This window comes from Streptomyces sp. CoH27 (genome assembly GCF_020181035.1).
Taxonomy (GTDB): domain Bacteria; phylum Actinomycetota; class Actinomycetes; order Streptomycetales; family Streptomycetaceae; genus Streptomyces; species Streptomyces camelliae.
Genome location: NZ_JAIQYY010000008.1, coordinates 1 through 112,677, shown reverse-complemented (window position 1 = coordinate 112,677; position 112,677 = coordinate 1). Strand labels below are relative to the sequence as shown.

The following is a 112,677-nucleotide window of genomic DNA, read 5'->3' as shown; positions in this document are numbered from 1 at the left end:
CTGTGGCTGGTGGCGTCCGGCAACTTCGCCTGGCTGAACTGGCTGGCCGTCCTGCTCGCCGTGTCCGCGATCGACGACGTGCGCGCCGCACACCTCCTGCCCCTGCCCGAACAGCCACCGGCCTTCGCCGCGACCCCCGCCTGGTACGCGGGCCTGGTGCTCGTCATGACCGCCCTGGTCGCCGTCCTCAGCTACTGGCCGGTCCGCAACCTGTTCTCCTCCCACCAGCGGATGAACGTCTCCTTCAACCCGCTGCACCTGGTCAACACCTACGGGGCGTTCGGCAGCGTCAGCCGCGTCCGCTACGAGGTGGTGATCGAGGGTACCGACGAGCCGGACCTCACCGATGAGACGCAGTGGAAGGAGTACGAGTTCAAGGGCAAGCCGGGCGACAGACGGCGGCTGCCGCCGCAGGTGGCGCCGTATCACCTGCGGCTCGACTGGCTGATGTGGTTCGCCGCGCTTTCGCCCGCGTACGCCGGCGAATGGTTCGTGGCCCTCCTCGTCCGCCTCCTGGACAACGACGCCGCCACCCTGCGGCTCCTGCGCCGCAATCCCTTCCCCTCGGCCCGCCCCACCTTCCTGCGCGCCCGCCTCTACGCCTACCGCTTCACCACCTGGTCAGAGCTCCGCCGGACCGGCACCTGGTGGCACCGCACCCTGGTGCAGGACTACCTGCCACCCGTCACAAGCGCGGAGACCACCGAGCCCCGCTCACCGGCCACCTCACGGATCCCGCACTGAATTCCGCGAAGGGAGGAGCGTACAGAACTGAATGCCAGGGAGTTCCTGGTCGAGCGCCGGCAGCGCGGTGATCTCCCGAAGGCGGACGACGGTCGTTCTGCGCCGCGTGGCGGATCCGGCGATCCTGGAGATGTGGCAAGCGGGACACCCGGGAGCGGCCACACCGCCTCGCACGGTGAACCGCGGACCGACTGTTCGGGGGCGATCTACGGCGCGCTCCTGGCCGCGTCCGTGGTGGCAGGGGCCGGAGCGGTCGGCGTGTTTCCCCGCGCCGCCCTCGTGGTCCTTCTCCTCGTGACCGGCATCGTGTTCTGGGCCACGCACGTCTATGCCCGCCTGGCCGGCGAGCGGATCCACGGGCAGCGCTTGACCTGGGACGAGATAGGCCGCACGGCCCGCCGTGAGTGGCCGATGGTCCAGGCTGCCGTACCCCCGGCCATCGCCGTGGTGATCAGCCCTCTGCTGGGGCTGGGTCTCGCCGGGACGGCGTGGTTCGCCCTGGGTGTCGCCCTGGCCGAGCAGGTCGCCTGGGCGACCGTCGCCGCCGCGCGAGCCGGCGCGTCGCGTCGGCAGGCCGTGATCTCCGGGCTGGCGAACCTCTTGTTCGGCCTGATCATTGTCGTCGCCAAGACGGTGGTCCATCACTGACCGCTTGGCCAGAAACTTCCGTCCGAGGCTTTCCTTCCGGGGTAGGTGAACACCTACCCCGGAAGTAGGTTTCGGCCCATGGTGCCTGCACGTCCCCTCGCAGCAGCATGATCTCCAGGCCACAGCGCGTGGCCTGGATGACGAGACAGGGGGGCGGATATGTGGCCGTTTCCGGTGCACGGGGCGGCGCCCTGGCCGGCGGGCGTGCTCGTGACGTTGACCGCGGTCTGCGCCGTGCTGGCCTTCAGGGCGGAGCAGGCGCGGGACCGGTCGGGGCGCATGGTGCGACCGGTTGGGCGGATCGGGTGGCCGGTCGTGGCGGGGCTGGTGGGTACGGCGGCGTACGGCAGTGTGCCTGCTCTGCTGTTCGCCCTGCACAACTCCACCGGAGGGGCCGGCTACGTCGTCACCGTGCCGGATCTGGAACCCGGCGGGCTGCTTCCGGCGGCGCTGCTGATGGCCGGCCTGCTGGCCACCGTGCTGCTCCGCTCGGCGCGCGCCCCCAGGCGGTGGGTGCTGCCCGTGGTCGGGGCGGTGACCGGGGAACTGCTGGAATGGACGTACTGGCTCACGCACTCCGCTGCCGGCTATGGGCGGACATCGCTGAACGTCCTGGTGGGCTGTGTGAGTGTCCCGCTGCTCGCTGCCTTCGCCGGTGCGGCTCTGCTCCGGATCGCGAACGGCAGGCCCGCGCGTCTGGCCGGAGCCGACGCGCCGAGGTCCGCGCGCTGGGCCCTGCTGCTGCCCGCCGTCGTGGTGATGACCGGTGACCTGCTCGGCCTCGATCTGTGGCAGTCCGCGTCACCGGGCACCGGGATCGGGCCGGCAGTGGCGGGTTACCTGGTGGGGCTGGCGCTGTTGGCGGCCGTCGTGGCCGGACTGGTGCGGTGGCCGAGGGCGGCGGCGAACCTGGCTGTCCTGGGTCTGGTGGGGATCGGGGTGTACGACGTCGCCCAGAGCGGGTTCGGGCAATCCCTGGTGGTGGTGCAGAAGTTCGGCTCCCCGCGCGGGCCGGCGCCGTTGCTCCCCGTGGAGACGGCTCACCATGCGTCGGTCCTCGGCGGCATCCAGGGGGCGGTGCTGCTGGCCCTGGGGCTGTGGCTGCTGCCGCTGACCGTGTTGCCGGACGCCCGGCGGCTGTTGGGACGGGGGCCGGACCCGGCGCTGGCCCGGCGGGTGCGGGAGCTGACCGAGACGCGGGCCGAGGCGGTCGGCTCCGCGGCCGCGGAGCTGCGCAGGATCGAGCGAGACCTGCACGACGGCGCACAGGGACGGCTGGTCACCATCGGGATGAACCTCCGGGTCGCGGAGGAGATGATCCACAGCGATCCGCACGAGGCCGCCGCACTCGTCGTGGAGGCCCGCGTCGCCTCGGCGGCGGCACTGGCGGAACTGCGCGGCCTGATCCGGGGGATGCACCCGCCGATGCTGGCCGACCGGGGTCTGGGGGAGGCGGTCCGGGCGCTCGCGCTGGACCTGCCCCTGCCGTGCGAGACCGAGATCGACCTGCCCGAACGGCTCGCCGCACCGCTGGAGTCGGCCTGCTACTTCGCCGTCGCCGAGGTGGTCACCAACGCCGTCCGGCACGCCTCGGCGCACGGACTCCAGATCCGCATGGCCCGCACGGACGGGCGCTTGCGCATCGAGGTGGTCGACGACGGGGTGGGCGGCGCGGATCCCGCCCGGGGCACCGGGCTGGCCGGGGTGGAGCGACGGCTGGCGGCCTTCGACGGCATCCTGGCGGTCAGCAGCCCGCCCGGGGGGCCGACGATCGTGGTCATGGAGGTGCCGTGCGCGTAGTCGTCGCGGAGGATCTCTTCCTGCTCCGGGAGGGGCTGGTCAGGCTCCTCAAGGCGCGTGGGTTCGAGATCGTGGCGGCCACCGACAGCGCGCCGGGTCTGCTCGGCGCGCTGCTGGAGTTCCGGCCGGACCTCGCGATCGTGGACATCAGGCTGCCGCCGACCCACACCGACGACGGGCTCCGCGCGGCGCTGTCCGCCCGGGAGCGGATACCCGGGCTGCCGATCCTGCTGCTCTCGCAGTACGTCGAGCAGATCTACGCCCAGGAGTTGCTCGCCGACCAGGCCGGAGGGGTCGGTTATCTGCTCAAGGACCGGGTGTTCAGCGACGACCAGTTCGTCGACGTGATCCGTACGGTCGCCGCGGGCGGCACGGTCATGGACCCCGAAGTGGTCACCAAGCTGCTCGGCCGCCGCAGCCGTGGCGAACCCGGGCCGCTCTCCAGGCTCACCGAGCGGGAACGCCAGGTGCTTGAGCTCATGGCCGAGGGACGCTCCAACAGCGCCATCGCGAACCGGCTCTTCATCAGTGAGAAGGCCGTGTCCAAGCACAGCACCGGCATCTTCGCCAAGCTGGAGCTCGCCCCCTCCGACGACGACAACCGCCGGGTGCTGGCCGTGCTCGCCTACCTCATGTCCGCGCCGGGGGACGGCGGCATTCCCCCGTGCCACTGAGCTGATCAATACCGAAGCGTTGCCGGGCCGGGCCGACGGCCCGAGCGCCGGGCGTAGTCCGGTGCTGCCCCAAAACCCTGTGCTGCCCACAACTCCAGGGAGGGTCCGTGACGACCACGCCGTTCAGGAACCGAGAAGGAATGACGCCGCACCTCGTCGACGCTTCCCGTCGAACCCAGTTCGGCGCCCCGCAGCCCGGGTGGTGCGGATCCGGCAGGCGTACCCGCTCGCCTTCCCTTCTTCGACCTGCACCTGCGCCACAGTCGAGAGCCCCTGCCCGGGGGCCCGAGTGGCCGCCGTGACGAACCCCCACCAGCCCCCTCCGGAGAGGGGGAAGACGGCGTCCGACTTTCCTAGGCGTCTGCTCGCGGACGGATGATGTCGGTGCCCACCCAGGGCCGGAGAGGCTCGGGTACGACAACGGAGCCGTCGGGCTGCTGGTTCTGTTCCAGGATGGCCGGGAGGAGGCGGCTGGTGGCCAGACCGGAGGCGTTGAGGGTGTGGACGAACTCCGTGTTCTTCCCGCCCTCGGGGCGGTAGCGGATGTTGGCACGGCGGGCCTGATAGTCGCCCGCCCAGGACGCGGAGGAGACCTCCTTGTACGTGCCGATGCTCGGGATCCAGACTTCGACGTCGTACGTCATCTTCATGCTGGCGCTGGCGTCCCGCGCCGCGAGCAGCGACGTCTGGTAGTGGAGACCGAGCTTGCGCACCAGGTCCTCCGTGCGCTGCACCAGCTCGTCGAGCGCGGCGGGTCCGCCCTCGGGGGTGACGAACTGGAACATCTCGACCTTGTTGAACTGGTGGCCGCGGATCGTTCCGCGTTCCTGTGTTCCGTGGCTGCCGGATTCCCGTCGGTAACAGGGCGTGTAGGCGAACGCCTTGATGGGCAGCCGGTCGTTCGGGATGATCTCGTCCCGGTACACGTTCACGATGGCCGTCTCGGAGGTGGGCAGCAGGAACGAGCCGCGTTCCCCGTCCTCCGTCCGAAGGTGGAAGACGTCGTCGTAGAACTTCGGGAACTGGCCCGCCGCGTAGCCCGCTTCCTCCGTCAGCAGGTGCGGGGGAAGCATGAACTCGTAGCCCGCGGCGAAGTGTTCACGGCAGAAGAAGTCGATGAGGGCCCATTCCAGGGCCGCGCCCAGCCCGGTGTACAGCCAGTGGCCGCTGCCGCCCAGCTTGGCGCCGCGCGCGTAGTCGACGAGTCCCAACCGGGTGCTCAGCTCGACGTGGTCCAGTGCCCCCGGGCCGAGGTCGGGCTGCTCACCCCAGGTGCGTACGACCTGGTTGGCCTCCTTGCCGCCGGCCGGCGTCTGCTCGGCCGGCAGATTCGGAAGCTCCGCCATCAGGTCATGCAGCCGGCTCTCGGTCTCCGTCAGCTCGGTCTCGATGGCCGCGATGCGGTCGCCCAGCTCGGAGGCCGCTCGCTCCAGCGCCGCCGTCTCCTGGCCTCGTGCGCGCAGCGAACCGATCTCCTTGGACTGCCGCTTGCGCTCGGCGCGTGCGTCCGCCGCGTCCGCCACGAGCCGGCGCCGGTGCCGGTCGGCCTCCAGCACCGGCTCCAGGTCCACCTTGTCCATGCGTTTCAGGAGCGCTTCCCGTACGGCCTCCGGGTCCTTCCTGATCAGACCGATGTCGAGCATATTGTTTGAGCCTCCTGAACGCTTTCTCGCATGGGGGGATTTCGAAGTCCGCAGCGGGACGGAGTCCCGGACGGCTGTCACCAGTTCATGATGCGGCCTCGGTGGCGGCCGGCCTCTCGGTTTCCGCTGTCGAGGGGGCCTGCCCGCCACTCACCTTGGCGACCAGCCGCGAGCGCGGTGCCCGCCGCGAAGGCGGCCCTCGCCGGCGATGGTCGTGCTGCTCCTGCGGTTCGTCGGCCTCAGCGCGGTGCGGAGCGGGACGGGTTGACCCCCGACTGGGCCATGGTGATCACGCCGATCGCCAGGAGGAAGCCCCAGAACCCCCGGAGAACAGCGCCGCCGTACCGGCCAGGGACAGCCCGATGCCGACCTGCCCTGCGGGCACCGCGAGCCGCTCGACGTAGATGCTCACGCTCGCGGTGAGAAACGCGCCGGATCCGAGCGCGTCCAGGGCGGAGGCGACCGCCAGTTGTCTCGCCGGTCCCTGCGGAACGCTGCGGGCCAGGCCGGAGATCCGGGATCCGGCGCCGGCGTCGATGCTCATGAACCACCCTCCTCAACTCGTGGGAGCCCGTCCGGCTCATGAATGGGAGAAAGCTGAGGTAGGCGTGCTGGAGGCGCTGGGGCTCGACTCGCCGGCCGAGCGGTTTTACAAGGCGATGCTCGCGCATCCGGAAGAGGGCGTGGCGGGGCCGGCCGCAATCACCGGCCTGCCCGAGTTGGAGATCCGTCACGGCCTCGATCACCTCAGCGCGCTGTCCTTGATCTATCCGTCCGAGCAGCAGGAGAGTGGATTCCGGACGCTGAGTCCCGACGCGGCGGTGGGCCTCGTCCTTGCGCGCCAGCAGTCCGACCTGACGGCGGCGCAGATGCGGCTCGCGGCGTCCAGGGCGGCCGCCGCTCAGTTCGTCGCGGAGTGCTCGACGCTGGGCGCCCCGCGGGGTGAGCCGGATTCCGAGCGGCTGATCGGAGTGGAGGTCGTCCGGGAACGGCTGAGCCGCCTCGGCGCGTCAGCGGAGCGTGAGGTCATGACGTTCGCTCCCGGCGGCGCCCATGCGCCGGAGGATCTCAGGGCGAGCCGCGCTCATCCGGAACAAGGGAACGATCGCGGCCCTGTGCGCCCTCTTCGAGTCGGTCTGGGCCACGGCGACACCTCTGGGCGACGAGCGCTCCCTGGATGACCGAGGCCACGCTGTCCGGCGCGGCTGGCTCCCCCTGCACTCATGGCCTGCCTCGGAAACTCATCAGAGGCTGTCGTGGCACCGCGGGAGCCTTCTGCCGCTGGGGGACGAGGAGGTCCGCGGTGGCGATCAGCAGGGCGGCGCAGGTGAGGGCGGCGGCGGCGTAGAGGCTGTGGCTGGTGGCGTGGGGGAAGTCGCCGTGGGTCGTGGCCAGCCGGTTGTAGAAGAGGGTCGCGGCGACGGCGGTGCCCAGGGAGGTGCCGATGCGCTGGCCGGTCTGCAGCACGGCGGCGGCCGTACCGCTGCGGGCGGGGGGTACGTCGGCGAGGGCGAGCGTCTGGTTGGGGCCGATGACCAGGCCGCTGCCCAGGCCGGCGAGGAGCAGGGGGCCGAGGACGTAGAGCCAGATGTCGCCGTGCGGGTGGTGGCCGACGACGGCGGCGGTGCCGCCGAGCCCGAGCGCTACGGCGGTGATCCCGGCGATCACCATGGGCCGGCCGAAGCGGAACACGGCCCGCCCGCCCAGGGTGGAGGTGAGCGCTGAACCGAGGGCGAAGGGCAGCCCGGTCGCGCCGGCCTGCAGGGCCGAGTAGCCGTGGCCCTGTTGGAGGTAGAGGGTCAGGACGAGCAGGAGGCCGGTGTAGCCGGCGAAGTACACCGTGCCGACGGTGCCGCCGGCGCTGAAGGAGCGGGCGCGCAGCAGCGAGAGGTCGACCAGTGGATCGCGGCCCGTGCGTCGCCACATCGTCTCCCATGCGACGAAGCCGACGAGCAGCCCCGCCGCGAGGCCGAACAGCCACCAGCGCACCGACGCGGCCCGCTGCTCCTGCTCGATCATCGGCAGCAGGACCGCGGCGACGGCTCCGCCCAGCAGCACGACGCCCACCAGGTCCAGCGCCCGGCCGGTGCGCCGCGGTGCCGTCCTCGGCAGGCACACCACGCCCAGGACCAGGGCCAGCAGGCCGATGGGCAGATTGACCAGGAACACCCAGCGCCAGCCGCTGTGCACCCCGGCCGCCTGGATCAGCAGGCCGCCGGCGAGCGGGCCGACGGCCGTGGAGATCGCGATGGAGGCGCCGTACAGGCCGAAGGCGCGGCCCCGCTCCGGGCCGCGGAAGAGCTGCTGGATCATGCCGATGACCTGCGGGTTGAGCAGTCCGCCCGCCACGCCCTGGAGCAGGCGCGCGACGACCAGCCAGGTGGGGTTCGGCGAGAGGGCGCACAGTGCGCTCACCGCGGCGAAGAAGGCCAGTCCGCCCAGGAACATGGGCTTGCGCCCCAGGACGTCCCCGAGCTTTCCCGCCGGCACCAGCGCGAGACCGAAGGTGAGGGTGTATCCGGAGATCACCCAGGACACGTCCGCCGGGGAGGCGCCGAGGCCTCGCTGCATGGAGGGCAGGGCGACGTTGACGATGCTGACGTCGAGCAGGGTCATGAACCCCGCGATCAGACAGACCGCCAGGGCCCGCCAGCGGCGCGGGTCGGGAGCCCCGGGGGCGTCGGCGGGGGAGTGCTGACTGCTGCGTTCTTCCATGTTTACACCGTACACTCCGTCGCTTACGCCGTAAATTCAAGCTAACGTTGTACGCATGGATGCCCCCGACCGAGCCGATGCCTCGATGTCCGTCTGGGAGCGGATGGCCCAGCCCCCGCCGGCCCCCCGCCCGGTGCTCACGCACGCGCGGATAGTGGTCGCCGCCCTGCGGATCGCGGACGCCGACGGCCTCGACGCCGTCTCCATGCGGCGCCTGGCGACGGAGCTGGGTGTCTCCGCGATGACCTGCTACCGGTACGTCTCCGGCAAGGACGACATCATCGAGCTCATGCTCGACCGGGTCCGGGCGGAGATGCTGCTGGAGCAGCCGAGCGCGTACTGGCGGGAGGTGCTGCGGGCCTCGGCGCTGCGCTTCCGCCAGGTGGTGCTGCGGCATCCGTGGATGACGGAGGTGCCCGGCCGCATCCTGTTCGCCCCCACGCCGGCCCATCTCGCCCTCATGGAGCAGCAGTTCACCGCGCTGGACGGCCTCGGCCTGTCCGGGGAGCAGATGGCCGACATCACCCGGGCCGTCACGGCGTACACCCGGGCCAGCACCCACGACGAGATCGCCCGCGAGCGGCTGCGCGCCCCGGAAGGCTGGAGCAGCGGCCAGGAAGCCCGCAAGGCGAACCTGGCCCGCCTGTCGTTCCTGCTGGAGGGCGGCGACTACCCGGTCTACCAGCGCTACGTCCGCGAGGCCTCGCCCCACGACGACGACAACGCCCGCTTCGAGTTCGGCCTCGACTGTCTCCTGGACGGCATGGCCGCCCGCCTGAACCTGCCGGGGCGACCGCCTCGCTGAGTGTGCCCCGGTCACCGCCCCCGCAGTATCCGCGCCGGGCGTTCCGGTGCGGTCGGGCGCGGCTGCCCCTCGCGTGGGTAGCCGGGCGACACCTCGTGGTGGGGGACGCCGTCGACCTGGAGCACACCGGGGATGTGCAGATGGCCGTGGACGATCGCCGCCGCCCGGAAGCGGCGGGGCCAGTCGGCGGTCGCCTCGGTCCCGCACCACGGAGCGAACTCCGGCCGCCGCAGCGCCTGGACGGGTGCGCGCACCAGGGGGAAGTGGTCGACGAGCACGGTCGGAAACCCCTCGTCCACGCGTTCCAGGCGCGCCCGGATGGTCCCGAGGCGCGCCCGGCACCACGCCGAGCGGCTCGGGTGGGGTTCCGGGTGCAGCAGGAACTCGTCCGCGCAGACCACCCATGCCTCCTCCGCGAGGGCCGGCGCCTCCTGTCCGTCCCGGGCGCCGGCGGGCAGGAAGCTGTAGTCGTACAGGACGAACAGCGGGGCGACGACGACCGGGCCGGCGGCGCTCTCCCGGACGGGGTACTCGTCCTCGGGGGTGAGTACGCCGAGCCCCCGGCACAGGTCCACGAGATAGCCGTAGCGCGCCTCGCCGCGCAGCTGCACCGGATCGTCGGACGGCGTCCACGGTTCGTGGTTGCCCGGTGTCCGGACGACCTTCTCGAAGCGGCCGGCGAGCAGGGCGAGCGCCCAGGCGATGTCCTCGATCCGCTCGCCGACGTCCCCGGCGACCAGCAGTCAGCCGCCGGGGGAGTCAGGCGTCAGCTTCTCCAGGATCCTCCGGTTCTCCCGATGCCCGATGTGCAGATCGCTGACGGCCAGGAGGTGCGGTCGGCTCATGGGTGCCCGGGGCCCGCGAAACGCGTGGGACGGAAGGCCGCCAGCTCCGGCGCCTCCCGCCCGTCGACGAGTTCGCCCGTGACGAGCCAGGCGAGGTACGGGGCGAGCGTGACCCCGCTGTGGGTGACCAGCGCGTAGAGCCCCGGCAGCGGCTTGGTGAAGCCCGCCACGGTGAGCCCGTCCGCCGGCAGCGGCCGGACACCCACCCGCACACGCTCGACCGGGACGTCCGCGAAGGCCGGGAAGACCTTGCGGGCGCGGTCGATGAGCATCGGGCCGAGACCGAAGATGCCGTGGTCGGTCCGGGGCACGCGGGAGCCCGCGCCGTCGCCGCCGAGGACCACGCGCCCGCCGGGGGCGGGCCGCAGACCCATGTCCGGCGTGTGCAGGATCCGGCGCAGCGGCACGCGCAGCGCGGCCGTGTCGGCGAGGCCGCCCACCGCGGTGTACCGCTCGTCGCCGGGTGCGCGCAGCCGCCGGTCGCCCTCCTCGACCAGGGGGACGGTGACGCCGGAATCCGCCAGCAGCCGCCCGGTGGCCGCGCCCGCGGCGCACACGACCTGGTCGGCCAGGATCTCCTCGCCGTCCGCGAGGACGACCTTGGTGCGCGCACCGGACTGCTCGAAGCGCGCCACCGGGCAGTGCGCGCGGACCTCGGCGCCGACCGCCACGGCGTCGTCGAGCAGGTCGGCGACCATGCGCTCGGTGTCGACCCAGCCCTCGTCCGGGAACCAGGCCGCGTCCAGCACCCGGTCGGGGTCGATGACCGGGTCGAGCCCGGCGGCCTGCCGGCCCGTGATCCGCTCGGCCCGGTAGCCGCGCTCGGTGAGGTCGGCGACGACGGCGTCGAGGGCGGCGGAGGAGGCCGCGTCGGTGGCGATCTCCACGTTCCCCACCGGGTGGAACCAGCGGCGGCCGGCGGCGGTCTCCGCCAGGCGGTGGTACTCGGCGAGGCCCTCGGCGTTGAGCCGGAAGTACGCCTCGGGCTTCTTCTTCTGGGCGTTGGCCCAGGCGAACGTCGAGGCGCTGGCTCCCGTGCCGGGCGCCGCCGCGTCGAGCAGGGTCACAGGGACCGCTCGCACGGCCAGCGCGTGCGCCACGCTCGCGCCGAGCAGTCCGCCGCCGACGATCACCACGCGGGGTGTGTTCATACCGGAGCACCTTCCTCGGTCCAGGTCTTGGTGGACATGGGCATCTGGGCGACCGGACGGTCCCCGCCGGTCAGATTGACCAGCGCGACCGAGTCCCGGGCCAGGGCACCCGTCTCGGCGGCCCGCAGCACGCCGGCGAATGCCGTGGCGCTGGCGAAGCAGACACGGACGCCGGCCGTGTCGACGAGCATCTGTCGCGCCCGCCGGATCCGGTCCTCCTCGGCGGCGAGGATCCGCCCGCCGCTCTGCAGACACAGATCCCTGATGTACGGGTAGGTGCCGGTCGGGTCGCCGCGCAGGATCGCGTAGGCCAGGCCCGTCGGGTTCCTGATCACATGGTGCGGGGCGATCCGTTCGGCGCCCTCGCCGAACGCGTGCGCCATGGGGGCGCAGCTCGCCTGCTGTACGGCCATGAAGGCGGGCACCTTGCTCAGGCGCCCCAACTCCCGGTATTCCACCGCTCCCTTGAAGGCGCCGAGCAGGCCCATGCCGCTGCTGACGGCCTGGAAGACGAAGTCCGGCTCGACCGGCATCTGGTCGAACGCCTCCAGGTAGGCGAGCTTCAGTCCTTCCCGGCGGGCCAGGTTGAAGAAGCCGCCTTCCCAGAACAGACCGCTCTCCCGCGCGAACCGTTGGGCGACCTTGCCGGCCGTGACGAACTCGCCGTCCACGACGTGCGTGGTCACGTTCGGGTGGTCCGGGTAGTTGAGGCGGTTGACGAACTCGCGGCCGACGAAGATGTGGAGGGTGAAGCCGGGGAACAGCCCGGCCGCCCGTGCGTAGGCGGTGGAGGTGTTGCCGGTGGAGGACAGCACGAGTTCACGGACACCCAGTTCGGCGAAGCGGGACAGGCACAGGGAGGCCACCCGGTCCTTGGTCGACCGGGTCGGGTTGACCGACTCGTCCTTGAAGAACAGCCGTCCGATCCCGAGAGCGGCGGCGAGTTCCGGCACCTCGAAGCAGGGGGTGTTGCCCTCCCCGCCCCAGCGGGCCGACGCCCGGTCGCGCAGCGGCAGCAGGGAGAAGTAGTGCTGGAGCGGGTCCGGTCCCTGACGAGACTGGGGTACGGCCGCCTGGTCCAGGTCGTAGAACGCGTCCAGGGCGCCGTCACAGGCGGTGCAGCGGGTGCGCGGTGATTCGGGGTGCTCCTTGCCGCACAGCAGGCAGAAGTAGCGGACCAGCTTGTCCGGTCCGGTCGCGGAGCCGCGTATCTTGCGGATCAAGCTCTCGTAGTTTCCGGTGATGGCTGACAATGGCCTCATCCTTCGGTGACGTGAGGAGAGCGGAGGGCGCCGGCGCGGTCACTCGGCCGAGAGCGGCTCGCCGTCCGCGGAGCCGGCGTGCAGACCGCGCTCGCGTACGAGGCGGCGGTCCACCTTGCCGCTTTCGTTGACCGGGAACTCCCGCCAGCGCACGAAGCGGACCGGTGCGTGCGTCGGTGTCATCACCCGTGCCACGTGCTCCCGGAGGGCCTCGTGGCCGGGCGGGCTGTCGGGCCGCAGGACCACGGCGGCGTGCAGTTCCTCGATCAGATCGGACCGCCGGTGGGCGTACACATGGGCGTCGATCACGCCCCGGTGCCCGACCAGCACCTTCTCCACCTCGCTGGGGTGGACCTTCGTGTCGTGGACCTTGACGACGTCGTTCATCCGGCCGCTCAGCCGCAGGTAGCCGTCCTCGCCCAGGCTGCCGTAGTCCCCGGTGTGCACCCAGCCCTCGCGCAGCACCCGGGCGGTCAGTTCGGGGTCGCCGGCGTAGCCCTCCATGGCGAGCGGGCTGCGGACGACCACCTCGCCGGTCTCCCCGCGGGGCAGTTCCCGGCCGGTGGCGGGGTCCTGGACGACGACCTCCAGGCCGGGCCTCGGCCGTCCCACGGTGGACAGCAGCTCGGGTACGTCGTGGTCGGCCGCGGTGAGCATGGCGATCTGGCCGGTCTCGGTGGTGCCGTAGGAGTGGTGGAGCACTCCGGGGAACACCTTGACGGCCTCGCGCACCCGCTCCGGGGAGGCGGGGCAGCCCACGTACAGCAGGCGGCGCAGCGAGGACAGGTCGGCCCGGTGCACATCGGGGTGGTTGACGAGTTCGTAGAACTGCGGGACGCCCATCAGGGTGTCGGTGACGCGGTACCGCTCGATGTCCGCGAGGAGGGAGCGTGGGTCGAAGCCGGTGCGCAGCACCACGCTGCCGCCGGCGGCGACGGCCGTGTCCACCAGCAGGCCGCCGGTGTGCGTGACGGCGCTCATCGCCAGGAAGACCTTGGGAGTCACTGTGGCGGACTCCTTCAGCACGACCGTGTTCCAGGCCGCGAAGGGCTTGATCACGCCCTTCGGCCGGCCGGTGCTGCCGCTGGTGTAGATCACCAGGGCGCGTGCGGGAACGCGCGGGGAGAAGCCCGGGGGCGGGCCGTCAGCCGGGTGGTCGCCGGCGCTCACCGGTCCGTGGACGGGCGCGCCGAGCCGGCACATGCCGACGCCGTCGGGCAGCAGGGCACGGATCCGCTCGGCCTCCTCGCGCTGTGCCGCGTCGTGGACGAGGACGCGTGCCCCGCACTCGCCGGCCATCCGGGCGCGGGTCTCGGTGTCCAGCCGGTGCGTGGTGGTTCCGTGATTGGCCCCGGACACGGCGACGAGGGTCGCGCCCATGAGGTGCACGGCGTACCGGGTCGCCAGCAGCCACGGGCTGTTCACCTCCGTCAGGACCGCCACGGCGGAGCCCTCACGGACGCCGAGTTCGGTCAGCGCGCCGACGACGCGCAGCACCGCCGCCCGCAGTTCGGAGCTGGAGATGACGTTCTCGCCCCAGTGGACGACGGGGCGTTCGCTCAGGGCGAGCCGGTCGAGGACGCGGACGGCGTAGTGCGCTGGTTCCGTGCTCCCGCCGGCCGTGCTCGCGGTGCTTGTCATGGTGTGGCTACCGTTCCTCGGCTGGTTGGGGTGGGGGTCGGGGCGGGATGCCGGGCAAGCGGACGTCCGGGGAGGTAGACGCCCTGTCCGGTGAGGGCGGCCGCCGGGGCGCCGGTCAGGAGGGCGGCCTGGTCGGCGAGGTGCTCCGGGTAGCTCCCGGGGTCCGCCGGGGGTGCCGTACCGACCGGTGGGCGGGTGCCGGGGCGCAGTGCGGCCGGTGCGACGAAGTGGACGCTGATGCCGAAAGGCGCCAGCTCCGGTGCCACGGACGCGGTGAACCCGGCCAGTCCGGCCACCAGCGTCCGGCCGGTGTCCCCGGCCGTCCGCTCGGTGCGCGGGGCACGGGCGACGTTGACGATCCGGCCCCCGCCGCCGCGCAGCATCTCCCCGGCGGCGGCCCGGTTGGTGACGAACAGGGTGCGCAGGGCCCGCCGTACCGGGGCGTATCGCGCCGCGCCGGCGGTGACGTCGGCCCCCTGGCTGTCGTCCTCCTCGTCGGGGCCGGTGCCGATGCAGGTCAGCAGCATGCCGGGCCTGCCGAGATCGGAGCGGATCCGGGCGAGCGCGGCGGAGAAGGCCTCCGTGTCGGCCGGGTCCGCCTCGATCGCGGTGCACCGCCGGCCGACGGCGGTGAGCCGCCGCAGCGTCTCGTCGGCGGACGCGGGGCCGGGGTCCACGAGCGCGATGTCCAGGCCGCTCTCGGCGAGCCGGACGGCGGCGGCCGGTCCCGTGCCCTCGGCCGTGCCCACGAGTACGGCGACGGGGTTCATGGCTGTCCCCCGTCGACGTACAGGGTCTGGCCGGTCAGGAAGCCGGTGTCCGGGCCGGTCAGGAAGGCCACCACCCCGGCGATGTCCTCGACGGTGCCGACCCGGCCGAGCGCGGACTGTGCGGCGGCCCGCTCCAGGAACTCCTCGCGGCCGGCCCCGAGCCGGGTGGCCAGGGCGTCGACCATCGGGGTGGCGACGAAGCCCGGGGCGACGGCGTTGACGGTGATCCCGTGCGGGCCCAGCTCGGCCGCCAGGTCGCGGGTGAACCCGGTGACCGCGGCTTTCGCCGCCGCGTAGTTGGCCTGGCCGGGGTTTCCGTCGGCCGCGACGGACGCGAAGTTGACGATGTGTCCGCCGCGCCGGCGCCGCATCTGCCCGGCCGCGGCCAGGCACCACAGCACGGTCCCGCCGAGATTGACGTCCAGGGCCGTGTCCCACTCGTCGTCGTCCATGGTCAGCAGGAGCCGGTCCCGGGTGACGCCGGCGCAGTTGACGAGGACGTCCAGGCCGCCGAAGGCGCGGACGACCTCCGTCACGGCCGCGGTGACCTGGTCGGCGGCGGCCACGTCGCAGCCCAGGCCGAGGGCCGTGCCGCCGGCGGCCCGCAGCGCCGCGACGGTCTCGGCGGTGTCGTCCTCGGTCCGGTCCACCACGGCCACCGAGGTCCCCGCCGCGGCGAGGCGGGCCGCGACGGCGGCCCCTATCCCGCGGCCCCCGCCCGTGACGACGGCGACGACTGGGTCCGTGACGCCGCCGCCGTCCGGCTGTGCTGTGCGGGGTGCGGTCATCGTGCGGTGCCCGGCTCCGCCTGGGCCGCCACGTACCGCAGGCACTCGTCCCGGCCGTCCGGCCCGGCGACGGTGCGCCGGCCGCCGGGGACGTCGCTGCCGGACGGCCACAGCGAGTGCCGGCCGATGTCGTTGCGCGGCACGAGACAGCCGCGCCCCTCGTCCTCGAACGCGCTCATGGATTGGGTGTCCCTCCTGGCGTGCGGTGATGGGATGGGGTGGAGTGGGGAGTGGTGGGGGATGCGCGCGGGGCGCTCAGGCGGTCAGGCGCACCGGCAGCGAACTCATGCCGTGCAGGATGCTGGAGTAGATCCACTTCTCCTCGCCGATCTGCTCCAGGTCGGTGACCAGCCGGCGCAGCCCGTCGAGTACGGCGTAGACCTCCATGCGCCCGAGGTGGTGGCCCAGGCAGTAGTGCGTGCCGTAGGCGAAGGTGAAGTGCTTGTTGGGGGTGCGGGCGAGGTCGAACCGGTCCGGCTGGTCGAAGACCGTCTCGTCGCGGTTGGCGGAGTAGATCCACACGCTCACGACGTCGCCGGCCTTGATCTGTTCACCGCCCACGACGACGTCGCCGGTGGCCGTGCGGCCGCCGTGCAGGGACGGGACCGTCCACCGCAGCACCTCCTCGGTCGCGGTGTCGAGGTCGACGTCGCCGTTCTTGAGCGCGCGCCACTGGTCCGGGTGCTCGATCAGCGCGAGGATCGCGCCGGTGATCGCGTGCCGTCCGGTCTCGTCGCCGCCGATCATCAGGCCGTAGCAGTTCGCCATGAGTTCAACGGAGTTGAGCGGCTGGTCGTCGATCCGGCAGTTGGCCAGCAGGCTGACCATGTCGTCGTTGGCGCTGCCCTTGCGCTCCCGGCAGAGCTTGCTGAAGTAGAGCAGGATCTCGTTCTTCGCGACCCAGTTGTCTTCCGGCGGCGCGTCGGCGTAGTCGGAGCTCCAGGCGTGCGCGGTCTGGCTCAGCAGGAACGCGCGGTCGGCCTCGGGGATCTCCAGCAGGTCGCAGATGGCGCCGAGCGGGACGTTCGCCGAGATGTCGTGGGCGGCGTCGCACTCGCCCTTGTCCAGGGCGGCCAGCAGCAGCCGGTCCACGCTCTGCTGCAGCGAGTGCGCGATGAGGTTCAGCGTTCGCTTCGAGAAACCCTTGTTCAGCACGTTGCGGATCTGGTGGTGCCGGACGCCGTCGGTGACCGCCAGCATGGTGCCGGAGGCGGAGTCACCGCCGGTAAGCAGCGTCGCCAGCGCGTTGCCGTTCTCGGTCGTGAAGTGCGCCTTGTCCTGGTAGACCTTGTTGACGTCGGCGTAGCGGCTGATCACCCAGAATCCGGGGCGGTCCGCCCGCGGCGGGTGCCAGTAGACGGGCCGGTGGGTACGCAGGTGGCGCCACACCTCGTCCAGTTCGTTCTCGGCGTACAGCCGCGGTGAGGCGAGGTCGATGCTGTCGATGTCCTCGGGTCGGACCATGGGTCGGCTGGTCATCCGTCACTCCTTGGCCGCCGCGACCGCGGCGAGGGCTTCGATGGTGGGGTTCTCGATGACGTCGCGCGGGGATATCTCCAGGCCGCTCTCCTGGGCCCGCTGGATGAAGGCGATGGCGAGGATGCTGGTGCCGCCGAGTTCGAAGAAGCTGCTCTCGACGCCGATCTCGGCGTCCGTGAACAGCTCGCTGAAGATCTCGCAGAGCGCCTTCTCGGCCGGTGTGCTCGGCTGCCGTGCCTCGGGCCGCACGGTGAGGCCCGGCGCCGGGAGGGCCGCGCGGTCGACCTTGCCGTTGGGGCTGAGCGGCAGGGCGCCGAGCGTCGCGTAGACGGCCGGGACCATGAAGTCGGGCAGGGAGCGCAGCATGTGCTCGCGCAGTTCGGCGGGCGTGGGCGCGGTGCCGTCGGCCGGTACGACGTAGGCCACCAGCTGCGGGCTCGTCCCCTGGTCGGTGTGCAGCGCGGCCACCGCCTGCGCCACCTTCGGGTGCCGGCCGAGTACGGCCTCCACCTCGCCGAGTTCGATCCGGAACCCGCGGAGCTTGACCTGGTCGTCGGCCCGGCCGTGGAAGCGGATCCGGCCGTCGGCGTGCCACGAGGCCAGGTCACCGGTGCGGAACATGCGCTCGCCGGCCGTGCCGAACGGATTGGCCACGAAACGCTCCGCGGTGGTCTCGGGACGGCCGAGGTAGCCGCGGGCGAGTCCGGGGCCGGCGATGAAGAGTTCGCCCGTCTCACCGGGCGGCACCGGGCGGAGTCCGTCGTCCAGGATGTGCACCGACACCCCCGGCAGCGGACGGCCGATCGTCACCTCGTCGCCGGCGACGAGCGGCTCGGTCATCGTGGCGCAGACGGTGCCCTCCGTCGGCCCGTACGCGTTGAGCAGCAGGACATGGGGTGCCCAGCGCTCGACGAGGGCCGACGGGCACGCCTCGCCCGCGACGACCAGGGTGCGCAGGTCGGGGACCCGCTCGGGAAGGATCGTCAGGGCGGCGGTGGGCGGCAGCACGACATGGCTGATCCGGTGCTCGCGCAGGACCGCTTCGAGGGTGTCCGCCGCCAGCGTCCCGGCCCGCGGCACGACCAGTGCCGCTCCGCTGGTGAAGGCCGACAGCAGCTCGGTCAGGAAGGCGTCGAAGCTCGGCGAGGCGAACTGCAGTACGCGGCTGTCCGCTGTCACCCGCATCCCCGAGACCTTGGCGGCGGCCAGTCCGGCGAGTCCGGTGTGGGTGACGGCGACGCCCTTGGGGCGGCCGGTGGAGCCCGACGTGTAGATGACATAGGCGAGGTGCGCCGGGGACAGCGGGCCCGCTCGCTCGTCGTCGGCCAGGTCCGTGTCCGGCACCGACTCCAGCGCCGAGAGGTGCTCGGGGGCGTCGAGTACCAGCCGCGGGACCGGGAGTTCCGGCGGCAGGCCCGCCTGCGCGGCCTGCGTCGTGCACAGCAGCACCGGCGCCGCGTCCTCGACGATGAAGGACACGCGCTCCGCCGGATAGGTGGTGTCGACGGGCAGGAAGGCGGCGCCCGCCTTGGCTGCGGCGAGTACGCCGATCACCATCTGCGGGGAGCGGGGGAGGGCCAGCCCCACCAGCCGCTCGGGCCCCGCGCCTCGCGCGACGAGTACGCGGGCCAGCCGGTTCGCCCGGTCGTTCACCTCCTGATACGAGAGGGATTCGCTCTCGGAGATGATCGCGATGTGGCGCGAGAACTCCCGTGCTGTTCGCTCCCAGAGTTCCGCAAGCGTTCGCAGCGTCAATTCGACAACCTCCAAAAAATACGACGTAATCGCATGGACCGTCACCGGATGAGCGACCTGACGAGCCATTTCGGCGCGGGACAGCACAAGGCGACACGCGGCGGTCAGGATTTCGCCCGCATGGTTGTGTCCCGCATGGCGCCGAGTCGTCCGGGCGCGCGTGCGAGTCATGGCGGGTACTGGTGAACAGCCCGTTGTCAATGAGGGTTAATGAAGAATGGGCAGGATGGGACAGCGGTGCGACAACGTGCTGCGATGCGAAACGATCAGCGTCAAGGACGCCTACGAGCAGGGTCTTCCGGCCGACTGCGTGAGCAGCCTGCTGCGCCCTGGTCTTCTGTGTGACATTCCCCCGTCACCCCGAACCAGTCAAAGTTGGTGCGTCCTCGATCCCTGGGACCACCATTTAGTTTCATGGGACCCGAACTTTATTTCATGTTCGTATCTCGAGTGTCAAGGGTGATCCGCATGTACCGGGGGCGGATCGCGTTCCCGCAGGTCGGGACGGTGTACATTCACCGCAGGCCGGTCAAAACGGAACCATTCGATCCGGTGTGCGGCGGTCGTGTTTTTCTTTGCTTCGGGTTTCTGTACGCGGTGATCGCGGAGTGGTTCGCGTGGCGCCTGTTTACGGTGTTCCTGTCCGAGTTTACGCTGTTCCCGGGGCGTCCGACGGTGTACGGCCGCACGCCGGGACGTCCGGTGGGGGAGGCCGACCGGGCCGGCCGGGCCGGATCGAGGGCGAGCGGTTGGTCCGCTGCCGGCAAAGCGCCGCAAAAAGACCGTAAAGCGGATCCGAGTCGGGGCAACGGCCGTAGCTGAGGCAACATCTTGGTGAACGGTGGGCGCCGCGCGGTCGGGGTGCGGCGACGCCGTCGGCCGGATGGGATGAGGGACGTGGTGGAGCCGAGGATCGCCGTCGCCGTGGTGACCATGGGCAACCGGCCCGCCGAGGTCGACGCCCTGCTGGAGTCCGTGGCCAAGCAGGATCTCGCCCCCGCCCGCATCGTGATCGTCGGCAACGGCTGCCGGCTGCCCGAGTTCGCCCGCCGGCTCTCCCTGCCCGGCGAGGTCACCACGATCGACGTCGAGGAGAACCTCGGCTGCCCCGGCGGCCGGAACGTGGCCCTGGCCCGGCTGCGCGAGTTCGGGGACGTCGACGTCGTCGTGGAGCTGGACGACGACGGGCTGCTCGTCGACGCCGATGTGCTGCGCCGCGTGCGCGATCTGTACGCCGCCGATCCCCGCCTGGGCATCGTCGGGTTCCGTATCGCCGACGAGCACGGCGAGACCCAGCAGCGGCACGTGCCCCGGGTGGGCAAGTCGGATCCGCTGCGCGGGGGGTACGTCACCGGATTCCTCGGGGGCGGGCACGCCCTGAGCATGGCGATGCTGGCCGAGACCGGGGACTGGCCCGCCGAGTTCTTCTTCGCGCACGAGGAGACCGACCTCGCCTGGCGCGCGGCCGACGCCGGCTGGAAGATCCGCTACGCCCCCGAGCTGCTGCTCCAGCACCCCAAGACCTCGCCGGCCCGGCACGCCATCTACTACCGCGTCAACGCCCGCAACCGCGTCTGGCTGGTCCGCCGCCGGCTGCCGTTGGCGCTCGTCCCGGTGCACCTCGGCGTGTGGACGCTGCTCACCCTCGCCCGCACCCGCTCTCCCGCGGGGCTGAAGGCATGGTGCGCCGGGTTCGTGGAGGGTCTGCGGGAGCCGGCCGGCGAGCGGCGGCCCATGCGCTGGCGCACCGTGTGGCGGCTCAGCCGGCTCGGGCGCCCGCCCGTGATCTGAGCGGTACGCAAGGGCGGTTGACGCGGATCCGAGCGGCGGGACGGCGGGAGTCCGTCGGGGATCCGCCGAGAAGACGGGACGGGACCCCGGTCGTTCACCTCCGCCGACCGGGGCCCCTGCGTCCCCGGATCCAGCCTGCGGCGACACTCCCCCGAGTTACGCGATACACGCGCGCGCCGTGGGGCCGGATCCGATGGAAATGATCACATCAGGCCCCACCAACGGACCGCTAACATGTGGCCAACGGTTCGTCGGCAGGTCGCGCACCGGTTGGCCGGAACTTGCCGAGCGTACGGGACACCGGTCGTCGGACAGGCCGGTCCTGGGGCCGGGGCGCAGGGCAGAAGGTGGCGGGAAACCGCCCTGAACAGGGCGGATTTCGGCCAGGGAACGGCGGGCGAGCGCCCGCGGCGGAGCACGGTCGGACCCGACCGCGCAGGAAGGCAGTGGAGCGGCGTGATGCGGCGGTACGAGCTGCGGTTCGGACTGCTGGGGCCGCCGGTCCTGTACGACCGACCGCCGTACGAGATCTCGTACGTGCCCTCGATCGAGACCACAGCCGGCTCCTTGGCCGGCAGCTTTGACGACACCCCCGAGGACGGTGTCCGCGCCCTCGGCAGCCCCAAAGTGCGTGCCTTGCTCGCCGCGCTGCTGCTGGAGGCGGGCCGGGTCGTGTCGGTCGAGTCGCTGAAGGACGCCCTGTGGGGCGGGGCACCGCCCGTCTCCGCGCAGGCCAGCCTGCACAACCACGTCACCCGGCTGCGCCGGCTCCTTGACGACCCCGAGCGGCTCAGGGCCGTACCGCCGGGGTATGTGCTGCGCGTCGATCACGGAGAGCTGGACGTGCACGTCTTCGACGCCCTGGTCGCCGAGGCGCGGGCCGCACACGCCCGCCGGAAGTGGCCGGATGTCGTACGGGCGTGCACGGCCGGGCTCGCGCTCTGGCGCGGCACCCCGCTGAGCGGGCTCCCGGCCGACTTCGGCGGTTACGCCCTGGTGCAGCGCCTGGAAGAGGCCCGGATGCTTCTGCTGGAGTGGCGCTACGACGCCGAACTCGCGCTCGGCGGCGCACGGTTGGCCGCGCTCGCGCCGGAACTGGCGGCGCTCGTCGCCGAGCATCCGCTGCGCGAGGCGTACCACCGTCAGCTCATGCTGGCCCTGCACCGCACCGGCCGCCAGGCCGAGGCGCTCGCCGTCCACCGCGACCTGCGCGCCCGCCTGATCGACGAGCTCGGCATCGAGCCGGGTCCGGCGGTCCGGGAGGCGCATGTCGAGGTGCTGCGGGAAAGCGGCGCGGAGCGGCAGCCGGAGGCCGGGGAAACGCCCCGTCAGCAGCCGTACGACCAGGACGGGTCGGTGTCGGACGGCGAGGAGGAGCGCGCGGACGGGCGGCCGGAGGAGGGCGGGCCGGCCGTGCGGAAGCCCCCGCGCCCGGCCCAGCTCCCCGCTCCGCCGGCGCACTTCACGGGGCGGGCCGACGCGCGCCGTGAGCTGCGGCAGGCGCTCACCGAGCCGCCCGCTCCGGCCCCCGCCATCGCCGTGATCAGCGGCATGGCGGGCGTCGGCAAGAGCGCGCTCGCGCTGTATGTCGCCCATGAGTTGAGGGAACGTTTCACCGACGGTCAGCTCTACGTCAACCTGCACGGCGCCACCCCCGGCATGACCCCGCTCACCGCCACGCAGGCCCTCGCCGCCCTGCTGCGGGATCTGGGCGTCGAGCCCCGGAATGTCCCCGAACACCCGGATGCCGCGGCGGCGTTGCTCCGCTCGCTGTTCGCTCCGGCCCGCATCCTGCTGGTGCTGGACGACGCGGCGAACGCGGCCCAGGTACGGCCCCTGCTGCCGGCCGGACCCGGCTGCGCCGTGATCGTCACCAGCCGCTCGCCGCTGACCGCCCTCGACGGTGCCCGGCGCTTCCCGCTGACCCCGCTGACCGGCGAGGACAGCGCGGCGCTGCTGCGCGCGGTGAGCGGCCGGGAGGGACTGGACGCCGGGCACGCGCTGGTCGAGCTGACCGGCCGGCTCCCGCTGGCGCTGCGTGTGGTCGCCGCCCGGCTCGCCGCACGCCGTGCCCTCACCCCCGAGGTACTGGCGGGCCAACTCGCCGAGACCGGCGGCCGCTTGCGTCACCTGGAGTACGACGACCTGAGCGTCCGGCGCTCCCTGGCCGTCGCCCACGACGCGCTCGCCGCCGCGGAGCGTGAGGCCGACCGGGACGCGGCCCTCGCCCTGCGCCGCATCGGCGCGCTCGATCTGCCGACCTACGGCGCCCCCCTGATCGCCCGGCTCACCGGCACCGACGCACGCCGCGCCGAGGCCGCCCTCGACCGCCTGGTCGACGTCGCCCTCCTGGAGGAGACGGCCTACGGCCGCTACACCCCCCACGACCTGGTCCGCGACTTCGCCCGCGAACTGGCGGACCTGGGGCGGGGTGACGGGGGCGGCATGCGGGACGGCCGGGCGGACTCGGGGCCGGGGGAGGACGGGGAGCGGGGTGCCGTCGGCCGGGGCGGCACCGGGGCCACCGTGGCTGCCGCCGACGTGGCCGGTGACCCCGATCTCCTCGCCCTGCGCTGGTATGCCGCTGTGGCCGAGCGGATGCTTGAGGTGGTGGTGGAGCCCGGGCTCGATCTGGAGGACCGGCGGCGGGCGACCGCGGCGCAGCCGGTCGAGCATGCGGCCGACGTGGCGGAACTGGGGTCCTTCGAGTCCGCCGAGGTGGCCTTCGCCTGGGGTGAGGTGGAGCTGGAGAACGTCGTCGCCCTGGTGGAAAGGAACGCGGACACCGTCGACCCGCGTCGGGCCGCCCATCTGTCGGTGCTGGTGCGGCTGCTCTTCCCCTACGTCCAGCGCGGCGGCCGCGTCGCCGAGATGGAGGTGCTGGGGCGGGCCGGGCTCGGGGCGGCGCGGCGGCTCGGGGACCCGGCGGCCGAGGCGTACGCGCTGGGCGACCTCGCCGGGCTGCACTTTCTGACCGGCCGGCAGAAGGACGCCCTCGCCCTCACCGACCAGGCCCTGGCGATCTGGCGGCGGCTCGGCACGGCCTCCAGGATCCGGCGCTGTCTGAACAACCGCGGGCTGCTGCTGGAGGGGCTCGGACGGTTCGCGGAGTCCGGGGAGGCCCTGCGGCAGAGCCTCGCGTACTCGCGGCAGCTGAACGACCCCTACGGCGAGGCCGTCACCCGCAGCCACCTCGGCAACCTCTACGAGCACACCGATCCGCGCGCCGCCATCGAGCAGCACCGGCGCTCGCTGGCCATCGGGGACGCGATCGGCGCGGTCATCGTGCAGCACTCGGCGCACTGCAACATCGGCTACGCCCACCTCACCCTCGGCGAACCGGCCGCGGCCGCCGAGCACTTCGAGGAGAGCCTGCGCATCCTCGGCGGCGCCGGCGACTGGCACGGCGAGTCGCAGACCCGGCTCGGGCTGGTCCGCGCGCTGCGGCAACTCGGGGAGACCGAGCGGGCGGGCGGGGAGTGCGCCGAGCTGCTCCGGCGGGCCGACGCCCGCGCCGACCGGTACATCGGCGGTCTCGCCCGGCACCAGCACGGGCTGCTGCTGCGCGAGCGGGGGCGGCGGGCGGAGGCGTACGACACCTGGCGCGCGGCGCTCGCGGCGCTGGACGGCACGGACGAGCAGACGGTGCTGGGCGAACTGCGCGCGCTCCTCGCCGATCATCCGACCGGCCCCTGATCCGCGCTCACTTGGCGTCGGCATAGCACTCCACCACCGCCGTCGTGAACGGGAACCGCACCGGTGTCTCCCCGAAGGTCAGCCGTCCGGCGAGGTCGGCCGAGGCGCTGATGGCCCGCACGACGGTGTCGGCCTCCTCGGCGGGGCAGTGCACGATCACCTCGTCGTGCTGGAAGAAGACCAGCTCGGCCTTGAGATCCGCGCAGGCTCTGCGGAGCGCGGCGAGCATCAGCAGGGCCCAGTCTGCGGCGCTTCCCTGGACGACGAAGTTCCGCGTGAAGCGGCCCCGCGCACGGGAGTTGGCGGAGGCGTAGCCGGGGACCCAGCCCTGGCCGTCCGCCGTCGGCGCCTCGCCGTCGTCCTCCCCGAGGGGGATGCCCGCCTCCTCCGCCGCGTCCTCCCCGGACCTGGCGGCCGGCGGGCAGGTCCGGCCCAGCCAGGTGCGCACGAGCCGGCCCTCCTCGCCCGCGCGGGCGGCCTCGTCGACGTAGGCGACGGCCTTCGGGAAGCGGCGGCGCAGCGCGGCGAGGTTCTTCAGGCCGTCGCCGGAGGTCTGGCCGTAGACCGCGCCGAGCACGGCGAGCTTGGCCTGGTCGCGGTCGCCGGAGAAGACGCGCTCGGAGACGGACTGGTAGAGGTCGCTCTCGCGGCCGGCCACCTCCATCAGGCCGGGGTCGCGGGAGATGGCGGCGAGCACGCGCGGCTCCATCTGGTCGGCGTCGGCCACCACCAGCCGCCAGCCGGGGTCGGCGACCACGGCCCGGCGGATCACCTTGGGGATCTGCAGTCCGCCCCCGCCGTTGGTCACCCAGCGCCCGGTGACCGTGCCGCCGGCGAGGAACTCGGGGCGGAAGCGGCCGTCGCGCACCCAGTCCTGGAGCCAGGACCAGCCGTGCGCCACCCAGATGCGGTACAGCCTCTTGTACTCCAGCAGGGGTGCGACGGCCGGGTGGTCGACGGACTGGATCTCCCAGCGGCGGGTCGAGCGCACCTTGATCCCGGCCTGTGCGAAGGCCTTGATCACATCAGCGGGCAGGTCGGGACGCACTCGGCGGCCGAAGGCGGCGGACACCTCGTCGGCCAGCTCGGCGAGCCGGCGCGGCTCGCCCCCGCCCGCGTACCGCTCGCCCAGCAGGCCGTGCAGCAGCTCGCGGTGGACCTCGGCGCTCCACGGCAGACCCGCGTGGTTCATCTCGGCCGCCACCAGCATCCCGGCCGACTCGGCCGCCGTCAGCAGCCGCATCCGGTCGGGGTGGGCCGCCCGCTCGTGGCGCCGCAGCTGGTCGGCGTAGACCGCGAGGAGGTCGGTCAGGGGCAGCCGGGCGGCCGTGGGCTCGAACAGCGGGGACTGGGCGCCCGGTTCGGCCGCGCGCAGCGGCGGGTCGGGCGGTACGGGGCCGCCCCGGAGGCGGGCCAGGGCGGCGGCGGCCGAACGCGGCTCGCCGTGCCGGCCCTCATGGCCCAGCAGGAGTGTCTCGGCGTCCTCGATGTCGTAGCACCGGTCCACTCGCACCCCCGTGGCGAGCAGACGCGGATAGACCTCGGGGGTGGACCGCCACACCCAGCGCGTCACCTCCGGGCGGCTCCGCACCGCCCCGGCGAGATCACTCTCCCGCCGCACCGGCCCGGCGGGCAGCCCGTCCGGGCCGAGGGGGGCGACGTCCACGCCACCGTCCTCGGCCGGAGCGAGCGCCCACCGGTCGGTCATGAGTGCGAGTCTGGCACCCGGGTCTGACAATCGCCCTGACCTGCGGTTCGAGTCGCGGAAGGGGCGTGCCCGGGCTCGCGGATCGGCCACCGGCCGCGCCCCGCGAACCGGCCTCAGCCGTCCCATGGGCCCGCCGGCTCGGTGGGTCGACGAGCCCGCTGACTCGGTGGTGCGCCCCGCCGGTTCCGTGGTGCGGCGGGCCCGCCGGCTCGGTCGTCGGGCGGGCCCTGCCGGCTCGGTCGTCGGACGGGCCGCCGACCGAGCCGTCCGATGGATCCGGCGGCTCAGTCGTCCGAGGAGGCCGGCTCGTCCGGCGTCTCCCCGATCGCCGCCTTCTGCTGATCCACCAGCAGTGACAGCACCTTGGCGACGTACTTCTCGGTGTCGGCCTTGGTGATGCCGAGGCCGCTGAGGACGCCCTCGCCGTTCTCCTGCTCCAGGAGCGCGAGCAGGATGTGCTCGGTGCCGATGTAGTTGTGGCCGAGGCGCAGGGCCTCGCGGAAGGTGAGTTCCAGGGCTTTCTTGGCCTCGGGGCCGTAGGGGATCAGGTCGGGTACGTCCTCCGCGGCGGGCGGGAGCGCGGCCGTCGCGGCCTGCCGTACGGAGTCCAGCAGGACGCCCTGCTCGACGATCGCCCTGGCCGCCAGGCCCTCCGGTTCGGCGAGAAGGCCGAGGACCAGGTGCTCGGGACGGCCCTCGGGGTTGCGGGCCGCCACCGCCTCGTTGTGCGCGGACACGACCACCTGCCGCGCGCGCGGGGTGTAGCGGCTGAAGCCCTGGCTGGGGTCGAGATCGTTGGACTCCTTCGGCACGAACCGCTTCTGCGCCGCCTGCCGGGTCACGCCCATGCTCTTGCCGATCTCGGTCCAGGACGCGCCGGAGCGGCGGGCCTGGTCGACGAAGTGGCCGATCAGATGGTCGGCCACGTCACCGAGGTGATCGGCGGCGATCACCGCGTCCTGGAGCTGGTCGAGGGGTTCGGGGTGAACCTTCTTGATGGCCTCGATGAGGTCGTCGAGGCGCACGGATGCCGTGATGTTCGGGTTGGTCGCCATGTGTCAACCGTAGGTTGCACCCCCTGGACTGTCAACCGATGGTTGACAGTCGAGTTTTCCTGTGGACTGATCACTTCGGAGTGGCCACCAGTCGCACCGCGAGCCCCGTGAACACCGTCCCGCTGAACCAGTCCAGTCCCCGGGCCACCCGCCGACTGCGCCGCAGCAGCGAGGCGAGCTTGCCCGAGAGCAGCCCGACCGACCCGTCGACCATGACGCCCATCAGCGTGATCGTGCACCCCAGGACGAGGAACTGCTCGCGCACGTGCCCCAGTTCGGGGTTCACGAACTGCGGCAGGAAGGAGACGTTGAAGAGGATCACCTTCGGGTTGAGGAGGTTGGTGACGGCTCCTCGCCAGAACGCCCGTCGGCGTCCGTGTTCCGGCGCCGCCTCCGTCTCCCCGGTGCCGCCGTCTCCGCGGAACGCCCTGAACGCGAGGAACAGCAGATAGGCCGCGCCGGCCCAGCGCAGCGCGTGATACAGCGTCGGCAGGGTCAGGAACAGCGCCGACAGCCCGAGCGCCGCGGCGACCGTGTGCACGAACATCGCGCAGGCCACCCCGACGGCCGCCGTCAGCCCGGTCAGGGGTCCGCCCCGGCCGCCCACCGCCACGATGAACATCATGTCGGGTCCCGGGGTGACGCAGAGTGCGAAAGCGGCGATCAGGAACGCCGCGTAGAGAGACATGTCCACCATGCGGCCATGCTCGGCACCGGCACGCGCGCGTAGGGGGGAATTCCAGGCTCTGAGACGCCGGCCGGCTCAGGCCCGCTCCTGTTCGTACATCACCACCAGCACACCGTGCACCGGCTGCTCCGGACCGTCCTCCTGTGCGCCGTCCACCAGCTCCGCCAGTGTCTCGCGCAGCCGCCGCGCCCGCTCCGGGGTCAGCCGCAGATGGCGCAGGCTCAGCAGGTGCTCGCCGGGGGAGCGGTCGACCTCCTGGGCGACGGCGTTCAGCAGTGCCGCGCGGTCGGCCGGGCGCGGCTCGGCGATCCGCAGGCGCCGCCCCGTGCGCCGGTAGCGGTGCTCGGTGCCGCCGCGGACCGTACGGGTCTCGGCGATGTGCACGAGCCCTGCCGTGTGCAGCGTCTTCAGATGGTGCGCCACGCTCCCCTTGGCCACGCCGAGCCGCACCGCCAACTGGCTGATGGTGGCGGCTTCGTGGGTCAGCGCGAAGAGCAGCCGCTGGCGTAGGGGATGGGCGAGCGCGGCGAACTGCTCGGGCGCGGAGATGTCCAGCACGCCGTCGGTGCCGGTCTCGCCTCCGGGTGTGTCCCGTTCCGTCATGGGCCAAGCGTCTAATTATCTTGACGCTTTCGCAAGTCCGCTGCTCTACTGCCGCCATGACGACACCGACGCAGACTCCCGTCCCAACTCCCGCCTCTGTCGCCGACGTTCCCGCGGTGGTCGAGGAGACCGCCCGTCTCGTCACCGAGCACTACGTCTTCCCGGAGGTCGGTGAGCGGCTCGCCGCGCTGCTGCGCCGTCGGCTGGCCGAAGGGGTGTACGACACCGCCGCCGCCGAGGAGCTCGGCGCGAGGGTGACCGAGGACCTCCAGTCGGAGAACGGCGATCTGCATCTGCGCCTGAAGTACCATCCCGAGCCGGTCCCGCAGGAGCAGGGCGAGGCCGCTCTGGCCGCCATGCGTCGCCGGTTCGACGCCTCTCTGGGCGGCGTCCCGCGCGTGGAACTGCTGGCCGGCGGGACGGCTCTGCTCGAACTGGCCCCCTTCCTCTTCCCGCTCGCCTGGGCGGCCGAGCCGCTCTCGGCGGCGCTCACCCTGGTCTCGCGCGCGGACCGCCTGATCCTGGACCTGAGAGGGAACCGCGGCGGCGATCCGGAGACGGTGGCCTTCGTGTGCAGCTACCTGCTGGACGAGCGCGCGCATCTGAACACCCAGTACGCGCGCGTGGGGGAGCGCTACGACCAGTTCTGGAGCCTGCCGTACGTCCCGGGCGCCCGCTTCGGCGGCACCAAGCCGGTCTCCGTGCTCACCAGCGGGAACACCTTCTCCGCCGCCGAGGAGCTGAGTTACGACCTCCAGCAGCTGGGCCGGGCGACGATCGTGGGGGAGACCACACGAGGCGGCGCGCACCCGCGCGAGGGCTGGACCGTGCACCCGCACCTGGAGGCCACGATCCCGGTCGGCCGCTCGATCAACCCCCTCTCCGGCACCAACTGGGAGGGCACGGGCGTCCGCCCCGACGTCCCCTGCCCGGCCGACACGGCCCTGGAGTGCGCCCTGCGGCTGGCCTCCGGCGCCTGACGCGGCACCGGGCGGCGCACGGCTGAGGGGATCACTCCGTAGCCCTCCTCCCGAACCCGGACAATCCCGCCCACTACCGTGGTCCCGCCGGCGCGTGGAGGCGGCCTGCTCCCGGACAGCTGTCCACAGGCTGTGGACGGCGCTCGGCGCGCTGTCGGGGGCGCATGGCACGATCGATGGCGTGACCAGCACTGCCAGCACCGTCGAGCGGGCCTTCCGGGCCGCGCTGTACGACGACACCGACACCGGCCTCGACACGGGCGCCTCCCTGCTCGCCGCCGACCCCGCCGCCGAGGCCGAACTCGCGCGGCGCGGCGAGGAGTTCGTCGCGGCGGCCTGGCAGCGCGGCTGGCAGCCCGCCGATGTCGTACGACTGGTGCGGCGCGAGCTGGAGGACGGGCACGTACGCCTGGCCGCCGAGCTGATCCGGGCGCAGTCCGGGCGGGACCGCCCGCGCGGGCGCCGCTGGGCCGCCCAGCTGGCGGAGCTGCCCGAAGGCCCCGCGCGCGAGGCCGACCGCTTCGCGCGGGCCACGACCGCGCTGGAGCTGTACCGGCTGCTGCTGCGCCTGCCCGCCCTGGAGCCGCTGGAGGAGCCCCGCCGTGCGGCCGGCCCAGGCACCTCCCGGATGCTCGCCCGGATCCGCGCGCTGCTCGCCAAGGCCGAGGCGACCGGGTATCCGGAGGAGGCGGAGGCGCTCAGCGCCAAGGCGCAGGAGCTGATGGCCCGGCACAGTGTCGACGAGGCGCTGCTCGCCGCCGAGGCGCCCGCCCCGGACACGCCCGGGGCCTGCCGGATCGGGGTCGAGCCGCCGTACGAGCAGGCCAAGGCGGTCCTGCTGGACGCCGTGGCGGGCACGAACCACTGCCGCGCGGTGTGGAACGAACCGCTGGGCTTCTCCACGGTCGTCGGCTTCGAGGCGGACCTGGAGGCGGTCGAGCTGCTCTACACCTCGCTACTGGTGCAGGCCACGCACGCGATGACCAAGGCCGAGGCGGCGCAGCGGGCGGGCGGCCGCAAGCGGACCAAGACCTTCCGGCAGTCGTTCCTCGCGGCCTACGCCCACCGGGTCGGTGACCGGCTCGCGGCCGCCGCCGAGACGCAGGTCAGCCAGGATCTGCTGCCGGTCCTGGCCACCAGGGAGACAGCCGTCACCCACCGCCTGGAGCGCATGTTCCCCGAGACGACCACGACCCGGCTGCGCGGGGTGAGCGACGCGGCCGGGTGGACGGAGGGCGCGCGAGCGGCGGACCAGGCACAAGTCAGATCCCGCCCCCGGCTTGAGTGAGCGGAGCGTCAGTCGCCGACCTGCTGGAAGGCGCTCACCGAGGCGTTCGGGCCGCTGCCCTGGAGTGCGACGGGTCCGTACGACCAGGGGAAGCTGCGGGAGGCGGTGGTGCCGGGCAGGGTGATCTTCACGGTCTTCGCGTCGAGGCTGGTCTTGTCGCCCGCCTTGCCGCGCACATAGGCGATGGTGAAGCTCGCCGAGTCGCCCTTGTTGAGCTTCAGCTTCTGGGCCTGGGCGCCCTTGAGGACGGGCACCTTGGCCTCGGTGCCGCCGGCGCCGAGCACCACGCCGGCGAAGTCGTCCAGGGTGCAGGGGGCGCTCTGGTTGGTGAGGCTCACAGGAATCTCGCCCGTGTCACCGGCGCCCGGAGCCACGCTCGCCGACCCGGTCTGCACGGAGACCTTGCCGATCTCGCAGGCCGAACCGCTGTTGCCGCCGCCGCTCTTCTTGCTCCCGCTCCCGCCGCCGTTGCAAGCGGTCAGCAGCAGGGCGGCGGCGAGGGCGGTGACGGTGAGCGGAATGGCGCGCATGAGCAGGTCCCATCGAGGTCGTGACGGTGTTCCTGCATCATGGCGCCTGCGTCGCGGCCCCGTTCGCCCACCCCTCCGGAATCACCGCTTCAGGTGGGCCGGGCGGCCAAGGGCGACGCCACGGCTGACGCGGACGTCAAGGGACCGGCCGGGGCGCCACCCCGGCCGGCTCACCGCGCCGGCTTCACCGCCGTGACGGACGTCACTTCTTCTTGAGGTGAGTCGGCCGCGGCGACGGCAGCGTGCCGCCGTCCGCCTTGCTGTACGTCTCCTGCCCGGTCTTGCCCGACCAGGTCACCTTCAGGGACTTGGCGTCGACCGAGTCGACCATGCCGGTGACCCGCTCCTTGTTGCCGCCGGGGCAGGTCAGGTGGATCATCTGCATCCCCGTCTCCTCGCGCGCGACGCCCTGGCACCACACCTTCTCGCCGGTGACGAAGAGCCCGGCCTTCTTGCCGCTGATCACCAGGGCCACGATCTTGCCGCCGCTCGTGGTGAGCCAGCTGCCCTGGAGCTTGCCGGATGCGCCGGACGGCGTTGCGGAGCCCGAGGCCGAGGTGGCAGGCCTGGTCGCGCTGGGCGTGGTCTTGGCGGCGGTCTTGTCGCTGCCGCTCCCGCTGCACGCGGTCAGCGCGGCGAGCGCGCCCACCACGCCGACGGCCACGGCGGCGGTCCGCACCCTTGCAGTCGCAACGCTTGCAGTCGCAGAAGTCACCGGAAAGCTCCCAAGCTCAGGCGGTAGCGGCCGACCGCCCCGTACGGACCGGCCCGCAGCAAACTACCAGCCGTCGCCAAGAGGAATTTCGCCTCCAGGCAGGAATCCGTTGTGAGCGTCTCTGATCAGCTAAGTGATCCCATGTGGACCGTAGGGTCCGGCGTGGGTTCTGCCCATCTGGGCGGGGCGGCATGAGCGTGGAGGTGGAATCCCGCGCCCAGTGCTGCTCCGCGTGGCCGGTGGCCGATGGGGGGTGTGCTGATCGTGGTCACGCCCTGGTGCCGGTGGGCTGCGCGGGGCAGCCGCATCCGGTCCGTTGCTGCGTGTCCCTCCGGACGCTGGCCAGCCGGACCGTGGGGCCTGACTGGGGAGGGAACCCCGCGTCGCCTGGGCGCGGGGCGGTTGGTTCGTGGCCGGGTGGGGCCGGTCTTGGACCGGTCCGTCCGGCTGGTCTTCGGGGTGGCCGTGATGACGGCCTTGGCTTCCATCGTGTCCACCACGGCGCGGATCAGCATGGCACCGCTGGTGCGATCCACCACGGTCCTGGCCTGGTGGGCGAGTCCGCGTGCTGCGATACGTCGCCAGGCTCCCTGGTCGCGGTCGCCCTGCCAGCCGCAGGACTGGGTGGGACAGATGGCCCACTTCCAGCCGGACGCGGTGGGCCGGTCAGGGGCCTTGCGGTGGCGGAGCGGGGTGAGGCAGTGCGGGCAGTGCTTGGACGTGTTGCGCGGCGGCACCGTGACCACGGCGATGCCCGCTTCGGCAGCGACGTGCCGCATGCGGTCGGCGATCTGCCCGCGCACGGTCTGGGACAGGCGGGTGTTGTGGGTACGGCCCATGCCCCCGGCTTCCATCGACCGCAGGTCTTCCAGGTAGATCACGCTCGCCCCGGCCGCGACAGCCTGGTCCACGGCCCAGCGGGCAGCGGACCAGGCCAAGGCGTCGTTGAGGTTCGATCGGCGCTCGGAGATGCGGCGGATCTCCTCGCTCAGCACTCCCGCCTTGGTCTTCAGCCCGGGGTCGGCGAGCCGGGTGTACTGGTCGGTCTTTGCGTGCAGGTGCTCAAAGTTGCGGCGCAGCCGGTACTGCTTGGCCAGCACCCCAGCGGCGCGGAACTGCGCGCCCGCGCCGAGGGCGGTTGTCCGCCCTGCCTCGTGGAGTTGTACGGCCCCGGCGGACAGCAGGGTGTTCAGACCCCAGTCCACGCCCAACGCCACGGTGCGCCCGGTGCGCTGGGTCGTGGGAACGGCATGGGTGTAGGAGAGATCAGCCCGCACCTTCCCGCCGACGATCCGCAGAGTCGGCAGGTGGATGACCGCGTTCGCCGGAACGGTCGGCGGTAGCGTGATCGGGCAGGCGACCCACGACCAGTCCCGGTATGCCTGGGGGTCGGGGCGGGTGGGCAGCTGCAAGCGCAGCAGCACCCGCCGTGGTTCGGCCTCGGAGCGTTCGATGGTGGCCTGCTGCCCGTCACACGCAGACAGCAGCATCATCCGGGTCACACGCGCAGTGGATTCCAGCTCGAACACATCGGCAGGGAGACGGCCGTGCCCTTGCTCGAACGTGGCGACCTGCCGGGTCCGGGACCGGATGATGCTGGCCGGCAGGAACTCACCGTCCGGTATCGCCCCGCGCACCTGCTCCCACTCCTGGGCGGTGCGCTTCTTCGGATCAGCGGGCCACGCGGCCAGGATCCCGGCAACGAGGTCGGCCCGCCACTTCACCGACCGCAGTGCACGCCCAGCCTGCTCCTGGGCCATGCGTACGATCCGGTCATTGACCCGAACGCCCTCGGGCGGGGCGACGGTCCAGCCCAGACGCCGCAGCGCCATCCACGCGTTCGACGGCAGCGCCCGACCCGAAGCATCCACGCCAGCGGCCAGCGCCTCCACATCGGCCGTGTTCCAGCGCGCGGCCAGCAGCCCGGCGACCATGCCGCACACCAGATCGGCCGCCCACCCGACCCGCTCCGCGAGCACGGCGGCCGGCAGCACCTCGCCCGTCTTCTCCACCACACCCGTCCGCAGCAGACCACGGGCACAGGCGGTACGGGCGGTCACGCCTCCGCCGAGCGGCACTCTCCGGCTCACCGGCCCCCCTTCCCGCACCCGTGATGCTGTCATCCGATCAACGACAGACCTGCGGAAAGGTCACACATTCGATCCGCGCACTCACATACGACACCGGTAGCCCGCGCTGTGCGGCGAGCCAGTCGGCGGCCGGAGACGACAGCCGCGGTGACACTGGTCACCCGCTATAGGTAGGTATTTCTCTACGCTTGACTGGTAGGGAAATACCTACCTAACTTCGTGTTCATGAACATCAGGCACGCTTCCTTTGTCACGCTCCCCGTCGCTGACCTGGACCGGGCCCTGCGCTTCTACCGTGACGCCCTCGGCTTCGAGGTCACCGCCGATCTCCAGATGCCGCCGGGACGCTGGCTCCAGGTCGCACCCGAAGGGGCCCAGACCGTCTTCACGCTCGCCGGCCCGGGGATGGGCGATTTCGAGCCCGGCTCCGCGCGGGGGATCATGTTGGTCACGACCGACGTCGACGCGGACTGTGCCCGGCTCACCGCGGCCGGGATCCCTGTGCAGGGCCCGGACGAACTGCCCTGGGGCCGCATGGCCTCCTTCACGGACCCCGACGGCAACGGTCTGATGCTGCTGACGGAGAAGGAAGGCTTCTGAGCACGCGATGAACGGGACCGGTACGGCCGCAGAGGACCGCGTCTTCGCCGCGCTCGCCAACGCCACCCGCCGCGAGGTGCTGCGGCTGTTGCGCGAGCGCGGGCCCCAGCCGGTCCAGGCCCTCGCCGACCACTTCGACATGCGCCGCCCGAGCCTCTCGGAACACCTCAAGGTGCTCCGGGAGGCCGGTCTCGTCTCCGAGCGCCGCTCCGGGCGGCAGCGCATCTACCGCCTCCAGGCCGCCCCGCTCGCCGAGGTGCAGGACTGGCTCCATCCGTACGAGCGGTTCTGGCGCGAGCAGTTGCGAGGGCTCGGCGATCTGCTCGACCGCATGCCCGACGATGACCAGCCATGAGTACCGAACCCCACAGTGACGACGCCGACGACCTGACCACCGTCCGCGTCGATCAGTTCTTCCCGCACCCGCCCGCCAAGGTCTGGCGCGCACTGACCGACCCCGAGCTGCTCGCCCGGTGGCAGATGCCCGGGGCCGAGGGCTTCCGGCTGGAGGTCGGGCATCGGTACCGGATGACCTCCGTCCCGCGTCCCAACGCGGGCTTCTCCGGGGTCGTCGAGGTGGAGGTGCTGGCGTACGACACCGAGCGGACGCTGTCCGTCCGCTGGGCGGATGCCGATCCCGCCAATCCCGCCGACTGGACGATCACCTGGACCCTGGAACAGGAAGGGCGCGGAACGCGTCTGTTCCTTGTGCACGAGGGATTCGATCCGGACGACCCGGCTCAGCTGATGGCGCGGAAGATCATGGGTGGGGGTTGGCGGGGGCATGTCCTGCCTGCTCTGGGGCAGACGCTGGAACAGCTTCCCTGACGCAGGCGTCCCGCCCACGCTCTCCGACGGTAAAGCGAACGTCAAAGCTGTAACCGGGGGAACACCCCGCGTGCACGTGCATTTGCTCACGCATCTGCACGTGAACAAGGTTATGATCCGGGTCAGTTGACTACAGCATCTATGGCCACACCAGCCAGTGCACCACCGGGGAGCGACCTGTGGACCGCGACGTTGACGGCGTGTACGGGGGGTACGACGTGTACAACGGCATGGCTGCCACGCAGCTGGAGGGCAAGGTGGCCTGGCAGAAGAGCAGGCACAGCAACTCGCAGGGGTCCTGCGTGGAGTTCGCCCGGCTGCCGGGCGGTGACGTCGCCGTACGCAACTCGCGCTTCCCGGACGGGCCCGCGCTCGTCTACACGCGCGCGGAGATCGAGGCCATGCTCCTCGGCGTCAAGGACGGCGAGTTCGACCACCTGATCGTGAGCTGACGCGAGGATGCCGCAGCCCGCCCCTGTGGCAACGATGTCGGGGCCGGCGTACGCGAGGCCGCAACGCGCGTAGAAATCGCGCGTCCGTCGGTGCCGTACCGCGTCAGCCCGTCGTCCGGAGCCGGAACATCGCCCAGACGACCTTGCCGTCGAGGGTGCCCGCGAGCGGGTGCCAGCCCCAGCTGTCGGCGAAGGAGTCGACGAGGAACAGCCCGCGCCCGGACTCGGCCGAGAAGTCGTCCGACTCGCGCGGGGCCGGGGTCTCGTGGCTCGGGTCGCGCACCGCGCACACCAGCCGCTCGGACCAGCGCATCAGGTGCAGCCGTACGGCGGCCCCGTGCGCGGGAGTGCCGTGCGGCGCGGCTCCCGGCGGGCAGGCTCCGTGCTCCGGGCGTCCCGGGCCGGCCGGCACCGCGTGGCGCAGGGCGTTGGTGACGAGTTCGGAGACGACCAGGCATATGTCGTCGAAGCGGTCGCCGACGTCCCACTGGCCGAGGGTCGCGCGGGTGAAGCGGCGCGCCTCGCGCACCGCTTCGTAGCGGGCGGGCAGGGCGCACGAGGCGGCATCGGACACGGCCGCGGGGTCCAGCGGCGGAAGGCCCTGCCGTAACGGCTTGAGCATGGTCGATCCATTCGTTCCCATGCGAGGCACTCCCGGGAATTCGCGGTCGTTGCGATGCAGCGGTGGCGCGGCACCATGGTTTCGGATGCGCAGAGCAGATGCAAGGGCAGATGCACGTGCACGCGACCGAAATGGCAGTGCCCGTACCGCTTCTTGGCCATTTTTTCTGCCATCTTCAAGCCGTTCAGCGCCAGTGGTCCGGACCTCTTCCCGGTGGCGACCAGGCAGAAACGGCCGAGCTCTTTCCGTTTCCGTAACCGGATGAGTACTGCGCGAAGCGTTTTAGTGGCAGACTGCGGGCCCTGAAGACGGTTGGGGAGGCTGGCGAACGTGAGCGCGGGAGAGCCCGGATCGGTGGTGCGGCGGATGCTGCTCGGCTCGCAACTCAGGCGGCTGCGTGAAGCACGGGGGATCACGCGCGAGGCGGCGGGATACTCGATCCGCGCCTCCGAGTCGAAGATCAGCCGGATGGAACTGGGCCGGGTGAGCTTCAAGGTCAGGGACGTCGAAGACCTGTTGACGCTGTACGGCATCACCGACGAGGCGGAGCGCCAGTCGCTGCTCTCCCTCGCGCGCGAGGCCAACGTGGCGGGCTGGTGGCACAGTTACACCGACGTCCTGCCCAGCTGGTTCCCCACCTATGTGGGCCTGGAGGGTGCCGCCTCGCTGATCCGTGTCTACGAGGTGCAGTTCGTCCACGGCCTGCTGCAGACCGAGGAGTACGCGCGCGCGGTGGTCCGGCGCGGCATGAAGGGCGCGAGCCCGGACGACGTCGAACGCCGGGTCGCCCTGCGCCTGGAGCGGCAGCGGCATCTGTTCGCCGCCGACGCCCCCGAGTTCCACATCGTCCTCGACGAGGCCGCCCTGCGCCGCCCGTACGGCGACCGCGAGGTGATGCGCGGCCAGCTCCAGCACCTCATCGACGTCTCCGAGCGGCCGAACGTACGCCTCCAGGTCATGCCGTTCAGCTTCGGCGGGCACTCCGGCGAGAGCGGCGCCTTCACCATCCTCAGCTTCCCCGACGCCGACCTGTCCGACGTGGTCTACCTGGAGCAGCTGACCAGCGCCCTCTATCTCGACAAGCGCGAGGACGTCGCCCAGTACGAGCAGGCGCTCAAGGAGCTCCAGCAGGACAGTCCGGGGCCCGACGAGAGCCGGGACCTGCTCAGGGGACTGCTCCAGCTGTCCTGAGGGGTTTCCCCGGGCTGTGCCAAGGGGTTTCCCTGAGAGGTCCCTTGTTCTTGAGGCGTTTCCTTCAACTCACTTGAAACACAAGTACGATGACGTGTGATCAGACCTGGCGTAGATCTGGTGTCCGCTAGCGATTGAGGGATCACATGGCGTCGTCCTACTTCAGCGACCTGGCCCAGCAGTACATCGACGGCGAGTGGCGTCCGGGCACCGGCTCCTGGGACGTCATCGACTTCAACCCGTACGACGACGAGAAGCTGGCCTCGATCACCGTGGCCACGGTCGACGAGGTGGACCAGGCCTACCGGGCCGCCGCCCGCGCCCAGAAGCAGTGGGCCGAGACCAACCCCTACACCCGGCGCGCCGTCTTCGAGCGGGCGCTGCGGCTGATAGAGGACCGCGAGCAGGAGATAGCCGACCTGATCATCGCGGAGCTGGGCGGCACGCGCGTGAAGGCCGGTTTCGAGCTGCACCTCGCCAAGGAGTTCCTGCGCGAGTCGATCCACCTCGCGCTGCGCCCCGAGGGCAAGATCCTGCCCTCCCCGGGTGACGGCAAGGAGAACCGCGTCTACCGGGTGCCGGTCGGCGTCGTCGGCGTGATCAGCCCCTTCAACTTCCCCTTCCTGCTGTCGATCAAGTCGGTCGCCCCGGCGCTCGCGCTCGGCAACGCCGTCGTCCTCAAGCCGCACCAGAACACCCCGATCGCGGGCGGCACCCTGATCGCGAAGATCTTCGAGGAGGCCGGGCTGCCCGGCGGCCTGCTCAACGTCGTCGTCACCGACATCGCCGAGATCGGCGACGCCTTCATCGAGCACCCCGTCCCGAAGGTCATCTCCTTCACCGGCTCCGACACGGTCGGCCAGCACGTCGCGACCGTCTGCGCCAAGCACTTCAAGCGCTCGGTGCTCGAACTGGGCGGCAACAGCGCGCTGGTGGTCCTGGACGACGCCGACATCGACTACGCGGTGGACGCGGCGGTCTTCAGCCGGTTCGTGCACCAGGGTCAGGTCTGCATGGCCGCCAACCGGGTCCTCGTGGACGCCTCCGTCGCCGAGGAGTTCACCGAGAAGTTCGTCGCCAAGGTCCGCTCCCTGAAGACCGGCGACCCGCGCGACCCGCAGACCGTCATCGGCCCGGTGATCAACTCCCAGCAGGCGGCCGCCCTGTCGGGCACCGTCGACCAGGCGATCGCCGAGGGCGCGACGGCCCTGGTGCGGGGCACCACGGAGGGCAACCTGGTGGCGCCCAGCGTGCTCACCGGCGTCCCCGCCGACTCCGCGCTGCTCCAGCAGGAGATCTTCGGCCCGGTCGTCTTCCTCATCCCGTTCGACGGCGAGGAGGAGGCGGTCCGCGTCGTCAACGACACCCCGTACGGCCTCAGCGGCGCCGTCCACACCGGTGACATCGAACGGGGCGTCGCCTTCGCCAAGCGGATCGACACCGGCATGTTCCATGTGAACGACGGCACGGTCCACGACGAGCCGCTCGTGCCGTTCGGCGGCGAGAAGCACTCCGGTATCGGCCGTCTGAACGGTGAGACCACGCTGGAGGCCTTCACCACGATCAAGTGGATCTCCGTCCAGCACGGGCGCAGCGGCTTCCCGTTCTGACCGGCTTCGCTTTCAGCAGGGCCCCCGCGGACATGCATCCAGCTGCACACTAGGTGCATGTCCGCCAGGTATCCCATTGCCGAGGCCAGGGGCAAGCTCGGTGAGCTCGTCCGCCGGGCCGCCCAGCACGAGCACATCACGTTGACCGACCGCGGCGTGCCGGCGGCCGTACTCATCTCGCCGGCCGAGCTGGAGGATCTTGAGGACGCCCTCGCGCTCGCGCGCCTGGAGCGTGATCGCGCGCTCGGTCGCGCCGGACAGCCCGTTCCGCACGACGAGGCACGCCGCGCGCTGCTCCAGGCTGGCGGGCGGGGCGAGTGACCTGGGAGGTCCTGTGGGAACCGGCCGCTCTGGACGCGGCCACAGGGCACCTCAAGCACGACCCCCGGGGCGTCGACGACCTGCTCCGGGCCGCTGACCACCCTGCCGATGCCCCTCGGCCCGAAGGCCCCCGCGCCTGGGTCGTCGATCATCGCCGACTGCACCATGGACCCTGGCGCATCCTCTACCGCATCGACCCTGAGGCCCGCACGATCCACATCGAGCACGTCGGGCGCCGGGAGACCTGACCGGTACACCGGCCACGGCGCCCTGGAGCAGGCCGGACAGCAGCGGGCCCTGGAGCGGGTGGGGCGGCGGTACGGCAATAACCTGGACCGCATGTCAGCGATCCGTCTTCTCGTGCTGGGCGCGGTCCGCCAGCACGGGCGGGCCCACGGCTACCAGGTGCGCGGCGACCTGGAGTACTGGGGCGCGCACGAGTGGTCCAACGCCAAGCCGGGCTCGATCTACCACGCCCTGAAGCAGATGGCCAAGCAAGGGCTGCTGCACGCGCACGAGATCGCGCCGTCCACGGCGGGCGGCCCGCCGCGCACCGAGTACCAGCTGACCGAGCAGGGCACCGAGGAGTACTTCGCCCTGCTGCGCGACGCGCTGGTCACCTACGACCAGCGCGGCGACATGAAGACGGCGGCCATCGGCTTCATGGTCGACCTGCCCCGGGCCGAGGCCGTGGCGCTGCTGAAGGAGCGCACGCGCCGGATCGAGGCGTGGCGGGCCTCGGTGACCGAGCACTACGTGCCCGAGGAGGGGCCCGGCCGGCTCGGTCACATCGGCGAGATCATGAACATGTGGGTCCACACGGCCGACTCCGAGGCGGAGTGGACCCAGGGCCTCGTCGAGCGCCTGGAGAACGGCGCCTACACCTTCGCCGGCGAGGGCGAACCGTTCGTCGGCGTGCTCGCCGAGGGCGAGGAGAACCCGTACGCGACGGGGGAGCGGCACCCGGAGGACGACCGCTGACCGGAACCCGTCGGCAGCCCTAGTGATGGAACCCGGTCGCCGACTCCTTGTCCCGGGTCAAGGGGTGCGGCTGGCGGCGCAGTTCGGGCAGCAGGCGGGTCAGGTCGGCCAGGAACAGGTCCGCCAGGTCGTGCGAGAAGCCGTTGCGGCACACGACCCGCAGCACGGACAGGTCCTCGCGGTTCGCCGGGAAGGTGTACGCCGGCACCAGCCAGCCGCTCTCGCGCAGCCGCCGGGAGACGTCGAAGACGTCGTACGACGTGATGCCGTCGGCCGTCGTGAACGCGAACACCGGCAGTTCGTCGCCGTGCGTGAGCAGCCGGAAGTCGCCCAGCTCGGCGATGCGCCGGGCCAGCGAGGTCGCCACGTCCCGGGTCGACTGCTGGACCGCCCGGTAGCCGTCGCGGCCGAGCCGCAGGAACGTGTAGTACTGCGCGACCACCTGCGCGCCGGGCCGGGAGAAGTTGAGAGCGAAGGTCGGCATGTCGCCGCCCAGGTAGTTGACCCGGAAGACCAGCTCCTCGGGCAGCGCCTCCTTGTCCCGCCACAGCGCCCAGCCGACGCCCGGGTACACCAGGCCGTACTTGTGCCCGGAGGTGTTGATCGAGGCCACGCGCGGGAGGCGGAAGTCCCACACCAGGTCCTCGTCCAGGAAGGGCGCCACCATCCCGCCGGACGCGCCGTCCACGTGCACCGGGATGTCGAGCCCGGTGCGCTCCTGGAGGGCGTCCAGGGCCGCGCACAGGTCGGCGATCGGCTCGTAGGAGCCGTCGAAGGTCGAGCCGAGGATGCCGACGACCCCGATGGTGTTCTCGTCGCACAGCTCGGCGGCGGCCTGCGGGTCCAGATGGAAGCGGTCACCCTCCATCGGGACCAGCCGGGCCTCCACCTCCCAGAAGTTGCAGAATTTCTCCCAGCACACCTGGACGTTGATGCCCATGACGAGGTTCGGCCGTGCCGCGCCGGGGTAGCGGTCCGCGTTGTGCTTCGCCCAGCGCCGTTTCAGTGCCATGCCCGCGAGCATGCACGCCTCGCTGGACCCGGTCGTCGAACAGCCCACCGCCGCCGCCGGGTCGGGCGCGTTCCACAGGTCGGCGAGCATCGCCACGCAGCGCCGCTCCAGCTCGGCCGTGCGCGGGTACTCGTCCTTGTCGATCATGTTCTTGTCCCGGCACTCCGCCATCAGCACCCCGGCCTGCGGCTCCATCCAGGTGGTGACGAACGTGGCCAGGTTCAGGCGGGAGTTGCCGTCCAGCATCAGCTCGTCGTGCACCAGCTGGTACGCCGTGGACGGGGCGAGCGGGCCGTCCGGGAGCCGGTGCGTGGGCGGGGCCTCGGTCATGCCGCCGACCGGATTGGCCTCGCCGTAGAACGGGTTGACGGACATCGCCCGCTGCTGATGCTGCTCGGGACCTTTGTGCAGGGCCATGGAAACGTGCCTCCAGGAGTTTCCGGGAAGGTGTCGGCGGACCGGGGTGCCGTCCGGCCGCCCTTGCATCTGCGGACGTCCCGTCACCAGCGGCCAGGCCGGCGGCGAGGCGACACACAGCAGGGTGAATGCCCAGGACGCCCGTCGCCACGCCCGGCCCGGGATGCACGGCCGGAACGAGCGCATGGGCGGCGAGACCCACTGCCGTACCGAGAACAGCGTCATGACCGCCGAGCCCCGCCGGCGCCCCGAGCGCGACCCCGTCGGCCGGCAGCGGCCTCCACGGCGACGGCGGGCAGGATGAACGGCAGCAGCGCCCGTGCCGGGGCCGTGGGAGCGGTCGGGGGCGGCTGCCGCGCGGTGTCCTGGGCCACGCGATCACCATAAACGCAATAAACCGGACTAAATGTGCGCAACATTCGTAACAGCCCCGCACCACGTCCGGCGCGGAAACCGGCTTGCACCTCACGTGACGTGAGGCCTCAGCGTGGAGGCCGTACCGACGACAAGGAGCGGAAAAGTGAGCTACTCCGTGGGACAGGTCGCGGGGTTCGCCGGGATCACGGTGCGCACCCTGCACCACTACGACGAGATCGGCCTGCTCGTGCCCGGCGAGCGCACGCACGCCGGGCACCGGCGCTACACCGACGCCGACCTCGACCGGCTCCAGCAGATCCTGTTCTACCGGGAGCTCGGCTTCCCGCTCGACGAGGTCGCGGCCCTGCTCGACGACCCGGCGGTGGATCCCGGCGCACACCTGCGCCGCCAGCACGACCTGCTCACCGCCCGGATCGAGAAGCTGCAGAAGATGGCCGCGGCCGTGGAGCACGCCATGGAGGCACGCACGATGGGCATTCAACTCACCCCCGAGGAGCGGTTCGAGGTCTTCGGGGACAAGGACCCCGAGCAGTACCGCGACGAGGCGGAGGCGCGCTGGGGCGACACGGAGGCGTACGTCGAGTCGCAGCGCCGCGCCGCCACCTACACCAAGGAGGACTGGAAGCGGATCAAGGCCGAGGTCGACGACTGGCAGGAGCGGTACGCCGCCCTGGTGGCCGCCGGTGCGCCCGCGACCGGTGAGGCCGCGATGGACCTGGCCGAGGAGCACCGGCAGCACATGACCCGGTGGTACTTCGAGGTGCCGTACGAGCTGCACCGGTGCTTCGCGGAGATGTACGTCTCCGACGAGCGCTTCAAGGCGTACTACGACTCCATGGGGCCGGGCCTCGCCGAGCACCTGCGCGCGGCGATCCTGGCCAACGCCGACCGCCGCACCTCCTGACCGGACCGCACCTCCTGACCGGACCGCACCCTCTGACCGGACCGCACCCTCTGACCGGACCGCACCTTCTGCCCGGTCCCGCCGGTCCCGCCGGTCCCGCCGGTCCCGGCCCGGGTGTGTGCGAGGTCACTCCGCCCGGGCCAGGACGACCGCCGTGCCGTACGCGCACACCTCGGTGCCCACGTCGGCGGCCTCCGTCACGTCGAAGCGGAACGCCAGCACGGCGTTGGCACCACGCGCGCGTGCCTGCTCCACCAGCCGTTCCATGGCCTGGTTGCGGGTCTGCACGAGCGTCTTGGTGAGCCCCTTCAGCTCGCCGCCGATCATCGACTTCAGCCCGGCGCCGATCTGGCTGCCCAGGTGGCGCGAGCGCACGGTGAGCCCGAAGACCTCGCCGATCACCTGCTGCACCCGGTATCCGGGCACGTCGTTCGTCGTCACGACCAGCACGTCCGGCTGGGGCCCCTGGCCGCCGCCGTAGTCTTCGAGTCCCATGAGTCACAGCTTTCTCTCCGTTGTCCCACAGCGCATCCTGGAGCCGCCGGTGGAACCTGGGGTGGTCACTTCACGTTGATAGCTTTGGGCGGCACCACAGGGAAGTACGCCGTTCAGCCGCCGCACCCGCCTTCACGCCTTCAGGAGCCCGGACCCGTGATGACACTCGCCCTCGGCCCGAGCTGGCTGGACCCCAACACGATGCTCGACAAATTCGGCATCTGGGGTCTGCTGCTCGTCGTCTTCGCCGAGTCCGGCCTGCTCATCGGCTTCTTCCTGCCCGGTGACTCGCTGCTGTTCACCTGCGGCCTGCTGATCACCTCGCATCAGCTGCACTTCCCTCTGTGGGGCGCCGTCGGCCTGATCTGCCTCGCCGCGATCCTCGGTGACCAGGCCGGCTACATGTTCGGCAAGAAGGTCGGCCCGTCCCTCTTCAACCGCCCCGACTCCCGCCTGTTCAAACAGGAGAACGTCACCAAGGCGCACGAGTTCTTCGAGAAGTACGGCCCGAAGTCCCTGGTCCTGGCCCGCTTCGTGCCCGTGGTGCGTACGTTCACGCCGATCATCGCCGGCGTCAGCGGCATGAAGTACCGCTCGTTCCTGATCTTCAACGTCATCGGCGGCACCCTGTGGGGCGCGGGCGTCACCCTGCTCGGCTCCTGGCTCGGCAACATCACCTTCGTCAAGAACAACATCGAGGCGATCCTGATCCTGATCGTCCTCGTCTCGGTGGTCCCGATCGCGATCGAGTTCCTGCGCGCCCGTGGCAAGGAGAAGAAGGCCGCCGCCGCCCGCCCCGAGCCGCGGCCCGTCCCCCAGCAGCAGCCGGCGTACCAGCACCAGCCGGCTCAGCCGGTCATGGACGACGCGACGACGCAGCTGCGCCGCATCGAGCCGGAGCCGCAGCAGCCGTACGCCTACCAGCCCCAGCAGCAGCCCTACCAGCCCCAGCAGCAGCCGTACCAACCCCAGCAGCAGGACCAGCAGTACTGGGACCAGGGCTACGACAACCAGTACTACGACCAGGGGCAGTACCCGCAGCAGCAGTACGACCAGAACGGCTACCCCTACGACCACCGCCGGCAGTAGAGCCCCTCAGAAACCCCGGGTCCGCTTGGCCGCACGGCGCTTCCCGGGGGAGCCGACCCGCAGGAACAGCCGGAAGATCTCCGAGCCCAGGTTGACCCCGATGGCGATGGCCATGGCCAGCGACGCCGCGTTGGCCAGCGACACCAGTCCCTTGTCCACCTGGTTCTGGGCCATGTTCAGCAGCCCGAAGTACGTCGCGGAGCCGGGCAGCAGTGGACCGATCGCCGCTGTCGTGTAGGGCAGCGCGGACGCGAAGCGGTAGCGGGACAGCAACTGCCCGAACAGGCCCACCAGCCCCGCCGCCACGGCGGTGGAGGCCACCGGCGAGATGTTCCCGACGTAGTGCATCGCGCCGTACACCGACCAGGCCACGCCCCCGTTGAGGGTCACCCAGAGCACGGTCGAACGTTCCTGCTGGAGCAGGACCGCGAAGGTCAGCGACAGCACCATGGACGCGGCGATCTGGATCAGCGGCCGTTCGCTGATCTGGAGACCCGCTTCCGGGTTCAGCTTCCCGCCGACCTTCACGCCGAAGTACAGGACGACCAGCACCCCGGCGACGATGCCGACGAAGAAGTACAGGACTTCCAGCAGGCGGGCCGCGGCGGTGATGTAGAAGCCCGTCAGACCGTCCTGCACGCCCGCCACCAGCGCCCGTCCGGGCAGCAGCGCGAACAGTCCACCGGTGACCACGGCGGACGCCTTCACATCCACATCGGCCAGCGCGAACGCCACTCCGATCGCGGCGGGCGGCATCGCAGCGACCGTGAACTGGTAGAACTCCGGCAGCCCGCGCCCGGCGCACAGCCAGGCCAGCCGGTCGCCGAGCATCGCGCCGAGGGCCGCCGCGACGAACACGATCAGATCACCGCCGACCAGGATGGAGGCCGCGCCGGCCAGCACCCCGCTGGCCAGCGTCAGCGCCCAGCCGGGGTAGGGGTGCCGGTTGCGGCGGATCTCGGCCAGCCGCCGGTAGGCCTCCTCCAGGGAGACATGCGTCTCCGGGTCCGTCAGGTCGTCCACCAGCCCGAACACGGCCTGCAGACGGGTGTAGTCGGTGCCCCGGCGCCGTACCGTCCGCGACGCCGTGACCGGGTCGTCCACCAGGGACGGCTGGTGCGAGATCGACAGCAGCGTGAAGGTGACGTTGGGTTCGCAGCGGTCCAGTCCGTAGGAGCGGCACACCGCGAACATCGCGGTCTCCACGTCCTCCGCGCCCTCGCCGCCCGCCAGCAGCAGCTCGCCGATACGCAGCGTCAGGTCGAGCACGCGTGGAACCGCCGGGCCCTCCCCCTCGGTCCGCTGCACGGCCTCCGGCGCCGGCCGCTCGGTCACCGGCATGCGCAGCATCGTGCGCATCCGGTCCTGCCAGGGCGCGTCCTTGATCAGGCTGACCAGGGGCACCCCGGCGGCGGGCGTGAAGGCGGCCGGTGCGTGCTGGGCGCTGTAGACGCTCGGGGTCGTGAACGCCGACACCTCCGGCTCGGCGGCCGGCGGCTGCGGCGCCTCAAGGCCCTCCGGCACGGCGAACTCGGACGTGGTCTCCGGCTCACCGTCGCTCTCGGGGACTTCGATGCCCTCGGGAATGGCGAACTCGGACGTGATCTCCGGGTCGTACCGCGCCTCGTCCGACCGGGGCTTGCGGTCCTCCGCCTCCGTCACCTCGCACCGCTCCCTGAACGACACCTTCCGTCAGCCTCAGTATGCGCATGCGCAGGCGCCGGACACACAAACGGGCCGCACGCGTGCGCGTGCGGCCCGTTTCGCCGGGACAGGCTCGGCTCAGTGGCCGCCCTGCTCCTTGAAGCGCTTGTAGGACCGCTCGATCTCGGCCTCGGCGTCCGTGCGGCCGACCCAGTTGGCGCCCTCGACCGACTTGCCGGGCTCCAGGTCCTTGTACACCTCGAAGAAGTGCTGGATCTCCAGGCGGTCGAACTCCGACACGTGGTGGATGTCGCGCAGGTGCTCCACGCGCGGGTCGGTGGCCGGAACGCACAGCAGCTTGTCGTCGCCGCCCGCCTCGTCCGTCATGCGGAACATGCCGATCGCACGGCAGCGGATCAGGCAGCCCGGGAAGGTCGGCTCGTCCAGGATGACCAGCGCGTCCAGCGGGTCGCCGTCCTCGCCGAGGGTGTTCTCGACGAAGCCGTAGTCGGTCGGGTAGGCGGTCGAGGTGAAGAGACGACGGTCCAGGCGGATCCGACCGGTCTCGTGGTCCACCTCGTACTTGTTGCGCGAACCCTTCGGGATCTCGATCGTGACGTCGAACTCCACCGGTGGCTCCTCCATGATCAGCACATAGTTCTGGTGGTTAAGTGTCCCTCACGCAGGTGTGTGATCGCGAAAGGGGCTGGTGGTCGTGCCAGAGCCGAGGCCGTGGCGGGCCGCAGGACCGCAGGTGGAGCGGATCGCGAACGCCGTACGACCGCGTCTGGCGCGGGCCGTTGCGGCTGTGCAGCCGCGGGTTGCGCGGTTGACGCGGAGCCTCGCCTTCCGGTCTCCGCACCTCCCCCGTCCGCGAGCCGTCAGGACCTGGCAGTACACCGCGGGCGCCGCCACCGCCGGCCTCGCGCTCGCCGCCGGAGTGGTGACCGCGGCCGGCCCCTGGGACGCCAACGGTCAGCGTACGGCCGAGCGGGACCGCGCGATCGCTCTGGAGCGCTCAGGTGGCGCAGATCACGGGGGTCCCGCCACGAGCACCGGGGCCCCGCTGCCCGCGCCGAGCGCCCCGCCCGTCCTCACGGCCCTGGGCGCCGCCACGGACGCCGTGAGCACCAAGAAGGCCGCCCCGGGCGGAAAGCCCCTCACGGACGTCCTGGAGCCCCTCCTGGCCGTCCCCGAGCTCGGCGACGGCCACGCGGCGGCCGTCGTCGACCTGACCACCGGCAAGCGCCTGTACGGCAGCGACGACGGCGAGGCCCTCACCCCGGCCTCCACCACCAAGATCGCCACCGCCGTCGCCGCCCTGTCCGCGCTCGGCCCCGACCACCGCTTCACCACCCGCGCCGCCCTCGAACCCGGCACCGGCGATCTCGTCCTGGTCGGCGGCGGTGACCCGACCCTGACCGCCCACAAGGAAGCTGGGGGCACCTCCCGCGCGAGCGAAGTCGAGCGTGGGGGAGAAGCCGAGCGTGGGGGAGAAACCGAAAGCGGGGGAAGCTGGGCGAGCCTGCGGCAGCTGGCGGCGGACACCGCGCAGGCCCTGACGAAGCGCGGCATCCACAAGGTCACGCTCTCCTACGACGCCACCCTGTTCACCGGCCCCGCCGTGCATCCCATCGGCGTCAACGACAACCTCGCCCCGGTCAGCGCCCTGACCGCCGACGAGGGCCGTACCGACGACTCCACCAGCGGCCCCGCCCCGCGCGTGAGCGACCCGGCGGCGGACGCGGCCGGCAAGTTCGCGGCCTTCCTGAAGTCCGCCGGCATCACGACGACACCCCCCGGCCCCGCGAAGGCCTCCACGCGCGCGCAGACCCTCGCCACCGTCTCCTCGCCCCCGCTGTCCGACGTGGTCGAGCGGATGCTGACCAACAGCGACAACGACATCGCCGAGACCCTCGCCCGGCAGACGGCGCTGACCAGCGGGCAGCCGGGCAGCTTCGACGGCGGCGCCAGGGCGATCTCCGCGCGGCTGACCAAGCTGGGCCTGCCGATGGCCGGTGCCTCCTTCCACGACGGCAGCGGCCTCGACCGTGCCGACCGGCTGACCGCCGACCTCCTGACCGGCCTCCTCGTCACCGCCGGCGACCCGGGCCGCCCCGGCCTGCGCCCCGTCCTCACCGGCCTGCCCATCGCCGGCTTCACCGGCACCCTGACCAGCCGCTACAGCAACGGCGCGGCCGGCGTCGTACGCGCCAAGACCGGCACGCTGACCGGCGTCAACGCCCTGGCCGGCACGGTCGTCGACGCCGACGGCCGCCCCCTGGCCTTCGCGTTCCTGGCCTCCGGCACGACCGACCCCCAGGAGGCCCAGGCCGCCCTGGACCGGGCGGCCACGGCGCTCGCGGGGTGCGGCTGCGGTTAGGACCCGCCGTGGGACGACCGCGCTGCTCTGCCCCAAGCGGGCCCGCTCACGTACGGTTGACGGCATGACTGGCTTCGGTGGCACCACATCTCCCGGGATGGTCGACTGGAACCTCGCGGTCGCGACCGCGACACGGCTCGTACGGCCGGGCCCCGACGTCAGCCGTGACGAGGCACGGGCCGTCGTCGCGGAGCTGCGCCGGCACGCGAAAGCCTCGGAGGAACACGTCCGGGGCTTCACGCGTATGGGCACCGAGGCCGGCCACGACACGCCCGTCCTCGTCGTGGACCGCCCCGGCTGGGTCCGCGCCAACGTCGCCGGCTTCCGCGAGATCCTCAAACCGCTGCTGGAGAAGATGCAGGAACGGCGTGCCGGCAGCCCTGGCAGCGCGGTCCTCGGCGCCGTCGGCGGCAAGGTCACCGGCGTCGAGCTCGGCATGCTGCTGTCGTTCCTGTCCTCCCGCGTCCTCGGCCAGTACGAGACCTTCGCCCCGGCCACCCGCGAGCTGCCCGCCGGCGGCCCCCCTGATTCACCGAGTGGCGGCGGCCGCCTCCTCCTCGTCGCGCCCAACATCGTCCACGTCGAGCGCGAACTCGACGTCGAGCCGCACGACTTCCGCCTGTGGGTGTGCCTGCACGAGGAGACCCACCGCACGCAGTTCACCGCCGTGCCCTGGCTGCGTGATCATCTTGAGGGCGAAATCCAGTCGTTCTTGGCCGAGACCGACGTCGACCCGATGACCTTCCTGGAGCGCATCCGGGAAGCCGCCCAGTCGCTCGCCGGGGGCCGCCCCGAGGGCGAGGAGGACGACGGCGGCCGCTCCTTCGTGGAGCTGGTGCAGACCCCCGCCCAGCGCGAGATCCTCGGCCGCCTCACCGCCGTGATGTCCCTGCTGGAGGGCCACGCCGACTACGTCATGGACGGCGTCGGACCCAGCGTCGTGCCGTCCGTCGCCGAGATCCGCGAGAAGTTCCAGCAGCGCCGCGCCAAGGGCGCCTCCCGGCTCGACCTCGCCCTGCGCAAGCTGCTGGGCCTGGATGCCAAACTGAGGCAGTACCGGGACGGCGAACGGTTCGTACGGGCCGTGGTCGAGCAGGTCGGCGTCGATGGCTTCAACCGCGTGTGGACCTCGCCCAACACCCTTCCCACCAAGGCCGAGATCGCCAAACCGGCGGACTGGGTCGCGCGGGTGCACCGCACCGCAGAGTCGTGAACATGTCGGGTGGGTCGTGAATCGAATCCGGCCTGCGGCAGGCGAACGCCCCTCCAATCACCCGTCCGAGGGACCGTGGGCCTTGCGTAGGCGTGCAATGCTCGGGGAACCTCCCGGTTCTGTCACCATCTACACACTCTGAGTGACCGATCTCGGGCTCACCCCCGACAACTTCATGAAGGGAACCGACCATGGGTCCCCATCCTGCGGTCGCGGCGATACGCCTGGCGGTCCGCCGCGTCCTCCACGACATCCTCAACGACCACACCCCGACCTCGGGCGGGCCGGGCCGGCAGGCCGCCGGCGAGCACCCGGAATGCACGGCCGAGCGGTCCCCCTCCCCGCTCGTCCTCGTCGCATGCTCCGGCGGCGCCGACTCCATGGCCCTCGCCTCCGCCCTCGCCTTCGAAGCGCCCCGCCTCGGCGTGCGCGCCGGCGGCGTCACCATCGACCACGGCCTCCAGCCCGGCTCCGACCTGCGCGCCGACGAGGTCGTCCTGCGTCTGCGCGGACTCGGCCTCGACCCGGTCGAGTCGGTCGCCGTGACCGTCGGCCGCGAAGGCGGACCCGAGGCCGCCGCCCGCGACGCCCGCTACGCCGCCCTGGACGCCGTCTCCGAACGCCACGGGGCCGCCGCGATCCTGCTCGGCCACACCCGCGACGACCAGGCCGAGACCGTCCTGCTCGGCCTCGCCCGCGGCTCCGGCATCCGCTCTCTGTCCGGCATGGCCGCGGTCTCGGGGGCCGGCGGCCGTTACCGGCGCCCCTTCCTCCAGCTCGACCGGCAGACCGCCCGCAAGGCCTGCATGGTCCAGTCCCTCCCCGTTTGGGACGATCCTCACAATGCCGACCCGGCCTACACCCGCTCGCGGTTGCGGCACGAGGGTCTGCCCGCCCTGGAGAAGGCCCTCGGCAAGGGCGTCGTGGAGGCGCTCGCCCGCACCGCCCAGCTCTCCCGCGACGACGCCGACGCCCTCGACACCTGGGCCCGCCAGGTCGAGGCCTCCGTACGGGACGCCGCCGGCCTGCTGGAATGCGCCAAGCTCTACGCCCTGCCGCCCGCCGTGCGCCGCCGCGTCCTGCGCCGCGCCGCCATCGAGGCCGGTGCTCCGGCCGGTGCGCTGTTCGCCCGTCACATCGAGGAAGTCGACCGGCTGATCACCGGCTGGCGCGGCCAGGGAGCCATCAATCTCCCGGGCAAAGTCGTCGCCCAGCGCCAGGGTGGCAGACTGGTGATTCGGCAAGGCTGAATCCCGACCCCTCGCGGAGCGACCCTCCGGCGGGCCGGGCAGCCGGCCGGCCGGGAAGTGCGGGACGACCGAAAGTGATGCGGGTGGACGCGAAAGACATGGGTGCCGACCTTGAGAAGGTGCTCATCACCAAGGAAGAGATCGACGCGAAGCTGGCCGAGCTGGCCGCGAAGATCGACGCGGAGTACGCGGGCAAGGACCTGCTGATCGTCGGCGTCCTCAAGGGCGCGGTGATGGTCATGGCGGACCTCGCCCGGGCGCTGTCCACCCCCGTCACCATGGACTGGATGGCCGTGTCCTCCTACGGCGCGGGCACCCAGTCCTCCGGTGTCGTACGGATCCTCAAGGACCTCGACACCGACATCAAGGGCAAGCACGTCCTGATCGTCGAGGACATCATCGACTCCGGTCTGACCCTGTCCTGGCTGATCAACAACCTCGGCTCGCGCGAGCCCGCCTCGCTGAAGGTGTGCACGCTGCTGCGCAAGCCCGACGCCGCGAAGGTCGCGATCGACGTTGAGTGGGTCGGCTTCGACATCCCGAACGAGTTCGTCGTCGGCTACGGCCTCGACTACGCCGAGAAGTACCGCAACCTCCCGTTCGTCGGTACGCTCGCGCCTCACGTCTACGGCGGCTGAGCCGGACCGGGTGGTGTGAGCCACTCGGCTCAGTCCTTGTAGGACGATCGGGAACCCCGGCGGGTTCCGCGCCGTTGAAGCATGCAGAGACGGGCTTCCCAGCCGTCCGAAGCACTTTCGTGCGGCTTCGGGCAACCTTGCTGGGGTACCGTCAGATGAACTGTCTTATCAAACTCACTATGGCAGGAGGGACGGGGCGGCACCGCTCCGTATGGATGGACGTGAAGCGATACTTCCGTGGGCCGGTCATGTGGATCGTGCTGGCCGTCCTTGCCGTGGTCGTGTTGATGCAGGTCGTCGGCTCGTCCGGCGGCTACAAGACGGTGGACACCGGCCAGGTCATTGCGGCGATCAATGACAACAGGGTCCAGTCGGCCAAGCTGACCACAGGCGACGAGCAGACCGTCAAGGTCACTCTCAAGGACGGCCAGAAGGTCGACGGCAGCTCGAAGATCCAGGCGAGCTACATCGGCGACCAGCAGGGCACCCAGCTCGCCACCAAACTTCAGACCAAGTACGAGAGCAAGCAGATCCCGGACGGCTACACGGTGTCGCCGTCCAAGCAGAACCCGTTCGTCGGCGTCCTGCTGTCCCTGCTGCCCTTCGTCCTGATCGTGGTCGTCTTCCTGTTCCTGATGAACCAGATGCAGGGCGGCGGCTCCCGGGTCATGAACTTCGGGAAGTCCAAGGCCAAGCTCATCACCAAGGACACCCCGAAGACGACGTTCGCCGACGTCGCCGGCTGTGACGAGGCCGTCGAGGAGCTCCACGAGATCAAGGAGTTCCTGCAGGAACCGGCCAAGTTCCAGGCCGTCGGCGCCAAGATCCCCAAGGGCGTGCTGCTCTACGGCCGCCCGGGTACCGGCAAGACGCTGCTCGCGCGCGCCGTCGCCGGCGAGGCGGGGGTGCCGTTCTACTCGATCTCCGGTTCCGACTTCGTCGAGATGTTCGTCGGTGTCGGTGCCTCCCGGGTCCGTGACCTGTTCGAGCAGGCCAAGGCGAACGCCCCGGCGATCGTGTTCGTCGACGAGATCGACGCGGTCGGCCGCCACCGGGGCGCCGGCCTCGGCGGTGGTCACGACGAGCGCGAGCAGACCCTGAACCAGCTGCTCGTCGAGATGGACGGCTTCGACGTCAAGGGCGGCGTCATCCTGATCGCCGCCACCAACCGGCCCGACATCCTCGACCCGGCGCTGCTGCGCCCCGGCCGCTTCGACCGGCAGATCGCGGTCGACCCGCCGGACCTGCAGGGCCGTATGGAGATCCTCAAGGTTCACCAGAAGGGCAAGCCGGTCGCGCCCGACGTCGACCTGGCCGCCGTCGCCCGCCGCACCCCGGGCATGACCGGTGCCGACCTCGCGAACGTGCTGAACGAGGCCGCGCTGCTCACCGCCCGTGGCGACCAGAAGCTGATCGACAACAAGGCGCTGGACGAGGCGATCGACCGCGTGGTCGCGGGCCCGCAGAAGCGGACCCGGATCATGTCGGACAAGGAGAAGAAGATCACCGCGTACCACGAGGGCGGTCACGCCCTGGTCGCGGCGGCCTCGCCGAACTCCGACCCGGTCCACAAGATCACGATCCTGTCCCGCGGCCGCGCCCTCGGCTACACGATGGTCCTGCCGGACGAGGACAAGTACTCGACCACGCGCAACGAGATGCTCGACCAGCTCGCCTACATGCTGGGCGGCCGCGCGGCCGAGGAACTGGTCTTCCACGACCCGACCACCGGTGCCGCCAACGACATCGAGAAGGCCACCAACCTGGCCCGCGCGATGGTCACGCAGTACGGCATGACCGAGCGGCTCGGCGCGATCAAGTTCGGCGGCGACAACAGCGAGCCGTTCCTCGGCCGTGAGATGGCGCACCAGCGCGACTACTCGGAAGAGGTCGCCGCGCTGGTCGACGAAGAGGTCAAGAAGCTCATCGAGACCGCGCACAACGAGGCCTGGGAGATCCTGGTCGAGAACCGCGACGTGCTCGACCAGCTCGTTCTCCACCTGCTGGAGAAGGAGACCCTGGGCAAGGAGGAGATCGCCGAGATCTTCGCCCCGATCGTCAAGCGCCCGCCGCGGCCCGCGTGGACCGGTTCCTCGCGCCGCACCCCGTCCACCCGCCCGCCGGTGCTCTCCCCGAAGGAGCTGGCACTGACCAACGGTGCGAACGGCGCGACGGCCGCGATCAGCACGGTCAAGTCCACGGCCGCCGAGTCCGCCCCGGTGACGGAGCAGACCCCGGAGGACCGCCCCGAGCACTGACCGCTTTTCGGCCAAAGGGGCCGGAATGAACGCCGCGCCCACCAGGTTTTAGCCTGGTGGGCGCGGCGTTCGCATGTCCGCAGGAAGACGTGTGGCCGCCGCCACGCGTCAAGGCACAGGAACGAGGAACCACATGACCGACCCCGTGACGCTGGACGGTGAGGGCACCATCGGCGAGTTCGACGAGAAGCGTGCCGAGAACGCCGTGCGCGAACTGCTGATCGCGGTCGGCGAGGACCCGGACCGCGAGGGTCTGCGCGAGACCCCGGCCCGGGTGGCGCGGGCGTACAAGGAGATCTTCGCGGGCCTGTGGCAGCAGCCGGAGGACGTCCTGACGACGACGTTCGACATCGGGCACGACGAGATGGTGCTCGTGAAGGACATCGAGGTGTACTCGACCTGTGAGCACCACCTGGTGCCGTTCCGGGGGGTGGCCCACGTCGGCTACATCCCGTCGACGTCCGGAAAGATCACGGGACTGTCGAAGCTGGCCCGGCTCGTGGACGTCTACGCGCGCCGCCCGCAGGTGCAAGAACGTCTCACCACACAGATCGCGGACTCCCTCATGGAGATCCTGGAGCCCCGGGGCGTGATCGTGGTCGTGGAGTGCGAGCACATGTGCATGTCCATGCGCGGTATCCGCAAGCCGGGGGCGAAGACCATAACGTCGGCCGTCCGCGGTCAGTTGCGGGACGTCGCCACCCGGAACGAGGCCATGAGCCTGATCATGGCCCGCTGAGCCGAGGTGCGAGGGGACCGACGGTCACGCCGCCGGTTCCGCCCCCGGGTGGTTCTGGTCCTCGTCCTCCGGGAGCTTGCACACGCGCTCCAGGAACAGGGCCGCCGCTATCACCGCGATGCCCGCCAGGACCGAGAAGCCGGCGTAGATGGCCTGGTCGCGGCGGGGCGGGAGGTCCAGCAGCTCCAGCAGGAAGGCGCCCGTGCCGCCGTACATGCCGGCGACGAGGGCCGCGACCAGGGCGCTGGCCTGGCCGAAGACGACCGCGCGGGCGGCCATCAGCGGATCGACCCCCTTGGCGCCGGGGCGGCGCTCGCGCTGGGCCTTCAGCCGGGCGCGCAGCGAGAGCGCCGTCGCGAGCAGGACTCCGGCGATCAGGGCCAGCACGATGGGGGCGGCCAGGGGGACGCTGGGGAGGGTCCCGATCGAGTTCCAGAGGCGGGCGCCCGCCCAGGACAGGACTCCGGCCACGACGAACACGCCGGCCAGCACCCTGATGCGCAGCTCTCTCACGGTGTCCCTTCAGCTCCCCCGGACCGGCCCGGACTGGGTCGTGTCGACCTTGTCGTCTTGACCCTAACGACTCGTCACCTTGACCTTAACGACTATTCGGGCAGTCGGAGTTCCAGGTCCGCTCGCGGCGCCACGCCCTCACGCGTGACCGCCGAGAGCAGATCGGCCACCTTGCCGCGGCCGGGCAGCTGGGCCTGCGGGTCCACGTCGTGCCAGGGCGCGAGCACGAAGGCGCGTTCGTGGGCGCGCGGGTGGGGCAGGGTGAGCTGCGGGTCGTCGGAGGTGACGTCGGCGTAGGCGACGATGTCGACGTCCAGCGTGCGCGGGCCCCAGCGCTCGTCGCGGACCCGATTGAAGGCCTCCTCGACGGCGTGCGCCCGCTCCAGCAGGGACGCGGGGGGCAGGGTGGTCTTCAGGACCACGACCGCGTTGAAGTACGACGGCTGGCTGCCGGGCTCGACGCCCCACGGCTCGGTCTCGTAGACCGGGGAGACCGCTTTGACGCGTACTCCCGGGGTGTCCTCCAGCGCGTCGACGGCGCCCTGGAGGGTCTCCAGGCGGTTGCCGAGGTTGGAGCCGATGGAGATGACGGCCCACTTCGGGTTCTGCAGGGTGGTGTCGGCGGCGTCGACCTGCTCGACGACGGAGGCGGGCACCGGCTGGACGGTCGGGTCGCTGTGACCCTGAAGGAAAGGTCGGGTCATACTCGGCTCCGGGTGATGGTGACGGTCACGTCGTCGAAGGGGACGGTGATCGGCGCGTCCGGCTTGTGGACGCACACCTCGACCTGCTGGACCCCTTCGTGCTTCAGGCAGGTCTGCGCGATCCGCTCGGCGAGCGTCTCGATGAGGTTCACCGGCTCGCCCTCGACCACGGCCACGACCTCCTCGGCCACGATGCCGTAGTGCACGGTCTTCGTCAGGTCGTCGTCCGCCGCGGCCGGCCGGGTGTCCAGCCCGAGGACGAGGTCCACGATGAAGGTCTGGCCCTCCTCGCGCTCCTTGGGGAACACACCGTGGTGCCCGCGGGCCTTGAGGCCGCGCAGCGCGACACGATCCACGCGAATCACTCCTGCAATCGTCGGGAAGGGCCGGCCCGTACCGCGTGCGGGCGGCACACCGGCCTGAAGACGAATCTACCTGCGGCCACTGACACAGCTGGGTCGCGGAGCGGCGGACCCGCACGGGGACCACGAGGGTTCATCTCGTGTTTCCCCTGGGAAACCCGGCCGCGCCATGGGCTGGAAGCCGCTCATACCCGGAGGTAGGTGATTCCAACCACTTCTGTGCCCGCTGCCCGGTCAGGACAGGGGCCCGCCGTCCGGATTCGTGCCGTTCGTGTCGGGCTCGTCGTCCGCGGTGTCCTCGGTCTCGTCGCTCTCCGCCATCACGGGGGAGGCGTGGTGCGCCCAGATCTTCCAGCCGGAGGGCGTGCGCCGGAACACGTTCGTGGCGACGACGAGCTGGCCGACCAGCGGTCCGAGCTCTGCGCCGTCCTCCGGGGCGGGGCCGCCGCTGAGGATGTTCTCGGTGCACGTCACGAGCGCGGTGTCGCCGGTCACGGAGACGTGCACGTCCGTGAGGAAGAACTGGATGTAGTCGGTATTGGCCATGATCAGGGCGTACGACCTGAGGACCTCGCCGCGGCCGGTCAGCACCGGCCAGCCGGGGTGCACGCAGGAGATCACGCCGGTGTCCGCAGGGTCGTGGTACTCCTCGTCCACGCCCAGGTCGCCGGGGCTCAGCCAGAGCGAGGACAGCTCCTCGAAGTCACCGCGTTCCATCGCCTCGTAGAAGGCGGTGTTGGCGGCCTCCACCTGCTCGACATCGGTGTGGGGGGCGCTCACCGCTCGCCTTCCGCCCCGCGCTCGCTTGCCGCGCCCGGCGCTGTGCCCGCCATGCGCGCCTCCTCCACGGCGCGGGCGACGCGGACGGCGTCCGCGGTGGCGCGTACCTCATGTACGCGTACGGCCCATGCGCCGGAGTGCGCGGCGAGGGCGGAGACGGCGGCCGTGGCGGCGTCGCGCTCCCGGGCCGGCGGGGGAGCCCCCTCCGGGCCGGCCAGGACGCGGCCGAGGAACCGCTTGCGGGAGGCGGCCACGAGCAGGGGGTGGCCGAGGGCGCGAAGCCGGTCGAGGTGGGCGAGGAGGACGAGGTCGTGTTCGGCCTCCTTGGAGAAGCCGAGGCCGGGGTCGACGACGATGCGGTCAGGGGCTACGCCACCCGCCAGAACAGCCTCCACGCGCGTGTGCAGCTCGTCCACGACTTCGGCGACGACGTCGTCGTAGACGCCCTTGACGTTGCCGCCCTCCAGGAAGCCGCGCCAGTGCATGACGACGAAGGGGGCGCCCGCGGCGGCGACCACCGGGATCATCGCGGGGTCGGCCAGGCCGCCGCTGACGTCGTTGACCAGGGCGGCACCGGCCGCGAGGGACTGCTCGGCGACGGAGGCGCGCATGGTGTCCACGGAGACGGCCACGCCCTCGGAGGCGAGGCCGCGGACCACCGGGATGACCCGCCGGAGCTCCTCCGCCTCGTCCACGCGCGTGGCGCCCGGCCGGGTGGACTCACCGCCGACGTCGACCAGGTCCGCGCCCTCGGAGACGAGATCCAGGCCGTGTTTGACGGCGGCCGTCGTGTCGAACCAGCGGCCGCCGTCGGAGAAGGAATCGGGGGTCACATTCACGACGCCCATGACCGCGCACCGGTCCCATGCCGGAAGCCCTGCCACCTGGCCGCGCCCGCTGTGGTTGTTCATACGTTCAGCGTAGGCCCAGGAGCGGGCCGTGAACGCGCGGCGGCCCGGCCGGAAGCACCCGTGCTGGAGGGGTGGGGCTTCCGTCCGGGCCTGTCCTGGGCCGCGCCGCGCGACCCGTTCCGTGCCGTTCCGTTCCGTTCCGTTCCGTGTCGTTCAGGCCGCGCGCATGTCCCGTTCCACGACCGTGTGCGCGCAGGGGCGCTCGGCGGCCGCCCTGCGCCGGCGCAGGAAGCGCGGAAGCGGCAGGGCGAGGGTGACAAAGCCCTCCGCCTGCATGGCGGCGAAGCCGATGCGGGGCAGGTCGGCGGAGTGGCGGTAGACCACGAAGCGGGGCTCCCAGCGCGGCTGGAACTTGGCGTTGAACTTGTACAGCGACTCGATCTGGAACCAGCGCGAGAGGAACACCAGCAGCCCGCGCCAGGCGCGCAGCACCGGACCGGCGCCGATCTTCTCCCCGCGCGCGAGGGCGGAGCGGAACATCGCGAAGTTCAGCGAGATCCGGGTGATGCCGAACTTCGGCGCGGCCTGGAGGGCGGCGACGATCAGCAGCTCGTTCATGCCCGGGTCGGCGGAGCGGTCGCGGCGCATCAGGTCCAGCGAGACGCCGTCCGTGCCCCAGGGCACGAAGTGCAGGATCGCCTTCAGGTCGCCGTACTCACCGGGCTCGTCGTCCTGCTTGTGGGCGGTGGCGATCAGGCAGTCGCCGTCGGCGGCGTCGCCGACGCGGCCGAGCGCCATGGAGAAGCCGCGCTCGGTGTCGGTGCCGCGCCAGTCGTCGGCCGCCCGCCGGATGCGGTCCAGTTCCCCGTCGCTGAGGTCACGGATGCGCCGCACCCGGGTTTCGTAGCCGGCTCGCTCGATGCGCTTGACCATTTGTCGGACGTTGCGCATCGCGCGTCCGGCGAGCGAGAAATCCGCGACGTCCACCACCGCCTCGTCGCCCAGCTCCAGGGCGTCAAGGCCGGTCTCGCGGGTCCACACCTCGCCGCCCGTCTCCGAGCAGCCCATGACGGCCGGGGTCCAGGAGTGGGCCTTGGCCTCGTCCATGAAGCGCTCGATGGCGCCGGGCCAGGCCTCGACGTCGCCGATGGGGTCGCCGCTGGCGAGCATCACACCGGAGACGACGCGGTAGGTGACCGCCGCCTTGCCGCTGGGCGAGAAGACGACCGCCTTGTCGCGGCGCAGCGCGAAGTGGCCGAGGGAGTCCCGGTGCCCGTGCTTCTCCAGCAGTGCGCGCAGTTTCGCCTCGTCGTCCTCGGTGAGCCGCGCGGCGGGGTGCTCGGGACGGAACGCCAGGTAGATCGTGGTGGCGGCGGTGATCCAGCCGAGCGCGCCGAGGGAGAAGGCGACGGTCCAGGAGGCGTTGCCCGAGTAGTCGACCGGGCCCTCGAAGCCGAACAGGCCGTAGACGACGTGCGTCAGCCGGTCGGCCAGGCTCGGGTCGCCGATCGTCCGGTGCGGATGGACGCTGACGATCACGAGACCGAGGATCAGGGAACCGGCGCTCATGAGTACGAAGTTGGTAAGAGCACGCCACCGGCTGCGCGGGTCCGGCAGTGCCGCGAACTCGCTCCGGTGCCGCAGCAGCGGTACGAGCAGCGCGACGGCGATCAGCACGCCGGCGATCGAGTGGCGGTACGCGAACTGCGCCACGGCACCCGCCGGCAGCAGCGCGACCGCGGCCCGCCAGGCCCGGCGCTTGCGCCGCCCGAGCCCGTGCGCGAGCAGCAGCAACAGCACACCGGCGCTCAGCGAGAGCGCCGCGGCGAAGGGCCCGAACGAGCCCGGCAGCACCTCGGCGATCGCGTGCATTCGGCTGTGACGGAAGCGCGGGAACACACCCGCCGCAATGTCCAGGACGCCCACGAGCGCGGCCGCCCTGCTGACCAGGGTGGGAACGGCCTCGGGGCGCGGGCCGCGCAGTATGCGCCGCGCCCGGCTCTTACCACCCGGAACCTCGCCCGACAATTCCCCATCTATCCTGACAGACATCGCATCCCGTAGTTCTGCGAGAGACCTTGAACCCGGGCCCGATCGGGCATCCGGCGACATTGCGCCCTCTAGGACGGTGTCTCGGGGGGAGAGGTTCACTCCTCACCGAAAAGTCGGGTCAAAGGCCAAGGAAAGCCCCGGGCAAGGTCTCGCAATAAGTGCGGGTGGCAACCGGGCGGAGAGCGCAGGCAGGTAGCAGTCCATGGGTCTGACGAGCAACAAAGTGCTGATGCTGGCGATCGTGTTCGCCGTCGTGCTGTTCGCCGGCACGGTATGGCTGTGGCCGCGGCTGGCCCGGCAGAGCTGGCGGTCGATCGGCGGACGGATCGGTCTGCTGCTGACCACGCAGCTGGCGATCTTCGCCTCGGTCGGTCTCGCCGCCAACCAGGCCTTCGGGTTCTACGCCAGCTGGGCGGACCTGTTCGGCCAGGAGACAGGCCAGGGCGTGGTCGTCGACCATATAGCGGGTGGCGGCAGGACCGGCCCGATCCAGGTGGTCTCCACGTCCCGGGTCGTGGGCGTGAGCAGCTCGCTGCCGACGGTGGCCGGGCAGGTGCAGAAGGTCGACATCATCGGCCGTACGACGCACCTGAACTCCCCGGCGTACGTGTATCTGCCCCCGGAGTACTTCCAGCCGCAGAACCACGCGCGCAGGTTCCCGGTCTCGGTCATCCTCACGGGTTACCCCGGCACCGCAGAGGCGCTGGTGAACAAGCTGAACTACCCGAGCACGGCGCAGCAGCTGGCCAAGAGCGGCAAGATGCAGCCGATGATCCTGGTGATGCTGCGGCCGACCGTGGCGCCGCCGCGGGACACCGAGTGCGTGGACATCCCCGGCGGTCCGCAGGCCGAGTCGTTCTTCGCCAAGGATCTGCGCGACTCGATCACGGCTCAGTACCGGGTGGACAAGACGCCCGCGAGCTGGGGGATCATGGGCGACTCGACCGGTGGCTACTGCGCGCTGAAGATCGCCATGCACAACCCGAAGGCGTACGCGGCCGCCGTCGGCCTGTCGCCGTACTACAAGGCGCCGATCGACCCCACCACGGGGGACCTCTTCCACGGCAACAAGAACCTGCAGAATTCCGCCAACCTCTTCTGGGCCATCCAGCACCTGCCGGCGCCCGAGACCTCGCTGCTGGTCACGAGCAGCAAGGTCGGTGAGCACAACTACAAGGACACGCTCAAGTTCATCCAGGCCGTACAGAACTCGAACGTGACCAGGATCTCTTCGATCATCCTTCCGAGCGGCGGGCACAACTTCAACACCTGGAAGCGGGAGATCCCGAGCGCGCTGCAGTGGATGAGTACGAAGCTGGTCTCGAACTGAGGCCCCTCGGCCTGACGCCCCGTGAAGCCCGCCGTGTGGCCGTGTTTTTACGGGGCAGGGGTCCGCGATTCGCCTACGCGCGGTAAGTTTCTGGCCATGCCACGTGGACGCCACCGCCATTCCCCACCTCTGCACCGGCTGTTGCCTTCGTCGGCGATCGCCGGTGTCTCCGTCGTCTGCGCGCTGGGTCCCTGGGTGTTCTTCGAGGCCACGGTGTTGCGCGCGCTGGCAGCGGCCGCCGCGGCGACGGCTGTCGTCGGCGCGGTCGTGATGCGCCGCTGGGACGCGCAGGCGGGCAAGCAGGTCGCCGAGCTCACGCGCGCGCGTGCCAGCGACGAATGGCGCAACGAGGAGCGGGTCGCCGAGCTGGAGACCGACCTGGAGGAGTCCCGCGAGCTGCGCGCGAAGCTGGAGCAGCGGCTGCGCGCCAAGCGCGCCGAGCTGGCGGGCCTGCGCAACGAGCACGCCGCCCTGCTGCGCCGCTACGCCACGGCGGAGACCGAGCGCGCCAGCGCCCTGGAGGGACGCCGGCTGCTGGAGATCGAGGCGGCCGTGCCCTCGTCTGCGCCCGCGCTGCCGCCCGCGCGCAGCGCCGAGCCGGAGTCGGCGCCGACGCCGGCCGAGGCGAAGGGCGCGATCGAGGCGCCCGACGGGGACGAGCCGCAGGCGTACGCGGTGTTCTCGCCCGAGGGCGCCCAGCTGTACCGGAGCGCTCTGACCGCCCTGGCCCGGTTCGAGCGGGAGACCCCGGCTCAGTCCGAGACCGAGGCCGAGTCCGCTTCGGTGACCGAGTCCGCTTCCGTGGCGCCGGGTGGTGAGGCGGCTGTCGAGGCCGTGGCAGCGGAGGCCGAGGCCGTCGAGGAGTCCGAAGAGGTCGAGAAGACCGAGGAGACCGAGGAGGGCGAGACCGGGGCGGAGAACTCCGTCGCGGACGTCGCCGTCGCGGCCGATGCCGATGCTCCTACGGCCGTCGTGGACGAGGCCGATTCCGCCGCCAAAGGAGAAGACGCCGGGGAACACGCCGGAGACGGGGCCGCGGAGGGCGCCGCGGACAGCGTGACGGACGGTGCCGGTGAGGACGAGGCGCGGGAGCGCTCCACCGCGGCCGACGGGTACGCGCGCGTGGCGGGGTCGCCGGCCGTCGTGACCGCGTCGGCCGAGCCCGCCAAGCCGGTGGGCCGGCCGCCCGCCGGGCACTTCACGGTGCCGACCGCGGTGGCCGTCGTACCCGCCGCGCCCGCGCGACGCCCGCTGGTCCAGGGCGGCTTCGACTTCTTCGGCACCCAGAAGGCCGAGCCCAGGGCGGCGCTGGACTCCGTGCAGAACGAGGACCTCGCCGATGTCGTCGGCCAGGAGGCCCTCGCCGTGCACAAGGCCGAGACCGAGGGCGAGTTCAAGGACGCCGACGCACGGTCGCAGGGGGTCGGCCAGATCATCGACCTGACGGCACACGACGAGACCGAGCAGATCGACGTCCAGGGGCTGCGCAGCGCGGCTTCCTGAGGACGCGGTCGTACGAGGTCCGGGCCCGGCTTCCCCGAGGGGAACCGGGCCTCATGTCATCCAGCGGTCCGGGCGGGCGTCCCGGCGTCCGGTACGGGACCTGTCGGCCTGCTCGTGCAGAATCCGTACGGCTTCCTCGGCGTCCCGCTGCCGGGCCGTCACGGTCTTTCCGGCGCCGTTGTCCACGTGGACGTCGGCGAGCCGCCACAGCCGCTGCCAGGGCCCCTGGTGCAGCCGTACGCTCTGCACCTTGGCGTGCGGGACCAGCGAGAGCCGGCGGCGCAGCAGACCGTGCCGGGTGACGAAGACCGTGTCGGTGACCGCGAGGCGGTGGCCGCGCCACCACACCGGCACGCACCAGCGGGCCCGCCCCGGCGCCCGCGACATGGTCCGGGGCACCGTCACACCCGGCAGCACGCGCGCGATGACCGACTCGGCGACCGCGCGCGGGGCGACCGGTATCAGCACCGAGTCGGCGGACCCGGCCACGTCCAGCTCCACCCGCACCCAGCCGAGCCGCCGCCACAGCAGCGGCTCCACGATCCGTACGGCCTGCACCCGGCCGGGCGGCACCGTCTCGTGCGTACGGTCGAGCAGGCCATGGTCGATGCGCAGTCCGTCCGGGGACTCGCCCACCTTCCAGTCGAACTCGGCGACGAACCGCCGCGCGCCGCTCGCGCCGGCCCCGCCGAGCAGCGGCAGCGCGGTCGCGAGGACCGTCACCAGATTGTGCGTGGTGAGCCACAGCACGGTCGGTACGACGAGCGCGGCGCAGAGCGAGCCCCAGGTGGCGGCCGTCAGTATCAGGGAGAGCGCGAGTGCTCGCGGGGGCACGCGCAGCAGCTCGTGCGCCGGCGCCTCGCCTATTTCACGCGCCCTCTCGGGTGCGAAACCCGCCGCGCGCGCGAGCAGCTCCGCACGCAGGGCGCGTGCCTCCTGCTCGCCGAGGAAGGCCAGTTCGTCCTTTTTGTCGGCGCCGACGACGTCGATCCGCAGCTTCGCGACGCCGGCCACGCGTGCGAGGAGGGGGCGCGAGACGTCCACGGCCTGGACGCGCTCCAGCCGGATGTGCGCGGTGCGCCGGAACAACAGGCCGGTGCGGATGCGCAGTTCGGACTCAGTGATCGCGAAGTGCGTGAACCACCAGGACAGGAAGCCGTACAGGCCGGCCGCCGGCACCAGGACCGCGAGCCCCAGCAGGAGCATGGTGTCGGTCAGCTTCGCCAGCTGCACCTGCGCGCTGTTCGGGTCGTGCGCCGCCCAGCCGACCAGTACGGCGACCGGCGCCCACGCCCGCCGGAAGGGCGTGACCGGGTGCAGCCGGCGCTCGGTCACGGGTGCGCGCCCCTCGGCCCCGTGTGCGCCTTCTCCGGCGCCGCGCGCGTCCGTGGCGTCCGAGGCGGCTGTGCCGTCGCCGGGGTCCGCGGTCGTCACAGGCCCGCCGATCGTGCCTCGCCCAGCTCGGTGAGCCGGTCCCGCAGCCGTTCCGCCTCGGCCGGGTCCAGGCCGGGAATGGTCGCGTCGGTCTTGGCGGCCGCCGTGTGCAGCTGCACGGTGGCCAGCCCGAAGCGCCGCTCCACCGGGCCGGAGGTGACCTCCACGAGCTGCATCCGCCCGTACGGCACGACCGTCTCCTCGCGCCACAGGACACCACGGCTGATCAGCAGGTCGTCCGCGCGCTCGGCGTACCGCCACGAGCGCCAGTTGCGCCCCAGCAGCCGCCAGCACCACGCGGCGCACACCACGGGCAGCAGCGCGAAGGCCGCCCACGCGGGTCCCGCGAGCAGTCCGGGCAGCAGGCCCGCGGCGAGCGCGAGGGCCGCCGTCCACATCACGAGCAGCAGCCGGCGCATCCGCAGCAGGCCCGGCGGCAGCGCCCGCCACACCGGCTCGTCCCCCGGTATCCCCGCCATCCCCGCCTCGGGCGGGCTCCCCGTTTCCATGAGCCCAGCGTACGTAGGGGAAACTGGGGCCATGACTCCTACGACCCGGACCACGGTCGGGATCGGCGGCGCCGCGGAGAGCACCGACATGGTGCTCAACATCGGCCCCCAGCACCCGTCCACGCACGGTGTGCTGCGGCTCAAGCTGGTGCTGGACGGGGAGCGCATCGTGCGCGCGGAGCCGGTGATCGGCTATATGCACCGGGGCGCCGAGAAGCTCTTCGAGGCGCGCGACTACCGGCAGATCATCGTGCTCGCCAACCGCCACGACTGGCTGTCGGCGTTCTCGAACGAGCTGGGCGTGGTCCTCGCCGTGGAGCGGATGCTCGGCATGGAGGTGCCCGAGCGGGCGGTGTGGACGCGCACGCTGCTCGCCGAGCTGAACCGGGTGCTGAACCACCTGATGTTCCTCGGCTCCTATCCGCTGGAGCTGGGCGGCATCACTCCGGTGTTCTACGCGTTCCGCGAGCGCGAGGTGCTGCAGAACGTGATGGAGGAGGTCTCCGGCGGGCGCATGCACTACATGTTCAACCGGGTCGGCGGCCTCAAGGAGGACCTGCCGGCCGGCTGGACCGCACGCGCGCGTGCCGCCGTCGCCGCCGTGCGCTCGCGCATGGACGTCTTCGACGACCTGGTACTCGGCAACGAGATCTTCCGGGGGCGCACGCGCGGAGTCGGTGAGCTGGCGCCGGAGACGGTGCACGCCTACGGCGTGAGCGGCCCCATCGCGCGTGCCTCGGGCGTCGACTTCGACCTGCGCCGCGACGAGCCGTATCTGGCGTACGGCGATCTCCAGGACACCCTGAAGGTCGCCACCCGCAGCGAGGGCGACTGCCTCGCCCGCTTCGAGGTGCTCCTGGAGCAGACCCACAACGCGCTCGACCTCGCCGACGCCTGTCTGGACCGGCTCGCCGAGCTGCCGCCGGGGCCGATCAACCAGCGCCTGCCCAAGGTGCTGAAGGCGCCCGAGGGGCACACGTACGCGTGGACCGAGAATCCCCTCGGCATCAACGGCTACTACCTGGTCAGCAAGGGCGAGAAGACGCCGTACCGGCTGAAGCTGCGCTCGGCCTCCTACAACAACATCCAGGCGCTGACCGAGCTGCTGCCGGGGACGCTGGTGGCGGACATGGTGGCGATCCTGGGGTCGATGTTCTTCGTGGTCGGCGACATCGACAAGTAGGCCGACCCCGGGATACCGGTCGGCTCAGGTGAGCGGGTCCGGGATGCCGACCGGCTGCACCAGCCAGCCGAAGTCGCCGAGCCCGCCGGACGCGGTGAGCTCAGCGGCCTCTCCGGCGTTCGCGAGGGCGCGCACGTAGGCGGAGGGGTCCGTGGAGGCCAGCGCGAGCGGGGGGCGTGCGCCGGTGATGCCCAGGGCGTGCAGAGCAGCGCGCTGCGCGAGCAGGCCCGCAGGGGGCAGTGCACGCGCTGTGGTGGGGGGCTCCGGCGCTGTGCCGCGGGGCGTGGGCGCCGTGTTCGGGAGCGTGCGTGCTGTGCCACGAGCGGGGCGCGTGGCGCCCGGTGCCGCCGCGCACGCGTCCAGGGCGACGTGGGCCGTGATGTCGCAGGAGCCGTCCGGCACGGGTGCCGTCTCGCGGCCCTCCCGGAAGCCCGTGAGCGTGCCGAACGGGGGCCGCGTGGCGGTGGTGTGCGCGTAGTCCACGGCCACCGCGAGCCCGCGCACCACCCGGTCCACCACCGACGCCCACGCCAGGTCTCGGGGCAGTCCGATCTCCGCGCGCAGCCCCTCCTCGGCGGGCAGGGGCCACCAGCGGGCGAGCCAGTCCGCCTCGGCGCCCGTCACGGCCTCCCCGAGCCGCTCGGTGCCGTCCTGCGCGACGAGCACCAGCCGGGGCACGCCCGCGGAGTCGACCTCGGCGACGTCCACGGGCACGTTGTCCAGCCACTCGTTGGCGAAGAGCAGCCCGGTGACGGCGGCCGGGGGTTCGGTGAGCCAGGTGATGCGGGCGTCCAGGCCGGGCGGGCGGTCGGCGAGTTCGACGGCGTACCCGCGCGCGCGTGCGGCCACGTCGGCCGGCAGGGCGTCGAGCACCCCGGTGACCAGTTCGCCCCGGCCCGCTCCCATGTCGACGAAGTCCAGCACGGCGGGCCGCCCCAGGGCCTCGTCCACCCGGCACAGCAGCCGGGCCACGGCCCGCGCGAACAGCGGGGAGGCGTGCACGGACGTACGGAAATGGCCGGCCGGGCCCTCCGGACGCCGGTAGAAGCCGCCGGGCCCGTACAGCGCAGCCTCGGCCGCCGCACGCCAGCCGCGCCGGCCGTGCCGGCCGCGCCGGCCGTGCCCGTCCTGCGGGCCGCCGCCGGGACCGTCGCCCGCAGGGTCCCCGGAGGCCGGTTCCGCGTCCCGCGCCGTTTCATCCGTCACCGGAACAGACTAGGCGCACAGATGATCACTTCCTCCACCTTGCGGAGTACGCCCACCGGGCGTGGATCGGCCCTCCGGTTGACCCCTGCACGCATCCGGTTTCCCTACTCTGGGTTACGTGCAGCGCCTCTATGACTTCCTCCGCCGCCACCCGATCTGGGTCGACACCTTCTGGGCCGTCGTCCTGTTCGGGCTGTCCGGCGTGAGCGTGGTCAATCTCAGCGGGACGCCTGGGCACCACGGGACGATCGCCACAGGGATGGCCGTGTCCGTCGTCCTGTGCGTCGTCGTCGCGCTGCGCCGCCGCTACCCGGAGCCGATGCTGCTGGTCGCGTGCGCGACCGGGCTGGCCCAGCTGGCCCTGGACATCGAGACGACCGTCGCGGACTTCGCGATGCTGGTGATCGCGTACACGGTCGCGGCGCTCGGCGCCCGCTGGGCCTCCCGGCTCGCGCTCTGCGTCAGCCTCGTCGCGGCGACCCTCGCGCAGATCCGCTGGCCGGCCGAGCACGCCGGCATCCTCGGGCAGGCCGCCATCACGGTCTTCCAGACAGTGCCCTTCGCTCTCGCCTGGGTGCTCGGTGACTCCATGCGCACCCGACGTGCCTACTTCGCCCAGCTGGAGGAGCGCGCGGCCCGCCTGGAGAAGGAGCGCGAGGCGCAGGCGAAGGTCGCGGTCGCCGCCGAGCGCGCCCGTATCGCGCGCGAGCTGCACGACGTCGTCGCGCACAACGTGTCGGTGATGGTGGTGCAGGCCGACGGCGCCGCCTACGTCCTCGACGCCGCGCCCGACCAGGCGAAGAAGGCTCTGGAGACGATCTCCTCCACCGGCCGGCAGGCCCTCGCCGAGATGCGCCGCCTGCTGGGTGTGCTGCGCACCGGGGAGCACCAGGAGGGCGGTGAATACGTCCCGCAGCCCGACGTCGAGCAGATCGACGAGCTGATCGAGCAGTGCCGCAGCTCGGGGCTCCCGGTCGACTTCAAGGTCGAGGGCACCCCGCGCCCGCTGCCCAGCGGCGTGGAGCTGACCGCGTACCGGATCGTGCAGGAGGCGCTCACCAACACACGCAAGCACGGCGGGCCCAACGCGGGCGCGAGCGTGCGGCTGGTCTACTTCGACGACGGGCTCGGCCTGCTGGTCGAGGACGACGGCAAGGGCGCCCCGCACGAGCTGTACGAGGAGGGCGGCGCCGACGGCCAGGGGCACGGGCTGATCGGCATGCGTGAGCGGGTCGGCATGGTCGGCGGCACCCTGGACGCGGGCCCGCGCCCGGGCGGAGGATTCCGCATCAGCGCCTTGCTCCCGCTCAAACCGGCGCACTGACACGTTCACGCGCCCCCGATTGACACCTGTAAGTCATGCCCGTCCCCAACGAAAGAGGCCCGATGACGATCCGCGTGATGCTCGTCGACGACCAGGTGCTGCTGCGCACCGGGTTCCGGATGGTGCTCGCCGCCCAGCCGGACATGGAGGTCGTCGCGGAGGCGGGCGACGGTGTCGAGGCCCTGCAGGTGCTGCGCACGACTCCGGTCGACGTCGTCCTGATGGACGTCCGCATGCCGAAGCTGGACGGGGTCGAGGCCACCCGGCGGATCTGCGCGGAGCCTGACGCGCCGAAGGTGCTGATCCTGACCACGTTCGACCTGGACGAGTACGCCTTCTCCGGGCTGAAGGCGGGCGCCTCCGGGTTCATGCTCAAGGACGTGCCGCCCGGCGAGCTGCTGGCCGCGATCCGGTCCGTGCACAGTGGTGACGCCGTCGTGGCGCCCTCCACCACCCGGCGGCTGCTGGACCGCTTCGCGCCGATGCTGCCCTCCACCGGCAAGGAGCCGCAGCACAAGGAGCTGGAACGGCTCACCGACCGGGAGCGGGAGGTGATGGTGCTCGTCGCGCAGGGCCTGTCCAACGGGGAGATCGCGGCCCGGCTGGTGCTGAGCGAGGCCACGGTGAAGACCCATGTGGGCCGCATCCTGACCAAACTCGGCCTGCGCGACCGGGTGCAGGTGGTGGTGCTGGCGTACGAGACGGGGCTGGTCCGCGCCGGCGGCCACAGCTGAGACGCGGCCGTACTGGGCCCCGCTGAAACGGCCGTACAGGTCTGCCGGACTCACACTGTGTGGGTACGGCGATCCGGCGGGGGCGGGCTGTGTGGGTACGGCGATCCGGCGGGGCTGGCCGTGTGGGTACGGCGGATCCTGTGGACGCGGGCCCGGCAGATCCGGCCGGTGCGGGCCGACGGGTCGGGGCTGACGCGGGCCATGCGGGCCCGGCAGCCGCCGGCCGGGATGCGCGTCCGGCGCCCACCGGCCTGCGTCGAGGCGGCTGGTCCGACCCGCTGCCCCGTCGGTCTGCATGCCCGGCGCCCGTCAAGGTCTCCGGCAAGTCGGCATGCCCGGCGCCCGTCGGTGCCGCCGGACGGCGTCAGCGCAGGACGCCCTCGATGAAGTCGCTGCCCAGCCGGGCCACCGCGGAGAGGTCCAGCTGGTGCTGGACGTACCGGCCGTGGCGGCAGTCGGTGATCAGGCCTGCCTTCTTCAGCACCGCGAGGTGGCGGGAGATCTCGGGGGCCGACATGCCGTGGGCGTCAGCCAGTTCGCCCGTGGTGTGCGGAGCGCGCGCGAGGTGCCGGCACAGCCGCAGCCGCACCGGGTGGGCCAGCGCCTCCAGGCGGCGCGTGAGCTGTTCGACGGACGGGGCCTGTGGGCGGGTGCCGCTCGCGGGGTAGGTGATCGAGGGCTGCCAGCCGAACCGGTGCAGGACCAGGACGTGCGGCCAGCCGAGGCTGGTCGGCACCAGGACCAGGCCGCCGTCGCCGGTGGCGGTGCGGCCGACCGCGAGCTTGTCGACCGTGACGAGCGTGGCCTCCTCGTCCAGCGAGATGGCCTCGGAGAGGGACGCGAGGGCCACGCCGAGGCCCTTGCGGCGCAGCAGTTCGGTCTTGTGCCGGGCGTCGGCGGCGAGCTGGGGCTGGATGCGGGCCCAGGTGTCGGCGAAGAAGGCCTCGTCGCAGTCGAGCATCAGCTGCCGGAACCAGGCACGGACGACCGGCGGATCATCCAGCAGGCGGCGCGCGAACTGCTCCTGTACGGCCCCGCGTGCGGCGGCCAGCTCCAGGGAGCGGCGGCGCAGCTCCGGGTCGTCCAGCAGGGACGGCTCCTGGACGTCGTAGCGCAGCTGGCAGGTGAACTCCAGCGCGACGTTCACGAACTGTTCGTCCGTCAACTTGTCCAGCAGATCGAGCTCTTCGGCGAGGGTGGCGCCGGGCAGCGTGCGCCGGCCGGGGATGCCGGCGAAGGGGGCGAAGACGTCCGAGAACGTCGTACGCCACAGGAAGTCGGCCTCGCACAGGCGGTCGGCCAGCCGGGGGTCCAGCCGGGACGAGACGGCGGTCACCCAGCCCTGGAGGTCGGGGTGGTGACCGGGCTCGCTGAGCGCGTGCAGCGCCATCCCCAGCTCGGCCAGCGGGGAAGGCACGACCGAGACCCGCTCGGGCGGCAGTCCGGTGATGTCGATCGTCACGCTCATGCGTCCATCGTGCACCGGCCCACTGACAGTGCCCCCGTGGATTGACGGCAGCCGTCAATCCACGGGACTTCGGCACCGGGCTCGACCAGGCTGAAGGCACCGGGGCAGCCGCGGAGCCCGATCAGCCACAGATCAGTCACGTCCCGAAAAGGCGATCCGCCATGAGCATCACCCAGCAGTACCTCCTCGACAGCCACCGTGCGCGCGTGCTCGGCGAACCCGAGCCACCCGCGCCCGGCCGGCACGACCTGACGGTGGCGCGCGAACTGCGCGAGTACCGGCGCTTCAGCGCGGTCATCGCCGAGCGCCCGGCACGCGGGCGCGTGCGGTACGCCCTGCGCCGCTGGCTGCGCCCGCGAGCCCTGTAGTCAGGCCTTGTCCGGCAGGCGGTCCGTGAAGTCCCGTACGGCCGCGCGGACGTCGTCCGCCGTCCACTCCAGTCCCCTGGCACGGACGGTGACCTCCGTGACCGCCAGGCCGGGCCCCCGGCCGTCCCAGGGGTTCGCGAAGAGCATCACCGAGGTCTCCTCGCCCTGGCGTACGGCTGCCTCGGCGACCACCTCGGGCTCGTACGGCAGCCAGACCTGGAACTCGTGAGTGTGCGGCACCCCGGGGTGGACGCGGGCCCACGGCAGCCCGGCTTCGGCGAACCCCTCGCGCAGTGCGGCGGCCACCACGCGCGCGTGCCGCACGTACTCGGGCAGCCGGGGCAGCTCCCGCTCCAGTCCGACGAGGGCGGACAGCGCGGTCGGGAACTGCTGGAAGATCATCCCGCCGTACCGGTGCCGCCAGGTCTTCGCCTCCTCGATCAGGCTCCTGGGGCCGGCGAGCGCCGCGCCGCCGAAACCGGCGAGGGACTTGTAGAACGACACGTAGACGCTGTCGGCCAGGCCCGCGATCTCCTCCAGCGGGCGCCCGAAGTGCTCCGTGCACTCCCACAGGCGCGCGCCGTCGAAGTGCACCACCGCGTCGCGCTCCCGCGCGGCCTCCACGACCTCGGTCAGCTCCTCCCAGGTGGGCAGCACGAAACCGGCGTCCCGCAGGGGCAGCTCCAGCATCAGCGCCCCGAAGGGCTCGGCGAGGTCGCGTATCTCGGCGGCCGTGGGCTGCCGTGGCTCGTCCGTCACGCGGACCGGGCGCAGGCCGCTGACCTGGCTGAAGGCATGCCGCTCGTGCACCTCGGGGTGGGACAGGGCGTGCAGGGCCACGGCCGGGTCGCCGGTGCGGGCCGCCCAGCAGCGCAGGGCCACCTGCTGGGCCATCGTGCCGGTCGGGAAGAACGCGGCGGCCTCCGTGCCGAGCAGCCCCGCGACCCGCTCCTCCAGGGCGGCCACGATCCGGTTGCCGTAGATGTCCGACTGCTCATCCAGGTCGTACACCTCGGGTGCCGCTGCCATGAGATCCGTCAGGCGTTCGCGGAGGGTGCCGCCCCAGCCCGCGCGGGACAGCGTGCGCCGCGCCTGCCGCTGCGCCGCCATGCGGCGGTCCCGCAGCCGCTCCTGGGGGGAACGTTCGTCGTCCTGGTGCCTGTCAGGTCCGTTGTCCTGCTCAGCCGTGTCCGTCATGCCGGGGATCATGCCGCGCCGCACGCGCGCGATGCACCGGGGTTTCCGCGCGGTGGCCCGGTCCGCGGGCGTGGCGTAACCCACAGCCTGTGGACGACCGGCCGCCCCCGAACCGGATAGCGTTAATATGACGAGAAATCGTCCGGTACATCGTCCGGTACCCAGAGCGGACTGGAACGGGAAGGCCGCCGTCGCGTGAGTACAGTCCACCAGCCAGATCTCAAGGACCGCCCCGCGCGGCTCACCGTCGGCGTCGTCGGCGCCGGCCGCGTGGGCCCCGCGCTGGCCGCGTCCCTCCAGCTCGCCGGGCACCGTCCGGTGGCCGTCTCCGGTGTCTCCGACGCCTCCCGCAGGCGTGCCGAGACCATGCTCCCGGACGTGCCGCTGGTACCGCCCGCCGAGGTGCTCCAGCGCGCCGACCTGGTGCTGCTCACCGTCCCCGACGACGCCCTGCCCGGCCTGGTCGCCGGCCTCGCCGAGACCGGTGCCGTACGGCCCGGCCAGCTGCTCGTGCACACCTCCGGCCGGTACGGCGCCCAGGTCCTCGCCCCCGCCACGCGCGCGGGCGCGCTGCCGCTGGCGCTGCACCCGGCGATGACGTTCACCGGCACCCCGGTGGACGTCCAGCGCCTGGCCGGCTGTTCCTTCGGCGTCACCGCGCCCGAGGAGCTGCGGCTGGCCGCCGAGGCCCTGGTCATCGAGATGGGCGGCGAACCGGAGTGGATCAGCGAAGAGAACCGCCCGCTCTACCACGCGGCCCTCGCGCTCGGCGCCAACCACCTGGTGACCCTCGTCGCCCAGTCCATGGAGCTGCTGCGCACGGCCGGCGTCGAGGCGCCCGACCGGATGCTCGGCCCGCTGCTCGGCGCCGCCCTGGACAACGCGCTGCGCTCCGGCGACCTGGCGCTCACCGGGCCCGTCGCGCGCGGGGACGCCGGCACGGTCGCCGCGCACGTCACGGAGCTGCGCAAGCACGCCCCGCAGACCGTCGCGGGCTATCTCGCGATGGCCCGTGCCACCGCCGACCGAGCCCTCGCCCACGGCCTGCTGAAGCCGGAACTCGCCGAGGACCTGCTCGGCGTGCTGGCCGACGGATCCAACGGCACCAACGGCACCAAGGGGGACGCCCGATGACCACCGTCCTGCTGAGCACCGCCGACGAGCTGCACGCGCGCGTGCGCCGCGGCCGCCGCGCCGTCGTAATGACCATGGGCGCCCTGCACGAGGGTCACGCCACCCTGATCCGCACCGCGCGCGACCTGGCCGGACCGGACGGCGAGGTCGTCGTCACCGTCTTCGTCAACCCGCTGCAGTTCGGCGCGGGCGAGGACCTCGACCGCTATCCGCGCACCCTTGACGCCGACCTGAAGCTCGCGGAGCAGTCCGGCGCGGACGCCGTCTTCGCACCCTCCGTGGACGAGGTCTACCCGGGCGGCGAACCCCAGGTGCGCATCACCGCCGGCCCCATGGGCGAACGCCTGGAGGGCGCCTCGCGGCCCGGCCACTTCGACGGCATGCTCACCGTCGTCGCCAAGCTGCTGCACCTCACCCGCCCCGACGCGGCCCTGTTCGGGCAGAAGGACGCCCAGCAGCTGGCCCTGATCCGGCGCATGGTGCGGGACCTGAACTTCGGCGTCGAGATCGTCGCCGTACCGACCGTGCGCGAGGCGGACGGGCTCGCCCTGTCCAGCCGCAACCGTTACCTCTCGCCCGCGGAGCGCGGCACGGCGCTCGCGCTGTCCCGGGCGCTGTTCGCGGGCCGTGACCGGCACGCTGCACAGGAGGCGCTGCGCGCGCGTGCCCGTGAAGTGCCCTCCACGCACGCGCGTGCGGAGGCGCTGAGCGCCATAGGGGAGTCCCGCGCGGCGGCCGACGCGCACGCGGTCGCCACCGCGGTGCCCGGCTCTCCGGCCGCGGTCCGCGCGGCGGCCCGCCAGGTGCTGGACGAGGCCGCCCGCTTCGTCCCGCCGCTCCGGCTGGACTACCTCGCCCTGGTCGACCCCGCCGACTTCACCGAGATCGGCGACGACTTCACCGGCGAGGCCGTCCTCGCCGTCGCCGCCCGGGTCGGCACGACCCGGCTGATCGACAACCTTCCGCTCACCTTCGGAACCCTCGGAGCCGCCTCGTGACCAGCACAGGCACCAGCACAGGCACCAGCACAGGCATACGACTGCACGCACCCGCCCCCGGGTGGAGCATCGCGGCGGACGTGGTCGTCGTCGGCTCCGGCGTGGCCGGTCTGACCGCGGCCCTGCGCTGCGAGGCCGCCGGGCTCACCACGGTCGTCGTCACCAAGGCCCGCCTGGACGACGGCTCCACGCGCTGGGCGCAGGGCGGCATCGCGGCCGCCCTCGGCGAGGGCGACACCCCCGAACAGCACCTCGACGACACCCTGGTGGCCGGCGCGGGCCTGTGCGACGAGGAGGCCGTCCGGATCCTCGTCACCGAGGGCCCCGACGCGGTACGGCGGCTGATCTCCACCGGCGCGCACTTCGACACCGACGGTGAGGGCGACATCCACCTCACCCGCGAGGGCGGCCACCACCGGCGCCGGATCGCGCACGCGGGCGGCGACGCCACCGGCGCGGAGGTCTCCCGGGCGCTCGTCGAGGCCGTACACGCGCGTGGGCTGCGCACGATCGAGAACGCGCTGGTGCTGGACCTGCTGACCGACGCCGAGGGCCGTACGGCCGGTGTCACGCTGCATGTGATGGGCGAGGGCCAGCACGACGGCGTGGGCGCCGTGCACGCCCCCGCGGTGGTCCTCGCGACCGGCGGCATGGGCCAGGTGTTCTCCGCGACCACCAACCCGTCCGTGTCGACCGGCGACGGTGTGGCGCTGGCGCTGCGCGCGGGCGCCGAGGTCAGCGATCTGGAGTTCGTGCAGTTCCACCCGACCGTGCTGTTCCTCGGCCCGGAGGCGGAGGGGCAGCAGCCGCTCGTCTCCGAGGCGGTGCGCGGCGAGGGCGCCCACCTGGTCGACGCCGACGGCGTGCGCTTCATGGTGGGCCAGCACGAGCTGGCCGAGCTGGCGCCCCGGGACATCGTCGCCAAGGGCATCCTGCGGCGGATGCTGGAGCAGGGCGCCGAGCACATGTACCTCGACGCCCGGCACTTCGGCGCCGACATGTGGGAGCACCGTTTCCCGACCATCCTGGCCGCCTGCCGCGCCAACGGCATCGACCCGCTCACCGAGCCCATCCCGATCGCCCCGGCCGCCCACTACGCCTCCGGGGGCGTGCGCACGGACGCGCTGGGGCGTACGACGGTGCCGGGCCTGTACGCGTGCGGCGAGGTCGCCTGCACCGGCGTGCACGGCGCGAACCGGCTCGCCTCCAACTCCCTGCTCGAAGGTCTCGTCTACGCCGAGCGCATCGCCGCCGACATCGCCGCGGCCCGCGCGGAGAACGGCCTGCACGCGCGCGTGCCCGCACCGGTCCCGTACCCGGAGACTCCCGCCCACCCGCTGCTCGCCCCCGAGTCCCGCTTCGCCATCCAGCGGATCATGACCGAGGGCGCCGGCGTGCTGCGCTCCGAGGAGTCCCTCGCCCGGGCCGCCGAACAGCTCCAGAAACTGCACACGGACGCCCGCGACGCCCTGGAGGAGCACGGCAAGACCGCCGAGCCCGGCGTCGACACCTGGGAGGCCACCAACCTCCTGTGCGTCGCCCGCGTCCTGGTCGCCGCCGCCCGGCTGCGCGAGGAGACACGCGGCTGCCACTGGCGCGAGGACCGCGCCGAGCGCGACGACACCGACTGGCGGCGGCACATCGTCGTACGGCTGAACCCCGACCGGTCGCTGGCCGTGCACACGACCGACACCGCAGACTTCCCCCCTACCCGGTAACACCCAGCGCCTCAGGAGCAGTGACAGACGTGAGCACCGACGACCTTCCCCTCGCCTCCGCCGGCGGCTGCGGCGACGACTGTGCCTGCGGCGGCGCCGAGGGCGACGAGGAGTACCTGGAGTGCGGGCTCGACCCCGCGTTCGCCGAGCTGCTGGCCGCCGCCGGGCTCGACCCGATCGAGGTCGAGGACATCGCCAACGTGGCCATCCAGGAGGACCTGGACGGCGGCGCGGACGTGACGACCGTCGCGACCATTCCCGAGGAGGCGGTGGCCACCGGCGACTTCACCGCGCGCGAGGCGGGCGTCGTGGCGGGCCTGAGGGTCGCCGAGGCCGTCCTGTCCGTGGTCTGCACGGACGAGTTCGAGGTCGAGCGGCACGTCGAGGACGGCGACCGGGTCGAGGCCGGGCAGAAGCTGCTGTCGGTCACCACGCGCACGCGTGACCTGCTCACCGCCGAGCGCAGCGCGCTGAACCTCATGTGCCGCCTGTCCGGCATCGCGACCGCCACGCGCGCGTGGGCGGACGCGCTGGAGGGCACCAAGACGCGCGTGCGCGACACCCGCAAGACCACGCCGGGCCTGCGCTCGCTGGAGAAGTTCGCGGTCCGCTGCGGCGGAGGCGTCAACCACCGCATGTCGCTGTCCGACGCGGCCCTGGTCAAGGACAACCACGTGGTCGCCGCCGGCGGCGTCGCGCAGGCCTTCAAGGCCGTACGGGAGACCTTCCCGGAGGTACCGATCGAGGTCGAGGTCGACACCCTGCACCAGCTGCGCGAGGTCGTCGAGGCGGGCGCCGACCTGATCCTGCTGGACAACTTCACGCCCGGCGAGTGCGCGGAGGCCGTCGCCATCGTCGGCGGCCGGGCGCTGCTGGAGGCCTCCGGCCGGCTGACGCTCGGCAACGCGCGCGTGTACGCCGACACCGGCGTGGACTTCCTGGCGGTCGGCGCGCTCACCCACTCCTCGCCGATCCTGGACATCGGCCTGGACCTGCGCGAGGCGGAGTAACGGCGATGCTGCTCACGATCGACGTCGGCAACACGCACACCGTCCTCGGCCTGTTCGACGGCGAGGACATCGTCGAGCACTGGCGCATCTCCACGGACGCGCGCCGCACGGCGGACGAGCTGGCGGTGCTGCTCCAGGGCCTGATGGGCATGCACCCGCTGCTCGGCGACGAGCTGGGCGACGGCATCGACGGCATCGCGATCTGCGCGACCGTCCCGTCGGTGCTGCACGAGCTGCGCGAGGTCACCCGCAGGTACTACGGCGATGTGCCCGCAGTGCTGGTCGAGCCGGGCGTGAAGACGGGCGTGCCGATCCTCACCGACAACCCCAAGGAGGTCGGCGCGGACCGGATCATCAACGCGGTCGCGGCCGTGGAGCTGTACGGCGGCCCGGCGATCGTCGTCGACTTCGGTACGGCGACCACGTTCGACGCGGTCTCCGCGCGCGGGGAGTACGTCGGCGGGGTCATCGCGCCCGGTATCGAGATCTCGGTGGAGGCGCTCGGCGTCAAGGGCGCGCAGCTGCGGAAGATCGAGGTGGCCCGGCCGCGCCACGTGATCGGCAAGAACACCGTCGAGGCCATGCAGGCGGGCATCGTGTTCGGCTTCGCGGGGCAGGTCGACGGTGTGGTCGAGCGGATGGCGCGGGAGCTGGCCGACGACCCGGACGATGTGCGGGTGATCGCCACGGGTGGGCTCGCGCCGATGGTGCTGGGGGAGTCCTCGGCGATCGACGAGCATCAGCCGTGGCTGACCTTGATCGGGCTGCGTCTGGTGTACGAGCGGAACGTGTCGCGTCTGTGAGGTGACCGCGCACGCGCGTGCGTGCTGTGCGTGGCCCCGGTCGGGGGAAACCCAGGAGCGACACGCGACGACACAGCAGTCCGATCCGTCACTTTTGTCCGATTAGCGGTAGCGTCGCCGCATGCCCACGCCATACGGATCCCGCGGCGGCATGGCGTTCGGCGTGGAGGAGCTGCGTGTGCTCCGCCGCGCCCTCGCCCTCGCCCTTCACCCAGGTCCCGCCTCCGCCGGGGACGTCCAGGACTGCTTCCGGCTCGCCGAGTCGCTCGACGAGGCGATGTGCGAGGGGGCGAGACTGCGCGCGTTCCTGGTGGCGGACCTCGGGCGGTACCGGGCCGCGCTGCCGGGTACCGCCGCCGGATATCTCACCCTCCTGGAGGAGGCGCTGGGTGCCGGGCACCGGCCGACCGCGGACGACCTCGCCGCGCTGCGGGCGCTGCGCGGCAGTCCCGCGGCGGCCGCGCTGCTGGACCGCTGCCAGGCGCTGGCCGAGCAGGACGTACGGGCCCGGTTCGCACAAGGCGCCCGGACCGTGCCCGCGCCCGCCGTACCGCCCTCACGGACGCGCCTGCTGGCCCTTCCCGGCGGTGCGGGCGGGCCTGAGGCGGGAGAGTCCGAGGAGCCGGCGAAACCGCCGCAGAAGCCCGCGCAGAAGCCTGGACCGGCCCCCGCGGAGCCGCCGGCGCCCGAGCCGGCGAGTCCGAAACGGCCCATCCCGACGCCGGGGGAGGTCTTTCCGCGCCGCAAGCCGGCGCCTCCGGCGGAGGGCACCGACTCCCGCCAGCTCGCCGCCGGCTGACCCCGTTCCCCCCGCCCGCCCCCGTGCGGCTTTCGCCGCCGGGTGCGGGTGGCCCTCGTGGGGCGCCGGTCACCGCCGGCGGCCTCCGGCCCGGGAGGTGCTTCCGCGCCGCTGCTCCCGCCGCCAACCCCGCACCCACCGCCGCTGCCCCCACCGCGTCGCTGCCCCTGCCGCCACCCCTGCACCCACCGTCGCTGCCCCCCACCGCGTCGCTGCCCCCACCGCGCCGCTGCTGCCCTTCGCCCTGCGTCGGTGGCCCCCAATCCCGCTCCCGGGCGCATCCGTGCAGGTCGGGCCCTGGCTCGGGCGGTTCGTGCACCCCGCCCCTTTCGCCCGGTACCGGCTGGCTACCCTGGAGTCATGGACTATGTCTCCGCGCTCGTGCCCCCGGTCGTGATGGCCGTGTTCTTCATCGGTGTGGTCAGGGTGATCGTGAAGACCCAGGGCGGGGCCGCCAAGGCCAAGGAGGACGCGGCCGTCGACGCCGCCCTCGCGCGCGCGGAGGGTGCACGGCAGGCCTCCGTCGGCGGCGACGCCTGAGCCGAGCCTTCGGCTTCCCCGGCGTACGACTTCCGCATCCCGGTGCGGCTTCGAGTCGTACGCCCTTTTTGTTCTGATTCACGGGGTTAGTGCACGTCCGGCACGCCATTGTCGCGATCTCCCACTATTGTTCTGAGTTGTGCCTCGCCCATTGGGAGAACTCGAAGACGCGGTCATGACGCGGGTGTGGAAGTGGAACCGCCCGGTGACCGTTCGAGAAGTCCTGGAAGACCTCCAACAGGAACGCTCGATCGCGTACACCACCGTGATGACCGTTTTGGACAATCTCCATCAGAAGGGCTGGGTGCGCCGCGAGGCGGAAGGCCGGGCCTATCGATATGAGGCCGTCTCGACGCGAGCCGCGTACGCCGCCGCCCTGATGAACGACGCATGGTCGCAGAGCGACAACCCGGCCGCCGCTCTCGTCGCCTTCTTCGGGATGATGAGCGAGGAACAGCGCCAGGCCCTCCGGGACGCCGTACGCATCGTCCAGGGCCCGGAAACCCTGGAACCCCCCGAAGCCGCCGAACCGCGGCAAGGAGAGAACCCCGACTCGGCAGAGGGCACGGTCGGGCGATAGCGTCCGCTCATGTCAGCAGAGCACCCCGAAGCCTCCGCAAAAGCCATCACGGTCCGCCGGGCGCGGACCAGCGATGTCCCGGCCGTACGCCACCTCCTCGATGCCTACGTGCGTGACCGCATCCTGCTCGACAAAGCCACCGTCACGCTTTACGAGGACATCCAGGAGTTCTGGGTCGCGGAACGCGACGACAACGCCGAGGTGGTCGGCTGCGGTGCGCTGCACGTCATGTGGGAGGACCTCGCGGAAGTCCGCACTCTCGCGGTGAACCCCGGCCTCAAGGGCGCCGGCGTCGGCCATCAGTTGCTGGAGAAGTTGCTCCAGACCGCGCGCTGGCTCGGTGTTCGCCGGGTTTTCTGCCTGACCTTCGAAGTCGACTTCTTCGGGAAGCACGGCTTCGTCGAGATCGGAGAGACGCCCGTCGACACCGATGTCTACGGGGAGCTGTTGCGTTCCTATGACGAGGGCGTCGCCGAGTTCCTCGGTCTCGAACGAGTGAAACCGAACACCTTGGGCAACAGCCGGATGCTTCTGCATCTGTGATCGTCATTGCCCGGGTGCCCTATGTCCGAAACGCGCATGTTTCCGGGCGGATCCGGTCCACCACCCCTCTACCGCTCCTCTCCCAGGGGTTTGTGTTTTTCCGGCAAAAGCGGTTTGCTTTCCGACGTACTGCAGTACTGCATATAACAGGGGCGGCGAAACGGCGGACGCCGCACACCCCTGCTCCTCAACGTTATCGATGAAAGGAAATCCGGTGGCACAGAAGGTTCAGGTCCTTCTTGTCGACGACCTCGACGGCGGCGAGGCGGACGAGACGGTGACGTTCGCGCTGGACGGCAAGACGTACGAGATCGATCTCACGACCACCAATGCGGACAAGCTGCGTGGTCTTCTGGAGCCGTATGTGAAGGGCGGCCGTCGCACCGGAGGCCGTGCCTCTGGTGGGCGTGGAAAGGCCCGTGCCGCTTCCGGTGGCAACCAGGACACCGCGGCGATCCGCGCCTGGGCCAAGGAGAACGGTTACGAGGTCAACGACCGCGGTCGTGTTCCCGCGTCCATTCGCGAGGCTTACGAGAAGGCCAACGGCTGATTCCGCCGCAGGGCGGCCTGCGGCCCGGCGCACGCGCGCCGCAGCCGGGCGCGGTGACACTCCAGGGCCACCGTGTCCACCAGTCGCACGAGATCGGGGGCGCTCCCCTCGCGCCCCATGGCCGGCAGCGCCGGCAGCGAGGCCTCGACCTCGCGGCCCGGCCCGGGGGGTCGCAGCCACACGGCGGCCCCCCGTACGGAATCGGCCTCCCGCGCCCCCGGTAGGGGCGGCACCGGCGCCTCCAGCGCGTCGCCCGCGCCCAGGGCCCGCAGATCGAGCGAAACGGCACCCCACTCCAGCCAGTCCAGCAGCCCCGGCAGTTCCTCCGCGCTGCCCGCGGCCACCAGCAGCTCCATCCGGTCGCCCCGAAGGGCCACCGGAGAGCCCGGCGCGAGATGCCGGAGCGCCCCCGCGCCCGCCTCGGCCGGCACGTCCAGGACGTCGAACCGCACTCCCGTGAGCAGCCGGAGCGGCCGTCCGGGCACGATGGCCCACCCCAGATCGTTCTCGTACCAATGGCGGGCCCGTGCGTCCGGGCCCGTCGGCGGAGCACAGGGCTCCGCTTCCGGCGGTTCCGACGGTTCCGGCGGATCGAGCGGCCTACGGGGAAGGGGGACGGCATGGACGGCAGGGACACCCAGTGCGACGGAAGCGCGGGCATCCGGTGCGACGGAAGCGCGGGCATCCGGTGCGACGGAAGCACGGGCATCCAGTGCGGCCGGAGCGTGCGTCGTGGGGCCCGCGGGCTCCGTGGGCGGCATGGGCTTCATGGGATTCCCGGGACTCGTGCGAGTCGAGTGCTGCTCGGGGCCTGGCCAGCCATGCCCGGTGCAACCGCGGAAGCGACCCGGAAGTTACGCTGAGTTTCCTTTCGAGTGCGCATCGTGTCGAAAACGGGGGCGCGTGGGAGACCGGAGAGGCGCGAGGTTGTTCGCCCATAGCGGAGGGAACGGGGGTGCGCGGCATGGAGTGTCAGTGCCCGCGGGTAAGACATGCCTAGTGGGAGGGGGCGACACGCAGGACGGGCCGTCTCACGTTCGCCATCGGCGTACTGGCGATGGGGGTAACTGCCTGGCCTGCGGGAACATCGTCTCGCACCATCAGGTTGGAGCAGATGTCGGCGTTCGGGGTCAGGAGGCCAAGGACGGTGTCGGCAGTTGGAATGAGCGGTCCCCGCTTGCGGGACTAAGCTGCGGAAGGACAGGGAGGGGAAGTTCCCCCCACTGCCTGACCGCTCTGAGGAGCGATTAACGATGTTCGAGAGGTTCACCGACCGCGCGCGGCGGGTTGTCGTCCTGGCTCAGGAAGAAGCCCGGATGCTCAACCACAACTACATCGGCACCGAGCACATCCTCCTGGGTCTCATCCACGAGGGCGAAGGTGTCGCCGCTAAGGCCCTGGAGAGCCTCGGCATTTCGCTTGAGGCGGTCCGCCAGCAGGTGGAGGAGATCATCGGTCAGGGCCAGCAGGCCCCGTCCGGGCACATCCCCTTCACCCCCCGTGCCAAGAAGGTCCTGGAGCTGTCGCTCCGCGAGGCTCTTCAGCTGGGCCACAACTACATCGGCACGGAGCACATCCTGCTCGGCCTGATCCGTGAGGGCGAGGGCGTCGCCGCCCAGGTCCTGGTCAAGCTGGGCGCAGACCTCAACCGGGTGCGGCAGCAGGTCATCCAGCTGCTCTCCGGTTACCAGGGCAAGGAGACCGCCGCCGCCGGCGGCCCGGCCGAGGGCACCCCCTCGACCTCTCTCGTCCTGGACCAGTTCGGCCGGAACCTCACCCAGGCCGCTCGTGAGTCCAAGCTCGACCCGGTCATCGGGCGCGAGAAGGAGATCGAGCGGGTCATGCAGGTGCTGTCCCGCCGTACGAAGAACAACCCGGTCCTGATCGGTGAGCCCGGCGTCGGCAAGACCGCCGTCGTCGAGGGCCTCGCCCAGGCCATCGTCAAGGGCGAGGTGCCCGAGACGCTCAAGGACAAGCATCTCTACACGCTGGACCTCGGCGCCCTGGTCGCCGGCTCCCGCTACCGCGGTGACTTCGAGGAGCGCCTGAAGAAGGTGCTCAAGGAGATCCGCACCCGCGGCGACATCATCCTGTTCATCGACGAGCTGCACACGCTGGTCGGTGCGGGTGCCGCCGAGGGCGCCATCGACGCCGCCAGCATCCTCAAGCCGATGCTGGCCCGCGGTGAGCTGCAGACCATCGGTGCGACCACCCTGGACGAGTACCGCAAGCACCTGGAGAAGGACGCGGCCCTGGAGCGCCGTTTCCAGCCCATCCAGGTCGCCGAGCCGTCCCTGCCGCACACGATCGAGATCCTCAAGGGTCTGCGTGACCGCTACGAGGCCCACCACCGCGTCTCCATCACGGACGAGGCCCTGGTCCAGGCCGCCACCCTGGCCGACCGGTACATCTCGGACCGCTTCCTGCCGGACAAGGCGATCGACCTGATCGACGAGGCGGGCTCCCGGATGCGCATCCGCCGGATGACCGCTCCGCCGGACCTGCGCGAGTTCGACGAGAAGATCGCCGCCGTCCGCCGGGACAAGGAGTCCGCGATCGACTCGCAGGACTTCGAGAAGGCCGCTTCCCTGCGTGACAAGGAGAAGCAGCTCCTGGCCGCCAAGGCCAAGCGGGAGAAGGAGTGGAAGGCCGGCGACATGGACGTCGTCGCCGAGGTCGACGGCGAGCTGATCGCCGAGGTCCTCGCCACGGCCACCGGCATCCCGGTCTTCAAGCTGACCGAGGAGGAGTCCAGCCGCCTGCTCCGCATGGAGGAGGAGCTGCACAAGCGGGTCATCGGCCAGAACGACGCCGTCAAGGCGCTGTCGAAGGCGATCCGCCGTACGCGCGCGGGCCTGAAGGACCCGAAGCGTCCGGGTGGTTCGTTCATCTTCGCCGGCCCCTCCGGTGTCGGTAAGACCGAGCTGTCCAAGGCGCTCGCCGAGTTCCTCTTCGGTGACGAGGACGCGCTGATCTCCCTCGACATGTCGGAGTTCAGCGAGAAGCACACGGTGTCGCGTCTCTTCGGTTCGCCCCCCGGTTACGTGGGCTACGAAGAGGGCGGCCAGCTGACCGAGAAGGTCCGCCGCAAGCCGTTCTCCGTCGTCCTCTTCGACGAGGTCGAGAAGGCCCACCCGGACATCTTCAACTCGCTGCTGCAGATCCTGGAGGACGGTCGCCTGACCGACTCCCAGGGCCGGGTCGTGGACTTCAAGAACACGGTCATCATCATGACGACCAACCTCGGCACCCGGGACATCTCCAAGGGCTTCAACCTGGGCTTCGCCGCCACGGGTGACACGAAGTCCAACTACGAGCGCATGAAGAACAAGGTCTCGGACGAGCTCAAGCAGCACTTCCGGCCCGAGTTCCTCAACCGTGTCGACGACGTGGTCGTCTTCCCGCAGCTGACGCAGGAGGACATCCTGCGGATCGTTGACCTGATGATCGGCAAGGTGGACGAGCGCCTGAAGGACCGGGACATGGGCATCGAGCTCTCCCAGTCCGCCAAGGAGCTGCTGTCCAAGAAGGGTTACGACCCGGTGCTGGGCGCGCGTCCGCTGCGTCGCACGATCCAGCGCGAGATCGAGGACTCGCTCTCGGAGAAGATCCTCTTCGGCGAGCTGCGTCCCGGTCACATCGTGGTCGTGGACACCGAGGGCGAGGGCGAGTCCCAGACCTTCACCTTCCGCGGTGAGGAGAAGTCGGCGCTGCCCGACGTCCCGCCGATCGAGCAGGCGGCCGGCGGTGCCGGGCCGAACCTGAGCAAGGAGGCGTAAGCCTCCGGCGGATTGGCCGAGTTGAAAGGGGCCGGTGCCTTTGGGCGCCGGCCCCTTTCGGGTGTCAGGACAACTGGCCGTTGTAGTCGGGCAGTTTGAAGGTCTTGTCGGCGTGGCCGCCGGAGAGGTCGGTGGCGCTGTTGCCGATGTTCGCGATGATGTCGTAGCCCTTGTTCTCGATGTCGACGCGCTGGGCCGTCTTGTAGGCGGCGACGTCCTTGAAGAGGTCGAACAGGCCGCGGGCGTACAGGCCGGAGACGGTGTAGCCGTCGTGTTCGAGGTTGTACTCGGTCGGCAGGTAGATGATGCCGGGGCGGGCCGTGACGAAGAAGAGCGAGACGCCGTGCTCCTGGGCGTACTGGGCGACGTTCAGGACGGGCTTGTTGGCCGGCTGGGGGTAGCTGAAGCCGAAGTCGGTCTCCAGTGCGGTGTTGTCGATGTCGAAGACGATCGCCTGCTTCTCGCCCGGCCGGGCGGCGGCGATGCGCTCCTTCAGGTACGGCAGGGCCTGGTCCATCACCGCCTGGCAGTCCTTCTGCCAGGTCGCGTAGTCCACCTTCGTGGTGGCGGTGGTGGTGACGGTGGTCTCGCTCGCGGTCGCGGTCGCGGCCTGGGCCGGGGCGGCCAGGGCGGTGAGCGCGGTGAGCGCGGTCACGGAGGCGGCGGTGGCGGCGATGCGGCCAGCCCAGGGGCCTGTGGTCATCGGTGGGGGTTCCTCTCGCGCAGACGGTCGTCCTGAATGTCAGGTGCATGATCTGTGGCGAGAGTGGCGCGAGAGGAACCGTAGGGTTACCGGATGGTAGGCGCCTGGAGGGGTGCGTCACATTTCCGTGATCGTCGGCTCAGGGTTCAGGCGCGAGGCCATGCCATCGTGATCAAACACGGCAGCGGCAGCTGCTCGCAGTACGCGCACCTGCCCGTACGACCCCGAACCACGGCTCCGCCGTCGATCCGGTCGCCATCCTGCGCGGCAGGGGCGTCACCTTCTGGGCACCCCCTAGCCCTTCCGGCGGGCGCGCTCGTGTGCCTGTGTGATCAGGTCGAGGGCGACTTCGAGAGCGGCCGCGCGCCTCTTCTCGGGGTCGCCCTCCAGGTCCTGCATCACGAACATCCCGGCGTGCATCGTGAACATCGCGCTGACCGAGCGCACCTGGTCGACCAGATCGGCGTCCGGGTCGATGAGGATGTCCCGCAGACCCCGCATCCGGTCCTTGAAGGTGTCGCCGATGCGCAGTTCCCGTACCGTCGCCTGGTTCTCCTGCATGAAGCGGAACAGCGGCTCCGCGCCGGCGAGGGCCGCGCTGTAGCGCCGTACGATCTCCTGCTTCGTCTCCAGTGTCTGCGGCTGCTGCCGGCCCCACTCGATCAGGTCCTCCAGCGGCTTCGTCAGATCCTCGAAGAGGCTGACGATGATCTCTTCCTTCGTCTTGAAGTGGTAGTACAGGGCTGCCTTCGTGACGTCGAGACGCTCGGCGATCTCGCGCAGTGAGGTCTTCTCGTAGCCCTGCTCCGCGAAGAGTTCGAGCGCCACGTCCTGGATGCGCTGGCGGGTGTTGCCGCGGCGCTGCTGCTTGGTGCCGTCCATGGTGACGCCCATCCTCGTACTCCTCCTGCGCTCACGGAAACTTACTTGACGCCCGGCTAGTTGCAGGTCTACCTTCCCAGTGTAGGCAACTAGCCGGGCGGCAAGTAAGTAGAAGTCGCAGAGGAATGGAAAGAGAGATGGCGGACACAGTCGAGAGCGCCAGCGAGCTGAAACAACCTAAGAACGTACGAACCGTCATATTCGCGCTGATGATCGCGATGATGCTCGCGATGCTGGACAACATGATCGTGGGTACGGCGATGCCCACGATCGTGGGTGAACTGGGCGGCCTGGAGCACCTGTCCTGGGTGGTCACCGGCTACACCCTGGCGACCGCGGCCTCGACCCCGGTCTGGGGCAAGCTCGGTGACATGTACGGCCGCAAGGGCGCCTTCCTCAGCTCGATCGTGCTGTTCCTGGCCGGCTCCGCGCTGAGCGGCATGGCCCAGAACATGGGGCAGCTCATCGGTTTCCGGGCCGTTCAGGGGCTCGGCGCCGGCGGTCTGATGGTCGGTGTCATGGCGATCATCGGCGACCTCGTGCCGCCGCGGGAGCGGGGCAAGTACCAGGGCATGATGGCCGGCGTCATGGCGCTGGCGATGATCGGCGGCCCGCTGGTCGGCGGCACCATCACCGACAACTGGGGCTGGCGCTGGGCCTTCTACATCAACCTGCCGCTCGGTGCCGTCGCCCTCGCGCTGGTCAGCGCCGTGCTGCACCTGCCGAAGAAGCGGGCCAAGGCGGGCATCGACTACCTCGGTGTCGTCCTGCTGACCGTCGGCATCACCTCGATCGTGCTGGTCACCACGTGGGGCGGCAGCGAGTACGCCTGGACCTCCGCGCGGATCATGGAGCTGATCGGCATCGGTGTGGCCGCGCTGGTCGGGTTCGTGTTCTGGCAGACCAAGGCCGCCGAGCCGGTCCTGCCGCTGCACATCTTCCGGAGCCGCAACTTCACGCTGATGTCCTTCATCGGCTTCATCACCGGCTTCGTGATGTTCGGCGCGACCCTCTACCTGCCGCTGTACCAGCAGTCGGTGCAGGGCGCCTCCGCCACCAACTCCGGTCTGCTGCTCCTGCCGATGCTCGGCGCGATGCTGGTGACCTCGATGGTCGCGGGCCGGGTCACCACCAACAGCGGCCGCTACAAGGTCTTCCCGATCGCCGGCGGCGCCCTGATGGTCGTCGGCCTGTACCTGCTGTCCACCATGGACACCGGTACGACCCGGCTGACCTCCGGCATCTACATGGCCGTCCTCGGCCTGGGCATGGGCTGCCTGATGCAGATCACCATGCTGGTCGCGCAGAACAGCGTGGAGATGAAGGACATGGGCGTCGCGTCCTCGTCCACCACCCTGTTCCGTACCCTCGGCTCCTCCTTCGGTGTCGCCCTGATGGGCGCGCTGTTCAACGACCGCGTCAAGCACGTCATGGCCGAGCGGGCCGGCGCGGCCGGCAAGCACATGACCGAGAAGAGCGCGGCGCTGGACGCCAAGAGCCTGAAGAAGCTGCCGCCGCTGATCCGCGAGGCCTACCAGCACGCGGTGTCCGCCGGTACGCACTCGGCGTTCCTGCTGGGCGCGGTGATCGCGGTGCTGGTGCTGGCCGCGGCCCTGTTCGTGAAGGAGGTCCCGCTGCGGGGCGCCGGCGCCGGGCCTTCGCCGGAGAGTGAGGATGCCGCTCCGATGGTGATGGCCGAGGCCGTGTGACCTCACCCTGACTGAAGACCCCCGGTCGGTGTCCGCCCCGGGGGTCTTCCTTTTGTCTGCCCGCCCGGGATCGAGCGGGCCGAGGAGACGCTGCGCCCCGCGGGGTTCAGCGGCCCGTCGCCAGGGTCGCTCCGCCCGTCGCCTCCAGGACCACGCCCGTCAGGAAGCCGTTGGTGGCGAGCAGGTGGACGGCGCGGGCGATGTCCTCGGGGCGTCCGACGCGGCCCACGGGAGTGATCGCGGCGAAGCCGTCGAAGAGGGACCGGCGCTGCTCCGCGGGCACGGCGTCCCACCAGGGCGTGTCGATGACGCCCGGTGAGACCGCGTTGATCCGGAGCGGGGCCAGCTCCACGGCGAGCGGCGGGACGAGGGATTCCAGGGCGCCGTTGATCGCGGCGAGGCCCGCGGTGCCGGGCAGGGCGGCGCGGGCGGAGGCGGCGGTCACCAGCGTGACCGAGCCGTCGCGGCGCAGTGCGGGCAGTGCGGCCTGCAGTGCCTGGACGTGCGGCCAGAACTTGCCGTCGAAACCGGCCGCCAGCTCGGTCAGGTCCAGCTCGGCGAAGGGGCCGCCGCCCTTGCTGCCGCTGAGTGCGAGGACCAGGTGGTCGACGGGGCCGCTGCCGGCGAAGAAGGTGTCCAGCGCGGCACGGTCCGTCGCGTCCAGCCGGCAGGCCGAGACCTTGCCGCCGATGCGGTCCGCCGCGGCGTCGAGGCGGTCCTGGTCGCGGCCGGTGACGATCACCTCCGCGCCGTCCGCCGCGAAGGCCGCGGCCGTCGCCTCCCCGATGCCCGAGCTGCCGCCCATGACGACGACTCGCTGTCCGGCGAGGGCGGGGGCGGGGCTGCTGTTCGGAGTGCTCATGGGTGGCTCTCTCCCGAGGTTCACCGGGTTCCGGCCCTTTGCCGAGAACGTCGGTCTCGTTAAATAATTACCGAGACCGGTAGTCTCGTCAAGCCTTTTCGGGGAGGATGAGCCCGTGCACGACAGCAACGAACCCCGCCCGCACACCGGACGGCGCCGTAACGAGGCCGCGCGGCGGGCGATCCTCGACGCCGCGCTGGAGCTGCTCGCCGACGCCGACGGCGCCCCGGTGAGCGTGGAGACCATCGCGCGCGCGGCCGGGGTCGGGAAGCAGACCCTCTACCGCTGGTGGCCGTCGAAGGGTGCCGTCCTGCTGGACGCGCTGACCGACCGCGCCGCCCAGGAGGTGCCCGCACCGGACACCGGCAGCCTGCGCGAGGACCTGCGCACGCTGGCCGTCGCCACGTTCGAGGCGTCCGGGCGTCCGCCGTCCGGGCCGGCGCTGCGGACCCTGGTCCGGGAGGCTGCCCGGGACGCGCATCTGGCCGAGCTGATGCGGACGTTCACGCAGGCGCGGCGGGATGACGTACGGGCGGTGCTGGAACGGGGGCGTGAGCGGGGGGAACTGGCCGCCGACCGGGATCTCGATCTGCTGGTCGACCAGTTCTACGGGCTCTTCTGGTACCGGTTTCTGCTGGGCCATGCGCCGTTGGACGCGCGGACGGCGGTGCGGTTCGCCGACGACCTGCTTCGCTGAGCGGCGTCAGGCCGTGCCCGACGGCATCATCGGGTAACTCCCCGTCGCCGTCGGCGCGTGTTCCGGGAGCCACAGGACCGCCACCGCGCCCTCCGCGGGGAGGCCGGGTGGGGAGCCGACGGGGCGGATGTTGCGGAACGTCAGGCGGGCGCCGAGGACGCGGGCCTGGCCGGCCGCGATCGTCAGGCCCAGGCCGTGGCCCTGGCCGGCGCGGTCCATGCTGCCCGTGCGGAAGCGGCTCGGACCCTCCGCGAGGAGTTCCTCGGGGAAGCCGGGGCCGTGGTCCCTTATGCGGATGACCCGGCCCTCGACGGTCACCTCGATCGGCGGGCGGCCGTGCCGGGCGGCGTTGGTGAGGAGGTTGAACAGGACCCGTTCCAGGCGGCGCGGGTCGGTGGTGACCTCCGACTCGTGCACCACCCGTACGGCGATGTCCGGGTCCTTGGCCGCGACCCGCCGGGCGACGAACTCGCCGAGCAGGATGTCCTGCAGCTCCGCCCGCTCCGACGCACCGTCGAGGCGGGCCACCTCCAGGACGTCCTCGACCAGCGTGCGCATCGCCTTCGCCCGGTCCAGGACCAGCTCGGTCGGGCGGCCCGGCGGGAGCAGTTCGGCGGCCGTGAGCAGACCCGTCACCGGGGTGCGCAGCTCGTGCGCGATGTCGGCGGTGACCCGGCGCTCGGCCTCCAGGCGCTGGCGCAGCGCGTCCGCCATGGCGTCCACCGCGCGCGCGAGATCGTCGGTCTCGTCCCGTACGACCCCGCCGATCGCCTCGCGCACCCGGACGTCGGTCTCGCCCTTGGCGACCTGGTTCGCGGCCGCGGCCGCCTTGCGCAGCCGGCGGGACAGCTGGCCGCCGATCAGCACGCCGAGCGCGCTGCCGCCCAGGACGACCGAGACCGAGCCGATGATCAGCGCCGAGTCGAGATCCTTCATCATGTCGACCGAACGGTCCGGCAGATGGCTGTGGTACGACAGCACATGCCCGTTCTTGACCGGCACGGCCGCCCAGATGTCCGACAGTCCGCCATGGTCGGTGACGTCGCTGCCCATCCGGCCGTCCTCGACCTTCTCGCGCAGTGCCTGCGGGAGGTCGGGGTCGTCGACCTTGACGTTGGGGAAGTTCGGCCTGCGGTTCAGCTCGTAGTTGCGCAGGGCGATCTGGACGCGGTCGTTGGCCAGTTCGCGCGCGTTGTCCAGCATCGAGACCCGGGCCGCGTTGTGCACGACCAGGCTCAGCACGATCGCCACGAGCCCGGCCACCAGCGCGATCGCCGCGCTCAGCTTCCATCTGAGCCCGGTGCGCAGGTTCGCCTGCTCCATGAGCAGCATCGGCCGCCGAAGGAACCCCGTCATGCGCGCTCCGCTCAGGCCTTCAGCTTGTAGCCGAAGCCGCGGACCGTCTCGATCCGGTCCTGGCCGATCTTCTGGCGCAGCCGCTGCACATGCACGTCGACGACCCGGGTGTCCCCGCCCCAGCCGTAGTCCCAGACGCGCTCCAGCAGCTTGTCCCGGGAGAGCACGGTGCCCGGCGCGGAGGAGAACTCCAGCAGCAGCCGCATCTCGGTGGGCGTCAGTGCCACCGGCTGTCCGGCGCGGCGCACCTCCATGCCCTCGGTGTCGATCTCCAGGTCCCCGAAGGTGAGCACGCCGCCGGACACCTCGTCCGCGGGCTGCTCGGCGTGCGCACCGCCGCCCGCGTGCCCGAAGCGGCGCAGCACCGCCCGGATCCGGGCGACCAGGACGGCACCGTCGAACGGCTTGGTCACATAGTCGTCGGCGCCCGCCTCCAGACCGAGGACGACGTCGATGGAGTCGGCGCGCGCGGACAGCATGATCACCGGCACGGTCGACTCGTCCCGGATACGCCGGCACAGGCTGACCCCGTCCAGCCCCGGGACCATGACGTCCAGCAGCGCGATGTCGGGGCGGTCGGCCCGGAACGCCTCCAGGCCGGACAGCCCGTCGGGCATGGCGGTGACCGCGAAGCCGTCCCGCTCCAGGGCGAGCTGGGTGGCCTCGCGGATGACGTCGTCGTCCTCGACGAACAGGACGTGGGTCTGGTCTGCCATCCCGGTGCTCTCAGTCCTCGTGGTCGGTCGGGAGTAGGTCAATTGTCGGGTACGGGCGTCGCGTCGCCGCCGGCCTTGCTGTAGTCGGTCTCATGGCGGCTTGTCTCGGCGAACCGGTCCGCCTTCCAGCGGTACGTGATCACGGTCTCCTGGGACGGGTTCGACACCGGATCGTCCGTGTCGTACACCTGCTTGGTCAGGGTCAGGTTCGAGCCGTCGATCTCCGCGTAGACCGGCGACTCCTCCGCCTTGAAGACATTCTGGTACGTGCCGCCGACATCGCGATACACATACGAGCCGATACCCACCAGGTCGCCGCAGGTCAGCACGTTGACGACGACGTCGTTGACGGATCCGCCGGTCAGGTCGCCGTAGGAGACGTCGACCTGGTACTCGCCGCCGCTGCACGGCTTCAGCTCCCGCTTCACCGCCGTGGAGACCGCCGGGTCCTTCCTGATCAGCGCGACCGCGTCCACCCGCCGGTAGCCGCCGGACGGGCTCGGCGAGGGGGAGGCGACGGCTCCCGCGACCGCCGAGGCGTGTGCCGGGCCCTCGTCCCGGGCGCCCGTGCCTCCCGTGCCGCACGCGGCTACGAAAAGGGCGAGGGCGGCGAGCACGGCTGCCGCCGTGATCACCGCCTGTGTACCGCCCGGGGCCCGGTCAGGCCCGGCCTCTGTCAGGCCGCGCAACGCTCCCGCTCCTCACGCTCCAGCGCCCGTGCGTCCAGATCGCGCGCCTCCAGCTCCTCGCGGAGCCGGGCGAGCGCCCGGTGCAGCGTGCTCTTGACCGTACCGGCCGACATGCCGAGGGCGGCGGCCGTCTCCTCCGTGGACATCTGCTCCCAGTGTCGCAGTACTACAACACTGCGTTGTTTCGGGGCGAGTACCTTCATGATGTCCATCAGCAGCGCCCGGTCGGCGTGCTGCTCGGTGGAGTCGTCCACGGACGCGTCCGGCAGCTGCTCGGTCGGGACCTCCTCCAGCTTGCGCGCCCGCCACCACTCGGTCCGGGTGTTGATCATGACTCGGCGCAGATAGGCGTCGGCGAGCCGCTTGTCGGCGATGCCCTCCCAGCGGCCGTACGTCCGCACGAGCGCCGTCTGCAGCAGGTCCTGTGCGTCGACGGGGTCCGGAACCAGCCGACGGGCGCTGCGCAGCAGCGCGTCCTGCCGGGTACGGACGTACTCCTCGAATTCGAGCACCTCGCCCTGCGCCATGATCAACCGCCTCCGTTGCCCGTGAACTCCGGCCTGTGCCTGAAGTCCCGTCCTGCGTTCCCCGTGTCCGTGTCCCGGTGGTCTGCCGGGCACGGAAACGAAGTTAGGCAGTCGTTGTCACGGCGTTGTGCGGGCCAGCCTTCGGCTAGCAATCGGCTATCCGTCGGTTGTGTAACGGCCGTAGGTTCGGGGTAAAGACGGTGAACCATATGTCCCTTTATGGGGTGGTATGTAGGGCTAGATGCTCGGTAACGAAAGCCCGGTCTCTGTGACGTGGCTGTGCGTCAGCTCAGCGGCAGCCGGTACAGACCGTCCGCCAGCGGCTCCACCAGACCGTCCGTCACGAGCCCGTCGAGCGCGCGGGCACGCTGCACCGGCTCGTGCCACACCCGGTCCAGTACCGCCTGCGGCACCGGCGCGTGCGCCTCGCGCAGCACGGCGAGCAGCTTGCCGCGCACCTGGCGGTCGGTGCCGGCGTACGTCTGCCCGCGCCGCGGCGGACCCTCGTGCTCCGGCTTGCCCGCCAGCCGCCAGGCGCACTGCGCGGCGATCGGACACCGCGCGCACCCCTCGTTCTTCGCCGTGCACACCAGCGCGCCCAGCTCCATCGAGGCGGCGGCCCAGCGCGCGGCGGTCTTCTCGTCCGCGGGCAGCAGCTCGCGGGCGAGCCTGCGCTCGGCGGCCGTCGTCGCGTTCGGCGGGTACTGCACCCCCGTCACCGCCCGCGCGAGGACCCGGCGCACATTCGTGTCCAGCACCGCATGCCGCTGCCCGTACGCGAAGGAGGCGACGGCCGCCGCCGTGTACTCACCGATCCCGGGCAGCGCCAGCAGCTGTGCGTGATCCGTCGGTACGTCCCCGCCATGCCGTTCCGTTATGGCGGCCGCAGCCCCGTGCAGCCTGAGCGCCCGGCGCGGATAGCCGAGCCGCCCCCAGGCGCGCACCGCTTCCCCGGGAGCCTCCTTCGCGAGATCGGCCGGGCGCGGCCAGCGGGCCAGCCACTCCTCATACACCGGCAGCACCCGGCTGACCGGGGTCTGCTGGAGCATGAACTCGCTGACCATCACACCCCACGGGCCCGCCTCCGGGCGGCGCCAGGGGAGGTCGCGGGCATGGGCGTCGAACCAGGCGATCACGGGGGTGTGCAGCTTCTCAGTCATGGCCTTCCGATCCTGCCACGCCTCACCGGACAGGATGGGTGACGGCACGGTCACCGAGCGTGGCGAAGCGCGAAGAACCGTGGCGGTTACGGCAGTTACCGGAATGATGATCCGGAAAAGTTGGCGTTCGCGCGGCGGGTGGCGCAAGACAGCGCGCCGATCTCTCGTACAGTTCGGTCCGTGGGATCTCTGCGCAATCCGGTCGGGCCGCTTCCCTCCTCCATCTACTGGCGAAGGAGGGCCGTCATGCTGGCCGTGGTCGCCGTGCTGGCGCTGCTGATCACCTGGATCGTCACGGCCGGCGGTGGGGGCGGCAAGAAGAACACCGACGCGTCCAACGGCAAGAATCCCGCGCATACGATCACGCCCGGCCCGTCCTCGTCGGGGCCCGCGATCAGCCAACACCCGGGTGGGCGCGACGAGTCGAGCGGTGGGGACTCCGGCGGGAGCGGCTCGGGTTCGGGTGACGGTTCTTCTTCGGGTTCCGCCAGCTCCTCCGGCTCCTCGGGTTCGGCAGGCTCCTCGGGCTCCGGTGACGGCTCGTCCTCGGGTGCGGCGGGCGGCACCGGTGTCGTCGCGGGCGACGCGCTCCCGGCATCCTCCCCGCTGCCCGCCTGCACGTCCTCCGCAGTGGCGTTGAGCCTGAAGAGCCTGAGCAACACCTACTCGCCGGACCAGACGCCCACCTTCCAACTCACCGCGAAGAACAGCTCTTCCGCCGACTGCAAAATCGATCTCGGCCCGAAGAACGCGGTGTTGACCATCACGCCGTCGGCCGGCAGCCACCCCTACTGGACGTCGTCCGACTGCCCCAAGGGCGCGGCGAACCTCGTCTTCCGGGTGCCGGCGGGCCAGAGCATCACGTACACGGTGAAGTGGGACCGCAAGCCGAGCGCCCCGCAGTGCGGGACGCCTGCGGCGGGCTCGGCCAAGGCGGACACGTATCTGCTGGAGGCGCGGACGCCGGGGTTCGGGCAGCAGCAGGCTTCGTTCGTGCTGTCGGCGGATTAGGGCCTGTCCGGCGGATCAGGCCGGCTTGAGGCAAGGGTGCCTCATAAGCACCGGTGAGCGGGGGCTGGTGCGTGCAGCTGCAAGGCGGAGGGGGGAGTCGACGCGATGGGGGTCCCCCCGCGATGGGGGCACCTCCCGCGCGAGCGAAGTCGAGCGTGGGGGAGAAGCCGAGCGTGGGGGAGTCGGCGACCGACGACAACGCCGCAGATGGGCGTGCCAGGCCTCGCGATTCCGGCAGGATCCGCCGGACAGGCCCTAGGGCGCCCAGTAGCTCGGGCGGACCCGCCGTAGGGCGGCTGTGGTGCTTCGCGGCCACGCGGCGGAGCCGCATATCGATACAGCCCCGTGCCCCTTGGGGGCGCGCTACACGTACCGCTCCAGAATCGAAGACTCGGCCAGCCGGGACAAGCCCTCCCGTACGCTCCGTGCCCGAGCTTCGCCCACCCCGTCCACGGTCTGCAGGTCGTCCACACTCGCGGCGAGCAGCTTCTGCAGGCCTCCGAAGTGCTCCACCAGCCGTTCGATGATCGCGCCGGGCAGGCGCGGGACCTTGGCCAGGAGACGGAAGCCGCGCGGGGACACCGCGGAGTCCAGGGTCTCGGGAGACCCGGTGTAGCCCAGTGCCCGCGCCACCGTGCTGAGTTCGATGAGTTCCCCATGGGTCAGCGCGTCCAGCTCGGACAGCGCCTCCTCGACCGTGCGGGAGCGCTTCGCCGTCGGCTCGGGGACGTAGTCCCGTACGACCAGCTCGCGGTCCGGCTCGACGCCCGCGATCAACTCCTCCAGCTGGAGGGCGAGAAGGCGGCCGTCCGTGCCCAGTTCGACCACGTATTCGGCGATTTCGGTGGCGATGCGGCGGACCATCTCCAGCCGCTGCGCGACGGCGGACACGTCCCGGACCGTCACCAGGTCCTCGATCTCCAGCGCCGACAGCGTGCCCGCCACCTCGTCCAGCCGGAGCTTGTACCGCTCCAGCGTGGCCAGCGCCTGGTTCGCGCGGGACAGGATCGCCGCCGAGTCCTCCAGCACGCGGCGCTGGCCGTCGACGTAGAGGGCGATCAGCCGCATCGACTGGGAGACGGAGACGACGGGGAAGCCGACCTGCTTGCTGACCCGGTCCGCCGTACGATGCCGGGTGCCCGTCTCCTCCGTCGGGATCGTCGGGTCCGGCACCAGCTGCACGCCGGCGCGGAGGATCTTGGACAGGTCGGACGACAGCACGATGCCACCGTCCAGCTTGCACAGCTCGCGCAGCCGGGTCGCGGTGAACTCCACGTCCAGCACGAAGCCGCCCGTGCACATCGCCTCGACCGTCTTGTCGGAGCCGAGGACGATCAGCCCGCCGGTGTTGCCGCGCAGCACGCGCTCAAGGCCGTCACGCAGGGCCGTACCGGGAGCCACGGCGCTCAGCGAGGCGCGCATCAGGCCATCGGAACCGGCACTCCCACCGGACTTTCCGGGAGCTGCTGCCCGGTCGTTGGCTGCCACTGCACTCCTCCGGTCGCAGGTTCTGACGCGCCCCCGCTCCCGCACGCGGTTCGTACGGACGGGCGAGACCTGGGCAAAGTCTACCGGCGCTGCTCCGCCTCCCGTGGGGCCTCTCCGCGACGGGAGCGGGGCAGGACCCGCAGCGCGTCCCCCATGTCCGCGACTTCCAGGACCTTCATACCGGGCGGCACCTTGCCCGGATCGGTCGGCACGAGCGCGTGTGTGAAGCCCAGCCGGTGCGCCTCGGCGAGCCGGCGCTGCACGCCCGTCACCCGTCTGACCTCGCCCGCGAGGCCCACCTCGCCGATCGCCACCAGGTTCTTCGGCAGCGGGGTGTCGCTCGCGGCGGAGGCCAGCGCCAGCGCGATCGCGAGGTCGGCGGCCGGCTCGGACAGCTTCACTCCGCCCACCGTCGCCGAGTAGATGTCCCGCTTGCCGAGCGCGCTGATCCGCCCGCGCTGCTCCAGCACCGCCAGCATCATCGACACCCGGGACGTCTCCAGGCCCGAGGTCGTCCGGCGCGGGGAGGGGATCTGGGAGTCCACGGTCAGCGCCTGCACCTCGGCCACCAGCGGGCGGCGGCCCTCCAGGGTGACGGTCAGGCACGTGCCCGGTACCGGTTCGTCCCGCCGGGTCAGGAACAGCCCGCTGGGGTCGGCGAGGCCCGTGATGCCCTCGTCGTGCAGCTCGAAGCAGCCGACCTCGTCCGTGGCGCCGTAGCGGTTCTTCACACCGCGCACCAGGCGCAGGCGCGCGTGCCGGTCGCCCTCGAAGTGCAGGACGACGTCCACGAGGTGTTCGAGGAGGCGGGGGCCCGCGATCGCGCCGTCCTTCGTGACATGGCCCACGAGGAGCGTGGACATGCCCCGCTCCTTCGAGGCGCGGATGAGGGCGCCCGCGACCTCCCGCACCTGGGCCATGCCGCCGGGCGCGCCGTCGATCTCCGGGGAGGCGACCGTCTGCACCGAGTCCAGGATCAGCAGGGACGGCTTGATCTCGTCCAAGTGACCGAGGACGGCGGACAGGTCGGTCTCGGCGGCGAGATAGAGGTGGTCGTCGAGGGCGCCGATACGGTCGGCGCGCAGCCGCACCTGGCTCGCCGACTCCTCACCCGTCACATAGAGCGTGCGGTGCTCGTCGCTCGCGGACTTGGCGGCCACGTCCAGCAGCAGGGTGGACTTGCCGACCCCGGGCTCGCCCGCGAGCAGCACGACCGCGCCGGGGACGAGTCCGCCGCCGAGCACCCGGTCCAGCTCCGGCACGCCGGTCGTGCGGGCGGTGGCCTGGCGGCCGTCGACCTGGCCGATCGGCAGCGCAGAGGTGGTGACCCGGCCGGGTGCCGTCGTACGGACCGCGGGCGCGCCGTACTCCTCGACCGTGCCCCACGCCTGGCACTCGGGGCAGCGGCCGAGCCACTTGGCCGTCTGCCAGCCGCACTCGGTGCAGCGGTAGGACGGGCGGTCCTTGGTGGTCTTGGTACGGGCAGCCATGCGGAAACCGTAGCCCGCGGCACTGACAATCGGCGGGCCGGTGCGGCAGGAGCGGAGGGCGGGACACATGTGGGTGGGCCGATATCAGCCACCACCCATCGGAATCCGGCCGCGGAATGAAGGGTTCCTGTCCCCTTATGAGGGATCGTTTCACCCGTACGGATTAAAAGTGCTCAAGGTACGCGAAGGGGCACCCCAGCGCCGCCTACGGTCGCACGGATGATGAGCAGCAGTCCGGGGACCACGACCCGCACCACCGGCGCGCACCGGGCGCAAGGCGCGGCGCGCGAAGCACGTGAGGCGCGCGAGGAACGCGACCGCGCCGCCGCACGCACCCTCGCCCACCGGCCGCCGGGGCGCTACGAGCCGTATCTGGACGGACTGTTCACCTACTGCCTGTCGGTGCTGTGCGACCACGACGCGGCCACCGCCGCCCTCGGCGATGTCCTCGCCCTGGCCGAGCGGCGTGCCCACCGCGTCCCGGAGGCCGCCGCCGACCGCAGGGCCTGGCTCTACGCCCTGGCCCGCTGGGCATGCCTGCGCGGGCTGGCCGAGGCCAAGCAGAAACGTCAGGCCACGCATGCGGCGGGCCGCCCGGCGCCGGCGCAGGCGGGCGGTGCGGCGGCGGGCGCAGCCGGCGGTCCGGCGGGGAAGCAGGTCCCCGCGCCCTCCCTCGCCCCCGAGATCCAGGAGCAGCGGCGTCGTGAACTCGCCCTGCTCGCATGGCCGGAGGCGGCCGGTACCACCCCGGAGCAGCGCGAGGCGCTGGAACTGGCCGTCCGCCACCACCTCACCGCCCACGAGGTCGCCGCCGTCCTCGGCATGGAGCCCGCCGTCGCGCGCGAACTGCTCGCCTCCGCCGCCTGCGAGGTCGAGCGCACGCGCGCGGCCCTCGCCGTGGTCGGGACCGGCGTCTGCCCGAGCGTGGCCCACCTCACGGGCGACAGCCGCCTGGTCCTGAGCACGGCGCTGCGCCAGGAACTGGTCCGGCACGTCGACGACTGTCCGCGCTGCCGCCGGATCGCCGAGCGCGCCGTCCCCGGCCGCTGGCCCGGCGACACGGTCACGCCGGCCGAGCTGCCGGTGCTGGAGGCTCCCCGCGCGGCCCTGCACCTGGCCCTGGCCCATCACCCGCGCGCGCGTGGCGTGGCCGTACCCCGCTTCGACCGGCGCGGCTTCCCGATGGACCCCAAGGACCGCGCAGCCCGCCGCGACCGCCTTCGCGCGCGTGCGGTGACGACGACGGTCGTCGCCACGGTCGTCGCCGCTCCCGTCCTGGCCCTGTGGGCCGCGTACCGGGGCGCTCCCACGGCGGAGGGGGACGGCCGGTCGCCCATCGCGAGCGAGACACAGGGCCCCGACGCCCTCGCCGGTGACCAGGGCGGCGGCTACGAGAACGCGGGCAACGCGCGCGTGAAGCCCGGCGATCGCATCGGCAGCAACGGCAAGGCGGACGTCTCCGTGGAGGTGGTCAGCGTCGCGGGGACGGGTACGAAAGGCGCCGGACAGCTGGCCGTCAGCGCGGCCAACGACGGCGACACCACGCTGATCACCCTCACCGCCTCGGGCCCCGCCCCGGTCCGCTGGTCGGCGTTCACGTCGGCGGCGTGGCTCTACCTCAGCCGGTCATCGGGAACGCTGAACCCCGGCGACACGTTGACGATCAAGGTGTACGTCGACCACCTCCGCGAGCCCTCCGGCCACTGGCACGCACAGGTGGCGATCTCCCCGGCGGGCGCGGTGGTCACGATCGACGGCTACGGCACAGCCCCCACCGGCCCGACGTCCCCACCCCCGAACACCCCGACCCCCACACCAACCCCGACAAACCCACCCACAACAACCCCGCCGACCTCCCCACCCCCCACCACCCCGACTCCCACACCACCACCCACGACCCCACCCCCCTCACCAACCCCGACCCCGACTCCGTCCGGCAGCGGGACACCGAGTCCGAGTCCGTCAGGCGGTTAGGGATGGGCTGGGGGAAGAGCGGGAAAAGTGGGTGAGGGCGGCCGGCGGTCGCGTTACGGTGCCGGGTCCGCCGGGTGCGGGGCGAGGAGGGGGAGCTGGGATGCCAGGCGGGCCTCGCAGAGCTCGACCAGGCGGTCGTACCCCGCCTTGCCCATCAGCTCGGTCAGCTCGGCTCGGTACGAGACGTACACCGGCTCGCCCGCGCCGTGCGCCGACGTCGCCGACGTACACCACCAGTGCAGGTCGTGCCCGCCCGGACCCCAGCCCCGGCGGTCGTACTCCCCGATGGACACCTGGAGGACGCGCGTGTCGTCGGGGCGGTCGATCCAGTCGTACGTCCGCCGGATCGGCAGCTGCCAGCACACGTCAGGCTTGGTCTCCAGCGGCTCCCGGCCCTCCCGCAGCGCGAGGATGTGCAGCGAGCAGCCCGCGCCGCCCGCGAAACCGGGCCGGTTCTGGAAGATGCAGGAGCCCTGGAAGGGGCGGGTCTGGCGGGAGCCCTCGTCGTCCTCCGACACCCAGCCGTGCCGCGTGCCCTCGGCGTGGTGCTGCCAGATCTCCGGCGTGAGCCGCGCCACATGCTCGGCGACCCGCTTCTCGTCGTCCTCGTCGGAGAAGTGCGCGCCCAGCGAGCAGCACCCGTCGTCCGCGCGGCCCGCCTGGATGCCCTGGCAGCCGCTGCCGAAGATGCAGTTCCAGCGAGAGGTCAGCCATGTCAGATCACAGCGGAAGACCTGTTCGTCGTCCGCCGGATCAGGAAACTCCACCCACGCGCGCGCGAAGTCGAGCCCCTTCTCGTCGCTCACCTTCGGGGCCTGCTCGGACTTCTTGGACGGCTTCTTGGACACGGACGACCTCGCCTGCGCAGAATCCTTCGCTCCCTTGGAGGATTTGGGATCCTTCGCCTTTTTCGTCTTGGGCACAGCACCAGGGTAAGTGGCCCGGCACCGCTTCGGGGACCGAGGACGGACGATCTGGCAGTAGCGTTCCGTATATGAGACTCGGTGTCCTGGACGTGGGTTCGAACACGGTGCATCTGCTGGTGGTGGACGCCCACCCCGGCGCACGCCCGCTGCCCGCGCATTCGCACAAGGCCGACCTTCGGCTCGCCCAACTGCTCGACGGCAGCGGTGCCATCGGCGACGACGGCATCCACAAGCTGGTCGCCGTCGTCCAGGACGCCCTCCAGGCCGCCGAGGACAAGGGTGTCGAGGACCTGCTGCCGTTCGCGACCTCCGCCGTCCGCGAGGCCGACAACGCCGACGACGTCCTCGCGCGCGTGGAGGCCGAGACCGGCGTACGCCTTCAGGTCCTCTCCGGCGCGGAGGAGGCCCGGCTCACCTTCCTCGCCGTCCGCCGCTGGTTCGGCTGGTCGGCAGGGAAGCTGCTGGTCCTGGACATCGGCGGCGGCTCCCTGGAGATCGCCTACGGCATAGACGAGGAGCCGGACGCCGCCGTCTCCCTGCCGCTCGGCGCCGGCCGGCTCACCGCGGGCTGGCTGCCCGGCGACCCACCCGCCCCCGAGGACATCCGCGCCCTGCGCCGCCATGTGCGCACGGAGATCGCCCGCACGGTCGGCGAATTCAGCCGCCGCGGCACCCCGGACCACGTCGTCGCCACCTCCAAGACCTTCAAGCAGCTCGCCCGCATCGCCGGCGCCGCCCGCAGCGCCGAGGGCCTCTACGTCCAGCGTGAACTCAAGCGCGAGTCCCTGGAGGCCTGGGTCCCGCGCCTGGCCGGGATGACGGCCGAGCAGCGCAGCGAGCTCCCGGGGGTCTCGGAGGGCAGGGCCGGCCAGTTGCTGGCGGGTGCGCTGGTGGCCGAGGCGGCGATGGATCTTTTCGGGGTGGAAAGCCTTGAGGTCTGCCCGTGGGCGCTGCGCGAGGGCGTGATCCTGCGGCGCCTGGATCACATGGGATCCGCGTAGCGACCCAAGGGGCGCGGGGCTGCATCGATATGCGGCTGCGCCGCGTGGGCGCGAGAACGCACCACGCACCCGCACCCGCCCGAATGGCAAACCTCACAACGGCGAATAGGCACCCAACGCCCGAGCCATTCAACCCCGTAAGGTGACGGACGTGGCTGAACCCAGGTACGTCCCCGTCGCGCTGTCGACAGCCTCCGTCTACCCGGAGTCCACTGCGACGGCCTTCGAGATCGCCGCGCGCCTCGGGTACGACGGTGTCGAGGTCATGGTGTGGACGGACCCGGTCAGCCAGGACATCGAGGCGCTGCGCCGTCTGTCGGACTACCACGGCATCCCGGTCCTGGCCGTGCACGCCCCCTGTCTGCTGATCACCCAGCGGGTCTGGTCGACCGACCCCTGGGTCAAGCTCCAGCGGGCCCGCGCGGCCGCCGAGAAGCTGGGCGCCTCCACCGTCGTCGTACACCCGCCCTTCCGCTGGCAGCGGCAGTACGCGCGCGACTTCGTCGACGGGATCTGGCGGATGGCGGACGAGACGGACGTACGGTTCGCCGTCGAGAACATGTACCCGTGGCGCTACCGCGACCGCGAGATGCTCGCCTACGCCCCCGACTGGGACGTCACCCAGCACGACTACCGGCACTTCACGATCGACCTCAGCCACACGGCGACGGCCCGCGCCGACGCCCTGGAGATGGTCGACCGCATGGGCGGCCGGCTCGGCCATGTCCACCTCGCCGACGGCCGGGGCTCCGCCAAGGACGAGCACCTGGTGCCCGGCCGCGGCACCCAGCCCTGCGCCGAGCTGCTGGAGCACCTCGTGGTCAGCGGGTTCGACGGCCATGTCGTGATCGAGGTCAACACGCGGCGGGCGATGTCCGGCGCCGAGCGCGAGGCCGATCTCGCCGAGGCCCTGGCCTTCACCCGCAAACACCTGTCCTCGGCGGTACGGGTGTCCCGGCCATGAGCGAGACCCCGTCCTCCGCCGATGCCGAGACGCCCGCCGGGCAGGCTGCCGGAAAGGCGGCCCGCAGAAGGGGCAGGCCCCCGCGCACGGAATCCGCCGACACCCGCGACCGCATTCTCACCGCGGCCCGCGAGGAGTTCTCCGAGCGCGGCTACGAGAAGGCGTCCGTCCGGGGCATCGCCAAGGCGGCCGGGGTCGACTCGGCGCTCGTCCACCACTACTTCGGCACCAAGGAACAGGTCTTCGAGGCGGCCGTCGCCGTGGCCTTCGCGCCCGCGCTCGACGCGCCGGACGCGGTCGCAGCCGGCCCGCTGGACGGGGTGGGGGAGCGGCTGACCCGCTTCATCTTCGGCATCTGGGAGAACCCCACGACCCGCACCCCGCTGCTGGCCATCGTCCGCTCGGCGGTCAACAACGACACCGCGGCCGCCGTCTTCCGCCGGCTGATCGCCTCCCAGCTGCTGCGCCGGGTCGCCGCCCAGGTGGACCTGCCGGACCCGGAACTGCGCGCCGAGCTGGCGGCCGCGCAGCTGGTCGGTGCGGCGATGCTGCGCTACGTGATCAAGCTGGAGCCGCTGGCGTCGGCCGACCTGGAGCAGATCGTCGCGCGCGTCGCCCCGGTCGTACAGCACCACCTCACGGACCGGTGAGACCGACGGCCGGGTGAACGGCCGCGATGAAACGCGCGTCCCGCATTCCGGACAACCACGTCCAGCCCTTGGAGCACCGGCGTACGCTCGGAGACAACCAGAAATGTCTGGCAGATCTTCGAAGGAGCGAGCGACGATGCCCGAGCTGAGGTCCCGCACAGTCACCCACGGCCGCAACATGGCGGGCGCCCGCGCCCTGATGCGCGCCTCCGGTGTACCCGGTGCGGACATCGGCCGGAAGCCGATCATCGCGGTCGCGAACTCCTTCACCGAGTTCGTGCCGGGCCACACCCACCTCCAGCCGGTCGGCCGGATCGTCAGCGAGGCGATCACGGAGGCGGGCGGCATCCCGCGCGAGTTCAACACGATCGCCGTGGACGACGGCATCGCCATGGGCCACGGCGGCATGCTGTACTCCCTGCCTTCCCGCGACCTGATCGCGGACTCGGTGGAGTACATGGTCGAGGCCCACTGCGCCGACGCCCTGGTCTGCATCTCCAACTGCGACAAGATCACCCCGGGCATGCTGCTGGCGGCCCTGCGCCTGAACATCCCGACGGTCTTCGTCTCCGGTGGCCCGATGGAGTCCGGCCGCGCCACCCTGGTCGACGGCACGGTCCGCACGCTCGACCTGGTCGACGCGATCTCCGACGCCGTCAACGACAAGATCTCCGACGCGGACATCCTCCGTATCGAGGAGAACGCCTGCCCGACCTGCGGCAGCTGTTCCGGCATGTTCACCGCCAACTCGATGAACTGCCTGACCGAGGCCATCGGCCTGTCCCTGCCCGGCAACGGCTCGGTCCTCGCCACCCACACCGCGCGCAAGCAGCTCTACGTCGACGCGGCCCGCACGGTCATGGACCTCACCCGCCGCTACTACGAGCAGGACGACGAGTCGGTCCTCCCGCTGAACATCGCCACCTTCCAGGCCTTCGAGAACGCCATGGCCCTGGACATCGCGATGGGCGGCTCCACCAACACGATCCTGCACCTGCTGGCCGCCGCCCAGGAGGCGGGCGTGCCCTTCGGCCTGGAGCAGATCGACGCCGTCTCGCGCCGCGTCCCCTGCCTGGCGAAGGTCGCCCCGAACGTCGCGAAGAACCGCACGTACTACATGGAGGACGTGCACCGCGCCGGCGGCATCCCGGCCCTGCTCGGCGAACTGCACCGCGCGGGCCTGCTCAACGAGGACGTCCACGCCGTCCACAGCCCCTCCCTCGCCGACTGGCTGAAGACCTGGGACGTGCGCGGCGGCTCCCCCTCCCCGGAGGCGGTGGAGCTGTGGCACGCGGCGCCGGGCTGCGTCCGCTCCGCCGAGGCCTTCTCCCAGTCCGAGCGCTGGGAGGCCCTGGACGACGACGCGGAGGGCGGCTGCATCCGCTCCGTCGAGCACGCGTACTCCAAGGACGGCGGCCTGGCCGTGCTGAAGGGCAACCTGGCGGTCGACGGCTGTGTCGTGAAGACGGCCGGTGTGGACGAGTCGATCTGGACCTTCGAGGGCCCGGCCGTCGTCTGCGAGTCCCAGGAGGAGGCCGTCCAGCGGATCCTCACCCAGGAGGTCAAGGACGGCGACGTCGTCGTCATCCGCTACGAGGGCCCCAAGGGCGGCCCGGGCATGCAGGAGATGCTCTACCCGACCTCGTACCTGAAGGGCCGCGGCCTCGGCAAGAGCTGCGCCCTGATCACCGACGGCCGCTTCTCCGGCGGCACCTCGGGCCTGTCCATCGGCCACGCCTCCCCCGAGGCGGCCTCCGGCGGCACGATCGCCCTGGTCCAGGACGGCGACCGCATCCGCATCGACATCCCGAACCGCACGATCGAGCTCCTCGTCGACGAGGCGGAACTCGCCCGCCGGGAGCAGGCGCTGGGCGGGGTGTACGCCCCGAAGAACCGCGAGCGCAAGGTGTCGGCCGCCCTGCGCGCCTACGCGGCGATGGCGACCAGCGCGGACAAGGGCGCCGTGCGCGATGTGACCAAGCTGGGCTGAGCCCGCGCATCCGCCGAGGGGCCGCTCCCGACGGGGGCGGCCCCTCGGCGTGTCACCAGTCGGCCGGGTTCCGCGCGGCCACGCCGAACACGGTTCCGTCGGGGGCCCCGGCGTAGACGTGGCCGTCGACGACCAGCGGTGCCGGCAGGTCGGCGGTGACCACGTCCGCGTCGGCGCCGAGCCGCGCCGGAGTCTGCCCGACGAGGCGCCCGCTGCGCGCGTCGACGGCCAGCAGGCGCCCGTCGGCGGCGGTGACGTAGACGTGCGCACCGTCGCCGACCGGGACCGAACCGCGGCTGACGGACGTCTCCAGGTGCCACAGCCGCTTGCCCGCGCCCAGGTCGACGGCCTCCAACGAGCCGCCCGCGGCCAGCAGATACACGGTGTCCGCGTGCACGGAGGCCTGCGGTGACACACGCGGGACCGGCAGGGCCACCCGGCGCGAGGCCTTGGCGGCCGGTGTGTAGCGGACCACGGCGTCGGCGGCCCAGGACTTGTCGACGGACAGGAAGAACAGGGACCCGCCCTGGCTCCCGACGGGGTCCAGGATGCCGTCCAGCGACGCCTCCCAGCGCACCGCACCCGTGCCCGGATCCACGGCGGCCACGTGCGTGTGCGCCCCGTCCTGCGACGACGTGGTCGCGTACGCCAGCGGATCCCCGGCGAACGAGGCGAGCGACGGCGTGCTGTAGCCGGGCAGGCGCCGGTGCCACACGGTCCGGCCCGACCTGCCGTCCACCCCGGTGACCGTTCCGTCCGCGCCCGTGATCAGGGCCGTACCCCCGGCGTACCGGACCGTCGTGCCGTGGGGCAGCCGCCGCTTCCACACCTCGGCGCCGGAGCGCGGGTCGCGTGCCGTCAGCAGGGAGCCGCCGGCCGTGCAGAACTGCACGAGCGAGCCGGCCGGAACCGGCGCTCCGCACACGGGCCCGGCGGCAGCGGAACGGCGCCACAGCAGCTTCCCGTCGGCAGGGGAGAGCGCGAAAGCGGCGCCGCCCCGTGCGCAGAACACCGCCCCCGCCCCGTACGCGCACTGCGGCATCCCCGACGCCTCGGACGCCGGCCTGACCTGCCAGGAACTGAACGCGGCCGGCTTGGCGTGCGGGCTCGCACCGGCCGGCGTACGGCCACCGCCCCCGAGCAGCTGGACCGAGGCCACCGCGGCGGCCACGACGAGCCCGAGCACCCCGGCCCCCACCGCCACCTTCCTGCCGAGCCGCCTGCGGCCCGCCGGCTCGGGCTGCTTCCCGGCGGCCGGCCGCTCGGCCGCCGGTTCGTCGTCGCCGCCCGTGCGCTGCGCCGGTATGAACGCCTGCGTGTCGTACGAGGCCGCCACCGACCGCAGCTCCCGCATCAGCTCGTCGGGCGTCGGCCGGTCCTCGGGCTCCTTGGCCAGACAGCGCAGCACCAGCGGCGCGAGACTCTCCGGCACCCCCGTCAGATCGGGCTCGTCGTGCACGACCTGGTAGGCGACGACGTACGGGCTGTCCGAGTCGAACGGCCCGCGCCCGGTCGCCGCGTGCACCAGCACCGAGCCGAGCGCGAAGATGTCGGCGGCGGGCCCGACCTCGCGCGGCCGCCGGAACTGCTCGGGCGCCATGAAGGGCGGCGTACCGATCAACTTGCCGGTCTCGGTGCGCAGTTCACTGTCCTTGGGCCGGGAGATACCGAAGTCGATGACCTTCGGCCCGTCCTCCGCGAGCAGCACATTGCTCGGCTTCAGATCCCGGTGCACCACCCCCACCCGGTGGATGTCGCGCAACGCCTCGGCGAGCCCGGCCATGAGCCGCCGCAACTGCGCCGCCGGCATCGGTCCGTTCCGCTTGACGTGCTCGGAGAGCGTGGGCCCGGGAATGAACAGCGTGGCCATCCAGGGCCGCTCGGCCTCCGGATCGGCATCGACGACGGACGCGGTGAAGGCACCGCTCACCCTCCGGGCGGCGGCCACCTCCTGCCGGAAACGGCCCCTGAACTCCCGGTCCCGGGCGAACTCGGCGTGTACGACCTTCACCGCGAGCTTCATCCCGGAGGTGCTGCGGGCCAGATGGACGACCCCCATGCCGCCCGACCCCAGACAGGACTCCAGCAGATAGTGACCGGCGTACTCGGGAAGTTCCGCTTCCGCGCCCGCCCCCGTGTTTCTCCGTGGCGCCATGGGACCACCCCCGTGCTGTTCGTCCGCGCGCGCGACGCACGGAGCCTAGTCGATGACTCGTGCGAGACAGAGGCGGCTTGCTAGCCTGCGCGCGCGAGTCGCGCACACCTGTGCCGCGGCCCGATCACGGGGATCACTGACACCCATGGCGACCATGGGGTTCACGGGGAGGTTTCACATGGCTGTTGACCGTACCGAAGAGGCCGGCACCGGCACCGCCGACGACGCGGTGGCGGCGGAAGCGACCGTCCGCACGTACCCGGTCGCTCCGGGCGTCCGTCTGAACGTCCGCAGCGGCCCGGGCACCAACTACGGGATCGTCCGCGTCCTGCCCGAGGGCATGAGCGTCCCGATCTTCTGCCAGGCCCCCGGCACGACGGTCTCGGGCCCGTACGGCACGTCGAACATCTGGGACAACATCGACAACGGCGAGTACGTCTCCGACGCCTACGTCCAGACCGGCAGCGACGGTTACATCGCCTCGCGCTGCGGCTGACCCACCTGGAGCCCGCCCCTGCCCGTCGCCGCAGCCGTTCGCCATAATCGATGCCGTGAGCGACGAGAGCGACGAAACCGGCACCCCGGACACCCCGGCGGGCTCCCCAGGCGGCGCGGCCCAGGGCGGCGGCCCCCGCCCCGAGCCCCTGCGCTTCTTCGGCACCTCCTGGGTCAACCACGACAACGGGTACGCGGCGCGCCGCGCCGGCGTCGCCGTCGGCTCCCTCGCCGCGGCCGTCGCCGCCTGCCTGATCCTGCGCTTCGCCTACGAGGGCATCCGGATCGCCGACACCGGCTCCTTCGTGACCGTGCTGGTCATCGCCATGTTCGCGATCTGCAGCGCGCTCGCCTTCCGCAACACCTGGGAAGGCTTCGGCAAGCGCCAGGACCCCCAGCGCCAGGCCTCCCTGCGCGGCCTCCTCGCCATCGGCTTCGTCGGCTCCCTCCTCGCCTACTTCTTCCGCTCCCTCACCGAGGCCCCGGGCGAGAAGCTCCACCGCGAGGAGTACGACAGCGCCCGCGAGGCCTACGAACGCCGCACCTCCCGCCGCACCGGCAACCCGTCGAAGAAGAAGCGCCGCACGTGACGAAGCCACGGCGCACGTGAGGCCGGCGGCCACGGGTGCGACCGGGCCCACCGGCGGCTGCGGCTCGCTTTCGGCCGACGGTTCCCGCCCCGAAAACCACCTGTGGCGCCCTCGTTCCCTCACCCACCATGGTCGTATGACCACGACGCCACCACCGCCGGCCTCACCCGCCGCCCGAGCCCATTCCTTCAACGCCGCAGCCGCCCAGTACGCCGCGCACCGCCCCTCCTACCCGCACGCCCTCTTCGACACCGTCGAGGAACTGGCCGGCCGTCCGCTCACCGGGGCCAGGGTCGTGGACGTGGGCGCCGGCACCGGTATCGCCACCGCCCTCCTGCACGTGCGCGGCGCCGACGTCCTCGCCGTCGAGCCCGGTGCGGGCATGGCCGCGGAGTTCCGCCGCGCGCTGCCCCACCTCCCGATCGTCCGCGGCAGCGGCAACGCCCTCCCCGTCGCCGACGCCCACGCGGACGTCGTCACCTACGCCCAGGCGTGGCACTGGACCGACACCGCCCGTTCGGTGCCGGAGGCCCTGCGCGTGCTGCGGCCGGGCGGCGCGCTGGCGCTGTGGTGGAACACCGACGCCTTCGACATCGACTGGATCGCGGCGGCGGCGGAACGCAAAGGCCGTTTCTTCGGCATCGACATCGCCGAGGCACGCAAGGCCGCCGAGCGCACCGAACGGGCCGACCCCAGCGGCCGTCTGGACTTCACCCGCCGCACGGTCCGCTGGAGCCGCCGCGTCCCGATCGACACCCACCTCGGCAACATCGGCAGCCAGTCGATGTTCCTCGTCGCGCCCGAGGACCGCAGGACCGCCTTCCTGGAAGAGGAGCGCGGCCACCTGCTGAAGGTCTTCCCGGACGGGATCGTCGAGGAGACGTACGACGTGCTCCTGCTCGTGGCCCGCAAACCCTGACCTCGACACAGTCCCACCCACAGCGGCGGCCGGACCCACCCGGCCGCCGCTGCCGTATGCGCACCCCTTGACGTCCGTGCCGACCCAGAACAATTATTCATCACATGATGAATTACGCGGCCGCCGGCCACGCCGCCATCCGTGCCGACGACCTCACCGTCGTCCGCGGCCGGCGCACGGTCCTGCACCACCTCCGCTTCACCGTCCCGCCCGGCCAGATCACCGGCCTGCTCGGCCCCTCCGGCTGCGGCAAATCCACCCTCATGCGCGCCGTCGTCGGCACCCAGGCCAGGGCCACCGGCACCCTGGACGTCCTCGGCCACCCGGCCGGCCACCCCACCCTGCGCAGCCGCGTCGGCTACGTCACCCAGGCGCCCTCCGTCTACGACGACCTGACCGTCCGCCAGAACCTGGAGTACTTCGCCGCGATCCTCGACCCGGGCCGAGCCGCCGCCGAACGCCGCCACGACCACGTCACCCGGGCCATCGCCGACGTCGACCTCACCCGCCACGCCGACGCCCTCGCCGGCACCCTCTCCGGCGGCCAGCACAGCCGCGTCTCCCTGGCCGTCGCCCTGCTCGGCGCCCCCGAACTCCTCGTCCTCGACGAACCCACCGTCGGCCTCGACCCCGTCCTGCGCCGCGACCTGTGGAACCTCTTCCACGCCCTCGCCGCCGACCGCGGCACCACGCTCCTCATCTCCTCCCACGTCATGGACGAGGCCGAGCGCTGCCACCGCCTCCTCCTCATGCGGGAGGGCGAGATCCTCGCCGACGACACCCCCGACGCCCTGCGCACGCGGACCGGCGCGGACACCGTCGAAGCCGCCTTCCTCCACCTGGTCGACGAAGCCGCCACCGCACACCGCACCCAGGAGCAGAACCGATGAGCACGATCACCCCCGCGACCGCGACCGCGCCCGCCACCCGCACCGGCGTGCGGAGCGCCTCCCGCACCACCGCCACCGCGCTCCGGGTCCTGCGCCAGCTCCGCCACGACCCGCGCACGATCGCGCTGATGCTGCTCGTCCCCTGCGTGATGCTGATCCTGCTGCGCTACGTCTTCGACGGCAGCCCCCGCACCTTCGACAACATCGGCGCCTCGCTGCTCGGCATCTTCCCGCTGATCACGATGTTCCTGGTCACGTCCATCGCCACCCTGCGCGAACGCACCTCCGGCACCCTGGAACGCCTCCTCGCCATGCCCCTCGGCAAGGCCGACCTCATCGCCGGCTACGCCCTCGCCTTCGGCGCCATCGCGATCATCCAGTCGGCCCTGGCCACCGGCCTGGCGCTGTGGCTCCTCGGCCTGGACGTCACCGGCTCCCCCTGGCTGCTTCTCCTGGTGGCCCTCCTCGACGCCCTGCTCGGCACGGCCCTCGGCCTCTTCGTCTCGGCCTTCGCGGCCTCGGAATTCCAGGCGGTCCAGTTCATGCCGGCGGTGATCTTCCCCCAGCTCCTCCTGTGCGGCCTGTTCACCCCGCGCTCGGACATGCACCCCGCCCTGACGGCGATCTCCGACGTCCTCCCCATGTCGTACGCCGTCGACGGCATGAACGAGGTCCTCCACCACACCGACATGACCGCGACGTTCGTACGCGACGTCCTGATCGTGGCCGGCTGCGCACTCCTGGTCCTGGCACTGGGCGCGGCGACGCTACGACGCCGCACCGCGTAGCCGTTCCGCCCACCGGACAACGGGCCCGTACGCCGGAACCCGGTGCCAGACTGGCCTCCATGAGCCAGAAAGTCGCAGTCCTCGGCACCGGCAAGATCGGCGAAGCCCTGCTCAGCGGAATGATCCGCGCCGGCTGGGCCCCCGCCGACCTCCTGGTCACGGCCCGCCGCCCCGAACGCGCCGAAGAACTCCGCGCCCGCTACGGAGTCAGCCCGGTCACCAACGCCGAGGCCGCCAAGACCGCCGACACCCTGATCCTCACGGTCAAGCCGCAGGACATGGGCACCCTCCTGGACGAGCTGGCTCCGCACGTCCCCGCCGACCGCCTGATCATCAGCGGTGCCGCCGGCATCCCCACCTCCTTCTTCGAGGAGCGGCTGCCCGCGGGCACCCCGGTGGTCCGCGTCATGACCAACACCCCCGCCCTCGTCGACGAGGCCATGTCGGTCATCTCCGCCGGCAGCCACGCCACCGAGGCGCATGTCGCGCACGCCGAGGAGATCTTCGGCGCCGTCGGCAAGACCCTCCGCGTCCCCGAGTCCCAGCAGGACGCCTGCACCGCCCTGTCCGGCTCCGGCCCGGCGTACTTCTTCTATCTGGTCGAGGCCATGACCGACGCCGGCATCCTGCTCGGCCTGCCCCGCGACAAGGCCCACGACCTCATCGTCCAGTCCGCGATCGGCGCCGCCGTGATGCTCCGCGACAGCGGCGAACACCCCGTCAAGCTCCGCGAGAACGTCACCTCACCGGCCGGTACGACGATCAACGCCATCCGTGAGCTGGAGAACCACGGCGTCCGCGCCGCCCTCATCGCCGCCCTGGAAGCCGCCCGCGACCGCAGCCGCGAGCTCGCCTCCGGCAAGAAGGACTGAACTTCACGGACGAGAGTTGACACACCTCACCTCGATCCGTAGTGTTCTCCGAGTTGTCTGACGTGAGCGCCGATCCAGGTCGGTCCCCGGACAGCCATTCCGCAAGTCCCAGCCACTCATCGGCGCTTCGGCGTCGACTGCTTTGGCGTGCATATTTGCGAAATGAGGAATCCGCGTTCGAAAGGACGCCGCCCCCGATTAGCTCGGGAGCAAGGAATCCGCTAAAGTCTCACTCGTCGGAACGGCCCAACGGACCGGGAAGACAAACCCCCTGACTGGGAGTCAGACGCCGAAAGGATCTGATAGAGTCAG

106 protein-coding genes and 3 pseudogenes (1 of these 109 only partly in view) are annotated in these 112,677 nt (G+C 71.7%); 60 read left to right on the top strand and 49 right to left on the bottom strand.

Annotation, left to right across the window (positions count from 1 at the left end; translation table 11 throughout):
• The 4 genes from LE548_RS14665 to LE548_RS14650 form a co-directional block, all read left to right on the top strand.
• Positions 1-744, top strand: partial view of a lipase maturation factor family protein gene (locus LE548_RS14665; RefSeq protein WP_225097469.1) — the 3' portion only. The gene continues 729 nt to the left of window position 1, outside the view; 744 of the gene's 1,473 nt are visible here — the last part of the coding sequence; its start codon lies beyond the left edge, outside the window; it ends in the stop codon at positions 742-744.
• Between the two features lie 132 nt (positions 745-876).
• Positions 877-1,392, top strand: a complete 516-nt coding sequence (locus LE548_RS14660) for a hypothetical protein (RefSeq protein ID WP_225097264.1) — start codon at positions 877-879, stop codon at positions 1,390-1,392.
• 315 nt (positions 1,393-1,707) lie between these two features.
• On the top strand, positions 1,708-3,192 hold the full coding sequence (locus LE548_RS14655; protein ID WP_225097263.1) for a histidine kinase: 1,485 nt from the start codon (positions 1,708-1,710) through the stop codon (positions 3,190-3,192).
• Positions 3,183-3,866: a response regulator transcription factor gene (locus LE548_RS14650; RefSeq protein ID WP_225097262.1), complete on the top strand. Its 684-nt coding sequence runs from the start codon at positions 3,183-3,185 to the stop codon at positions 3,864-3,866. The genes LE548_RS14655 and LE548_RS14650 overlap by 10 nt, the downstream gene beginning before the upstream one ends.
• 353 nt (positions 3,867-4,219) lie before the next feature.
• Here LE548_RS14650 and serS read toward each other — a convergent pair whose 3' ends face one another.
• Positions 4,220-5,509, bottom strand: coding sequence for a serine--tRNA ligase (gene serS / locus LE548_RS14645; RefSeq protein WP_225097261.1), 1,290 nt, complete (start codon positions 5,507-5,509; stop codon positions 4,220-4,222).
• Between the two features lie 289 nt (positions 5,510-5,798).
• Positions 5,799-6,053: a hypothetical protein gene (locus LE548_RS14640; RefSeq protein WP_225097260.1), complete on the bottom strand. Its 255-nt coding sequence runs from the start codon at positions 6,051-6,053 to the stop codon at positions 5,799-5,801.
• A gap of 64 nt (positions 6,054-6,117) precedes the next feature.
• On the opposite strand from LE548_RS14640, the gene LE548_RS14635 reads away from it, so the two are divergent.
• Positions 6,118-6,690 carry a hypothetical protein gene (locus LE548_RS14635; RefSeq protein ID WP_225097259.1) on the top strand — a complete coding sequence of 191 codons (573 nt, stop codon included), beginning with the start codon at positions 6,118-6,120 and terminating at the stop codon, positions 6,688-6,690.
• A 40-nt stretch (positions 6,691-6,730) separates the two neighbouring features.
• Here LE548_RS14635 and LE548_RS14630 read toward each other — a convergent pair whose 3' ends face one another.
• The gene (locus LE548_RS14630; RefSeq protein ID WP_225097258.1) at positions 6,731-8,224 is read right to left on the bottom strand and encodes an MFS transporter; all 1,494 of its coding nucleotides are present in this window, start codon (positions 8,222-8,224) and stop codon (positions 6,731-6,733) included.
• Between the two features lie 55 nt (positions 8,225-8,279).
• Here LE548_RS14630 and LE548_RS14625 point away from each other — a divergent pair, with 55 nt between their 5' ends.
• On the top strand, positions 8,280-9,029 hold the full coding sequence (locus LE548_RS14625) for a TetR/AcrR family transcriptional regulator (protein WP_225097257.1): 750 nt from the start codon (positions 8,280-8,282) through the stop codon (positions 9,027-9,029).
• A gap of 11 nt (positions 9,030-9,040) precedes the next feature.
• On the opposite strand, the pseudogene LE548_RS14620 reads toward LE548_RS14625, so the two are convergent.
• The 9 genes and pseudogenes from LE548_RS14620 to LE548_RS14580 all read right to left on the bottom strand — a co-directional run bounded on the left by LE548_RS14620 (position 9,041) and on the right by LE548_RS14580 (position 18,720).
• Positions 9,041-9,874 (bottom strand): annotated as a pseudogene (locus LE548_RS14620) (metallophosphoesterase).
• Positions 9,871-11,025: an FAD-binding oxidoreductase gene (locus LE548_RS14615; protein ID WP_225097256.1), complete on the bottom strand. Its 1,155-nt coding sequence runs from the start codon at positions 11,023-11,025 to the stop codon at positions 9,871-9,873. Before LE548_RS14615 ends, LE548_RS14620 begins: the two are co-directional and overlap by 4 nt.
• Complete coding sequence (locus LE548_RS14610) at positions 11,022-12,278, bottom strand: pyridoxal-phosphate dependent enzyme (protein ID WP_225097255.1); 1,257 nt, start codon at positions 12,276-12,278, stop codon at positions 11,022-11,024. The genes LE548_RS14615 and LE548_RS14610 overlap by 4 nt, the downstream gene beginning before the upstream one ends.
• Before the next feature lie 48 nt (positions 12,279-12,326).
• A complete protein-coding gene (locus tag LE548_RS14605; protein WP_225097254.1) occupies positions 12,327-13,928 on the bottom strand; it encodes a class I adenylate-forming enzyme family protein in 1,602 nt (533 codons plus the stop codon).
• Positions 13,925-14,698 (bottom strand): SDR family NAD(P)-dependent oxidoreductase, encoded by a 774-nt coding sequence (locus LE548_RS14600; RefSeq protein ID WP_225097253.1) that lies wholly within the window; start codon positions 14,696-14,698, stop codon positions 13,925-13,927. The genes LE548_RS14605 and LE548_RS14600 overlap by 4 nt, the downstream gene beginning before the upstream one ends.
• Complete coding sequence (gene fabG, locus LE548_RS14595; protein WP_225097252.1) at positions 14,695-15,486, bottom strand: 3-oxoacyl-ACP reductase FabG; 792 nt, start codon at positions 15,484-15,486, stop codon at positions 14,695-14,697. The genes LE548_RS14600 and fabG overlap by 4 nt, the downstream gene beginning before the upstream one ends.
• On the bottom strand, positions 15,483-15,665 hold the full coding sequence (locus tag LE548_RS14590; RefSeq protein ID WP_225097251.1) for an MbtH family NRPS accessory protein: 183 nt from the start codon (positions 15,663-15,665) through the stop codon (positions 15,483-15,485). Before LE548_RS14590 ends, fabG begins: the two co-directional genes overlap by 4 nt.
• A gap of 76 nt (positions 15,666-15,741) precedes the next feature.
• Complete coding sequence (locus tag LE548_RS14585; protein WP_225097250.1) at positions 15,742-16,965, bottom strand: cytochrome P450; 1,224 nt, start codon at positions 16,963-16,965, stop codon at positions 15,742-15,744.
• A gap of 3 nt (positions 16,966-16,968) precedes the next feature.
• A complete protein-coding gene (locus LE548_RS14580; protein ID WP_225097249.1) occupies positions 16,969-18,720 on the bottom strand; it encodes an amino acid adenylation domain-containing protein in 1,752 nt (583 codons plus the stop codon).
• A 414-nt stretch (positions 18,721-19,134) separates the two neighbouring features.
• On the opposite strand from LE548_RS14580, the gene LE548_RS14575 reads away from it, so the two are divergent.
• From LE548_RS14575 to LE548_RS14565, 3 genes are all read left to right on the top strand, one after another.
• Positions 19,135-19,542, top strand: a complete 408-nt coding sequence (locus tag LE548_RS14575) for a hypothetical protein (protein WP_225097248.1) — start codon at positions 19,135-19,137, stop codon at positions 19,540-19,542.
• 75 nt (positions 19,543-19,617) lie between these two features.
• A complete protein-coding gene (locus LE548_RS14570; protein ID WP_225097247.1) occupies positions 19,618-20,511 on the top strand; it encodes a glycosyltransferase family 2 protein in 894 nt (297 codons plus the stop codon).
• 459 nt (positions 20,512-20,970) lie between these two features.
• On the top strand, positions 20,971-24,207 hold the full coding sequence (locus LE548_RS14565; protein ID WP_225097246.1) for an AfsR/SARP family transcriptional regulator: 3,237 nt from the start codon (positions 20,971-20,973) through the stop codon (positions 24,205-24,207).
• A gap of 7 nt (positions 24,208-24,214) precedes the next feature.
• Here the strand turns inward: LE548_RS14565 and LE548_RS14560 are convergent, their stop codons facing one another.
• The 4 genes from LE548_RS14560 to LE548_RS14545 form a co-directional block, all read right to left on the bottom strand.
• Positions 24,215-25,915: a bifunctional 3'-5' exonuclease/DNA polymerase gene (locus LE548_RS14560; RefSeq protein ID WP_225097245.1), complete on the bottom strand. Its 1,701-nt coding sequence runs from the start codon at positions 25,913-25,915 to the stop codon at positions 24,215-24,217.
• A 284-nt stretch (positions 25,916-26,199) separates the two neighbouring features.
• Positions 26,200-26,970, bottom strand: a complete 771-nt coding sequence (locus LE548_RS14555; protein ID WP_225097244.1) for a Clp protease N-terminal domain-containing protein — start codon at positions 26,968-26,970, stop codon at positions 26,200-26,202.
• Between the two features lie 70 nt (positions 26,971-27,040).
• Positions 27,041-27,667, bottom strand: a complete 627-nt coding sequence (locus LE548_RS14550) for a LysE family translocator (protein ID WP_225097243.1) — start codon at positions 27,665-27,667, stop codon at positions 27,041-27,043.
• A 66-nt stretch (positions 27,668-27,733) separates the two neighbouring features.
• Positions 27,734-28,261: an ArsR family transcriptional regulator gene (locus LE548_RS14545; protein WP_225097242.1), complete on the bottom strand. Its 528-nt coding sequence runs from the start codon at positions 28,259-28,261 to the stop codon at positions 27,734-27,736.
• Between the two features lie 56 nt (positions 28,262-28,317).
• On the opposite strand from LE548_RS14545, the gene LE548_RS14540 reads away from it, so the two are divergent.
• Together LE548_RS14540 and LE548_RS14535 are read left to right on the top strand one after the other, a co-directional pair.
• Complete coding sequence (locus LE548_RS14540; protein ID WP_225097241.1) at positions 28,318-29,241, top strand: S41 family peptidase; 924 nt, start codon at positions 28,318-28,320, stop codon at positions 29,239-29,241.
• A 181-nt stretch (positions 29,242-29,422) separates the two neighbouring features.
• On the top strand, positions 29,423-30,529 hold the full coding sequence (locus tag LE548_RS14535) for a DUF2786 domain-containing protein (protein WP_225097240.1): 1,107 nt from the start codon (positions 29,423-29,425) through the stop codon (positions 30,527-30,529).
• Between the two features lie 8 nt (positions 30,530-30,537).
• Here the strand turns inward: LE548_RS14535 and LE548_RS14530 are convergent, their stop codons facing one another.
• The 3 genes from LE548_RS14530 to LE548_RS14520 form a co-directional block, all read right to left on the bottom strand.
• A complete protein-coding gene (locus LE548_RS14530) occupies positions 30,538-31,059 on the bottom strand; it encodes a DUF4232 domain-containing protein (RefSeq protein ID WP_225097239.1) in 522 nt (173 codons plus the stop codon).
• 202 nt (positions 31,060-31,261) lie between these two features.
• On the bottom strand, positions 31,262-31,738 hold the full coding sequence (locus tag LE548_RS14525; protein WP_225097238.1) for a hypothetical protein: 477 nt from the start codon (positions 31,736-31,738) through the stop codon (positions 31,262-31,264).
• Positions 31,739-31,899: 161 nt separating this feature from the next.
• Positions 31,900-33,864: a zinc ribbon domain-containing protein gene (locus LE548_RS14520; protein ID WP_225097237.1), complete on the bottom strand. Its 1,965-nt coding sequence runs from the start codon at positions 33,862-33,864 to the stop codon at positions 31,900-31,902.
• Positions 33,865-34,089: 225 nt separating this feature from the next.
• Between LE548_RS14520 and LE548_RS14515 the strand changes: the two genes are divergently transcribed.
• The 4 genes from LE548_RS14515 to LE548_RS14500 all read left to right on the top strand — a co-directional run bounded on the left by LE548_RS14515 (position 34,090) and on the right by LE548_RS14500 (position 35,744).
• A complete protein-coding gene (locus LE548_RS14515; protein ID WP_225097236.1) occupies positions 34,090-34,464 on the top strand; it encodes a VOC family protein in 375 nt (124 codons plus the stop codon).
• Between the two features lie 7 nt (positions 34,465-34,471).
• Positions 34,472-34,819 carry a helix-turn-helix transcriptional regulator gene (locus LE548_RS14510; protein ID WP_225097235.1) on the top strand — a complete coding sequence of 116 codons (348 nt, stop codon included), beginning with the start codon at positions 34,472-34,474 and terminating at the stop codon, positions 34,817-34,819.
• The gene (locus tag LE548_RS14505; RefSeq protein ID WP_225097234.1) at positions 34,816-35,292 is read left to right on the top strand and encodes an SRPBCC domain-containing protein; all 477 of its coding nucleotides are present in this window, start codon (positions 34,816-34,818) and stop codon (positions 35,290-35,292) included. The genes LE548_RS14510 and LE548_RS14505 overlap by 4 nt, the downstream gene beginning before the upstream one ends.
• Before the next feature lie 179 nt (positions 35,293-35,471).
• A complete protein-coding gene (locus LE548_RS14500) occupies positions 35,472-35,744 on the top strand; it encodes a DUF397 domain-containing protein (protein WP_225097233.1) in 273 nt (90 codons plus the stop codon).
• Positions 35,745-35,847: 103 nt separating this feature from the next.
• Here the strand turns inward: LE548_RS14500 and LE548_RS14495 are convergent, their stop codons facing one another.
• The gene (locus tag LE548_RS14495) at positions 35,848-36,387 is read right to left on the bottom strand and encodes an ATP-binding protein (RefSeq protein WP_225097232.1); all 540 of its coding nucleotides are present in this window, start codon (positions 36,385-36,387) and stop codon (positions 35,848-35,850) included.
• Positions 36,388-36,732: 345 nt separating this feature from the next.
• On the opposite strand from LE548_RS14495, the gene LE548_RS14490 reads away from it, so the two are divergent.
• From LE548_RS14490 to LE548_RS14470, 5 genes are all read left to right on the top strand, one after another.
• Positions 36,733-37,557 (top strand): helix-turn-helix transcriptional regulator, encoded by an 825-nt coding sequence (locus LE548_RS14490; protein WP_225097468.1) that lies wholly within the window; start codon positions 36,733-36,735, stop codon positions 37,555-37,557.
• A gap of 146 nt (positions 37,558-37,703) precedes the next feature.
• Positions 37,704-39,167, top strand: coding sequence for an aldehyde dehydrogenase family protein (locus tag LE548_RS14485; protein ID WP_225097231.1), 1,464 nt, complete (start codon positions 37,704-37,706; stop codon positions 39,165-39,167).
• A gap of 57 nt (positions 39,168-39,224) precedes the next feature.
• A complete protein-coding gene (locus LE548_RS14480; RefSeq protein WP_225097230.1) occupies positions 39,225-39,488 on the top strand; it encodes a type II toxin-antitoxin system prevent-host-death family antitoxin in 264 nt (87 codons plus the stop codon).
• The gene (locus LE548_RS14475) at positions 39,485-39,736 is read left to right on the top strand and encodes a type II toxin-antitoxin system RelE/ParE family toxin (protein ID WP_225097229.1); all 252 of its coding nucleotides are present in this window, start codon (positions 39,485-39,487) and stop codon (positions 39,734-39,736) included. Before LE548_RS14480 ends, LE548_RS14475 begins: the two co-directional genes overlap by 4 nt.
• A 91-nt stretch (positions 39,737-39,827) precedes the next feature.
• Entirely contained in the window at positions 39,828-40,469 is a 642-nt protein-coding gene (locus LE548_RS14470; RefSeq protein ID WP_225097228.1) for a PadR family transcriptional regulator, read from the top strand.
• Positions 40,470-40,488: 19 nt separating this feature from the next.
• On the opposite strand, the gene LE548_RS14465 is transcribed toward LE548_RS14470, so the two are convergent.
• Both LE548_RS14465 and LE548_RS46480 read right to left on the bottom strand, forming a co-directional pair.
• Positions 40,489-41,898 (bottom strand): glutamate decarboxylase, encoded by a 1,410-nt coding sequence (locus tag LE548_RS14465; RefSeq protein WP_225097467.1) that lies wholly within the window; start codon positions 41,896-41,898, stop codon positions 40,489-40,491.
• A 36-nt stretch (positions 41,899-41,934) separates the two neighbouring features.
• A pseudogene (locus tag LE548_RS46480) lies at positions 41,935-42,112 on the bottom strand (ion channel protein); the annotation flags it as partial.
• Between the two features lie 306 nt (positions 42,113-42,418).
• On the opposite strand from LE548_RS46480, the gene LE548_RS14455 reads away from it, so the two are divergent.
• Positions 42,419-43,180, top strand: coding sequence for a MerR family transcriptional regulator (locus tag LE548_RS14455; protein ID WP_225097227.1), 762 nt, complete (start codon positions 42,419-42,421; stop codon positions 43,178-43,180).
• A gap of 126 nt (positions 43,181-43,306) precedes the next feature.
• Here the strand turns inward: LE548_RS14455 and LE548_RS14450 are convergent, their stop codons facing one another.
• Positions 43,307-43,675, bottom strand: a complete 369-nt coding sequence (locus LE548_RS14450; RefSeq protein ID WP_225097226.1) for a YbjQ family protein — start codon at positions 43,673-43,675, stop codon at positions 43,307-43,309.
• 156 nt (positions 43,676-43,831) lie between these two features.
• Between LE548_RS14450 and LE548_RS14445 the strand changes: the two genes are divergently transcribed.
• Positions 43,832-44,764 (top strand): DedA family protein, encoded by a 933-nt coding sequence (locus tag LE548_RS14445; protein WP_225097225.1) that lies wholly within the window; start codon positions 43,832-43,834, stop codon positions 44,762-44,764.
• Between the two features lie 6 nt (positions 44,765-44,770).
• On the opposite strand, the gene LE548_RS14440 is transcribed toward LE548_RS14445, so the two are convergent.
• On the bottom strand, positions 44,771-46,426 hold the full coding sequence (locus LE548_RS14440; protein WP_225097224.1) for a threonine/serine exporter ThrE family protein: 1,656 nt from the start codon (positions 46,424-46,426) through the stop codon (positions 44,771-44,773).
• 120 nt (positions 46,427-46,546) lie between these two features.
• Positions 46,547-47,038, bottom strand: coding sequence for an inorganic diphosphatase (locus LE548_RS14435; RefSeq protein ID WP_029381130.1), 492 nt, complete (start codon positions 47,036-47,038; stop codon positions 46,547-46,549).
• A gap of 124 nt (positions 47,039-47,162) precedes the next feature.
• Between LE548_RS14435 and dacB the strand changes: the two genes are divergently transcribed.
• The 6 genes from dacB to folE all read left to right on the top strand — a co-directional run bounded on the left by dacB (position 47,163) and on the right by folE (position 54,889).
• The gene (gene dacB / locus LE548_RS14430) at positions 47,163-48,791 is read left to right on the top strand and encodes a D-alanyl-D-alanine carboxypeptidase/D-alanyl-D-alanine-endopeptidase (RefSeq protein WP_225097223.1); all 1,629 of its coding nucleotides are present in this window, start codon (positions 47,163-47,165) and stop codon (positions 48,789-48,791) included.
• 64 nt (positions 48,792-48,855) lie between these two features.
• Positions 48,856-50,004, top strand: a complete 1,149-nt coding sequence (locus LE548_RS14425; protein ID WP_225097222.1) for a zinc-dependent metalloprotease — start codon at positions 48,856-48,858, stop codon at positions 50,002-50,004.
• A gap of 191 nt (positions 50,005-50,195) precedes the next feature.
• Positions 50,196-51,254, top strand: coding sequence for a tRNA lysidine(34) synthetase TilS (gene tilS, locus LE548_RS14420; RefSeq protein ID WP_225097221.1), 1,059 nt, complete (start codon positions 50,196-50,198; stop codon positions 51,252-51,254).
• Positions 51,255-51,331: 77 nt separating this feature from the next.
• Positions 51,332-51,892, top strand: a complete 561-nt coding sequence (gene hpt / locus LE548_RS14415; RefSeq protein WP_225097220.1) for a hypoxanthine phosphoribosyltransferase — start codon at positions 51,332-51,334, stop codon at positions 51,890-51,892.
• A gap of 215 nt (positions 51,893-52,107) precedes the next feature.
• The gene (ftsH, locus tag LE548_RS14410) at positions 52,108-54,150 is read left to right on the top strand and encodes an ATP-dependent zinc metalloprotease FtsH (RefSeq protein WP_225097219.1); all 2,043 of its coding nucleotides are present in this window, start codon (positions 52,108-52,110) and stop codon (positions 54,148-54,150) included.
• Positions 54,151-54,283: 133 nt separating this feature from the next.
• Positions 54,284-54,889 carry a GTP cyclohydrolase I FolE gene (gene folE / locus LE548_RS14405; protein WP_225097218.1) on the top strand — a complete coding sequence of 202 codons (606 nt, stop codon included), beginning with the start codon at positions 54,284-54,286 and terminating at the stop codon, positions 54,887-54,889.
• Between the two features lie 24 nt (positions 54,890-54,913).
• On the opposite strand, the gene LE548_RS14400 is transcribed toward folE, so the two are convergent.
• The 6 genes from LE548_RS14400 to LE548_RS14375 all read right to left on the bottom strand — a co-directional run bounded on the left by LE548_RS14400 (position 54,914) and on the right by LE548_RS14375 (position 60,151).
• Complete coding sequence (locus tag LE548_RS14400) at positions 54,914-55,402, bottom strand: DUF3180 domain-containing protein (RefSeq protein ID WP_225097217.1); 489 nt, start codon at positions 55,400-55,402, stop codon at positions 54,914-54,916.
• A gap of 92 nt (positions 55,403-55,494) precedes the next feature.
• On the bottom strand, positions 55,495-56,106 hold the full coding sequence (gene folK / locus LE548_RS14395; RefSeq protein ID WP_225097216.1) for a 2-amino-4-hydroxy-6-hydroxymethyldihydropteridine diphosphokinase: 612 nt from the start codon (positions 56,104-56,106) through the stop codon (positions 55,495-55,497).
• A complete protein-coding gene (gene folB, locus LE548_RS14390; RefSeq protein ID WP_225097215.1) occupies positions 56,103-56,462 on the bottom strand; it encodes a dihydroneopterin aldolase in 360 nt (119 codons plus the stop codon). Before folB ends, folK begins: the two co-directional genes overlap by 4 nt.
• Positions 56,463-56,702: 240 nt before the next feature.
• Positions 56,703-57,248 (bottom strand): nuclear transport factor 2 family protein, encoded by a 546-nt coding sequence (locus LE548_RS14385; protein WP_225097214.1) that lies wholly within the window; start codon positions 57,246-57,248, stop codon positions 56,703-56,705.
• Positions 57,245-58,159, bottom strand: a complete 915-nt coding sequence (folP, locus tag LE548_RS14380) for a dihydropteroate synthase (RefSeq protein ID WP_225097213.1) — start codon at positions 58,157-58,159, stop codon at positions 57,245-57,247. Before folP ends, LE548_RS14385 begins: the two co-directional genes overlap by 4 nt.
• A gap of 153 nt (positions 58,160-58,312) precedes the next feature.
• Positions 58,313-60,151, bottom strand: a complete 1,839-nt coding sequence (locus LE548_RS14375) for a phosphatidylglycerol lysyltransferase domain-containing protein (RefSeq protein WP_374116093.1) — start codon at positions 60,149-60,151, stop codon at positions 58,313-58,315.
• A gap of 202 nt (positions 60,152-60,353) precedes the next feature.
• Between LE548_RS14375 and LE548_RS14370 the strand changes: the two genes are divergently transcribed.
• Positions 60,354-61,481: an esterase family protein gene (locus tag LE548_RS14370; RefSeq protein WP_225097211.1), complete on the top strand. Its 1,128-nt coding sequence runs from the start codon at positions 60,354-60,356 to the stop codon at positions 61,479-61,481.
• 96 nt (positions 61,482-61,577) lie between these two features.
• Positions 61,578-62,984 (top strand): hypothetical protein, encoded by a 1,407-nt coding sequence (locus LE548_RS14365; RefSeq protein WP_225097210.1) that lies wholly within the window; start codon positions 61,578-61,580, stop codon positions 62,982-62,984.
• Positions 62,985-63,035: 51 nt separating this feature from the next.
• On the opposite strand, the gene LE548_RS14360 is transcribed toward LE548_RS14365, so the two are convergent.
• Together LE548_RS14360 and LE548_RS14355 are read right to left on the bottom strand one after the other, a co-directional pair.
• The gene (locus tag LE548_RS14360; protein WP_374116092.1) at positions 63,036-64,418 is read right to left on the bottom strand and encodes a PH domain-containing protein; all 1,383 of its coding nucleotides are present in this window, start codon (positions 64,416-64,418) and stop codon (positions 63,036-63,038) included.
• Positions 64,415-64,927 carry a PH domain-containing protein gene (locus LE548_RS14355; RefSeq protein ID WP_225097209.1) on the bottom strand — a complete coding sequence of 171 codons (513 nt, stop codon included), beginning with the start codon at positions 64,925-64,927 and terminating at the stop codon, positions 64,415-64,417. Before LE548_RS14355 ends, LE548_RS14360 begins: the two co-directional genes overlap by 4 nt.
• A gap of 31 nt (positions 64,928-64,958) precedes the next feature.
• On the opposite strand from LE548_RS14355, the gene LE548_RS14350 reads away from it, so the two are divergent.
• The gene (locus LE548_RS14350) at positions 64,959-66,110 is read left to right on the top strand and encodes an NADH-quinone oxidoreductase subunit D (RefSeq protein WP_225097208.1); all 1,152 of its coding nucleotides are present in this window, start codon (positions 64,959-64,961) and stop codon (positions 66,108-66,110) included.
• A gap of 24 nt (positions 66,111-66,134) precedes the next feature.
• Here LE548_RS14350 and LE548_RS14345 read toward each other — a convergent pair whose 3' ends face one another.
• Positions 66,135-67,316, bottom strand: coding sequence for an SAM-dependent methyltransferase (locus tag LE548_RS14345; RefSeq protein WP_374116091.1), 1,182 nt, complete (start codon positions 67,314-67,316; stop codon positions 66,135-66,137).
• A 118-nt stretch (positions 67,317-67,434) separates the two neighbouring features.
• Between LE548_RS14345 and LE548_RS14340 the strand changes: the two genes are divergently transcribed.
• Together LE548_RS14340 and LE548_RS14335 are read left to right on the top strand one after the other, a co-directional pair.
• Positions 67,435-68,640: a sensor histidine kinase gene (locus LE548_RS14340; RefSeq protein ID WP_225097207.1), complete on the top strand. Its 1,206-nt coding sequence runs from the start codon at positions 67,435-67,437 to the stop codon at positions 68,638-68,640.
• A gap of 62 nt (positions 68,641-68,702) precedes the next feature.
• Entirely contained in the window at positions 68,703-69,374 is a 672-nt protein-coding gene (locus LE548_RS14335) for a response regulator transcription factor (protein ID WP_225097206.1), read from the top strand.
• A gap of 364 nt (positions 69,375-69,738) precedes the next feature.
• Here LE548_RS14335 and LE548_RS14330 read toward each other — a convergent pair whose 3' ends face one another.
• Positions 69,739-70,842 carry a DUF5937 family protein gene (locus LE548_RS14330; RefSeq protein ID WP_225097205.1) on the bottom strand — a complete coding sequence of 368 codons (1,104 nt, stop codon included), beginning with the start codon at positions 70,840-70,842 and terminating at the stop codon, positions 69,739-69,741.
• 161 nt (positions 70,843-71,003) lie between these two features.
• On the opposite strand from LE548_RS14330, the gene LE548_RS14325 reads away from it, so the two are divergent.
• Positions 71,004-71,210, top strand: a complete 207-nt coding sequence (locus LE548_RS14325; protein ID WP_225097204.1) for a hypothetical protein — start codon at positions 71,004-71,006, stop codon at positions 71,208-71,210.
• Here LE548_RS14325 and LE548_RS14320 read toward each other — a convergent pair whose 3' ends face one another.
• On the bottom strand, positions 71,211-72,407 hold the full coding sequence (locus LE548_RS14320; protein WP_225097203.1) for a low specificity L-threonine aldolase: 1,197 nt from the start codon (positions 72,405-72,407) through the stop codon (positions 71,211-71,213).
• A gap of 195 nt (positions 72,408-72,602) precedes the next feature.
• Between LE548_RS14320 and LE548_RS14315 the strand changes: the two genes are divergently transcribed.
• The 10 genes from LE548_RS14315 (at position 72,603) to LE548_RS14270 (ending at position 81,082) form a co-directional block, all read left to right on the top strand.
• A complete protein-coding gene (locus LE548_RS14315) occupies positions 72,603-73,541 on the top strand; it encodes a Rossmann-like and DUF2520 domain-containing protein (protein WP_225097202.1) in 939 nt (312 codons plus the stop codon).
• The gene (gene panC / locus LE548_RS14310) at positions 73,538-74,539 is read left to right on the top strand and encodes a pantoate--beta-alanine ligase (RefSeq protein WP_225097201.1); all 1,002 of its coding nucleotides are present in this window, start codon (positions 73,538-73,540) and stop codon (positions 74,537-74,539) included. Before LE548_RS14315 ends, panC begins: the two co-directional genes overlap by 4 nt.
• Positions 74,536-76,257, top strand: coding sequence for an L-aspartate oxidase (locus LE548_RS14305; protein ID WP_225097200.1), 1,722 nt, complete (start codon positions 74,536-74,538; stop codon positions 76,255-76,257). The genes panC and LE548_RS14305 overlap by 4 nt, the downstream gene beginning before the upstream one ends.
• Before the next feature lie 29 nt (positions 76,258-76,286).
• The gene (nadC, locus tag LE548_RS14300) at positions 76,287-77,267 is read left to right on the top strand and encodes a carboxylating nicotinate-nucleotide diphosphorylase (protein ID WP_225097199.1); all 981 of its coding nucleotides are present in this window, start codon (positions 76,287-76,289) and stop codon (positions 77,265-77,267) included.
• A 5-nt stretch (positions 77,268-77,272) separates the two neighbouring features.
• Positions 77,273-78,070 (top strand): type III pantothenate kinase, encoded by a 798-nt coding sequence (locus LE548_RS14295; protein ID WP_225097198.1) that lies wholly within the window; start codon positions 77,273-77,275, stop codon positions 78,068-78,070.
• 151 nt (positions 78,071-78,221) lie between these two features.
• A complete protein-coding gene (locus tag LE548_RS14290; RefSeq protein WP_225097464.1) occupies positions 78,222-78,869 on the top strand; it encodes a hypothetical protein in 648 nt (215 codons plus the stop codon).
• Positions 78,870-79,229: 360 nt separating this feature from the next.
• Positions 79,230-79,409 (top strand): hypothetical protein, encoded by a 180-nt coding sequence (locus LE548_RS14285; RefSeq protein WP_225097197.1) that lies wholly within the window; start codon positions 79,230-79,232, stop codon positions 79,407-79,409.
• 175 nt (positions 79,410-79,584) lie between these two features.
• Complete coding sequence (locus LE548_RS14280; RefSeq protein ID WP_374116090.1) at positions 79,585-79,989, top strand: BlaI/MecI/CopY family transcriptional regulator; 405 nt, start codon at positions 79,585-79,587, stop codon at positions 79,987-79,989.
• A 9-nt stretch (positions 79,990-79,998) separates the two neighbouring features.
• Entirely contained in the window at positions 79,999-80,532 is a 534-nt protein-coding gene (locus LE548_RS14275; RefSeq protein WP_225097195.1) for an amino-acid N-acetyltransferase, read from the top strand.
• Positions 80,533-80,746: 214 nt separating this feature from the next.
• Positions 80,747-81,082 (top strand): Lsr2 family protein, encoded by a 336-nt coding sequence (locus LE548_RS14270; RefSeq protein WP_225097194.1) that lies wholly within the window; start codon positions 80,747-80,749, stop codon positions 81,080-81,082.
• Here the strand turns inward: LE548_RS14270 and LE548_RS14265 are convergent.
• On the bottom strand, positions 81,061-81,723 hold the full coding sequence (locus tag LE548_RS14265; protein ID WP_225097463.1) for an SCO3374 family protein: 663 nt from the start codon (positions 81,721-81,723) through the stop codon (positions 81,061-81,063). The two genes, LE548_RS14270 and LE548_RS14265, sit on opposite strands and share 22 nt — an antisense overlap.
• Before the next feature lie 612 nt (positions 81,724-82,335).
• On the opposite strand from LE548_RS14265, the gene LE548_RS14260 reads away from it, so the two are divergent.
• Complete coding sequence (locus tag LE548_RS14260) at positions 82,336-84,861, top strand: ATP-dependent Clp protease ATP-binding subunit (protein WP_225097193.1); 2,526 nt, start codon at positions 82,336-82,338, stop codon at positions 84,859-84,861.
• A gap of 64 nt (positions 84,862-84,925) precedes the next feature.
• On the opposite strand, the gene LE548_RS14255 is transcribed toward LE548_RS14260, so the two are convergent.
• Positions 84,926-85,564 carry an HAD family acid phosphatase gene (locus LE548_RS14255; protein ID WP_225097192.1) on the bottom strand — a complete coding sequence of 213 codons (639 nt, stop codon included), beginning with the start codon at positions 85,562-85,564 and terminating at the stop codon, positions 84,926-84,928.
• 150 nt (positions 85,565-85,714) lie between these two features.
• Between LE548_RS14255 and LE548_RS46475 the strand changes: the two are divergent.
• Positions 85,715-85,896, top strand: a pseudogene (locus LE548_RS46475) (hypothetical protein); the annotation flags it as partial.
• Here LE548_RS46475 and LE548_RS14250 read toward each other — a convergent pair.
• Positions 85,859-86,458, bottom strand: a complete 600-nt coding sequence (locus LE548_RS14250; RefSeq protein ID WP_225097191.1) for a TetR/AcrR family transcriptional regulator — start codon at positions 86,456-86,458, stop codon at positions 85,859-85,861. The pseudogene LE548_RS46475 and the gene LE548_RS14250 sit on opposite strands and share 38 nt — an antisense overlap.
• A 125-nt stretch (positions 86,459-86,583) precedes the next feature.
• Here LE548_RS14250 and LE548_RS14245 point away from each other — a divergent pair, with 125 nt between their 5' ends.
• A complete protein-coding gene (locus LE548_RS14245) occupies positions 86,584-88,155 on the top strand; it encodes an MDR family MFS transporter (RefSeq protein WP_225097190.1) in 1,572 nt (523 codons plus the stop codon).
• A gap of 106 nt (positions 88,156-88,261) precedes the next feature.
• Here LE548_RS14245 and LE548_RS14240 read toward each other — a convergent pair whose 3' ends face one another.
• Positions 88,262-89,017: an SDR family oxidoreductase gene (locus LE548_RS14240; protein ID WP_225097189.1), complete on the bottom strand. Its 756-nt coding sequence runs from the start codon at positions 89,015-89,017 to the stop codon at positions 88,262-88,264.
• Between the two features lie 115 nt (positions 89,018-89,132).
• Between LE548_RS14240 and LE548_RS46010 the strand changes: the two genes are divergently transcribed.
• Entirely contained in the window at positions 89,133-89,714 is a 582-nt protein-coding gene (locus tag LE548_RS46010) for a TetR/AcrR family transcriptional regulator (protein ID WP_225097188.1), read from the top strand.
• Between the two features lie 6 nt (positions 89,715-89,720).
• Here the strand turns inward: LE548_RS46010 and cseC are convergent, their stop codons facing one another.
• The 5 genes from cseC to LE548_RS14210 form a co-directional block, all read right to left on the bottom strand.
• Positions 89,721-91,070: a two-component system sensor histidine kinase CseC gene (cseC, locus tag LE548_RS14230; RefSeq protein ID WP_225097187.1), complete on the bottom strand. Its 1,350-nt coding sequence runs from the start codon at positions 91,068-91,070 to the stop codon at positions 89,721-89,723.
• 11 nt (positions 91,071-91,081) lie between these two features.
• A complete protein-coding gene (gene cseB / locus LE548_RS14225; RefSeq protein ID WP_225097186.1) occupies positions 91,082-91,786 on the bottom strand; it encodes a two-component system response regulator CseB in 705 nt (234 codons plus the stop codon).
• A gap of 38 nt (positions 91,787-91,824) precedes the next feature.
• Positions 91,825-92,475 (bottom strand): hypothetical protein, encoded by a 651-nt coding sequence (locus LE548_RS14220; protein ID WP_225097185.1) that lies wholly within the window; start codon positions 92,473-92,475, stop codon positions 91,825-91,827.
• On the bottom strand, positions 92,463-93,002 hold the full coding sequence (locus LE548_RS14215; protein ID WP_067006350.1) for a SigE family RNA polymerase sigma factor: 540 nt from the start codon (positions 93,000-93,002) through the stop codon (positions 92,463-92,465). The genes LE548_RS14220 and LE548_RS14215 overlap by 13 nt, the downstream gene beginning before the upstream one ends.
• A 284-nt stretch (positions 93,003-93,286) precedes the next feature.
• Positions 93,287-94,162 carry an A/G-specific adenine glycosylase gene (locus LE548_RS14210; protein ID WP_225097184.1) on the bottom strand — a complete coding sequence of 292 codons (876 nt, stop codon included), beginning with the start codon at positions 94,160-94,162 and terminating at the stop codon, positions 93,287-93,289.
• A gap of 180 nt (positions 94,163-94,342) precedes the next feature.
• On the opposite strand from LE548_RS14210, the gene LE548_RS14205 reads away from it, so the two are divergent.
• A complete protein-coding gene (locus LE548_RS14205; protein ID WP_225097183.1) occupies positions 94,343-95,173 on the top strand; it encodes a hypothetical protein in 831 nt (276 codons plus the stop codon).
• 363 nt (positions 95,174-95,536) lie between these two features.
• Here LE548_RS14205 and disA read toward each other — a convergent pair whose 3' ends face one another.
• Together disA and radA are read right to left on the bottom strand one after the other, a co-directional pair.
• Positions 95,537-96,661 (bottom strand): DNA integrity scanning diadenylate cyclase DisA, encoded by a 1,125-nt coding sequence (disA, locus tag LE548_RS14200; protein WP_225097182.1) that lies wholly within the window; start codon positions 96,659-96,661, stop codon positions 95,537-95,539.
• An 80-nt stretch (positions 96,662-96,741) separates the two neighbouring features.
• Positions 96,742-98,151, bottom strand: coding sequence for a DNA repair protein RadA (radA, locus tag LE548_RS14195; RefSeq protein ID WP_225097181.1), 1,410 nt, complete (start codon positions 98,149-98,151; stop codon positions 96,742-96,744).
• Between the two features lie 219 nt (positions 98,152-98,370).
• Here radA and LE548_RS14190 point away from each other — a divergent pair, with 219 nt between their 5' ends.
• Positions 98,371-100,125: a hypothetical protein gene (locus tag LE548_RS14190; protein WP_225097180.1), complete on the top strand. Its 1,755-nt coding sequence runs from the start codon at positions 98,371-98,373 to the stop codon at positions 100,123-100,125.
• A gap of 53 nt (positions 100,126-100,178) precedes the next feature.
• Here the strand turns inward: LE548_RS14190 and LE548_RS14185 are convergent, their stop codons facing one another.
• Positions 100,179-100,973, bottom strand: coding sequence for a hypothetical protein (locus LE548_RS14185; protein ID WP_374116106.1), 795 nt, complete (start codon positions 100,971-100,973; stop codon positions 100,179-100,181).
• A 146-nt stretch (positions 100,974-101,119) separates the two neighbouring features.
• Between LE548_RS14185 and LE548_RS14180 the strand changes: the two genes are divergently transcribed.
• The 4 genes from LE548_RS14180 (at position 101,120) to ilvD (ending at position 105,656) form a co-directional block, all read left to right on the top strand.
• The gene (locus tag LE548_RS14180) at positions 101,120-102,052 is read left to right on the top strand and encodes a Ppx/GppA phosphatase family protein (protein WP_225097178.1); all 933 of its coding nucleotides are present in this window, start codon (positions 101,120-101,122) and stop codon (positions 102,050-102,052) included.
• A 142-nt stretch (positions 102,053-102,194) separates the two neighbouring features.
• Positions 102,195-103,016: a sugar phosphate isomerase/epimerase family protein gene (locus LE548_RS14175; protein ID WP_374116088.1), complete on the top strand. Its 822-nt coding sequence runs from the start codon at positions 102,195-102,197 to the stop codon at positions 103,014-103,016.
• The gene (locus LE548_RS14170; protein ID WP_225097176.1) at positions 103,013-103,666 is read left to right on the top strand and encodes a TetR family transcriptional regulator; all 654 of its coding nucleotides are present in this window, start codon (positions 103,013-103,015) and stop codon (positions 103,664-103,666) included. Before LE548_RS14175 ends, LE548_RS14170 begins: the two co-directional genes overlap by 4 nt.
• 136 nt (positions 103,667-103,802) lie before the next feature.
• Positions 103,803-105,656 (top strand): dihydroxy-acid dehydratase, encoded by a 1,854-nt coding sequence (gene ilvD, locus LE548_RS14165; protein WP_225097175.1) that lies wholly within the window; start codon positions 103,803-103,805, stop codon positions 105,654-105,656.
• A 52-nt stretch (positions 105,657-105,708) separates the two neighbouring features.
• Here ilvD and LE548_RS14160 read toward each other — a convergent pair whose 3' ends face one another.
• On the bottom strand, positions 105,709-107,811 hold the full coding sequence (locus LE548_RS14160; RefSeq protein WP_225097174.1) for a serine/threonine-protein kinase: 2,103 nt from the start codon (positions 107,809-107,811) through the stop codon (positions 105,709-105,711).
• A 178-nt stretch (positions 107,812-107,989) separates the two neighbouring features.
• Here LE548_RS14160 and LE548_RS14155 point away from each other — a divergent pair, with 178 nt between their 5' ends.
• The 6 genes from LE548_RS14155 (at position 107,990) to proC (ending at position 112,365) form a co-directional block, all read left to right on the top strand.
• Positions 107,990-108,307 (top strand): SH3 domain-containing protein, encoded by a 318-nt coding sequence (locus tag LE548_RS14155; RefSeq protein WP_225097173.1) that lies wholly within the window; start codon positions 107,990-107,992, stop codon positions 108,305-108,307.
• A 55-nt stretch (positions 108,308-108,362) separates the two neighbouring features.
• Positions 108,363-108,896, top strand: coding sequence for an EamA/RhaT family transporter (locus LE548_RS14150; RefSeq protein ID WP_225097172.1), 534 nt, complete (start codon positions 108,363-108,365; stop codon positions 108,894-108,896).
• A 136-nt stretch (positions 108,897-109,032) separates the two neighbouring features.
• Complete coding sequence (locus LE548_RS14145; RefSeq protein WP_225097171.1) at positions 109,033-109,815, top strand: class I SAM-dependent methyltransferase; 783 nt, start codon at positions 109,033-109,035, stop codon at positions 109,813-109,815.
• 104 nt (positions 109,816-109,919) lie between these two features.
• Entirely contained in the window at positions 109,920-110,705 is a 786-nt protein-coding gene (locus tag LE548_RS14140) for an ABC transporter ATP-binding protein (protein ID WP_225097170.1), read from the top strand.
• The gene (locus LE548_RS14135; protein WP_225097169.1) at positions 110,702-111,493 is read left to right on the top strand and encodes an ABC transporter permease; all 792 of its coding nucleotides are present in this window, start codon (positions 110,702-110,704) and stop codon (positions 111,491-111,493) included. The genes LE548_RS14140 and LE548_RS14135 overlap by 4 nt, the downstream gene beginning before the upstream one ends.
• Before the next feature lie 59 nt (positions 111,494-111,552).
• Positions 111,553-112,365 (top strand): pyrroline-5-carboxylate reductase, encoded by an 813-nt coding sequence (gene proC / locus LE548_RS14130; RefSeq protein WP_225097168.1) that lies wholly within the window; start codon positions 111,553-111,555, stop codon positions 112,363-112,365.
• Positions 112,366-112,677: the final 312 nt, after the last annotated feature.

Excerpts from the sequence above, each read along its gene's own strand:
- serS (WP_225097261.1), bottom strand. The coding sequence starts at position 5,509 with ATGCTCGACATCGGTCTGATCAGGAAGGACCCGGAGGCCGTACGGGAA.
- LE548_RS14640 (WP_225097260.1), bottom strand. The coding sequence starts at position 6,053 with ATGAGCATCGACGCCGGCGCCGGATCCCGGATCTCCGGCCTGGCCCGC.
- LE548_RS14630 (WP_225097258.1), bottom strand. The coding sequence starts at position 8,224 with ATGGAAGAACGCAGCAGTCAGCACTCCCCCGCCGACGCCCCCGGGGCT.
- LE548_RS14625 (WP_225097257.1), top strand. The coding sequence starts at position 8,280 with ATGGATGCCCCCGACCGAGCCGATGCCTCGATGTCCGTCTGGGAGCGG.
- LE548_RS14615 (WP_225097256.1), bottom strand. The coding sequence starts at position 11,025 with ATGAACACACCCCGCGTGGTGATCGTCGGCGGCGGACTGCTCGGCGCG.
- LE548_RS14605 (WP_225097254.1), bottom strand. The coding sequence starts at position 13,928 with ATGACAAGCACCGCGAGCACGGCCGGCGGGAGCACGGAACCAGCGCAC.
- LE548_RS14600 (WP_225097253.1), bottom strand. The coding sequence starts at position 14,698 with ATGAACCCCGTCGCCGTACTCGTGGGCACGGCCGAGGGCACGGGACCG.
- fabG (WP_225097252.1), bottom strand. The coding sequence starts at position 15,486 with ATGACCGCACCCCGCACAGCACAGCCGGACGGCGGCGGCGTCACGGAC.
- LE548_RS14590 (WP_225097251.1), bottom strand. The coding sequence starts at position 15,665 with ATGAGCGCGTTCGAGGACGAGGGGCGCGGCTGTCTCGTGCCGCGCAAC.
- LE548_RS14585 (WP_225097250.1), bottom strand. The coding sequence starts at position 16,965 with ATGACCAGCCGACCCATGGTCCGACCCGAGGACATCGACAGCATCGAC.
- LE548_RS14575 (WP_225097248.1), top strand. The coding sequence starts at position 19,135 with ATGGGACCCGAACTTTATTTCATGTTCGTATCTCGAGTGTCAAGGGTG.
- LE548_RS14565 (WP_225097246.1), top strand. The coding sequence starts at position 20,971 with ATGCGGCGGTACGAGCTGCGGTTCGGACTGCTGGGGCCGCCGGTCCTG.
- LE548_RS14560 (WP_225097245.1), bottom strand. The coding sequence starts at position 25,915 with ATGACCGACCGGTGGGCGCTCGCTCCGGCCGAGGACGGTGGCGTGGAC.
- LE548_RS14555 (WP_225097244.1), bottom strand. The coding sequence starts at position 26,970 with ATGGCGACCAACCCGAACATCACGGCATCCGTGCGCCTCGACGACCTC.
- LE548_RS14550 (WP_225097243.1), bottom strand. The coding sequence starts at position 27,667 with ATGGTGGACATGTCTCTCTACGCGGCGTTCCTGATCGCCGCTTTCGCA.
- LE548_RS14545 (WP_225097242.1), bottom strand. The coding sequence starts at position 28,261 with ATGACGGAACGGGACACACCCGGAGGCGAGACCGGCACCGACGGCGTG.
- LE548_RS14540 (WP_225097241.1), top strand. The coding sequence starts at position 28,318 with ATGACGACACCGACGCAGACTCCCGTCCCAACTCCCGCCTCTGTCGCC.
- LE548_RS14530 (WP_225097239.1), bottom strand. The coding sequence starts at position 31,059 with ATGCGCGCCATTCCGCTCACCGTCACCGCCCTCGCCGCCGCCCTGCTG.
- LE548_RS14515 (WP_225097236.1), top strand. The coding sequence starts at position 34,090 with ATGAACATCAGGCACGCTTCCTTTGTCACGCTCCCCGTCGCTGACCTG.
- LE548_RS14510 (WP_225097235.1), top strand. The coding sequence starts at position 34,472 with ATGAACGGGACCGGTACGGCCGCAGAGGACCGCGTCTTCGCCGCGCTC.
- LE548_RS14505 (WP_225097234.1), top strand. The coding sequence starts at position 34,816 with ATGAGTACCGAACCCCACAGTGACGACGCCGACGACCTGACCACCGTC.
- LE548_RS14495 (WP_225097232.1), bottom strand. The coding sequence starts at position 36,387 with ATGGGAACGAATGGATCGACCATGCTCAAGCCGTTACGGCAGGGCCTT.
- LE548_RS14490 (WP_225097468.1), top strand. The coding sequence starts at position 36,733 with ATGCTGCTCGGCTCGCAACTCAGGCGGCTGCGTGAAGCACGGGGGATC.
- LE548_RS14485 (WP_225097231.1), top strand. The coding sequence starts at position 37,704 with ATGGCGTCGTCCTACTTCAGCGACCTGGCCCAGCAGTACATCGACGGC.
- LE548_RS14480 (WP_225097230.1), top strand. The coding sequence starts at position 39,225 with ATGTCCGCCAGGTATCCCATTGCCGAGGCCAGGGGCAAGCTCGGTGAG.
- LE548_RS14470 (WP_225097228.1), top strand. The coding sequence starts at position 39,828 with ATGTCAGCGATCCGTCTTCTCGTGCTGGGCGCGGTCCGCCAGCACGGG.
- LE548_RS14465 (WP_225097467.1), bottom strand. The coding sequence starts at position 41,898 with ATGGCCCTGCACAAAGGTCCCGAGCAGCATCAGCAGCGGGCGATGTCC.
- LE548_RS14450 (WP_225097226.1), bottom strand. The coding sequence starts at position 43,675 with ATGGGACTCGAAGACTACGGCGGCGGCCAGGGGCCCCAGCCGGACGTG.
- LE548_RS14425 (WP_225097222.1), top strand. The coding sequence starts at position 48,856 with ATGACTGGCTTCGGTGGCACCACATCTCCCGGGATGGTCGACTGGAAC.
- tilS (WP_225097221.1), top strand. The coding sequence starts at position 50,196 with ATGGGTCCCCATCCTGCGGTCGCGGCGATACGCCTGGCGGTCCGCCGC.
- hpt (WP_225097220.1), top strand. The coding sequence starts at position 51,332 with ATGCGGGTGGACGCGAAAGACATGGGTGCCGACCTTGAGAAGGTGCTC.
- ftsH (WP_225097219.1), top strand. The coding sequence starts at position 52,108 with ATGGACGTGAAGCGATACTTCCGTGGGCCGGTCATGTGGATCGTGCTG.
- folE (WP_225097218.1), top strand. The coding sequence starts at position 54,284 with ATGACCGACCCCGTGACGCTGGACGGTGAGGGCACCATCGGCGAGTTC.
- folK (WP_225097216.1), bottom strand. The coding sequence starts at position 56,106 with ATGACCCGACCTTTCCTTCAGGGTCACAGCGACCCGACCGTCCAGCCG.
- folP (WP_225097213.1), bottom strand. The coding sequence starts at position 58,159 with ATGAACAACCACAGCGGGCGCGGCCAGGTGGCAGGGCTTCCGGCATGG.
- LE548_RS14375 (WP_374116093.1), bottom strand. The coding sequence starts at position 60,151 with ATGTCTGTCAGGATAGATGGGGAATTGTCGGGCGAGGTTCCGGGTGGT.
- LE548_RS14370 (WP_225097211.1), top strand. The coding sequence starts at position 60,354 with ATGGGTCTGACGAGCAACAAAGTGCTGATGCTGGCGATCGTGTTCGCC.
- LE548_RS14365 (WP_225097210.1), top strand. The coding sequence starts at position 61,578 with ATGCCACGTGGACGCCACCGCCATTCCCCACCTCTGCACCGGCTGTTG.
- LE548_RS14355 (WP_225097209.1), bottom strand. The coding sequence starts at position 64,927 with ATGGAAACGGGGAGCCCGCCCGAGGCGGGGATGGCGGGGATACCGGGG.
- LE548_RS14350 (WP_225097208.1), top strand. The coding sequence starts at position 64,959 with ATGACTCCTACGACCCGGACCACGGTCGGGATCGGCGGCGCCGCGGAG.
- LE548_RS14335 (WP_225097206.1), top strand. The coding sequence starts at position 68,703 with ATGACGATCCGCGTGATGCTCGTCGACGACCAGGTGCTGCTGCGCACC.
- LE548_RS14330 (WP_225097205.1), bottom strand. The coding sequence starts at position 70,842 with ATGAGCGTGACGATCGACATCACCGGACTGCCGCCCGAGCGGGTCTCG.
- LE548_RS14325 (WP_225097204.1), top strand. The coding sequence starts at position 71,004 with ATGAGCATCACCCAGCAGTACCTCCTCGACAGCCACCGTGCGCGCGTG.
- LE548_RS14320 (WP_225097203.1), bottom strand. The coding sequence starts at position 72,407 with ATGACGGACACGGCTGAGCAGGACAACGGACCTGACAGGCACCAGGAC.
- panC (WP_225097201.1), top strand. The coding sequence starts at position 73,538 with ATGACCACCGTCCTGCTGAGCACCGCCGACGAGCTGCACGCGCGCGTG.
- LE548_RS14295 (WP_225097198.1), top strand. The coding sequence starts at position 77,273 with ATGCTGCTCACGATCGACGTCGGCAACACGCACACCGTCCTCGGCCTG.
- LE548_RS14290 (WP_225097464.1), top strand. The coding sequence starts at position 78,222 with ATGGCGTTCGGCGTGGAGGAGCTGCGTGTGCTCCGCCGCGCCCTCGCC.
- LE548_RS14285 (WP_225097197.1), top strand. The coding sequence starts at position 79,230 with ATGGACTATGTCTCCGCGCTCGTGCCCCCGGTCGTGATGGCCGTGTTC.
- LE548_RS14280 (WP_374116090.1), top strand. The coding sequence starts at position 79,585 with ATGACGCGGGTGTGGAAGTGGAACCGCCCGGTGACCGTTCGAGAAGTC.
- LE548_RS14275 (WP_225097195.1), top strand. The coding sequence starts at position 79,999 with ATGTCAGCAGAGCACCCCGAAGCCTCCGCAAAAGCCATCACGGTCCGC.
- LE548_RS14260 (WP_225097193.1), top strand. The coding sequence starts at position 82,336 with ATGTTCGAGAGGTTCACCGACCGCGCGCGGCGGGTTGTCGTCCTGGCT.
- LE548_RS14255 (WP_225097192.1), bottom strand. The coding sequence starts at position 85,564 with ATGACCACAGGCCCCTGGGCTGGCCGCATCGCCGCCACCGCCGCCTCC.
- LE548_RS14250 (WP_225097191.1), bottom strand. The coding sequence starts at position 86,458 with ATGGGCGTCACCATGGACGGCACCAAGCAGCAGCGCCGCGGCAACACC.
- LE548_RS14245 (WP_225097190.1), top strand. The coding sequence starts at position 86,584 with ATGGCGGACACAGTCGAGAGCGCCAGCGAGCTGAAACAACCTAAGAAC.
- LE548_RS14240 (WP_225097189.1), bottom strand. The coding sequence starts at position 89,017 with ATGAGCACTCCGAACAGCAGCCCCGCCCCCGCCCTCGCCGGACAGCGA.
- cseC (WP_225097187.1), bottom strand. The coding sequence starts at position 91,070 with ATGACGGGGTTCCTTCGGCGGCCGATGCTGCTCATGGAGCAGGCGAAC.
- cseB (WP_225097186.1), bottom strand. The coding sequence starts at position 91,786 with ATGGCAGACCAGACCCACGTCCTGTTCGTCGAGGACGACGACGTCATC.
- LE548_RS14215 (WP_067006350.1), bottom strand. The coding sequence starts at position 93,002 with ATGGCGCAGGGCGAGGTGCTCGAATTCGAGGAGTACGTCCGTACCCGG.
- LE548_RS14210 (WP_225097184.1), bottom strand. The coding sequence starts at position 94,162 with ATGACTGAGAAGCTGCACACCCCCGTGATCGCCTGGTTCGACGCCCAT.
- radA (WP_225097181.1), bottom strand. The coding sequence starts at position 98,151 with ATGGCTGCCCGTACCAAGACCACCAAGGACCGCCCGTCCTACCGCTGC.
- LE548_RS14190 (WP_225097180.1), top strand. The coding sequence starts at position 98,371 with ATGATGAGCAGCAGTCCGGGGACCACGACCCGCACCACCGGCGCGCAC.
- LE548_RS14180 (WP_225097178.1), top strand. The coding sequence starts at position 101,120 with ATGAGACTCGGTGTCCTGGACGTGGGTTCGAACACGGTGCATCTGCTG.
- LE548_RS14170 (WP_225097176.1), top strand. The coding sequence starts at position 103,013 with ATGAGCGAGACCCCGTCCTCCGCCGATGCCGAGACGCCCGCCGGGCAG.
- ilvD (WP_225097175.1), top strand. The coding sequence starts at position 103,803 with ATGCCCGAGCTGAGGTCCCGCACAGTCACCCACGGCCGCAACATGGCG.
- LE548_RS14160 (WP_225097174.1), bottom strand. The coding sequence starts at position 107,811 with ATGGCGCCACGGAGAAACACGGGGGCGGGCGCGGAAGCGGAACTTCCC.
- LE548_RS14155 (WP_225097173.1), top strand. The coding sequence starts at position 107,990 with ATGGCTGTTGACCGTACCGAAGAGGCCGGCACCGGCACCGCCGACGAC.
- LE548_RS14145 (WP_225097171.1), top strand. The coding sequence starts at position 109,033 with ATGACCACGACGCCACCACCGCCGGCCTCACCCGCCGCCCGAGCCCAT.
- LE548_RS14140 (WP_225097170.1), top strand. The coding sequence starts at position 109,920 with ATGATGAATTACGCGGCCGCCGGCCACGCCGCCATCCGTGCCGACGAC.
- LE548_RS14135 (WP_225097169.1), top strand. The coding sequence starts at position 110,702 with ATGAGCACGATCACCCCCGCGACCGCGACCGCGCCCGCCACCCGCACC.
- proC (WP_225097168.1), top strand. The coding sequence starts at position 111,553 with ATGAGCCAGAAAGTCGCAGTCCTCGGCACCGGCAAGATCGGCGAAGCC.